This is a genomic window from Diplocloster hominis (genome assembly GCF_032380655.1).
GTDB lineage: Bacteria > Bacillota > Clostridia > Lachnospirales > Lachnospiraceae > Diplocloster > Diplocloster hominis.
On record NZ_JAWDIY010000021.1, the window covers coordinates 1 to 94,318 of the forward strand.

The window sequence follows — 94,318 nt, forward strand, 5'->3', positions numbered from 1 at the left end:
TTCCTTCAGATTCCATTTCGCAATGGACACCCTTGCCTTCGGCTATATCCTTCCCACTACCGGGCGGATTCCGGACTTGCACCGGTTAGAAACGTGCGCCGCCAGGCGCACCAAAAAAAAAAGCGCCTTATCCAAACCTGACCATGTTTGGATAAGACGCTTTTCATTCACTTCCATTTATCTGTATATAAGAACAATTACCAAAAAGTCTTCATCGCTTTTCTGGTACACAGGGCGAACCAAACCAGTGCCGCGAAGAAAACAATCATCCCCAAAAAGAGCGCGCTCCCGATCTGGAGAACAAAATCATTGATCAGGCAGATTCCCCCGTACACCGTGGTAAACAGGGCGAATATCAGCGTTCTGGGCCCCATGTAGGCCAGATATCCCGGTAGATCCTTGCATTTCTTCATATCCACATCTTTGGAAACTAAAAAACCGGTTTTCACTTCCCCTTTGACCTTCATCAGGTACCACGCATACAGGCAGTAAATACCGCAGCCGAATACGATTACGTCCAATAATACAAACATACTGTCCATATCTTTTACATCCCTTCTTATTTTATTCCCAGATAGTTCTTCACGGTATTCTGCATCTGGTCTGTGTCGCAGACATCCCTGTGCAGTACCGGAGCGCTTCGGATATCCTCGATCGCCTGGGGCACGGGAACCCTGGAAATTTTCTCCAGTTCGTCTACCAGTTCAAAATCTGTCATAGCATCATATTTCGGATCAATGGCATCCATAACGCTTCTGGTGAATTTGTACGGGCTGGCCGTGGAGGCTATCACCGTTTTTTTCTCATCACCGGTGTCCGCCTTGTATTTTTTATATACTTTGGCCGCCACCGCGGTATGAGGATCGATCACGTATCCGGTATCTTCATAGATCTGACGGATAACACCGGCGGTTTCTTCCTCTGTGGCGAAATTACCGTAAAAATCTTTCAGCTGGGAACGCATCTCATCCGTAATCTCGTATTTTCCACTGGCTGAGAGTTCCTGCATCAGCGCCCGGTTCTTCTGGGCGTTTGCTCCTGCAATTTTATAAATCAGACGCTCCAGATTACTGGAGATCAGAATATCCATAGACGGGGATGAAGTAAGTACGAACTCCCTGTTTCTGTCATAATCTCCGGTCATGAAGAAATCAAACAGGACTTTGTTTTCATTGGAGGCGCAGATCAGTTTATCGATCGGCAGTCCCATCTGTTTCGCATAGTAAGCCGCCAGTATATTTCCAAAGTTACCGGTGGGAACCACCACGTTAATTTTTTCATTCTCCGCGATCTGCCCATTTGCGAAAAGTTTCGCGTAGGCATAGACATAATATACGATCTGCGGTACCAGCCGGCCAATGTTAATGGAATTCGCGGAAGAGAACTGATACCCCGCCTGTTCCATCAACGCTGCCAGGGCCTTATCGTTGAACATGGCCTTCACACCGTTCTGGGCGTCATCAAAATTGCCGTGTATCCCGACAACGTATGTATTATCCCCCTTCTGGGTCACCATCTGTTTTTCCTGAATGGGGCTGACACCGTTCTTCGGATAAAAGACGATAATCTTCGTTCCGGGAACATCCGCGAAACCTGCCAGCGCCGCTTTTCCGGTATCCCCGGATGTGGCCGTCAGAATCACGATCTCGTGGTCCACCTGATTCTTCTTTGCCGCGGTTGTCATTAAATGAGGCAAAATCGACAGCGCCATGTCTTTAAACGCGATCGTGGAACCGTGAAACAGCTCCAGATAATAGGCGCCGTCCGCTTTCGTCAGCGGAGCGATTTCCTCTGTATCGAATTTACTGTCATACGCACTGTTGATGCAGTGCTTTAACTCTTCCTCGGTATAGTCCGTCAGATATAACTTCATGACTTCGTAAGCCGTCTCCTGGTAGCTCATACGCGCCAGTGCATCTAAGCCTGTTAAAAGCTTCGGGATCTCCACCGGGACAAATAACCCGCCATCATCGGCAAGTCCCTTTAAAATAGCCTCAGACGCCGTCACAGTGATATCCGCAGTTCTCGTACTTTTGTATAGCAAATCCATACTTCCCATCCTTTTCTCTGCATCGGTTTGTTCGATTTTTGATATCATATCTTTCAGCATTATATCACACTCCACTACCTCGTACAAGTAAAAAGAACCTCAGAATCAAGCAGAATCAAAGTCTCAGAATCAAAGCCTCGGAATCAGACCCTCGGAATCAGACCCTCGGAATGAAAACGCAATCAAAACGGATTCAAAACGCGAGACAGGATAAGCAAAATTGAAAACGGACGGCCAGCTTCCCGCCGGTCGTCCGTTTATGTTACATATTTATCTAATAAAATGTATCCTTTACAGTATCCCTTTCACATGCCCTTACGGGCGGGATCACAGCTTCCGCTGCTCTAAAAGGTATAAAATTCATGTCCACCGTAAGCCTGCAGCCATTGCAGATTGTTGTCAAACCAGCTCATATTTGTGGGATCTGCAAAGGATCTCGCGGAAAAGAACAATGCACCCTGCGAATAATCCTCTCCCTCCAAAGCTCTGTCCACAGCCTCAATCGTACTTTCTGTGACCGTCACTTTTTCAAGCCTTCCATCAATCGTGGGTGAGAATTGAGCCGTTCTTCCATTCTTCTGGAACACGACTTCGGTTACCGTATCCGGGAACCTGGGATGATTCACCCTGTTGATAATGACATCTGCAACCAGGATCTTTCCTTTGATATCCGAACCTGTTGCTTCCGCCTCTACGATTTTAAGTAAGTTCTCGTAATCGTCGCCGTTAAGTGGGATGACCTTCCGGCTCTTAGCTGCCTCTTCGGCAGTCTGCGTAACTACGTCTGCTGCTGATCTGGGTACTACCTGTGCGGCCTGTGGAGCCGCCGTATTACTCCCTGATTCCTCATCTTGCGGTGTCTCTATTAAAACCTGCGCTTTTGCTTCCGTAACACTTTCTTCTTCCAGCCCATCCTCCAAAGAGGTGTCCGCCTCGGCAATTCCTGTCGTAATAGCTTTGTTTTTACCGGCTGCGGCAAAGCTGCCAGAGTGGAATGCAACCATAGCCAAAATGATGGTACCTGCGGTAATAATGGCGCAGGTGCGGTAGCATTTCTTGGGTATTCCCTTTAAGAATCCCCAGACTCTGTGAAGAAACGAGTGTAAAGTCCGCATTTTTACGCCCCCTTCTATTCAATTTCTCATTCTGAAGCTTTCCTCCTTATCTCCCTCAAAAACCAGATTTGCGTCACGACATGTTTTGAATTATAAAAAATACACGTTTTAAAGTCAATAATATTTTCCAAAATTTGGTAATTACGTCCAGAAAGTAATTTGGGCCTATCTATTTCATGTAATTCCTTATAAATATTTACATTCATTTTTTAAGATTTTTATAAAACATAACTGTAATATTCCCAGCACTATATTAAGAACTTGTTAACTATTTTTTACACATTTTTAATATTTTATTCAATTTTTCAAAAAAAGCTACTGGAAATCATAGAAAAACGGTTTTATTTGCTTTCCTTCGTATGCCTGTATTCCAGATAATCCATAAAACGGCTTACCGCCTGCGACACGGATTTCTTATCCCTCATGGCAAGTCCGATCTTACGGTACGCCGGTATCTCCAATTCTTTGGCAATAATATGGTAAGGATTCCTGTGTAAAACCAGTTCAGGCAGAATACTGATCCCAAGCCCGGATTCCACCATAGACATAATGGCATAGTCATCCCATGTGGTAAAATGCACATTGGGTTTGATGCCGCACTGTTCAAAAATTTCAGAAATTTCAGCCTTCCCGCCTTTTTCCAAAAGCATAAAGGGGTACTCACTCAACGACTGGACAGGAAAATATTCCGCTTCCGCCAGCGGGTGGTCCTGGGGTAATATAACCAGTAACCGGTCCTGTTCCAAAAAGACCGTATCCAGTTCCAACTGTAGTGGGCAGCCGCAGAAAGCCGCAATCCACACGTCCTTGTATAATCCAGTTTTCAATTTCCGTATAATCCCCCAGCAGGAGCTCGTAGTCAATATTTGGATAGCTTTTTTGAAACTCCCCTATTATATTAGGAAGCCAGTGGGTGGCCACACTGGAAAATGTTCCGATTCGTATGATTCCGGATTGGAGCCCATGCAGCTCGTCAATCTGTGTCTGAAGCCTGTGATATTCATTGCAGATGCTTTGGGCGTACGGAAGAAGCGTAAGGCCGTCTGAGGTAAGATGAACCCCAAAACGTCCCCGTTCCAGCAATAAAACGTTCCATTCCCTCTCCAGATCATTTACCATGCGGCTTATGCCGGATTGAGAATAATTCAGTATTTCAGCTGCTTTTGTGAAACTCCCGTACTCATATGTTTTCACAAAGGCCAGGTATTTTTGTATATTCATATCCATGATTTTTGTTTCCTCCCTTATCCATCTGTTTTTCTCATTATTTTCATGATAAACATGCGTTTTTGTAATTATAAAGATTATGTTACACTACCAGCAGATGAGTTTCAATAAAAAGTAACTTTTAAGAAAGAGAGGATTGGAACGAGGTACGTGCTGTACAGGATAGGAACCGATATCGATTTCAGAAAGGATGGGATGGAATAAGATGGGATTATATAAAAACAGGATTGTAGTCAAAGTAGGGACATCGACGTTAACAAATGAACTGGGGAAAAGTGATTTTCGTTCCTTCGACCGGCTGGCCTGTGTGTTATCGGATATCCAGAATATGGGCTATGAGGTGATCCTTGTTTCCTCAGGCGCCATCGCCGTGGGCACCAGCAAACTACAAATGAAAAAAAGACCTGACAGTATGCGTTTAAAGCAGGCTGCCGCCGCCGTAGGCCAGTGCAGCATATGTTTTCTGTATGACAAATTTTTTAACGATTATGACAAAACCATCGCGCAGATTTTGTTGAACGCCGAGGATATGGAACATGAGGAAAAGAAAGAAAATCTGATCAATACGTTTAATGCACTGCTGGAAATGGATATCATTCCTATCGTGAACGAAAATGATTCCGTCAGCTACACCGAGATCGAATCGGAGGACCGGCTGTTCGGCGATAATGATATGCTCTCCGCTGTCGTAGCCGTGCTGTGCAAAGCGCAGAAACTGATTATTTTATCCGACATAGACGGTTTCTACGACCGTGATCCCCGGCTGCATCCGAACGCCCGATTGATCGAAAAAATAGAGCAGATCGATGAGAGCGTACAATTGCTGGCCGGAGGTGCCGGCTCAAGACGGGGAACAGGCGGTATGAAAACCAAACTGCAGGCGGCTAAACTGGCCACATCACAGGGAATTGATACCATCATAACAAATGGAAAAAATCCGGCTGCCTTGTATGATATTATAAAAGGTGAAAAAGCAGGCACGCTTTTCACCGGAAAACGCTAAATTACATCCGTTTCCTCTTATGGTAAATGTGTTTCTTCCTATTTATATGGGAACCGGAATCGACAAAATCCCTCTTCCGGGGAAAGCCCGGAAAGAGGGATTTTGTCATTTACAGCTCGTCCACCAGATAACCCGCGATATTATTCGCATGGTCTGAGATCCGTTCCAGATTGCTGATAATATCCAGGAATACCACTCCTGATTTTGCCTGGCATTCTCCGGTTGAGAGACGTTCGATGTGCTTGCTGCGCAGCTCTTCTTCCAGATCATCGACATCTTCTTCATATTTAACAACTTTGCGGACGTACTCCATGCTCTCTTCGCTCCGGGCCTTCAGCGCACTGCCCAAACTGTCCAGCACGATTTTCATCAGGTCCTTCATCTCTGTCTGCGCGGTATCCGAGAACAGGATATCATTATCCTTCTTAAAACCAGCCAATTCGGCAATATTTTCTGCGTGGTCACCCACCCGTTCCATATCGCTGATGGTATAAAACAAATCATTGACTACCTGATGCTGGTCCTCGGTCAAAGACAGATTGCTGATCTTCACCAGATATTCCGTAATGATTTTTTCCATATTATTGATGGATGCTTCTGTCTTAAACACCTGCTGTGCCTTCTCCGTATCGTTATTCAGCGCGGAGTCAAAGGCCAGGTTTACATTTTCATAAACCACCTCACCCATGTGGATGACCTCAGCCAGCACATTTTCAACCGCAAAAGACGGTGTCTCGAAAATACGGGGGTCCAGATGACGGAGCACGGCCTCGTCTTCCCCCTCTGTTACCGCAAGGGGTTCTGTCTTTTCCTTGATGATTACCCCTGAGAGCTTGACCAGATAATTCGCAAACGGGAACAGCAGTACGGTGTTCGTCACATTGAATACCGTATGGAAGATGGATATCTGCACACTGTTAATCGTTCCCGCCGCAAAGCTCGGCCTCAGGGAAAACAGTGTGAACATAATAATGCCGAACAGCACGGCTCCAATCACATTGAACAGCAGATGGATAACGGCCGCCCGCTTGGCTGTCTTATTCGCACCGGCACTGGAGAGCAGTGCCGTAACGCAGGTACCGATGTTCTGTCCCAGCGTAATGTAAACCGCAGAATTCCAGGTAACTACACCGTTTAACGCCAGTGTCTGAAGAATACCGACGGATGCGGAGGAACTCTGAATAATCGCGGTCACCAGCGCGCCGGCCAATATACCAAATACCGGATTGCTGCCCAATGTCTTAAATATGGTGGCGAAAATCGGCGCATCCTTGTACGGTGTGATGGCGCCCGACATAAAACTCAGGCCTATGAATAAAACTCCAAAACCGACAGCGATCTCTCCGATCTCCCTTTTTTTCTCCCCTTTTGTGAATATCATCATAAAAGCCCCGATACCGATGATCAACGGAGCTATGAATTCAGGCTTAAAGAATGCTCCCCACTCACTCATGGATACGATCCAGGCCGTAACCGTGGTACCGATATTCGCGCCCATGATAACGCCGACTGCCTGCGTCAGATTCAAAATACTGGCGTTTACAAAACCAACCACCATAACCGTCGTGGCGGAACTGCTCTGGATGATGGCCGTTACCAAAGCACCCACTATTACAGCCAAAATACGGTTGTTAGTCAGGAAACCCATCAACTGTTTCATTTTGTTTCCGGCAGACTTCTGGAGACCGTCGGCCATAACATTCATACCATACAGGAACATACCTAAACCGCCGACAAACCGAAACAGCATCTCTATGTCTTCAAACGACATATTCCCTGATCCCTCCTATTTTCATAATATGCACATACATTTTAATTTTACTAAAGATGGATGTTATACGCAAGGCTAACTTTTTAAAATTACAAATTTTTGTCAAAGGATGAAAAAAATACTAGTGTAATGACGAAATTTCTCCATATACTATTCTCGTAACAAACAACACAAAAAACAGATCAACAACAAAACCAAATGGAAGATCTGTAATTCAAGGAGGAATTTATTATGTCAAATCGTTCTTCTAATCATGCAGTAGTACCGGAAGCTAAAGGAGCTTTAGACAGATTCAAATACGAAGTAGCCAGCGAACTTGGTGTTCCTTTGACTGATGGTTATAATGGTAACCTGACTTCCAAACAGAACGGTAGTGTCGGCGGTTATATGGTAAAGAAAATGATCGAGGCACAAGAAAGACAGATGGCAGGGAAATAAATCGTCGCCTGAAGTCAATCTCTGAAATGAAAATCTGACTTAGAGGGTTTGCTGTATGCGTAACGCTGCGGTAGGCCCTCTATTATCATTAAGGGCAGAGCGGGGCCTGGCATCTTTCAGCACCGGAATACCTTTACATAGAAATTTTCCCGGTACCCCGGCTTATATATTGGTTTAAGCGTCTCAGCAGGGGAGTATGTTCCGGAGCCGACAGGGTTTCATCTTCTTCGATCAGTGCAGCTGCGGCTTCGTTGGCTTGCTGGAGAACATTCACATCGGTGAAGACGTCTCCGATACGGAATTCCAGAAGGCCGCTCTGGCGGATGCCGAAGAGGTCGCCTGGGCCTCTGAGTTTCAGATCTTCGCTGGCGATATGGAAGCCGTCGTTGGACTGGTTTAATATATTTAAGCGTTTCATCGTCTGAGGCTGGTCGTTACCGCTGACGAAGATACAGTAGGACTGGTGGGCGCCCCTGCCTACCCTGCCCCGGAGCTGATGCAGCTGGGCCAGGCCGAAGCGCTCTGCATTTTCTACCATCATGACAGTGGCGTTTGGAACGTTCACCCCTACTTCTACTACGGTAGTCGAGACCAGAACCTGGATCTCACCGGAAGCAAAGCGCTCCATTATACTGTTTTTCTCAGCGGGCTTCATCTTCCCGTGGAGATATTCGATCGCAATGTCCGGGAGGCAGTCACGGAGGCGGCGGGTGTAGTCTATGACATTTTCCGCTTCGATAGATTCGCTCTCTTCTACCATGGGACAGATAATATAGGCTTGTCTGCCTGCCCTGATTTCCCGGGATATAAAATCGTAGGCTTTGGGACGGTAGCCGGTGCCCACGACACAGTTCTTGATGGGACGGCGTGTGGCCGGCAGCTCATTGATCACGGAGATATCCAGGTCTCCGTAGATGATAAGAGCAAGGGTCCGGGGAATCGGGGTAGCACTCATGACCAGCACATGAGGCTCTCTTCCCTTGTTTGAGAGTGTCTCTCTTTGCCGGACACCGAACCGGTGCTGTTCGTCAGTTACTACCAGGGCCAGATCCCGGTAATTCACTTTTTCCTGTATGAGGGCGTGGGTTCCGATGATGATGTCTGCTTCTTTGCTTTCAATCTGGCTGTAGACTTCCCTCTTTTCCTTTGCCGTCATGGAACCGGTCAGGAGAACCGGACGGTAGGACAGCTGATGGCTTGCGAAAAGACTGTTAATGGATTCATAGTGCTGGCGGGCCAATACCTCCGTGGGTACCATCAGCGCTCCCTGATAACCGTTACCGGCTGCCAGCATCAGAGCCAGAATAGCAAGGATGGTTTTACCGGAGCCTACATCTCCCTGAATCAGACGGCTCATTACTTTATGTCCTGTCATGTCGCTTTGGATCTCCTGCCAGACTTTTTGCTGAGCTCCGGTAAGAGCATATGGCAGGCCGGCGATGAGCTGATCGGTCTGGGCGATTCGTTTTATATCAAAAGCGTTGACGGATTCTACCGCCTCTTCCCTCATCCTTCGCAGGGCTAACAGAAACAGAAAGAATTCTTCAAACACCAACCGGTGTCTGGCCTGGACCAGGGCCTCCTGATCGGTTGGAAAATGGATGTTCTGAATAGAATAATTGTATTCTGCCAGATGAAATTCCTTTCGGATCTGCGCCGGCAGGAATTCGGCGTAGACGATCCCTGACTTAAGCGCCTGCTTTACTGCGCGCACGATGGCCGAATTGCTAAGGCCCGCTGTCAGGGCATACTGGGGCCGCATCGTACCCGCGATCTCCATATAAGCGGCTACGGTGAACAACTCCGGCTGATCCATGGTCAGATGGCCGTCTTTGCTGACGACACGGCCCCGCAGGATGTATCTGGAACCCTGCAGAAGCTGTCTGCTCAAAAAAGGCATATTGAACCAGGTTACCTGCAGGTCACCGCTGGGATCAGCGACCCGCACGGTTAATATCTGAAGATTTTTGACTTTTTTCTGCTGTACTCTGCCGTTTATGGCTACAGATACAGCCTGTACCTTTTCAGGGACCAGCTGGGCAACCGGAACAGGCGCCTCATAGATGTCATAGGCTCTCGGATAGTATTCCAGCAGATCTCCCACGGATATTACGTCTATTTTTCTGAATAACTGGGCTGTTTTGGGTCCAACACCTTTTAACTCCTCTACACTGCTTTCTCTTTCCATTTGAATTCTCCAGGCGGATGCTTTTTGTTATGTTTTCACATTTTCACATGTTTTTGTTCTGTTTCTCTTATAAATTATATGATATTTATATATAAAACAGGGGCGAACAGATGCTTTTGATCTCATCTTTTACGCCCCTGTACATTTATTATTCTATATCCATACAAGCCTGCACATTTATTATTCTAAATCCATACAAGCCTGCACATCTGATCTTTTGAATACCACAGCTGACATCCGATGCTTAATCCGTATATCCGAAACGGTATGACAGCCCCTGTCTCCAACAGATTAGCCCGGGATAGACAGACTATTCTACAGAAATCACATAGTAATAGATCGGCTGGCCGCCGGAATGCACTTCGATATCGTAGTCCGGATACGCATCTTCCAGCTGGGCCGCCAGAGCCTCTGCTGTCTCCTCACTGATGTCCTCGCCATAGTACACGCTGATCAGTTCCGTATCTTCATCGGTCAGCTTTGAGATCATATCAATGGTAACATCCTGAATATCTTTCCCTACAGACAGGATCTCATGATCTCCGATCCCCATTATGTCGCCTTCGCTTATCTCTTTCTCATCGATATGGGTATCACGGACAGCATAGGTTACCTGACCGGTTTTTACTTTCTTGATCTCTTCCAGCATCTGTGCTTCATTGTCCGCAGGAGATTTCTCCGGCACCATGTTGATGACCGCGGTGATTCCCTGGGGAATGGTCTTGGTAGGAACGACAATGATATCTTTGTCCTTACACAGGGCCTTGGCCTGATTGGCCGCCAAAATGATGTTTTTATTATTCGGAAGGATGAAGATATGCTCTGCGTTTACCTTATCGATAGCCTGCAGCATATCCTCGGTGCTGGGATTCATCGTCTGACCGCCTTCGATCAGATAGTCCACACCCAGCTCCCTGAATATCTCTCCAATGCCGTCTCCAATCGAAACGGATATAAATCCGATCTCTTTCTTCGGCATCTCCTGCTCTTGTTCTTCTTCTTTTTGCTGGGCCGCCACCTTTTCCGCATCTTTGATGAGTTTTTCCTGGTGCTCTTCCCGCATATTGTCTATCTTCATACTTGTGAGAGAACCGTACGTCAACGCCTTCTGGATCGCCAGACCCGGATCATTGGTATGTACGTGAACCTTCACGATACCATCATCCGACACGGCTACTATGGAATCCCCGATGGATTCCAGATAGGATTTGAATTCCCTCTCGGTCTCATGATCATAATGTTTTTCCAACAGGATGATAAATTCAGTACAGTAACCAAATTTGATGTCGGCTTCCGCCTGGGGTGTGATCTTCGTCATTCCTTTGGAGCCGGCAGATGTGTCTATGGTGTAATCGATCTCCTTGCCCAGGAAGCCGTCAAAGGCACCTTTTAACACCTCGACCAATCCCTGTCCGCCGGAATCTACCACACCGGCCTCTTTCAGGACGGGCAGCATATCCGGTGTCCTGGATAACACATAATCGGCGTGTTTGATAATTTCTTCAAAAAAGACGCTCAGATCATCCGTGGTACCAACCAATTCGGTCGCTTTATCCGCGGCGCCCTTGGCTACCGTTAGGATCGTTCCCTCCTTAGGCTTCATAACCGCCTTATACGCCGTTTCTACGGCTTTTTGCATGGCATTGGCCAGAATCATCATATCCAGCGTTTCGTAGTCCCTGATCCCCTTAGTAAATCCTCTGAACAGCTGGGACAGGATAACCCCGGAATTCCCCCGGGCTCCGCGCAGGGAACCGGAAGAGATCGCCTTCGCCACGGCACTCATATTACAGGTATCCAGATTTGAGACCTCTCTTGCGGCCGACATGATCGTCAGCGTCATATTCGTACCTGTGTCACCGTCCGGTACCGGAAAGACATTCAGTTCATTAATCCACTCTTTTTTCGCTTCCAGATTCTTTGCGCCGGCCAGAAACATCCGGGCCAGTATCTTCGCATCTATCGTATTTGTAACCACAACAAGTTCCTCCTTAAATTAATCTATCACTCGTACGCCTTCTACGAAGATATTGATTTTTTCGATTTCCAGGCCGGTGAATTCTTCTACTTTGTATTTCACCGTGCTGATCAGATTATCCGCCACCGCGGAAATGCTGACCCCGTAAGAGACAATGACATGGAAGTCCAGGGTGATTTTATTATCGTTCATTACTACATTTATGCCATGGGTCAGACTCTCTCTTTTCAACAGACGAACCAGGCCATCTTTCATATTCACAGCGGCCATACCGACAATGCCGAAGCATTCTATGGCATTGGCACCCGCATATTTGGCAATGACATCCGTATCAATGATTACTTCGCCCAATTGCGTATTCATATATCCTTTCATAGTAGTACCTCCACACTTATTTTCTGGCAGCCAGACATACTTCTCTAGCTTATCGTTCATATTATACCCTGTTTCTATAAAAAAAGAAATCCCAATCTACTTATTTTTCATACTTTTTTTATTTTTCGCTTGCCAAACACGGCTCTATCTGTTAAACTTATTAATGTTGCAAGTCGAAGTTTGACTTATTTTTCGGTGTTAGGAGGTGCAATTATGGCAAAATGCGATATCTGTGAAAAAGGCGCTCACTTCGGGCACAATGTGAGTCATTCCAATAGAAAAACGAACAAAATGTGGAAATCCAACGTGAAACGCGTGAAAGTAAACGTAAACGGAGCAGCAAGAAAAATGTATGTGTGTACTTCTTGCCTGAAGTCCGGACGAGTAGAAAGAGCTTAAGATTGTAATGAAGGGCCGCTTGATGAGCGGTCTTTTTTTATTTCATAGGAAAGTGCTGCTATGAAATAAAAACCCTCCGCGGGGACCGCACTGCGGCGGCAAGTAAGATGCCGCTTACGCGGCCTGCTGCATGCAGAGAGTTTCGCAAGCGAAACTATGATGTGCTTCTCTCTATAATAATATTTCAGCTGCAGAAGAGGTTATAGCCCAGGATCAGAAACAGGGCTACCAGGAGCAGCCCTAACAGTCTGCTGGCTAACAGGAGCATGACAAGCATACCGATTCCCATCCAGAATAAAATGAAACCGATCATTCTTCTCATATCCCACCAACTTCTCTCCTGCATTTGCTTTATTATATGCAGGAGCCATTCATTTCACCACTCACTCTCCGGATAAACATGATAAAACACCGCTGTTTCAGGGATATATTTCCTCGTGGAGGGGATATCATTGACGGCGGTGTTTTTTATTATTTTTATATTTATGGGTACGTTAATCTCTGGTTTAATCCATCTCTGTGTACGCGGAGATGTCTTCGTCGTCTAAGGGGTCAGAATCGGTCTCGTCAGCGGAATCCTTGCCGGAGGTGAATTTGTTGACAAAATCGGGTACCATATCCAGAATCTTGGTCAGGCTGTCCTGATTTTTTACGTTTACTAACTTTGTGGTTCCGTTGGAAATGACGAGAACCGCACTGGGCGCGATCTTACCACCCATTCCGCCACCGCCGTTGTTTTTCTTGTCTTCGGCGAATGCTCCGGCTGCTACGCCGAAGGTAACGTCCACCAGAGGGAGTATGATGGTATCGCCTACGTGGATCGCGTCGCCTACCACCGTTTTTGTTGTGATAAAATTGTCCATTCCTTTGAAAAGTGACTCCATTGTGCTGTTGAAACTATTGTCTGCCATTTTTTATACCTCCTTTGATCTGAATCGAGTAATGGTCATGCGGATATTTTTATCCCGGTAAAGCCTGAATACAGACAGCAGCAGGATGATCATCCGCACTCTGCCTTTCAGATAAAGCTCTCCTTCCAGAACCGCCTGCTCAAAGTCCGGAAGTATCTTTATATTATCCCGGTACAGGCTGTAAAAAATACTGATTACCCCTAACGCGATACCGGTGTCCGCCGGATCTCCCAGGCCAAAATGTACATAGCCTTTCATTTTCTGCGGCCGGATGTGCTTCAGAATCTTCCACAGTTCTCCTTTTCCGGCGGTTAGTGCTGCTTTTGTCTCTTCCTCTTTTAATACTTTTCTGTAGTATCCGATATTCTCTTTTACGTTCCTAATTTTACCACAGAATTCCATGATTGTATATTTGATCTTTTGGAACAGGGCCTTTAGGTTTGGAATGATATTTTTGACAGCCTGGATCAGGCGTTTGAACCAGTTCCTTTTCTGCCTTGCACTTTCTCCCTCTGCTTCCCTGCTTGTTATACCCTGCAGTGAACTTGACACGCCTGAGTCATCAGAAGGATAAGGCTTATCTTCCGGCTTATTTGATTCATTCGCATTACCTGAATTATCCAGTCCGTCTGGTCCATCCGTGTTACGCCATTCTTTTTCTGTTCTATAAGGGACATGTCCAATATCAGGTGTTTTAGAATCATCAAACGGCAGCTCAGGAATTTCTGTATGCTTATCCCGGGTATCGTAACTATCCGGTAATGCGTTGCTGTTCTCTTGCTTTCGGTCCTTTTTCTTTCTGGTCTTTTGCTTTCTTGGCGGCTTGTCCTCTTTTGCCTCCAGTCGAATCGGTATGCCAAAGATTCGGAGCTTAATGGATGCCTCGCCGTCTTCATAGAGAACTTTACCGCTGACCACATGCAGGAACCAATGGATATGGCCCATTGCTGTTATTTCCCCATTTTTTTCCACTCTGCCCCGGTACCTCACGGGGACCAGCAGAACCGAAAGCGCAAGCAGCAGGAGAAGTCCAACAATGCAAGCCAGCAGAATACCTATAATTTTAAGTATTACCAAAATAATATGTAGCATAACCTCACACCTGCCACTTTGTCATCTCTTTATTTTTTGTCTCCGTTGTATATAATCCCGGACTTTAAAATCCCCGGTTTCCTGGTATACCTGGAGCAATATGCGGGCGGCGGTCTCCACCGCCTCATCATATCCCCTGGCTATCCCTACGATAAAGGGCCTCTGCTTTCGGAAAGCCGGCTGCAGCATCAGGGAACTGTGAAAAATATCCAGCAGATCCACCCCGTTGGAAGCCAGCGTGATCAGATAGATATCCGTCATTCCAGCACCGTGTTTAATTTTCCAGATGATTCTGTTTTTCTTTTTTTCCGCCAGTTCCCCCACGTAGAGATCTCTGTACCAAATCATACATTATCCTTTCCGTATCTGCTGCTATTTTAAACGCTTTTCCAAAGCGTCCACAACTTCTTTTAACACCTTTACCCTGGCATAGTATTTGTCATTGCCCTCCACGATAATCCAGGGCGCGTAGGTTGTAGAGGTCCGGATCAGCATCTCGTCCACCGCTTTTTCATAGAGATCCCATTTTTCCCGGTTTCTCCAGTCCTCTTCCGTGATCTTCCACTGCTTCGCCGGATTCCCCTGTCGTTCCTTGAACCTGCGTTCCTGCTCATCCTTATCAATATGCATCCAGAATTTCAGTACAATGGCTCCGGCATTATACAGGTTCTCTTCGAACTGATTGATTTCTTTATATGCTCTCTGCCATTCTTCCGTCGTACAGAAGCCCTCGATTCTCTCAACCATCACCCGGCCGTACCAGGTTCTGTCATAGATGGCTATATGGCCGGCCTTGGGCACGGACTGCCAGAACCTCCACAGATAATGGTGGGCGTTTTCGATATCATTAGGCGCAGCTGTAGGATTCACCATATAACCGCGGGGATCCATATGGCTGGTCAGGCGCTTGATCGCTCCGCCTTTTCCGCCGGCATCCCAGCCTTCAAATGCCAGCACCACCGGAATTCTTTTTTTATAAAGAGCGCTGTGTAACAGACCGATCTTCTTCTGCAGCGCATCCAGCTTTTCCTTGTACTCCTCTTTGCTATAAGAAAGGGAAAGATCTACCTGGCTTAACATGGAGGATTTCAGGATCGCCGGCGATTTTCCATTGACCGGCGCATTTTCAGTCAGCCTGGCATCCTTGTCCGCCTTCTGATCCGCCCTTTTTTTATTCTCCAGCGCTTCTTTTAGACATTCTACCACAACAGTTATAATTTTAACAGTGGCAAATTCCCGGTCCATAGCTTCGATGATATTCCACGGCGCATAGTCAGTATCGGTTTTCTGCAGCATTTCTTCATTCATCTGCAGGTATTTTTTATAATGTTTGTTCCTCTTTAAGTCTCCCCCGGACACTCTCCAGGCCGTCTCCTTGGAATCCCTCAGCCGCTCGAACCGTTTCTTTTGCTCTTCTTTCGTAATATACAGGAAGAATTTCAGGATCGCGGTACCGCCTTCACTTAACATCTCTTCAAAATTATTAATTTCCTGGTAAGCCTTCTCCAGTTCCTCTTCCGGAGTAATGCCGTCAAACCGGTCAATCAGGACCTTCCGGTACCAGCTTCTGTCAAAAATGGCAATTCTGCCTTTCTCGGGGGTCTTTGTCCAGAATCTCCACAGAAACGGCCTTAGTTTTTCTTCCTCCGATTCCCCATTAATCGCATGTACATGGAATCCTCTGGGATCCAGGCTCTGTATCAGCTGATTGATCAACGTCCCCTTGCCGGCCGCGCCCAGGCCCTCGAACACAATCATAACCGGGATTTTTTCATTTTTACACTCCCGCTGAAGTTCGGAGAGTTCCGCGGTTAACCCCTCCATCGCTTCCTTATACTCTTTTTTTCCCATCTTTTTCGTCAAATCAATCTTCTCCAACATAGGCCCTTCTCCTTTTCTTATCTATGATTATGACCACTATATCTATTATTTTACCAAAATAAACCAAATAATCATAGAACTTCATAAATAATTAATGGATTTGCGGAGGGGGCTTTGGTGACTAAGGGCCGGGAAGAGAGGGGAAGGGCGTGCCCGGCGGCAGTTGATTGGAACACTGATGCGGGGTGCGGCTGGATACCGGGTAAAAGTATGACGCCGGGGTTCTTAAGTGGCTCGTTGGACGAGCATGTGGACTTTGCCGCCTGCAGGATATCTTTCAGATGCAGTTCAGCTGCCATATGCCCGCCCGGGGAGACACTTATGAACCCCGGCGTCGTGCTTGTAACCTTATTATTCCATGATCTCGATCAGTTCTCTCCGATAATCGGAAAAAGATTCGGCTCCTTCTTTTGTTACCTGGAAGCCGTCTTCAAAACGGACTCCCATCTTGTTCTCGTTGTCTCCCAGATAGACACAGGTACAGAAAGTCATGCCTTCCTCCAGCAGGAAATCGGAGTTGGACTCGATCCAGGGATACTCCCCTTCCATTAATCCGGTTCCATGACAGGGACCGTACAGGATGTGCTGTTCCTGGCCCAGCTCTTTGATGGCTTCGTAGTGGGCGTCACTTACCGCTTTTGCATTGACTCCCGCGCGGGCTGTGGAAAGGATCGCTTTTTGACCGGCCAGACTGGCTTCTATCAGCTGTTTCTGGGCTTCGGTGGCTTTTCCCATAACTACAGCTCTTCCAATCGTCGACGCGTATCCCTGATAGCGGGCTCCGATCTGGATGTGGACCAGATCACCGGGCTGAATGACTCTGCCGCGGCAGCGGCCGATCGCCAGATTTGAGCCTTCACCGGCTAAAACCCAGCAGGGATAGGCTTCCCCTTCTGCGCCTTCCTCGAACATGACGCTTACTGCGATGCCGCGTACCTGCTCCTCCGTCATTCCAACACGGATGCTGTCCAGCACCTTTCTCATGGCACACTGCGTAATCCGGTAGGCCTCTTTCATACAGGCTATCTCCGCCGGGGATTTGATCGCGCGCAGCTTGGATACCAGAAGGTCTGCCTTGACCAGCTCCGGTTGATCCATCTGTTTTAAAGCTTCATCCAGCGCCAGATATACCACATGGGAGATCAGGCAGCCGCCTACGATACCGATCCGTTTCGGGTTTTTCCCACCCATGGCTTCCTTCATTACCTCTGTCATCGTACACAAGACAGCGCCCGGGTATTCCGGTTCCGATGATTCCCGAAAAGCCAGCACTTTTCTGATCTTTGCGATGTGTGATACCGATCCTGCGAAAGTCTCACTCTCCGGGCCAATGATCAGAATCGCTTCCCCCTCTGCCGGAATCAATACACCCGCAACCTCAAAGCTGGGCCAATAATTGCTGTAATACCGGATATACTGAGGCTCCGCTTCATTTCCATAAGCGAATATCAGATCCAGTCCTTCCTCCGCCATAGCTGATTGTGTCTTCTTAATCCGTTCCTCAAATTCCTGATGATCAATTGTGGGTTTCATTTTTTCCTCCATTGCGCGTATGTTTACCCCCATCTTAAGCGGCTTCCATCTGTTATGGGATGTTTCGCACACTCTTATTTCACATTCGGTTTTTTGCATACGCTCCCCTTGAAAAAGAAAATCCAGTTAATAGTAAAAGATTATGTACTCGAGTATATATACATCATAATATACTCGAGTACATTTTTCAATACATATTCACAAAAAATTCTAAAATTTCTGCTGATTGTACATTTTAGAATTTTATTTTAGATTCTCCTTTTCATATACTTACATGGATTCTTTCTGAGAGTTGGGTATAGCCTGGTAATCGGAATGACCGCAACCGGCTTAATGTATAAGTATGCGGGCATTTCGGTTATCAGGCTATACCCAACTCTCAGAAAGAACCCTTACATGATCTTAGCCTCTAAAACCTTATTTTCAACCGTTTTACCCTGAATACGGTTCAGAAGCATCCGAAACGAAAGTTCCGCCATATCCGGAGGCGGTATCACATTGATAATCTTCTCCCCCATGAAGGAAGAACCATTGAACGAATAGAATCCCCCATAGCCGATATTTCGGAAATCATCTCCCATTGCTTTCATAACCCCGAATAAAATTTCATTGGTAGTAGAGACGATGGAATCAAACCTTATCCTTCCGTCCCGGCGTATTCTGCTGATCCATTCGTAAGCGTCCATTTCATTGTACCAGTCATAAAACACATTATCCTGGATAAAAACGAGTCCATGATCCTTAAGAGCCTTCTGAAACCCTTCCAAACGGCACTGAACCGTATAATCCTGCTCCGATGTTCCCACGAACAGGGGCGAAACAAAACCTTTCTCCAGAATCCGGGTCGTCAGATCATAAGAGACCTTCATATCATCCACTGTCACTGTGGGAAACTGGGCATTTTTAACGATCCGGTCAAAGGCCACTACCTTGTAGGCGCTTTCATCGATAACCGAGTCTGTATAGGACACACAGGCTATGATCACTCCGTCCACACGACGGCTTTTCAGCATCTCCAGTATCCTTTTTTCCTTATCCACCCTCTCCTCCGTCACGCAGACGATCAGACCATAATTACTTTCATAAGCCAGCCGTTCTATCTTCCTGATTATCTCAATGTAAAAGGTACTGGAAATATCGGGGATAACCAGCGCAATCATATGGGCAGTTCCTGTTTTCAGTGACTGTGCCAGATTATTCACCACATATCCCATTTCCTCCGCCTTATTGCGAACCAGTTCGATCGTTTCCTTCCGGTAGCTGTACTGGTCCAGCTTATTATTCAGAATATTAGATACCGTGCACCTGGACAGGTTCAATTCCCTGGCAATGTCCTTCATCGATACCATAAGCACCCTCCCCTGATAAAGACCTTATCTTACAAACTTATCATCCATCTTCTGCTTTCCATATTAACATAAATTTAAACGGAGTGTATAGTTCTTTCGAGTTTAATCTGCCGGAACTTTTTCACTATTTGTGGGAATATGCCTGAACAGCGGAGCAAAGCAGGCGTAAGAACCACAAAGGGCCCGGAACACTGTCCGGACCCGATTTTCGGCCTGTATCTTCTCAGCCGGGATATCCCAAAGTAGCCATGTAAGCCATATTGTCCTGGTTAATATCAAGACGGCCATACTGCACGACCACATCCACGTCACTTCTGATATTCAGCGAATACTGCCTGCCGATTCCCAGTTCCAGCTCTCCCAGCACTGTCTGATCATTCGTGCGGAATGCTCTCACCCGTCTGGCCGGTACCACAAGAGGAATTCCCAGCACCGGATCCTGGTCGGCGAAATATACGTCGATCTCCACATGCGCTTCCTCATCATTGCAATTCAAAACCATAATGCATTCGTGTCCCACATAATCATCCGCTCCGCCTTTTTCAACGGGAGGTCTGTATCCATCTACAATAAACCACGATTTATTACCGTTCATATTCATTCCCTCTCTTACGCTATATTTATTTTCTTAGTAAACTCAGACTTTCTTATAACTTCCACCACGCCATGCGTCGATCAGCACAGCTGCCAGCAGAATCGTTCCTTTAATAATCTGCTGCCAGAAGCTGGAGATACTCAGCATGGTCAGTCCATTGGAGATCGTCGTCAGCAGAAGTACGCCGACCAGGGTTCCCCAGACATTACCTTTACCGCCGTTGATAGAGGTTCCGCCAAGTACACAGGCAGATATGATAGTCATCTCATAGGTATCACCCGCGGTGGGAAGTCCGGCGCCGGACTGGGCCGCCATGAGGATTCCGGACAGACCGGCGAATACCCCGTTCAGGACATAGACGCTTAAGATGGTCCGGTCCGTATTGATTCCGGCCAGGTAACCGGCTCTCTGGTTAGATCCTGTCGCGTATAATTTTCTACCATAAGCCGTATATTTCGACAGATAGAACATGCCCAGATAAACGATGGCCATAATGATCAGGATAAATGGAACCGGACCCACATAGCCCCTGCCCAGCCAGTTGAATTTTGCATTGCTGACCACGATGGATATTCCGTTGTTGGTTAGATACGCGATACCGCGGATAATGGACATGGTCGCCATGGTCGCGATCATCGGCACGATTTTTCCTTTGGATACCAGCAGGCCGTTGATCGTGCCTACCGCCGCCCCCGCCAGCAGTGCGATCAATACCGCTACCACGATCGGGACACCCGCTTTTAATAACAGAGCGCTGATCATTCCCGTCAGTCCCATAACCGCGCCGACTGAAATATCAATACAACCGCAAATCAAAACCAGAGTGGTGGCCGCTGCGGTAATTCCCATGATCGCTGAGTAAATTCCTATATTTATAAAGTTTTTTCCCGAGAAAAAATTGGGTGACAGAATGGAAAAGATAATACACAGTCCGATATATGCGATACAGATCGTGATTTCGCTTCCCCCGCCTTTTTTGATTCGTTCTCTGATCGTTAAGCTCTTCTCCATCTTAGATTCCTCCCACTGCCAGTTTCATCAGATTTTCCTGCGTTGCTTCTTCCCTGGGTACTTCGCCCGTGACTTTTCCCTCACTCATGACCAATATCCTGTCCGCCATGGACAGAGTCTCCTGCAGTTCTGAGGAAATCATGATAATTCCGATTCCCTGCCGGCACAGATCTTCCATGAGGCTGTAGATCTCCGCCTTCGCTCCCACATCGATGCCACGGGTCGGATCGTTGAGGATCAGGATATCCGGAGCGGTCTGGAGCCATCGGGCGATAACCACCTTCTGCTGGTTCCCGCCGCTTAAGTTATCTACCCGCGTTTCCGGGGAAGGCGTCCGGATTCCCAGTTTTTCCACCCAGGTATCGGCCATATTCTTTTCCGCTTTTTTGTCTACTTTAAAATGTTTTTGGAGGCTGTTGATTACCGCTATGCTGATGTTAAACCGCACGGAATCGGACAGCATAAGCCCTTCCACCTTCCGTTCGTTAGGGACATAGGCAATCTTATTATGAATGGCGTCTTTGGGCGACCGGTTTTTTATTGAATTTCCCATGATTTCGATAGAACCATTTCTCAGGTAGAGATCACCGAACAGGCCTCTCACCACGCTGGTCCTTCCAGCTCCCATCAATCCAAATAAGCCCAGGATTTCTCCGCGGTGCAGGTTGAAACTGACATCTTTCGCTTTTCCGCAGGTCAAATGATCCACTTTCAGAATACACTCCCCGGGATCTTGTTTCACATGGGGATACATGCTGTCCAGGGTACGGCCCACCATTTCCCTTACGATAGTCTCTTCATCTGTCTTAGCAGTCACGAAATCAGACACGCTCTTTCCGTCCCGCATAACCTGAATCCGATCCGACAGGGTGAAGATTTCATCCATCCGATGGGATATATAAATGATACTGATCCCCTGTTTCGCCAGGTTCTGAACGATCTTCAGCAGCTGTTCTGTCTCTACCCGGTTTAAGGCGGACGTGGGTTCGTCCATAACCAGAACTTTCATGTTCCGGCTCATCGCTTTTGCGATCTCCACCAGCTGCTGCTGCGCTGCGGTTAAAGTACTGACTTTGGCCGTAACATCGATCTCATCGGTAATCTGGCGGATGATCTCATCTGCTTTTTTATAGGCTTCCTTCCAGTCGATGGGACTGTACTTTCCCTTTTTCTTCGGCATGGCGTTAACCAGGATATTTTCCGCCACCGATAATGTCCCGTAATTGTCTAGTTCCTGGTAGATGATGCTGATTCCCATGTCGATGGCTTCATTCGGGGTATATCCCTCGATCACTTTCCCATCGTACTCGATCACCCCTTCATCCTTGGTATAGGCACCGGACAGGATTTTCAGCAGGGTGGATTTACCTGCGCCGTTCTCCCCGACCAGGGCCAGCACTTCCCCTTTGTTCAGGGATATGGAAACCTGGTCCAAGGCCAGCACACCGGGAAAGCGTTTCGTGATGCCCTGCATTTTCAGGATGGTTTCACTCATATTTTCTGCTTCCCCCTTTATCTGTCCAGCCATCTGGCCGGATTATGTATTAACATCTGGTCGATCTGCGCTCTTGTCACTCCTACCTCGTCCAGCATGGGAATGATGTGCTGCAGGATATGGTCATAGCCCCAGCCGCCGTATTTGTGCAGAAGGGATTTCAGGCACAGATCCGTGGATAAAAGCATCTGTTTTTCATAGCCCCGGTCCATGATCTTTTTCACCAGAAGCGCCCGCTCCCAGTCATTGACGAAGCGGCCTGATCCGGGTTTTACATCCCACCGGTCTGTGAACATTTCTTTTCCCCAGTTGTCGAATTCAATATAAACTCCCATATCCAATAACTGGAATATGTAATCTTCCCGGTTCTCCACATCGCTATGACAGATAACGATGTTCTCCGGACTGATCCCATGCTCCTTCACAATATCCATGGCCGCAATTCCCTGGGTCGACCAGGGATTAATGTGGATCATCAGAGGTGCGCCGGTTCTCACCTGGGCACGGCACGCTCCGATCAGGGATTTCTCCTCAAATGGGAACAGGATATGGCTAACCCCGATCTCTCCGATAAAACCGGCACGTATTCCGCTGTGCCCGATCTCCACTTCAACTTCCCTTACAATCTGTTCTTCGATCTGCTCAATACTCATGGCAAGTGTCTCTTCCTGCTGTGCACCTTCCACATAAAAACCGGCTCCTGCAATCACATTCAGGCCGGTTTTTGCGGCTGCCCTGGCCAGAAGCTGCGGATCACGGCCCAATCCCACCGTACTGGCATCCACAATGGTCTGCCCTCCGGCACTTTTAAACGCCAGAATCTCTTCCAGCTGGGTTTCCTCATCCATCATGCGGACATTGTCCAGCACGGCAAATGGATTTCTCTTCAAAACTCCAAGGGATTCCATCGTCACCGGTTTATAAGCCAGGTTTTTCATTCCGATCTCTTCGGGCGGAACGAAAAACACACTCATGTCTATGTAGATATGTTCATGGGGCGCGCAGATCCCCAGCTCGCCTGCCTCTTTCTTTCCTAAAACGGTCATTACTGCCATGTTCTTTCCCCCGTTCTTTTATGAATCAGAGCGGGCACCCGATGCAGCCATCTTTTCTGCGACCGGGTGCCCGGCTGTCTACGATGTCATTACTGTTTTCTAGCTATGAGCACTTAGCTGCTGCGTTCGGCTGCTGTCACTGAGCCCATTCTGCCTGGGGATACCATTCCTCGATATTGTTCATGTCGATGTAGAGATGATCCATCAGCAGGCTTTCCGGTGCGGGTGTCTTTCCCTGAACCAGTTCGATACAGCCCGGTACGATATATTCGCCGTATCTCTCAAGGAAGTAGGAAACTCCGCCTCTCCAGCAGTTGGGTTTTCCGGCGTTTTCCTGGGCATAGATATTTTCACGGGTGGAAACCGACACACCATGGTTTACGATAAATACATCATCTTCCCTGCCCGCTGCCTGAACGGCCGCAAACGCTCCCTGCGCTCCGATATCATTGATGGAGCCGATTACGATATGTTTCTTATCCGGATTCGCCGTCAGGAAATCCGCACACAGCTGCTGTGCCAGGATCGCGTCATCTTTCATAGATACGGTTGTGGTCATCGCTTTGAGATCATCCACTGAATAATCGGTCTTGTTAGCGATACCATCCAGAATACTGTCCATTCTGGTCTGAACCACTTCGCCGGCCTCAGGAGTATGCTCAAATAATACGGCGTCTACTTTACCTTCCCAATTTTCGTTCACCAGATCCCCCAGCGCTTCTCCGCACAGCTGGCCAGCCATCACGTTGTTTGCTCCCATGTAAGGGGCATCGCCTACCGGAATATCAATTGCCATTACCGGAATTCCAGCATTCTGGCATTTTTCATAAATGGTATCATTTACAGCTGCATCCAGATTGAATTCCACAAGTACATCGATTCCCTGAAGAATCAGGTTGTCCACATTCTCAACCGCTTTCGCGCCGTCTCCCGCATTATCCACACGGATAACTTTGATCGTGATTCCAAGTTCTTCCCCTTTTTCCTTGGCAATCTTCTCGATATTATCCCCTACCGGAATCAAATGCTCCTGTGATTCGTCCAGCCCGGCATAACCGATGGTAAAATCTTTTAACTCGCCGGCAGCGGCAGAATCGGTAGCGGCAGGCGCTTCCGCCGGTTTCTGTGTCTCCTGAGCGGGAGCTTCGGGCGTGGCTGTATCCCCGCCGGACGGTTCTGCTGCCTTCTCCTGACATCCTGCACACATAGTCAACACCAACATGATCGACAATAAAACACTCACTACTTTTTTCATACCTATTTCCTCCTTTAAAATTAGATGTACGTGTTGCCATTTCCAATTGCCAATACTTATATCTGGTGATGCCGGACCCTCTTACCTCCTTTCCCGAGAATCCCTCTCTGCTTATTGAACCTTATGGAGCGGCGTATGCCGCGCCCCACCCGAAGGAAATGCATTAATGGGGCTGTAAAGTATATTTCTGTGTGTACTCGAGTATATATTACATTATAATATACTCGAGTACATTTTTCAATAGAATACCTCTTTTTCTGACAATAAAATTTTATTTTAAGTTGTTTCTCCGATCCAAAAACTTGGAGGGAGAACCACTCTCGCATATTTTTGATTTTTTTCAATCGCATCGATCAGAATCGACGCGGACATCTTACCCATGAGATATCTGGGCTGGGCCACCGTTGTGAGGTAGGGATGTACCATCCTGCACAGATCCAGGCCGTCATGTCCCACTACCGCCATATCATCTGGTATACGCATTCCCCTCTCCTGCAGCTCATTGATGATGGAAAGCGCCATAATATCATTTTCGCAGTAAAGGGCGGTAGGCGGTTCGGGGTCCGACAGAATCCTATCCATGGTCTTTTTCGCAAACCAGGGAACCAGGTTCGACAGTCCGTTTCCCTGGTATTGATACCGTTCAGACAGACCTGCCTCCTTCATTACTTCCCGAAATCCCTGGGTCCGCTGCTTCCATATATTATATTGGAAGGTATCCTCGTAGGCGATCTTTTCCGTTTTCGGATAACTCAGGGTCCCGTGCATACAGCCGATGCGGGTATGTCCCTTCTTGATCAGGTGCTCTGCCGCCAGCCGTGCCCCCTGTACATTATCCGTATTGACGCTGTTCACTTCCGGCAGCTCCACTTCATTATCCAGCAGAACGCAGTGTACTCCTGACGCTTCCAGTTCCTGCACCTGCTTTTTGGTAATATTCAGGTGATGCAGCACCACACCGTCTATACACCGTTCCTGCAGCATATTGATATAATCGGATACCCGGCTGGCGGAATGAGCGTCACACATCATCGTCGTATAACCATTTTCAAATGCCACCGCTTCAAATCCCTTATTGACCAGGTTATGGAATGGGTCCGAGATATTAACCATCACATAAGCGATCGTACGGCTCTTTCTGGTCACCAGGCTTTTGGCGATCATATTGGGTTTAAACTTCAGCTCATCGATTGCCTGATTGATGCGCAGCCTGGTCTCTTCCTTCACATACCCGCTGTTATTGATCACTCGGGATACAGTCATACGGGATACTTTCGCCTTCTTGGCGACATCATCAATGGTTGCCATATGGGAATTACACCTCTTGTCAAATAGTCATTTATTTTCCGCTGTTTTTCAGCCAATCTTCGTAATACACACGCATGGATGGGAACAGGGAATCCGCACCGTCTCTGGTAATGACAAATCCCTCCTCGATCCGGTTCGAACCTCCGGGAAGGCCAAAGAGGCTGATGTCCGTGTTCACCGTCATTCCCTCCCTGAAAACATCCTCTGTTTTTTCATCCGGATAGGGACTTTCCGCTTCCGCGCATCCGATGCCATGCAGCGGAGGATACACATCATATTCGGACAATCCGGCGTCCCGGAAATAATTCCGCACCGCACAGACAAAATCTTTCATCGGCACTCCGGCTTTCAGATAAGGCAGTCCGGCCGCTGCCGCATGAATCAGGACATCCAGCACATATCTGGTCTCTTCGCTATAGTTCCCCACCGCGAAAGGCAGTTCACAGGTAGCCACATAGCCCTCATACTGAACGGCCATGGCGCACATCAGCATATCCCCGTCCTCGATCACCTTATTCTCCGCCCGTCCCACGATTCTGGCGGACCGCTCACCGGAACCGAACACGGTAAAGATAATCGCTTCCGCGCCTTCTTTTCTGGCTGTCCCTTCCGCGATACCGGCTGCATACCGTTCCGTCTTACCGACCAGATCCGCATCCATCATTGCACGGAAACCTGCTTCCGCGATTCTGGCAGCTTCCCGCAGGCAGGCGATCTCGTTCTCCGATTTCGTCTTTCTCAGATCAAACAGAATCTCATTGGTATCCACTACCTGGCAGCCAAAAGCCTCCCTGATATTATGTAAAAGCGCTTCCGACATAGCGTCCATACCCGCGATCCCCAGTCTCGAGAGACCGGTTCTGCTTCTAAGCTCCGCAGCCAGGCTCTTAAAGCTGGTAAACTTCGCCAGCGGATATTCAATCTCATCCGGCACTGTGACACACAGGAAATCCGGAACCAGTCTCACATCCGGCCATACGCTCATCTCCCTGGCCACCTGCTCCCCTTCCGGAGCACACAGGACAATCGGTTCCCCTTCTAAGGTAATCAGGAGCGCCCCCCGTTCAAAAATGGGCCAGTAATTTGAAACATAACGAAGATTTTCTTTTCTGTATTCATCTCCATATACTAATATAACATCCAGCTGCTCTTTTGTCATATACTCTTTTATTTTGTCAATACGTTGTTGAAACTCCTCTTTCGGTATACATATTTTTTTCATTTTTGCTCTCCTTTTCAGTCTGTTCTTCTAGCACCCACACCCAAATTTCCTATTCGAAAACGCCCTCTCCTCCTTTCTCTTGCCTTATTAAAAAAACAGGATATTTCTATATGTTACCGCTAACATATTTCTTCCAAAAAATACTCCTCAAGGAGTCTGTCATACACTTTATATAAGCCATATGTTACCGCTAACATATTATAAGATAATAATATCCCATATAGAAAATGAAGTCAAGTATAACTTCCTGTCATTTTCCCAAAATCTGCTTCTATTCACAGCCAATTGGGAGGGGACTGGCACCTTTCGGCAGTGGAGCCGGGCCTCCCGGCAACTGCGCAGAGAAAGGGGCCTGTCCCCGGATGCCTTCTGGAATAATCCCACACACGGGTAACAAGCACAAAGAGACAAGCACAAAGAAACAAACACCAAGAGGACAACCAGATCGAAAGGGACATGTCCCAAACCGGAATGGACATGTCCCCTTTTGATTATTTGTTATGTACGCTCTTTTTCCTAACCAGGAAAAGAGCTGTTATCGCCATCAGTGCTGCGAGGTTTAAGATCAGTAATGTACCGACCGGAGCCTTATCGGCGGTTCCAGCCGCCAGAATTCGATTGCCGGAATCCCCGCCCCCTGAATTATCATTGCCCTGGTTTACTACAGGTACCTCCTTCTTCTCCGGCGTATAGATAATCGCATAGGTTGAGTACTTGTCTGACCGGAATTCCAGGCTGTTCCCGTTCTGGGTGGTCTGCAGTAATTCCGCGCTGTTCCCATGGTAACGGGCCACCTGGTAATCCTTGCCGTTTCTCATTTCTTCGGGAATCGCAATGGTAAATATGAGTTCTTTTGGAACACTGTTTACAAGGATTCTCTGCTGACTTCCATCCTGCCAGGTGATGTTTTTAACCACACTGATGTCGAAATAAGCGCCTGTTATTCTGCCATCTGCAATCTGTTGGATTTGTTGTTTTTCAGTTGGATCTGCTTCTTTTTTCAGGATGGTGACTACCACTTCGATGGATCTGCTGTTTCTTATTTCCGCCGGGCTGACTGCCAATCCGATCAGTTCTTCCGGGTTTCCCTTTAAGCTGGCTTGTGTCCCCGCCTGCTGTGAGTCTATTTTTACTTCCAGTGAGGATACTGTTCGGATCAATTGATCCAGTTTCCGTATCAGCTCATCATCCAGCTGTCCTGATTTTGACCCCAAATTGTCGTATTTCTCTTTGGCCTGGGCGAGCTTATCCCGCAGTGCACGGATCTGTGCCTCATCGCCGGCGGCGGGATCGGCAAGCGCGCGGATTTCATCTTCTGCCGTTTTGACCTGCGGATCTTTTTGAATCTGACGGTCGCCGGTCGTATCTGCCTTTCCGCCGTCTACCGCCACCTGAAAACTTTGCTCCGGATATTTGGGATGAGTAATCGTCACCGTGATAGTTCCATCCGGCAGATCATCCACCCGGTATTGGCCGTTTTCGTCGGTGGTATCGGTCTTCAGAATCTTTCCCTGACCGTCCTTTACCGTTACCTGGGCGCCGCTGACCGGCTGATCATAATCCCCTGTCACAGTTCCGCCGATCTCTGCGCCTAAATTCTTGTTGACGTCCGCTGTCACTCCCTGTCGTCCGTCTACTTCCGTTACTTTTTCACCGTCTACTTTCAGGCCGGAGGTATTAGCTTTTTTGTCCTTTTCCACAGTCAGGGAATGCTCCCCGTCCGGAATATTGGTAATTTCGTACTGTCCGTTCTGGTCGGTTTTACCCCTTCCCAGCTCGGTATCATTCTTATCTTTTACCGTCACCCATGCGCCCTCGATCGGTTTTCCGTCGGCATCGGTTATGGTACCCCCGACGCTGGCTCCGCCGACCTGCAGCTTCGTATTCTGTTCTTTTTCAACGGTTTGGCCATTCTGACTGATGTACACATTGACCGTCTCGGTCTTTCCGTCTTTTTTTGCCGTGAGGTCATGGCTTCCGTCAGGGACATTGGAAATATGGTATTGGCCGTCGGCGTCTGTCGTATCCCGCCCCAATTCCTGCCCTTTTTGATCCTTTATGACCACCTCGGCACCTTCGACCGGCTTGCCGTTGACATCCGTGACCGTTCCGCCCACCTCGGCTCCGCCAACCGGTAATTGTACGTCGTCCGTTCCGTCTATCGTCTGCCCCTTGTCTTTTATCTCTACGGAACCGGTCTGCTTCTTTCCTTCTTTATCGACCGTCACTTCATGGTTTCCATCGGGAACATTTGTGATCGTATATTTCCCGTTACGATCCGTCGTATCCTGTCCCAGCACATTTCCGGTATCGTCTTTCACTACCACGTTGGCGCCTTCGACGGGATTTCCATTGACATCCGTGATCGTTCCTTTTAGTTCCGCTCCGCCGATCGGAAGCTTAACTTCGTCATCATTGTCCACATTCGAACCGTAATCCCGGATCTTCACCTGCCCGGTTTCCGTTTTCCCGTCTTTTTCGATGATTACCTCATGATCTCCGTCGGGGATATTAGAAATTACATAATCCCCATTGCTGTCCGTTGTCCCACGGCCCAATTCATTTCCGGAGCCATCCCTGATCACAACTTCCGCGCCCTCCATCGGCTGTTTATTCACATCCGTAACTTTACCGCTTACTTCGGCGCCGCCCGTCTTGATCTGTACTTCTCCGTTAACCGTCTGGCCATGATCCGCGACTACCACCTCTTTAATCTTAGTCTTGTCTCCGCTTTCTATCGTAATCTTATGGATCCCGTCCGGAACATTGGAAATGGTGTACTTTCCTTCCTCATCTGTGGTATCCCGGCCCAGTTCTTTACCATTCTGATCCTTCAGGATCACTTCTGCCCCTGGTACCGGCCTGCCGTTTACATCCTGGATGCTTCCGTTTATGTCAGCCCCGCCGGTCGGCAGCTGCACATTTTTATCTCCGGTAACTGCCTGGCCTTCATCAGCGACCGTTACCTGAACGGTTTCCGTCTTGCCGCCGATCTCAGCGGTAATGTTATGAGTCCCGTCGGGAACATTGGGAATCGTATAACCGCCGTTACTGTCTGTCGTATCCCGGCCTAATTCTTTACCGGAGCCATCCCTGATCACAACTTCCGCGCCTGCCACAGGCAGCTCATTCACATCTTTCACCGTTCCGCTTATCCCGGCTCCGCCCAGCGGAAGCTTAAGCTCGCCGTCACCGGTAACCGATTGGCCGTAATCAGCGATTACTACCTCCTGCGTCCTGGTCTCGTCACCGCTTTCAATGGTCATATGATAGGTACCGTCCGGGACATTGGGAATCATGAACTTACCGTCCGCATCCGTCGTATCCTGGCCTATTACCTTATCATCTGCACCTTTTATAGTGACCTGGGCACCGCTCACCGGCCGGCTGTTCACATCCTTGATCGTGCCGCTCACGTCCGCACCGCCGACAGGCAGCATAATCTCACCAGTTCCGGTAACTGTCTGGCCGTTCCCGGCGATCTCTGCAGACGAGGAAATCTGCCCGTTGTCTTTTTCAAACGTAATCAGATAGTTGCCGTCAGGGATATTTGAGATCGTATAGTTCCCGCTGCTGTCCGTGGTATTTCGTCCCATTTCTTTTCCGGTGTCATCTGTCACCACCACCAGCGCTTCTTCGACCGGCCGATGGTTGACATCCCTGACCGTACCCGTTAGCTCAGCGCCGCCGGTCTGTAACTGTGCGTCTTTGCTGCCGGTGACCGTCTGCCCGTCATCGGATACCTTTAATTCACCTTCGGCCGTTATCACGGCCGCTTCAGGCCCTGTGCCGGTTACGTACTTAACGGTAATGTTATAATCTCCATCCGGTACATTAGAAAACTTATAATTTCCCTCTGCATCCGTTGAGGTTTGAACCGTTTGCGTATGTCCACTTTTATCCTTAAGAGTGACCAGCGCCCCTTTTAGCCCCTGTCCATTCACATCTGTGATCTTTCCGGCCACATCAGCTCCGCCGATTTCCATCTCTATATCCCGAACTCCGCTGACGATCATTCCGTCTGAACTGATTATTAAATATGTGTTCTTCGACTTGCCATCCTTTTCTGCCGTTACGGTATATTTTCCGTCAGGCAGACCTGCGAATGTATATTTTCCGTTTTCATCCGTCACAGTGGTGCCTGATACCCCGTCATCGCCATCCGTCTTCCTGAAGGTAACCTGGACCCCCTGAATCGGATGATCGTTGACATCTGTCACTTTTCCAATAATGGAACCTTTGCCTTTCTGAATATCCACCGATATCTCAACACTGTCCTCTGCTCCGTTTGCATCCCTCGCCAAAATCGTCAGCGTTCCGTTTCCTGCCTCCGTAGGTGTGCCAAAGATCTGATTATTTTCCAGTGCCAGCCCCTGCGGCAATGTACCGGACTGCAGACTGACAGCTGCATCTCCTGTTCCCCCGGTCACCTTGAATTCCACCTGTTGAATCGCAAAAGATACATATCCCCCGATCTTATCAGAGTCAGCCGTCAGTTGAATAGGAATGGGATTCGCGAAAGCGGTCACCTTGACCGATCCCGTTACGGAAGCGATCGTTATCACACCGGTCTCCTTATCATAGGTATAACCACTGCCCGGCACCAGTGCGTTTCCTCCCATTTCCACCTCGATCGTATCCGGCAGCATGTAACCAGGGTCCGCTGTAAGCGTCATGCTGTAAGCTTGTCCTGACTGGCAATATGGCGGTCCGGCGCTCTCAAGATTATCCAACGTACCTGACACAGCCGGAACATTTTTAGTCACCCCGTTTCCACCGCCCTTGCCGGACAGACTGGTGTCCGCAGTGGTATTCAGGGTTCCGCCCTCTGTCACGACGACCGTTTCCCCAGCGGGATTTCGAATGGAGATGTCCCCCAGATTCAGGATTCCGCCGGGCGTAACTACCACTACCGGATTCCCGCTGTCCGGATTGGAGATCACTTTGGAATTGTTACCGTAGACGCTCGAAGGCAATTCCCAGGTCTGATCATCGCCGACAATGACCGGGTTGATTACGACAATCGTACCGTTATATTCCAGATAGTCTTTCGCCTTTTCAAAGCTCTGAACCGGGTTGTCTTTCGATCCGTCACCTGTGCTGTCATCGCCGTTCTTTCCATCCACATATACCGTATTTTTTATATAATCCGGTTTGGTTCTGGTAATACTGATGGTTTTCCCGGCCTTATAGGTATACCACACGGTGCCATTGCCCTGTACCGGCACCGCAATCTTCCTGATCGATTGGCTGAGGATATTATCTATTTGGGAACTATCCGTAACACTGCCTGATACTCTGGCAATCACTTTACCTTCCGAATAATTGTTCGGGTTAACCGTAATCGCGTAGTTCAGCGGGCTGTCCAGATAAATATATTTATCTGTTACACCAGCATTATAATCCAGATAGATCTCAGCATTTACCTGCGCATTTCCGGAAATATGGAGTTGGACACCTGCCTCTTTTACAGCACTGTGATATATTCCACTGCCTCTGAATGCTGTATTCGAGCTTTCTATTACACCACCTGTCATTATAAAAGTCTTTGCAACAGAAGCGTTATAGACTCCGCCTCCTAACCCGATATTTTCAGGCACATGATTGTCGCTTATTCTTCCGCCCCGCAGATAAAAGCTTCCAAGATTATAAACACCTGCCCCACCGAACTTCTGAGAATCATCCGTTATGGTGTTCCCCGAAATGAGCCCGCCCTCCATAATGAAAACACCATACTCGTTAATGCGGACACCTGTGCCTTTAGCGTCATCTTTATTATTAATGATACTTCCGCTTTTCAAGGTACCGGAGCCCATTATATGTACGGCAGGCGGTCCCTCATAAGGAACTCCGGCACCAGTAACGCCCTCTTTATAACCTACGTGATTTTTAATCACCGTGTTCTGATCAATGATTAAATTTCCGCCAGTTTCCACTTGAACCAACGCCATTTTATCGCAGCTGACAGATTTTCCATCCAGAGTGACGCCATTCAGCGTTAAGGTACCTGAAACCACATCAATTCCGGCATTCGCACCAGCTCTCTCCAAAATTCCACCCGAAAAGGTTAGGTTCTTATTGACCGATAGTGTATCTGACATCCGCAGCGTCCCCGTGATACGGATTGTATCCCCGGAGCCGGCGTTACTGACTGCATTTTTCAAGGCACTGTATGTACTGACCGTTGTAGAATTTGCATATGTAGAGGCCCCTATGTACTCCGAAAAATGGGTCGTTTCAAAGATATAGCTGCGCTCCTCAACCCGGCCCTGCATCTTAGTCAGTGTCCCGTCTTCCGCCAGATGATATACCCCAAAATTCTCCGGCGACATCTCCCCGGGGATCTGGATGGCGACCTCCACCCGTCCATCCGGCTGCACCTGCTGTCCGTCCATCTCAAGTGAAATGTCCAGGTTCTGACAGACCAGATCGTCATAGTCTATATTCTCTTCTCTGTCAGCCAGCTCCTGTAACACTTCATCCGGCACGTCTTCCTTTTCCACGTTCAAGCTGGTATCCGGGTCCACGATCTCCTCATTTTCCGCAGTCACCGTCACGCCCAGATCCGATTCCAGAACCACTGGTCCCGCGCTCACCACCCGCACCGTCACGGTGGGGGAAATCACATCATCCCCCACCGACAGATCCTGTCCTGCCAGGAAGCTTTCATCGACATCCGCTGTAAATATGTAGTCCCCCAATATCGTACTTTCATAATCATCACAGTTCCACTGCACCGGTACAAGGATTACACTGCTGTCCGGCTGCCCTGCAGCCACCGGTTCTGTATCCGTCTGCCCTGCATCGGTCGGTTCTGCATTCGTTTGGCCTTCATCTGTTTCTTCAGTAACAGGACACACCAAAACCTCCAATGATTCCGGCAGTCCAATCTCCGCCATCTGAGTTTTAAATCCAACTTCACGTACTTCATCCGTATTCCAATTACAAAATTCTATAATATTCTTCTGTATCACGGACGGTTCAATATCTGTTTCTTCCATATTATTCCCGGCTCCGGTACCATCTGACGGCTGCAGCAGTTCCGATGGTATCGGGGATATTACCGCATCCGGAGCTGCAGACGGCACAGATTGGTCCGCCTCAGCCGGGGTTACAGACGGCGCTGGCTGATCCGCCGAAGCCGGAGCTGCAGACGGTACTGTTTGCTCCGCCGCAGCCGGAGCTGCAGACGGTACTGTTTGCTCCGCCGCAGCCGGTGGAATCAGCGCTGTCAATCCAGTTTCCGTTTTCGTTGTATCGTTTTTAACCGGTGTTCCGGAGGAAGGCAGCAAAGATGGCACCGGTTCGGCAGTCCCGGATGGTGTCTGAAAAGACTCTTCCGTTATTTTACCCTCCGTCTGAACCGCATTTTCTCCCGCATACGCAACCTGCACATGAGTCATGAGTGTACTGCTTATCATGGCACAGGCTACAAGGACAGGAAAGGTGCGCCCGAACACCCGCCGGCACATCTCTCTTCTTTTTCTCCGCATTTTATGATTCTCTGAATCCGTATGCATCATAAAATCCCCCTTTAGATCCATAGTGATGTAGCAACCCAAAAGCCGCTGGTTAATAGTTACAGAAAAAAAGCTGACAGATAACTAAATCCAAAGATACGAAGGTCATCTGCCCGGAGAACCTTCCTTAATATACAAGAGTTGTAATAAGCTTTTACTCTCTCCGATATCTATTTCGTTAGATATAAATATAGCATTTACGGACATACCATGAAACAGTTCGAGGGCATTTGTGATTTATTTGTGATTTTTGTGAAGCACATTTAGAAATAAGACAGACGAGCCGGTTAGACCTATACTCCAAAAAAACCGGTACTTTAGATAAATTCCTGTTTATCTTAAAGTGCCGGCATTTTACTTTTTATATTGCGATACCTCTTTTTACTTACATAAATTGTTGGAATCTTCCATACAGATTTTTCAGAGACCATTTATCTTTTCTGTCGGAGATAAGATAAGTGCGTGGGTAGATGTCAATAAAGTTTTTCAGCGACCATTTATCTTTTCTGTCCTACACTCCGAAACCAACTCCATCTGATTTTACCAGATTTTTTTAACCCCTCTTCCACACTCTAAACTATAGTAGGAAGCTTCTACGCCTATATTAGTGCAGGGTCTGATGGCTCCAGGTTGTGGGAGGGCACCCGGAGGAAAGGACGGGGCAATTCTCCTCTTAGAAAAAGCATGGCCGAATAGCGGAGGGAGACTCAAGTGAGAATGGAGGCTCTCACGCCGACATTCTCACTGCTTTCAGAGGCTCCCGGAGCTGCCTATGAGGTTGCTTTTTCTAAGAGGAGAATTGCCCCGTCCTTTCCTCCGGGTGCCCTCCCACAACCTGGAGCCATCAGGCCCGTCCCCCGCAATTCCCCCCTAAGCATTTCCAGACATTAACCATAAATCACATTCCAAAATAGAAATCCGGCCAAAGAGCTTCCGCTCCCGGCCGGATGAATAAACAACGCACTAGAAATACTTTCTGCTGCCCCAGAGGTTGCTTTTCTTCAAATCCAGATATTCATTATACGCCTTTTCCAGAATTTGCTTCTCATTTGTGAACTTCAGCAGATGATAGGCCTCGTGGAATTTATAATAGCCCGAATCTACGAAGTATTCCTCCCGCTGCGGCTTGCTGTAATAGCTGTCCGCCATCATCAGATACCAGTGTACATCTTTTTCCACTGTATCCTCCGGAACACTGAAGGAATATTGACTTTTACCTATATACTTGATGATCTGCGCATTGACTCCTGTTTCTTCAAGCACTTCCCTTGCGGCTGTATCCTTGAATTCTTCACCCTGTTCAACCGTTCCTTTTGGTAAAACCCAGCCTTCGTATTTATTCTTATAATTCTTATATAAGACTAAAATTTTTCCCCGAAATATAACCACACCGCCGCAGCTTGTTGCTTCAATCATTGCAATTCCTCCTGCCCGTAAGGTGTGTCAAACTGACTGTTTTTTAGTATACCTCTTTTACAGTCGATTTGCAACCCATTGTTGTAAATTGGAGGACGAGGCAAATTGGAGGACGAGACGCCAGGCGTCAGGCACCATGCACCAAACTGCTTTATTGCATCGGCGCTGTGTTGAATAGGAAGATCCTGTGTGCTTCCCGTGCCATTTTGAAATTTCTGCCGGATGGAATAATGCGCGGTAGACAGGTTTCAGCCTCTGGACATATTCCGGGTCCGTCAGGTAAAGAGTGGCCTGATGGTTTAAGCAATTACGCAAGGATGTTATTTCATCCGGCGTGTTTACCCCCCAATGCAATTCTGCTTCGGTTTTCTTTAACGCTCCTAAACGCGTCACTTTGCTGACCGTCATTTTCGAGAATACGTCAAATATCCATGCGGCGTCCCCGAACTTACCGGTAACCGCATGGAACAGGGAAGAGACGTCGTCCTGATTCAGATCCGTATTTCTGTCCCCGCAGATCTTATAGGCGGCGTTCCCTTCTGCCGGCCACGTCCACGATAAGGATCTAATCCTTAAACTTAATCTGTTTGGACACAGCCAGGGCCAATCCCATCTCTGCCATAAGGAACAGGATCGAAGTTCCCCCATAGCTGATAAACGGCAGGGATATCCCCGTAGTGGGAATCAGGTTGATCACCACCGCGATATTTAACACCACCTGGATCGCAATATGGGAAAAGATGCCGGTCACCAGAAGAGAACCGTATAAATCCGGCGCGTTTCTGGCGATGAAGAGCAGGCGGTACAGGAGCAGAATAAACAGCAGGGTTACAAGCGCCGCTCCGAAAATCCCCAGTTCCTCACAGATAATAGAAAAAATCATATCGTTCTGAACTTCCGGTATGTAAAATTTCTGGGCGGAATTGCCCAGGCCTTTTCCGAAAAATCCCCCGTTCCCGATGGCGTACAGTCCCTGCATCGTCTGATAAGCCCAGTCATTGGCATGGGTTTCCGGGTCCAGCCAGGCCAGGATACGCTTGATACGAAACGGTGTGGAGTCATCCATATAGGCGGAAAAATCAATGTGCTGCTTCAGATAGTTAATGCCGAACACAATGCCGCCAAACCCCAGTATTCCAAGACCCACGAAAGGAATCGTCCTGGGGTGGACGATGAATAACAGGATTGCCGTGATTCCTATGACAATGATCGCGGAGCTTAGATTATCTGTAAAAATATAGAGCATCAAAGCTGCCAGTACCCCTACGCCCATGATCAGAATGGAACCCTTGATTTTCTTGACTCCGCTTCCGATCTTCACGATCAGGTAGGGAATAAAAAGGATAACGGCGATCTTCACAACCTCTGCCGGCTGTAAACGAAGGTTCCCGCGTCCAATCCAGCGGGTCGCTCCTTTTGCCTCGATCCCTAACGGGGTCAGGACCAGAAGTACCATGATCAGTGAGACGATATATCCAAAAAAAGCAAATTTGATCCAGATATGATAGTCGATGTTGGCAATAATCAACATGACAGTAAGGCTTGCAAGGCTGATCAGGCCCTGCTTGCGAAACCAATACATTCCATCCCCATACTGAAGCTGCGCCGCGTAGGAACTGGCGGAATACAGCATAATCAGACCAAAGCACACAAGGAATATGACCACCGCGAGCAGATTATAATCGAAATACCTTTCCCGGTTTTTCTTAAAACCATATTTTCTAGCCATTCAAATTCTCCATTTCGTTATCCTTGGTACAAGCTCTAATAAATTATTATTATAGACTAACGAAGAGCAATTTTCAACAGCTCGACAAAAGTATCTGCATTTTCCTGGGCCAGTACTTCCCGGACCAGAGTTGTCCGGTCTGTGATAATATTATCCACCCCGATACTATTCATACGCATCATATTTCCCTTGGCGTTTACGGTCCAGGCATGCACCTGTTTTCCGGCCTCATGAGCGCTTCGGACCATGGATTCCGTCACATAAATATATTTCACGCTGAGCAGATCCGCGTATTCAAGCCTTGATACGTCCCCATAAGCCACGGACATGATATAGCCTGTGGTCATTCCCGGATTCAGCTCCTTTACCTGCCTGAGGAAATGATAATCCATGGAGGTGACGATACACTGGTCTTCCATATGGTATTCCTCGATTAACCCGATTACCTTGGGTACGATATCCTCGTTATGGCCATTGGATTTGATCTCAATATTCAGATTCAGCTTTCCCTTGCAGTAATCCAGCACTTCACTCAGCGTGGGGATCGGCTCGCCTGCGAATTCTTTCCGAAACCAGCCGCCGGCATCCAGATTTCTGATCTCATCGTAGTTCACTTCCCAGATCTTTTTATTTAACCCGGCCGTTCGCTTCAGACTGCTGTCATGCAGAAGGATCAGCTGCCCGTCCTTCGTCTCCTGGATATCGATCTCTGCATAATCCGCCAGCTCCTCCACCGCGTTCATCAGGGCGGACATCGTATTTTCAGGAGCCGTCCTGGCCCCTCCTCTGTGGGCGGTAACCTGGGTGGTTACGAAAATATCATCGGCCAGCACCACCCGCTGGCTGATCAGATACCATCCGTAGACCAGTTCCAGAGCCGCGATGCACATGCCGATCACCATGGCCACTCTCTTTCGGCCAAATTTTCGGAACAGCCTGCTCTTCCCGTAGTCGGGCAATTGATCCGGCAGACTGCCGGGTTCCTGCGCGGCCTCCCGGTACATCGTGTAGATCAGCACCAGATTGCACACGGTGCCCACCACACCTGCCACATATCCCATACCTACCCGGACCCAATCCTCGATCTTCAACAGGACGCCCAGCGCGATCGCCGCATCCTTGGTGAAATGCACAAAAACAGCCGCCAGAAAAGAAAACAGAAAATAGAACGCGGACAATACCACAACAAGAGCAATATTCCAGACCAGCAAACGGCCTAAAAACCTTCCGTAATGCCGACCCGTAATGCTCCTGCTATCCCGGAACCAGTCTTTCACCCGTCCCCTTTTCATAACAGCGGCCGGCACCGCCAGAAAAAGCTGCGTACACAGCAGCAGGAAAGCCACAAACAAGAGGATCAAAATTACCGGATATTTAATTTTACTGATCAGAATCTGAATAGCATAATTCAAAATCTTTATATTAAAAAACTGTCTTACCAGATAATGCAAAGTCAGAAACGGCATGAGCGTCAGAATACCAGGCAGCCACATCAGACGGTTCTTCCTGACAAAGATCTCCATCTGACGGCTTCCGATCAGAATAATATCCGTAACCGTGGCCCTGACCTTTCTCTCCGAATAATGAAAACAGCCCAGCAATACGGACACCTCAAACAGAAGAAGAAATAACATCACAATCACATAGACGCTGAACAGCAGAATCGTAAGCGGATTCTTTATAAAATCCAAAAAATTCTCCGCTGTCAGATAACTATACCCCTGTCTTTCCAGCAGCAGCAAAATCCCCTGACGCAGCAGATAGAGCAGCGTCGCCGAAATAGCAATATGCAGACCCACCTCAAACAACAGCAGGCTTTTCATATTAAAATTCAGAATCTCTCTTGCTTTTTTAAAACAGGTCCGCATGGCAGTCAACCTCTTATTCCAATCGTATGATATATGAATCCCGATAAACTTAAATATTCTACTCTCATAATCTCTCAGGTATACACCCCAGGCCTATGATAACAATGTATAAACGCAGGCATACACCCCAGCCTATCATAACAATGTATAAACGCAGGCATACACCCCGGCCTATCATAACGCAGGGAGGAGAGGAAAGCGGCAGGGCCTTGGGGGAAGCGGCTGCAAATCTCGTGGGGCCAAATCGCTTGAGGCCGGGCCTTAGAACGGATTACGCAGAAGAGGACGAAACCTCGCAGGACCCGGGGCACTGTCTGAGCCGCTTTCCGGCGAGTTTGCCCCGGGTCCTGCTAATCAGAGGTTTCGTCCTCTTCGGAGTTATCCGTTCTTAGGTCCGGCCGATGCGATTTGGCCCCACGAGATTTGCAGCCGCTTCCCCCAAGGCCCTGCCGCTTTCCTCTCCTCCCGGACCACTATAATAAGTCCCTAATAATCTAGCGCTGCCCTATGCCTCGGCATTTTTTTGCCTACCTTCACATACAGGATAATCATTACTGCGAACAGAGCCACCATTGCGCTCAGCAGCCCGATCCATCCGTTCTGGGTAAAGCCGGCTAACAGGAATCCTAACAGACAGCAGGCAGCAACTGTGAGCGCGTACGGAATCTGCGTGGATACGTGGTCGATATGCTTACACTGGGCACCTGCGGATGCCAGGATCGTGGTGTCGGAGATCGGGGAGATGTGGTCGCCGCATACAGCACCGGAAAGCACCGCAGCTACGCTGACTACCAGCATGGAACTCTCACTGCCGAAGATCGCCACTGCGATAGGGATCAGGATACCAAAGGTTCCCCATGAGGTTCCGGTTGCGAAGGCAAGTCCCAGTGCAATCAGGAAGAACGCTGCCGGAAGGATCATTCCGATCATGGCGCTGCCGCCTACTACACTGCTGACATAGCCGCCGATGTTCAGATAGTCCTCACTGCATATCCCGGATAAGGACCATGCCAGACACAGGATCATAACCGCCGGTGTCATGGCTTTGAAGCCCTGTACAAAACTGTCGCAGAACTCCCGGAAGGTGATGATTTTCCGGGGCAGATACAGAATAAAGGTAAAGATCAGTGCGAAGAAAGAACCAATGACAAGGCTCTGCGCGGAAGAACAGTTGGCAAACGCGTCGATGAGCCCGGCTCCTTCAAAGAAACCGCCTGTATAGATCATCGCTGTGATGCAGGCCACGATCAGAACCGCGATCGGCAATATCAGGTCCAGAACCTTTCCTTTGCCGACGATCTCCAGATCTTCCTGTGCTCCTTCTTCGGCATCCAGCTTACCGTTTAACGCTTTTTCATAGGAAGCCATTTTACCGAAATCCATCTTTGTAAAGATAATAAAAAGCATGAACGCGATCGTTAAAAGCGCATACAGGTTAAACGGAATCGTTTTAATGAACAAAGAAAAACCGTCGATGTTACTGCCCTCCGGGAGGGAAGACCCCACTGCCGCCGCCCAGCTGGAGATCGGCGCGATGATACAGATCGGCGCCGCCGTCGCATCGATGATATAGGCAAGCTTGGCCCGGGTGATTTTATACTTGTCGGTCACCGGACGCATAACCGTTCCCACGGTCAGGCAGTTAAAATAATCGTCTACAAAGATCAGAGCTCCAAGAACTGTGGTGGCCAGCAGCGCGCCTTTCTTGGATTTAATTGACTTGATCGCCCAGTTTCCGTATGATCTGGACGCCCCGGATTTGGTAATCAGCGCTACCAGGATTCCCAGCAGAACCAGGAAGATCAGTATGTAGGCATTTCCGCCGATCTTATCGGACATGACCACGAACGTGGTCTCCACCGCTTTCACCGGATTGCCTCCTGCGAAAAGCAGGGCGCCGGATAAAATACCCAGCATTAAAGACATGTAAACCTCTTTTGTGATTAAAGCCAGAACAATAGCAATAATTGGCGGGAGCAAAGCCCAGAATGTAGCTGACATAACACTATCCCCTATCTCATGTATTTTTTCTCCTTGATTGCGGATAAACCCGAAGGCATAGCCGCCTGCGGGTTTATCCACAATATTCGAGTTTGTTCCTTTATCAGTTTACATTGAAATAGCAGTTTACGCAACTGTATTGTCGTCTTTACTCGAAAATTGTACATTTTGCACAAAATATTTTTTCAAATCATTGGGGCCATCCAACACTTCCCGCCCCACGTAGAGGGAACGGTCCTGCCTGGTTTTTACGGACCACTTCACCAGTGAGATTTTGCCCCCTGTCAGCTCCAGTGCCGTGATGCATCTGGGGTGAACACAGCTTCCGTCGTTAAAATACAGGGGTTCCCCGAATTTTGGCAGCACCGGGCGGTGGGTATGGCCGGCCACCAGCATATTCCCGCTTTTCTGCGCCCAGTGTACGAGCCTGCGCTCGGTCTTATTCTTTTTCCTGTAGTTTTTGGCGGCGCTGGTGGGATCGTTGACTCCCGCCGTTTCCACCGGCTTCCAGACATAGCGGACCAGGAATCTGGCCATCTTCCAAAGGGTATCATTCAGCCAGTCTCCCTGATGCCCGTGAGCCAGCAGGATTTTATCCTTCGTGGGCTCATATTGGAGCACCAGCCCCTCAAGCACCTGAATGTCCGGGAATAGCGGTGCCAGACACTGCTGGTCCGTGCACCGGTACTGGGAACAGGTCCGGCCCACATACCGGGGAGACTGTTTGACCCGGTCATGGTTCCCGTACAGCATAAAGAAACGGTGCTCATAGTAGAATTTGGACATGAGCCAGAATACATTGCTGTGGATATCGATGATCTGTGTCAAATCCCGGCATTCCCACAACTCATCCCCGTCTCCCAGTTCAATATAAATATATCCCTGCTCATAATAATAGCGCAGGGCTGCAAAATACATATTTTGATTTTTCAGGAAATTATCCCCCCAGTTGCCCATCCCCCTGTGACAGTCACTCATCAGCACTATTTTTGAATGGTCATCAAAGGGCAGGACCGGAGATTTTTCCCATAGTCTCGACAATTTTGCTGCTGTGGACATTTTTGTTCACTCCTGTCCGTTCCGTTATTGTCCTCTGTCTGTTCCTTTCAGACCTCAGCCTGTTTTTACAAACCTCAGCCTGTTCTGTCAGGGTTCTCTTTGTCCGGTCTATTCACCGTTCTGATAGAACCGGATGTTAGCGTATTCCCGGTAGCGCTCTCTGCTCTGTCCCAGCCGGATCACCGTGCGGAATACATTCGGCAGGAATGCCCGCAGATAGCATAATTTATCCGGCGTCCAGCCAAAATTTCTGGTGAGATACCGGTATATCCGGACATACAGACGGTTATGCCGCTGTGTGATATGGGCTCCCTCCACCGTCCTGGTCACAGGCTGGCGGGTATGGGGCTGACGGAATTTGACAAACATGGTCCGGTATCCGGCCACGATCTCCGACTGCGTATACCCGGCCTCAAAAAGCGCTTCCTGGAACGCTTCGCACATCCCGGCATCCGGAAAGGTGATCTTGATATCCATAGTCAATTCCGAGGGTTCCGAGAACATACCCAGTTTAAACGCGGACAGCCGCCAGTGCAGCCCTTTCCGATAGCAGAGTACCTCCCCTCTGCGTTTCAGGTAATAGGCGATATACAGCCGGTCTTCATCGGATACGCTTTTGTAGAAGGTCCCCTGGAACTCTCCCGGCACAAAGACATCTTCCTCCTGTGTGCAGAAAATCCCCACTTCCGCTCCGGTGCACATGCCGTACTGGCCCTTCCAGAATTCGATCAGCCACCGTTTCTCCCCATATGTAAACGTGATAGGCTCGCAGTCATATTCCATTCCTGCCATGTAAGCGGCTTCGTCGTAGATCTTACAGTATCCCGCTTCCCGCTGCCATGCATCCATCCTCCCGTAGAAGATATCCTGGTTATAGTCGTAGGCAAAACCAACTCCCAGAAGCTCCCGGTCTAATTCTCTTAATTTCTCATCCGATCCCCGCTCTTTTATCTTCCTGAGAAGTTTTCGCCTGCGGACCACACAGATAATCCACAGAGCCGCCAGAACCACCAGCCCCCCTGATACGTACCAAAATTCTCTCGGCATATTTGCACCCTTTTCATACACTCACTTCATATTATAGTATGATAAAAGCCGTATTTTGCTACCCGCTCCAGTCATCTCCTTTAAAAATATACGTGAGTACCGCTTATAAAACTCCCTGCCTGAGGCAGCTTTCTTATACCGGAGTCCTGATATTTACGAAATCACAAAGATGTCCCAAAAACACAGTCTGTCCTCACGGCCTGATCCGGTTTCACAGCAGGGACGGCAGCTGCTAAGCCGGAATTCATAAGAGCAGTCTGTGCTTTTGGGACATCTTTCCCATTACCACGAACTTATTCTTCTCTATTCTGTTGTTTTATTGCCCGCAATCACTTTTTCCGATACTCCTTTGGGCTCATGCCGGTGGAAGCTTTGAATACTCTGCTGAAATAATGCTGATCCGTATACCCGACCATATTACAGACATCGTTGACACTGAGATTCGGTTTCTCCTTCATGATCTTCTGCGCGGCGCCGATCCGCTTCTCCGTCAGGTATTTTATCATGGAGACGCCTTTCATTTCCCGGAACAGCCTGGATACATAGGTATAGTTATAGTTAAATTTCTCCGCCACTTCCTCCACACTGTTAATGACCATAAAATTCTTATCCACATATTCCAGGACCTCCTCTCTGGCTTTCTGGGATGTACTCCGGTCCAGCCGGTCCTGAAGATAAAACGTGACGCTCTCCAAAAATGCATTCTGTATCTCCTGTGTCCCGCCGGCGATGCTTAAGATGGAATAAAACTTTTCCTTCGCTTTTTCGGCGCCAGCCTGGTCCTCGATATTCAGACTGCTCTCCAGCATTTTATAAACATCATGCACGATCTTAACCAGCTGCTTTTGCGTACAGCCGCATTCCAATACATAGGACATAATATTCATCAGTTCTTCCAGCAGGATGTTATAATTGTCCATCTTAAACAGGACTTTTATATTATTCTGGAGCCGGAGGCTGGCGGCGTCATATAATTCCATCTCAGACGGCACGGACTCCATCTGTTCCAGTACAAAGATCTGTTCCCTGGCAGGCACTACCCAAGTTTCCAGAAGATTTCTGATCCGATGGGTATAATTCCAGATATCCTCCCGCTTTACCTGTTTTTCACGATAGCAGAGATGAAATTTCATACCGGGATATTGGCTATGGATTCTCCCGCACAGAACTTCGGCGATCTGCTCCATATCCAATTGCTGTTCATTGGAAGCGGTCAGGACAATATTTTTAAAATTACAGGGATTCCCGTCTGCGATCATCCACTCCGGTGACCCTGACGGAAGGTCTTCCAGGATCTCTTCCCACTTCACTCCTCCCCCGCTGTCCAGGGATGCCGCATAAAACTCTGCCAGCGAATCGCTGGCTTGGGAACAGCACAGATTGTAAAAGCAGATTCCCAGAACATAATATCCGCTGTTAACGTCTGGTTCCTGCGCAACGTCCTGCATGGAGTTATGCCCGGACATCCGTACCTGGGGAAAGGTTCTCCTTTTGGATTCCTCTAATTTGGCCCGGATCTCTTCCATTACTTCCAGGAGGTCTTCCTCAACCAGCGGCTTGACAAGGTAATAGGAAACGCCATAGCGCATGGCCTGCTTAGCGAAAGAAAAATCGCTGTACCCGCTCAGCAGCACCACATGGATGTCGGGCGCTTTTTTCCGCAGTTCCCGCGCCAGCTCTATCCCGTCCATTTTCGGCATCTTGATATCGCTGAATATCACATGGGGATGGTACTTTTCCACCAGTTCCAGCGCCTTTTCCCCATCGTTGGCCGTCGCTATGACCTCACAGTCCTCTACCGTTCTCTCGATCTTCGAAACGATACTGGACAGAATCCTCTGCTCATCCTCCGCAACGACAATCCTAAGTCTTGCCATGTCAGCTTCATCCCCCTGCATTCTTGTTTTGTCTTTCTGTCCTCTTTTTCCGGCTGCATTCCTTTATAGACGTTCCCTATGACTTGCCGTCCAGGCCGCTTAATCTGCCGCCGCACTCGATCCGGCCTCCGATGACAATCCGGCCGCCTTCGACTCCGTCGGACCGGTTCCCGATCCAAAACAGCATGTCATCGCCGTAGAACATATGAAGCCTGGCGTATATATTCGCAAGACCCATACCGTCAATCTGCATCGTGGAGAATTCATGATGCTCCACCAGCTCCCGGCAGTGATCCATGATTTCCCGAATTCTCTCCTCAGAAAAGCCTATCCCGTTGTCCTCAATGGTAATCCGGAACCGGTTCTCTTCCATCTCACCCGAGATCCGGACCGTGCAGTCCAGCCGGTCGCTGTATTTCAGACTATTTTCCACCAGCGGCTGAACCACCAGCTTCGGGACGATGATCTGCATCATGGGCAGCGGAATATCATAATGCACCGCGGTCTCGGGAAACCGCTCTTTCATAATATCCACGTAATCTCGGACGTGCCTGATTTCCTTTGAGAGCTTCACCCCATGCGCGTCCTCGCTGGAAATATAGCGCAGCATATGCATCAAATGGCTGCATACCGTCGCCACTTCATAGTTCTGCTTTTCCTCAGCCATAGCCGATATGGTCATCAGGGTATTATATAGGAAATGGGGCTGCATCTGGGCCTGCAGCGCCAGCATGGTCGACTGTAGTTCATAGGCCCGCAGGCTGATCGTCTCATCCATAGAGGTCCGCAATTTTTTCTGCATCAGGACAATCGTATCAGACAATATATTCAGTTCTTTGATATCGGTTTTCACCGGCTCATAGGTAATCCAGTGATCCCCGTCAAAATCCACTTTTTCTATTTTACCGCTCATAGTCTTAACCGGATCGGTAATGCGAACGGAAATCCGGTATGTAATCATCAGGGAACCAAACAGCAGCAGCAGGAATCCGATAAATACAATGATCAGATAGCTTATGACAGGCCGGTAAGCTTTTGCTATGCTGATACTTCCCACAATATATACGCTGGAATTCATCACCGGCTGGATCTGTACCTCGATTCCGTTTTTCGTATATTTTTCTTTTACGACCAGACCATTTTCCCTGCGGACTTTAACATCGGTCTGATCCTCCCCGTATAAAACACTGCCGTTTGCTGTGTAAACCGTAATATTCAGATCCTCGCTGCGAACGATATTATCCATCATATCCTTAAAACGGGTGTACGGCACTTCGATATCGAGAATTGCGCTGGGAGCATAACTGGGCATGTTTTTGTTCATATCCCTCTGCAGGGAGATCACGGGGACCAGATCATTCTTATAATAGGGATTCTGCGTATTGATCTCTTTTAACATATCGCTTTCATTCATTTTACAGATTTTAAGATTTCCAAGCCCGATCGGCGTGAACGCAAGCCTGTCACTATTCTCCCGCTCACTTATAAAATAATTGCTGCCCATCCAGATATATTTATTATCCCTCAGCTGAACCGCGACCCGGTAATCTTTCACGATCATTTTATAGCCGAGGAGATAGAGCTTGGTAAAGTAATCGTTCACCGGTTCTCCCGCATCATAAGCGTTGGGCAGCTCTTCCGTTACTATTTTTTTAAATTCCTCCGAATTGCACAGATTGTTGGAAAAGGTGCGCATCTGCTCAAAAAAGCTGTCAACTTCCTTTACAACCGTGTCATAAGCTGTCCTTTGCGCCAACTCCACTTTATCATTGATATCTTTTCCTATATAAATCATCAGGCTGATGATGACCAGTGAGAAAAACAGGCTGATCATGATTGCAAAGGAACGGAATAATCTTGAAGAAATGGAAGAGCCATTCATAGCGTTATCTCCTGGTCAACATGGATCGTTTTACCTATATATTACATTAATCTATACTTATTTGCCAGTGCATCCTAGTACAATTGAAATTACAAAACAGTCCTTTATTCTTTTCCACTCAGCCCTTCACTGCTCCTGCGACCATCCCGGATATAATATATTTCTGCCCGCATATATAGACCGCCAGTACCGGCACGATCGCATACAGGATTGTCACACTAACCAGATTCCAGCTGGCCGTGAAAGTCCCGTAGAAATTATAGACCTGCTGCACCACCACCGCCTTGTCGGGGTCCGGCAGCATATACAGAGGGATCGTGAATTCATTCCAGCAGTTCAGAAAGTTAATCATAATTACCGTAACCGTAACCGGCTTCAGCATCGGGAAGATCACCTGGAAAAAGATCCGCAGCGCGCCGGCGCCGTCCACGATGGCAGCCTCATCCAGCTCTTTCGGGATAGAATTCAAAAATCCATAAAACAGAAACACACTTAACGGTAAAATCAGGGCAGTGTATACAAGAACCACACCCAGCTGAGTGTTATATATGCCTAACATCCGGGTTACCTTTACCACGGTTACCATGCTGATCGGAAACATCAGACCCAGGGCAAAATAGGTATAGATTGCCAGATTCCCTTTTGTTTTCCTGCGGGCCAGCACATAGGCGCACATGGATGCGCACAGAACGCTGATCAGTACAGGAAAGACACTCACAATCAGGCTGTTGACATAAGAGCGCAGGATATTCCCCACCCTCCACACCTCACCAAAATTCTCCCAGTGCAATTCTGACGGAGGCGCAATACTCATATTGATCGCCTCGTTACTTGTTTTCAGAGCGTTAAACAGGATTACAACAATCGGTATCAGAATCAGGAGGGACAAAACCCAAGCGAATATTTCCTTGCCGATATTCCAGATCGTGCGTTTATTTGTCACCATAAGTGTTCCCTCCTCTAAGAATCAAAATCTTTGTTGGTCAGCTTCAGCGCGATCAGGCCGAAAGCCGCCGTAATGAGAAACATCACCACGCCGTAGGCGGATGACATGCCATACATCCTCTTGCCGAACTCCTTGAATACCATGGTGTTGATCAATTCCGTGGAGCCGTTGGGACCCCCGCCGGTCAGCACATAGACGATATCGAAGGCTTTCAGTCCCTGGGAAAGATTCAGCAGCAGGTTAATGGAAATCGAGGGGAGCATCCGCGGAAGGGTAATAAAGCGCAGTTTCTGGAAAGCGGTGGCACCGTCTATGGAAGCCGCCTCGTAAAAGGATTGGTCGATCAGCTGCAGCCCCGCCAGATAGATCACCATATTAAAACCGGTCTGCCGCCATACTTCCACGAACATGACGGAGCCGAATGCGGACCCGGAGGTTGTAAGCCACGGCTTGACCAGGTTCTCAAGTCCGACCGCACCCAGAAGCTGATTGAAGAATCCGCTGGTCATTAACAGGGAGCCAAAGATCAGTCCGATGATCAGCGGGGAAAGCATGCTGGGCATAAAGTATACCGCTCTCAACGCATGCCGGCTCTTCAGCCCTTCGTTAAACAGCAGAGCCAGTGTAAAACCGATCACATTTTTCAGTACCGTGGTGACCAGTCCGAATTCTATGGTCCGCGTGATCACGGAGGTCAGCTCGGGATTGGAAAATATTTTTTTAAAATTATCAAGCCCGATAAAATGTGCCACTTCCCCGGTGATCTTAATCGCATTCCAGTCTGTCAGGGAATAATAAAAGTTCAGAACCACCGGAAAGATGAACAACAGGGAATATAGGACAATGGCGGGAAGGCTGAACCCCCAGTGATATATTTTTTTATTTATCAAAGTAATCACTCCAAAAGCAGGAGGGGCGGCAGGTTTTTACGCTTGCCGCCCCAACTCTGTTATTTTTTTTGCTATGAACACTTAGCGGCTGTTTTTTTAGTTTGTTGTGGCCGCGTCAAACATGGTAGCGCGGTATGTATCCATATTTTCCAGGAACTGGTCAGGAGTCGTTGTTCCGGCTGCAAAGCCCTGGAAATATTTGTACAGATCGGGATCCCAATACAGCATGTCGTTCATAATTCTTACCGCAGGTTCTTCCTTGCTTCTTTCCAGTGCTTCGGTAGTCGCATTGGTGGGTTTTACCGTGGTTACGCCCTTGAAAGCGGCGGTTACGAGATCGGTACGGGCCGCATAGTAGGTATCCAGGTTTTCAGGCTTTGCCAGGAATTCCAGATAAGCCTTGCACGCGTCCACGTTCTGGCTGTATTTGTTGACGTATTTGGAGATACCGCCGCCGTTGGCGTTTACCGAATCCGTTCCGGCGACCGGCAGAGGGAACATGCCCCAGTCGTCTTTACAGCCATTGGCAGCCAGTTCCGCGGGATATACGGTATAGGTCACCATCATAACCGTGTCCCTGTTCTGCAAAGAGGTATAGCTTCCGAACCAGTCTTCCGACTGACCGTCGTTGGTATAATATTTCGGTTTTCCGTCCGCTCCCTTTGCGCTGAGGAAGTCCGCGATCTGGGTTAAACCTTCTTTCGCTGATTTCAGGGAAGCGATCTTATTATCCTTGGACTCGTTCAGCCATTCCGACGCGCTGGGGGATACTTCGCGGTTAAACACATTTGTCATGGAATAGAACCAGGACTGCGTATGCCATACACCGTTGATGGGCTCGTATAGCGGAGTCTTACCCAATTCCTTGATCGAATCACACAGGGCTACGAACTCATCCCAGGTCTCTGCAGGTTTCAGGTTGTTTTCGTCAAAGAACGTCTTATTGTAGAGAACGCCTTCATAGTCCACACCCCAGGTGCTGAACCCGTACAGCTTGTCTTCATAGGTATTCGCTGTTACGGCCCAGTCCTCCATGTTGGCCGCCCAGGGCTCATTGGAAAGATCCAGTGCCATATCGGGAACTCCCAAAGATACCATGGGCTTCCCTGCGTCATACATAAAGATATCTACCACATCGCTGCCATCCGCCAGGGAGGTGCCCAGCAGAGTACTATATCCGTTATCAGGGGTCACCAGCAGTTTTACTTCGATACCGGTTTCCTCCTTGAACTTTTCGATCAGTTCACGGTCAATATCCTTGATCCAGTTTTGAGACGCCATCATTGTGATGGTGCTGCCTGCGGCGGCGCCTTTTGAATCCTCCTGCCCGCCGGCAGGTTTTGCTGTGGCTTCGGGCGCGGATGACTCTGCCGGTGCGGCTGCCGGAGTCTCAGCTTCTTTACTTCCATTGCCGCAGCCGGCGGTTCCCATAATCATCGCCGCAGAGAGTGCAACAGATACCATTTTTACAAACCTTTTTTTCATTGAATTACCTCCTGATATTTTAGATATTTCTTATAGAAAACTAGCTTTCTTTATCTATAATTATACTCAAATAGCACAAAAACTCCATGGATAGATTCTACGCAGTTTGTGTACTTTTTTTACATTCCCATCATCGTTCCCCTGATCCTGTGCGGCCTGGAATGACGGCCGTGAAAACGGCGTGGCCGAAAGCCACGCCGTTTTCACATACAACCTATACAATATTTAGGAGCCGCCGTCAAATGATTCCTTTCATAATCCGGCAACGATAGGGCATTTTTCATGTACCGCCTGATCCGTTGTTTCAAGCGTACGTTTTCAGCATTTTCTTCTCCTCCGGTACAGGATCTGAGCCGTAACTGCCCCGACCGCCAGCAGTACCAGCAGCAGCCACACAATTGTGTTCGCGCTGTCTCCCGTGGATGCACCTTTCGCGGTACTTGCAGAATCATCTGAACTTTGTCCGCCGCCACCCGAACCATTTGAGTCACCGGACGGGCTGGATGTCCTGTCCTTGAGCCCCTGAATGGCTGTATCCAGTGCTGTTTTCGCAGTATCCACCTCCTGCTGCGTGGCCGCCGTCTTATTCAGGATATTAAGTGCAGCGTCACGGGCGGTTACAAACTGTTTCCAGCTCTCATCCGTATAGTTCCCCTGCTTTTTATCTTTATGCTGGTCATAAAGGGCTTTTAATTGTGTTTTGTCCACAGCGGTCTGTGCGGTCCGGAGCTTGTCAATGGCTTCTGAGAGTGCTTTGTGCGCATCGTCCACACTCTTCTGGGTCGCATTCTTATCGTTCAGCACCAGCTGCGCTTGTTCAAGCTTATCCCGGAACAGATTCCAGCTCTCTCCGGTATAGGACCCCTGCTTTTTGTCCTTATTTTCCTCATAAAGCTTCTGAAGTTTTGATTTATCCACAACAGCAGGTTCTTTCTTCTCTGTCAGTGCGTCGATCGCAGCCTGCAGTCTGCCCACTTCCGCATTGAGCTCATCAGCTGTGGTAATCCGGCCTGCTGCCGCTTCCGCCTGTCTGATGGCTGTCTGCAGCGCGTTGTAGGAGTCATCCGTATAATTGCCTTTTTGAATGGCTTTCGCCTGCGCGATCAGGCCGGTCAGCGCGGATTTATCAAATTCAGCCGGTTTATTTTTCTCATAGAGTTCTTTCACTTTTTGATCAGACAGGGAGGTGCTGTAGAACAGGATCTCATCCATCATGCCCTTGAAGCTGCTCATGGCCTCACCGCCTGCGTTATTCCGGCATCCGCCGATCCACATCATGTAAGGGCTCTGGCTCTGATCCACACCAGCTTTGGTATCAAACGCAACCGGTTCCCCGTTTAAGTACAGGACGAACTTGTCACCATCTCTGACGACTGCAAAGTGGTTCCACTGATTCGCAGTCACTTTCTTACCGCCGCTCACTAATTCCACCGCGATCTCCGTCTGGGAGTCATGGCCGGGATAAGACCCATCTCCATTATTTGCGACGAATTTGAGCTCTCCTTTTTCCACCGTGAGATTATAGCGCCAGCCGTCATAGGTATCCCGCATCTGGGAGACCAGGGACTGAATCCGGTTCGTATCCTCCGGCTTAAACCAGCCGCTGATGGAATATTCGTTCAGATCTTTGACAATCTCTCCCACGTCCACATAGTTGTTCCTGCCGTCGAAGCTCAGACCGTTTCCGGATACGCCGGGCTTACGCTCCACCGTATCACCGGCGATCGCTCCGTCTCTCCCATAGGTGGAATCCACAGCGGTCTTTCCGCTCTCTTCTTCAAACTTAAATTCTCTTAAAGGTCCAAAGGTTACTTTCGTCTGGGCAGGGATTATGACATTGCCCATCAGATCTTTTACATTTTTAATGGAAATAATGGTTTCCACAAACGGTTCCAGTGGATTCGCAAGGGTCAGCATGACAGTCCGGTTGTCACTGGACAGTTCGGCTTTGGTCACGGTATTGGCGGATGCCTTCGTCCTGCCGGCAGCACTGGTGATCGTATAGTTATTGACATCATTTGCCGTTTCTCTGGTCACAGATTCGTTAAATTCCACCTGTACCCGGGTACTGGAAACAGGTATGGATTTCTCGATGACGGGACCTGCCGTATCCGGTACCGTGCTCACCTTTACAGCCGACTTCTCCCCGTTCACGGTGTTATGTACGGCCGCGACCTCAAAATCATAATCTTTTTCGGATTCCAGCGTTTTGTCCGTATACTGATTCGTAAAGGTCTTGCCGATGTACTCGCCGTTCCGGTAAATATGATATTCTTTTACATTCATTCCGTCCATCTGCACCGCGTCCCAAGTCAGAGTAACCTCGCTGGAAGAGATGGCACTGATCCCCAGATTCTTTGGTGCCGGGATCGATACATCCGTCACATCGGACGGTACCTGTTCCGGATCGTATATGGTAAGCCAGGTGTAAGTACTGGGTTCCATGGTCAATTCAATCTCAATATCACCGTTGGAGTCAATGGTGTATTCTTTCCCGTTCATATCACCGATGCACACAAAGGCCTTTTTATCTGTTGGAACCGCATTTACCTCGGGAATCTCAGGTACCGGAGGTGTCTTATCCTGATAATTGGCACCCATATGTCCGATGGGTCCGGAGGTCCGTGTCGGAGGTGTCAGCCGGTAGTGGGAGCCTTCCATGGGCGCAGGCGCGGATGTGCGGTCGGTAAGTCCCGTAAAGTACAGCGGAATCTTGACCTTCTGCGTCACGGTCCCGCCGGTCTGGTTAAAGAAAGCTGCCAGTCCCTTCTGCTCATACTCCGGGGACGCATGGACAAAACCGTCGATCGCCGTGGTGTTCATACTCTCGATGTCGACCGGTACAGGCGGCGCGATATGGATGATATCAGCCCCCAGGATATCACGGTACTTGTTATAGAATCTCCCCCAGGTTTCGATTACATTTTCCGACGGACTGAACTTTCCTTCTTCTTCCTGATACAGCCCATTTCCTCCGCGGTAGGAACCGATGACACCGCTCATCATGTTCATGCCCACCATAAAGTCGTAGGATTCTATCCGTTCATTATAAGGCCAGAAGGAGGAGTCACCGCCGCCGCCATAAGGGGAGAGGGGTACCAAAGTCCAGCCCATGGCCGGTGTCTTTTCAAAGGTCCCGTAATAGGACATCTGCCTGCCGTAGATCAATTGCGCCGCATGCGGAACGTTAAAGCCCGGCTCAGCATATCCCATAACCGCCATATTGGCACCCGCCAGGAAATTCCAGTCGGGGGAATTGATATATACGTTGCGCGCCCGAAGCTCCCGGTAGAAGTCACGGATCGCGTATTCCCACTGTTTGACCACAGAGTCCTCCGCGCCTTCATGGCCGGTATGATCGGAATGGGTACAGATCGCGCCGGGGAAGGGCCCGTCCACCTCCAGACAGTCAAAATTGGTGGCATCAATAAATTTCAGTGTGTTTTCCAGTGTATTATGAGCTTCCGGCCCGTTCATACACCGCATCTTTCCCCAGGTGCCGTCCTCGTTGGATTCGCTTTGATCCCCTCTGGCCGCCTGCATGACATAGGCCCCCAGAAGAATATCCTTTGAGTGGGCATATTCTGTCAGCGCTTTGAATTTATCGATATTTCCCTGGGAGATATCTTCCACGTTGGCTCCGGACCCAAAGGACATCAGAACCATGTTGAAGCCGGCATTGGCCGCCTGGTCAATGCCCCATCTCACCGTGTCGGGATTGGAGCTGATCAGATGATAGATGAGCGGTGCATCCAGCGTCTGCGGGAACAGAACGCGGTACATTTTTTTGACTTCCAGAGTCTGCCACTCAAAATAGCTGCTGCTGCGGAACAATTCATAAAGCTGATGGGATTCGAAGGTCTCTGCGTTTTTCAAGCGGTAATTCGGCCCGAAGTTTTCAAAATCGTATTTGCCCATCTTGGCACTGTTGTTCTCCGCATCCACCGCATAACTGCTGATGATCAGTCCATTGGCCTCATCAACGTCTTCCCACTGTTTGAAGATATATTGCCCGTTGTTTCTGTCATGATTGTCATTGCCCATATTCATATTGGAGTCCATATAGAGGGCATCCTGCAGGCTTCTGGGCGCAGGCAGCACCTCTGTGGACATGCGGTGAACCACCACATCATTTTCTCCGGTATTGGTCACATTGACTACCTTGCTCATGGCCGGAAGTCCGTCATAGATCTCATAGCGGACCTGCACCTTAACACCTGCGAACTTTGCGTCTGCACTTTCAGGAGCCGTGAAGTTGACTATGAGGGCTTTGCCCTTGGCCGGCCACGGTGTGTTTTTCATGGACGGAGGCGAAATTCTTTCATCGAATTCCCAATGGAAGGGTTCTTTGGTACTGTCTTCGACCTGATAGCTCTCATATTGGAACGTGGGGATGGTTTCATCTGTACCGCCCACATCGAACAGCGTATCGGAAGCCGTATCCTTATCCACATACTGATCATTCAGCGCCATACGGATGTCTGCCTGGAGATTTCCTTTGTCCAGCATACTGATACCGGTATAAAGGTTCTGATAGTCAACGGTCAGAAAGTTCTGGTTGATATCAAACACCCGCTTTACAAGTCCGTTGGATATCGTAACCTTCCCATCCTGCTCCTGTATGTCGGACGGTATACTGATTTTACCTGCCGCCCAGTAATCCATTCCGCTCTCCGCAGCCCCGCCTTCCAGGTCCTGGGCCACCGAATAGGTGTATTCCACCGCCAGGTTTGCGATTCCTTTTTCATTGACTACGGCGCCTGCCGGAATCTTATAAGTATAGGAGCTGCCCGGCACCAGTTTTTCCATGGATTTTACCACCAGCGTTTCCGTTCCGTCAACCGTGTCATCCTGCTCCTCCAAAGCTGTCTCGGTTGCCACCGGATTTCCTTCTCCATCATAGATCTGTATCGGTTCCGTGCCCATGGCCAGTCCCATATTATAAGTGATCTGTATCCTGCCTTCCGGGCTGATCAGGGAACCTTCCTTGGGTTCGACTGTATTCACTTCCGGCGGAAGCTTATCCTTAATACCTATCGTAGCCGCTTCCACCTGTTCCTGCGTCAGGGCTTTGTCGTAGATCCTGACATCATCCAGTCTTCCCTTAAATGCGTGTCCGTTGAATATCCCGGTTCCTTCCGCATTATATCCGCATCCGATCAGCAGATTCACGGGATTCGTGCTCAGATCGGTCGTCGTACCCCCTCCGGTGCTGATCAGCCGGCCGTTTATGTAGAGGCAGGCCTTCTGTTTGTTTCCGGTCACGGTAATGTTTGTCCAGTCTCCAAACGTAAATGTTCCTGCCGGAGCGCTTACACCGGTTCCATCCAATGCACAATCTATGGTTCCCTCTCTGCCGCTGTCTCCTCTTACGGCAATATAGAAGGAATGTTCTCCCACCGTTGTCCGGTCCCGCCCGAATATCTTATTCAGATTATTGGCCGCGCCTTTCTCCAGAAAAGCCCAGGCGGAAAACGTGTACTCTGTAGAGACAGCCGGATTGCCCACATCTGCATATGCAGTCTGGCCGTCGAACCGGATGGATTTGTCAAAAATACCGAAATCGTCTACCTCACAGGTCCCATAGATCGGGTATTCCGTGTGATCCATGTCATTGATAATGACTTTTTTTCCGCTGTTTTCACCGCTGCCGTCAATTATTTCATCCATGGCAAACTTGTACAGGGGATCCGGCAATGTGACATCGCCTTCGTCACCCCCGCCTGTTCCGGTTCCATCCGCCAGATCATTGATTTCTTCTGCGGAAAGAGATCGGTTATAGAGTTTCAGGTCATCCATCAGCCCCTTGAACATATGAGGCTGGAACGGCCCGTCTCCCTTCTCATTCCAGCAGGTGCCCACCAGAAGCCCCAGATCCCATTCATCCGCAGGTCCCGGCGTCTGTGTGACTGCTGCGGCTTCCCCGTTGATGTACAGCGTCTGTGCCGTTCCATCATTGGTAACGGCCACGTGCTGCCAGGAACCAAGTGCGACAGTCCCGGCACCAGTCTCAGTGTAACCGGGGCATTCGGCTTCCAGTTTTCCATTGTTCCGGATGCGCAGGCCCAGCTCTTTCTCATCCGGCACAGCGGTGCGTGCCCGTCCGGTGATCCTGCTGAGTCCATTGGGACTGGGATCAATATTTACCCATGCGGAGATCGTAAGCTGACCGGTGGTAAACTGGTAATCCTGTCCCAAATTTATGTAGTTCGTATTTCCGTCAAATCTAAGAGCCTGACCATGGCCGTCTTTGGAAGCTTCCCATGTGGGCGCATCTCCCAATACATCGTAAGTCTTACCGTCTGCCTGGTTGGTAACCGTGTTTTGGTCCACTGCCTCCATATCCAGGTCGACCAAGAGATCATCCGCTGCGGGAGCGACGATATCGGCAAGCGCCTTTATCTCATCCACGGAAAGGGATCGGTTATAAAGCTTCACATCGTCCAACAGCCCTTTGAACATATGTTGCTGAAAGCCCTCTGTCCCCTCCATATTCCAGCAGGTCCCGACCAGCAGATCCAGATTCCACTCATCTGTAGGTCCCGGCACCTCCGACGAACCGGCAGCCTCACCGTTTATATATAGTGTCTGGGTCGTTCCGTCGTTGGTCACTGCCAGATGCTGCCAGGAATCAAATGGCACCGCGCCCTCTTGGGTCTCCGTATAATCAGGGCATAAGGCTTCCATCTTGCCGTTTCCTCTGACATAAAGGCCCAGTTCCTTCTCCCCGGACACAGCGGTCCTTCCCCGTCCGGTAATACGGTTCAGCCCGTTGGGGGAAGCGTCCAGTTTCACCCAGGCCGCTATGGTGAGCTGTCCGGTGGTAAACTGGTAATCCTGTCCCAGGTTGATGTAATTCGTACTTCCGTCCAGCCTCAGGGCCTGTCCGTGTCCCTCTTTGCCTTCCTCCAGTGCGGCAGGGTTCCCCGCTACCTGATATGCCTGATTATCCGCTTTGTTGATAATGGCTCCATCATTCATAGATTCCATATCCAGGTCCACTAACGGGCCGTCATTCATACCGGCCGGGGCACCTCCTCCCGGATCAGCCGGTGGTTCTTCTGCTGCCGCCGATATGGACATACCACTGCATGAGATACAGACAGCCAGCAGAACTGCTAACAACTTTCTACATTTTTTCAACATAAATGCCCTCCTCTTTTTATTTTCTCCATTATAGCAAGTACATCCTCTAAAATATTTAGACTATTTTTTCACATTTTGTGGATATTTTTTACAGAGCGGAGGAGGTAATTTGAGTTTATTAGATATTTTATACAACAACGGCTGGGCAAAAGCCAGGGATGCAATAAAAATACCAAAAAAACAGCAACGCCGAATATACTTCAGCGCCGCTGCTTTTCATCTTTTATTATTTACAGCAATTCATATTGTCAAATGCCGGGTTAACCGCATAGAAATTCTTGGAGTCCAGATGCTCCTGCACGATTCTCAGGGATTCACCGAATCTCTGGAAATGCACAATTTCCCGTTCTCTCAGGAACCGGATGGGTTCCACGATTTCCGGATCTTTGATCAGACGAAGAATATTGTCATAGGTGGTGCGGGCTTTCTGCTCCGCTGCCATGTCTTCGAACAGATCGGTGATCGGGTCGCCTTTGGACTGGAACACTTCTGCGGTAAAGGGTACGCCCCCTGCCGACTGAGGCCACAGGCCTAATGTGTGGTCCACATAATATTTGTCAAAACCGGAGGCTTTGATTTCTTCGATCGAAAGATTTCTGGTCAACTGGTATACGATCGCACTGATCATCTCCATATGGGCCAGCTCTTCCGTTCCGATATCTGTCAGCACGCCGGTCACCTCTTTATAGGGCATGGTGTACCGTTGGGACAGATAGCGCATAGAAGCGGCCAGCTCTCCGTCCGGGCCGCCAAACTGGCTGATGATCACCTGAGCCATCTGAGGATTCGTCTGGGTGATTTTTACAGGGTGCTGTAATCTCTTCTCATATCTCCACATTTAGTAGCATCCTCCTTCCTGCCAGGGCCACGGCTGATTGATCCATTCCCAGGACCTGCTGCATCCGGTTGCGGTATCCACAGTAAGCGGGCCGTACAACCGGGCATATTCTTCCAGCGCGTCGTTTCTCATCCTGCTGTAATCGTTGAAATAAGCCAGCGCATCCTGGTCGCAGGGATGGGTATCCAGGTAAAGCAGGACATCGTCCACGGCAAAGCTTACCATATCTATATAATGTAAGAGTTTCTCACGGCTTTGTACGTTCGTATTCATCCTCTGCCACCTCTCATTCCACACCAAGGTTTGTCTAGCGACGGGAATATGGTCCCGGTCATCAGGGCCTTGTGTACGTCATAAGTCTCTTCCCATCTGGTCCAGGGCACGTAGGCCATCCCGACAGGATATTTGTCATTTTTGTCCATGCCGCAGTCAGGGCGGTACGCCGGCTGCATCGGCATCTGATATCTCGAACGTTCCCGGTTATTTGAAACAGGAACGGCAGCTCTCGCGGTAACGCAATCCGGCTGTCTGCAATCTGCCATTTTATAGCTCCTCTCTGAATATTATTTCCATTATTATGGTATGACAATATTCAGAATTTGCCACTTCCTTTCTTACAATTTAATTGTTGTTATCCTAATTATTCTCCGCTTGTTTCAGCTTTGGCATTTGCATCTGCACGTTACGGTTCTTATTTTCGATCACCCTTATATCTGTCGAATCCGCCACTATAATCCGGGAACAGACGGACGGAAAATATCCCGTCTCCACCACACCCGGATAACTGTGCAGCAGATCGGACAGCTTCCGGTAACCGGCCGGGGACGGGCTGTGGATATCCAGAATGTAATTCCCGTTGTCCGTTTGGTATGCCTGCCCGTTGCCGGTGCGAAGGATTGGGGTGTAACCAAGCCCGTGGATTTTCTCAGACAACAGGCGCCACCCGAATGGCAGGACTTCCACCGGCAGCGGAAAAGCTCCAAGTCTGGAAACTTGTTTTCTGTGATCCATGATCCAGATCACCTGCCCGGAATGGTATGCCGTGATCTTTTCGCGGGTTAAGGCCCCGCCGCCTCCTTTCACCGCCTCAAAATCCGGATCGATCTCATCCACTCCGTCGATAGTCAGATCGATGCGGGGTACTTCATTGATATCTGCCACCGGAATTCCGAATTCTTCCGCCAGCTTCTCAGAAGCACGGGAGGTGGCTACCGCCTGTAAACGCATACCCTCTTTGACCAGTTCCCCTGCACGCCTGATCAGGTAATACGCGGTGGACCCGGTTCCCAGGCCCAGGATCATATTGTCCCGAATGTACTCTGCCGCTTTTAGGGCGGCAGCCTGTTTTTGTTCCTGTTGAATTCGCATTATAGTTCCTCCACGATCCATTGATGCCCTTCCGCTCCCAGAAGTTCATCCGCGGCCTCAGGGCCATTGGTACCGGACGGATAGGTATAGATTGGCTGTCCTGTCTGCCGGTATGCACTGCGCAGCTGATCGATATAATTCCAGCTGGTCTCGATCTGGTCCCACTGGGAAAACCAGGAGCGCTCGCCTCTTAAGCAGGCGCCCAGCAGCCGTTCGTAGGCCTCCGGAGTATTGATCCTGTTTTCCAGCGAACAGCTCTGGCAGAAATCCATTTTGGCCTGGGAGATCTCATCGGTGTCTCCGGGTTTTTTTATATTGAACTGGAGATGTACCCCTTCCTCCGGCTGTATTTTCACGACCAGGATATCCGGTTCCATGCCGGACTCGGGCCGTTTAAACACGATGGTCACTTCCATCTCTCTGCGCCCCAGCTTCTTACCCGTACGGATGTAAAACGGCGTCCCTTTCCAACGTTCATTGTCGATGAATACTTTCAGCGCCGCATAAGTCTCTGTAATCGAATCGGGCGGCACCCCGGGCTCCTGCAGGTATCCCTCATATTGGGCCAGCACCAGCTGCCTGCCGATCTGATCCGTACGGACCGGACGCAGGGCTTTCAGCACCCGGATCTGCTCTTCGTGCATCCCCTCGGGTGAGAGATCCTGGGGCCGCTCCATAGCTACGATAGACAGGATCTGGAGGAGATGGTTCTGCACCATATCCTTCATGGCCCCGCTGGTATCATAGTAGCCGGCTCTGGTCTCCACTCCTACATTTTCCATAGCTGAGATCTGAATATTATCGATATATTCCGCGTTCCATATATTCTTAAAGATCGGATTCGTGAACCGGATCGTCTGAATATTCCGGATCATTTCCTTGCCCAGATAATGGTCGATCCGATAAATATGATCCGGTTCGAAGAACGCTTCCAGCTTATCATTTAACTCCTCCGCCGCTTTCAGGCTCTCCCCGAACGGCTTTTCCAGAATCACCTTTCCTTTTTCCGCTCCCGTCACACGTCCCAGACCATAGGCGATCACCGGAAAAAACCTGGGTGCCACGGCAAAGTAGAAAATATGGGAATCGATCCGGCTCTCCTGGTAAAAAGCATCCAACGCGTCATAGGCAGCCTCCTGTGTGAAATCCATCTGATAATAGCGGATCCCCTGGATAAACTGCCGGAACGCTTCCTCCCGGAATACAATTCTGGAAAAACGGCGAACCCACTCTCTGGCTGCTTCACAGTATGTCTGGGTGTTATAATCCCTGCGGCCGATTATAATCATCCGCTCTGCCGGCAGTTTGCCGGAGGCACTCATATTATAAAGGGCAGGCAGCAGCTTCCGAAACGTCAGATCACCGGTGCCTCCGAAGATTGTCAGCGCTTGTTTCATAATTTCCTCCAATCGTGCATGTTTTATTAGCACATATAGGTATGGGTGAACTTATTTCCCCCAGTCATGGTGGAAACTGCCCTCCTGATCGGTACGCAGATAGGTGTGCGCGCCGAAGCAGTCTCTCTGGGCCTGAATCAGGTTCGCCCCCACGTGTGCCCCGCGAAACGCGTCCAGATACGCCAGCGCATTGGTCATGGCAGGCAGCGGCAGACCAGCTTTGATTCCCTGCGTTACGATTTCACGCAGGCTGTTTTGGTTTTTCTCGATTCCCTTCCGGAAGAACTCATTGAACAATAGGTTCTCAAGGTTTGGATTCTCCTGAAATGCAGCTGTTATATCATTCAGGAAAACCGCCTGGATAATACATCCGGCCCGGAAGATAGACGCGATCCTGCCAAGTTCAAGGTTCCAATCATACTGTTTTGAGGCATCTTTCAGCAGTGAAAAGCCCTGGGCATAAGCAATGATTTTAGCAGCATAGAGCCCCTCCCGCACCATCCCGATAAATTCCGATGGATCGTCCGCAGCCGCAATATCCGGCCCTTTCAGCAGCCGAAACGCTTTTTCCCGTTCCTGCAGCCGGTTGGACATCACTCTGGCGTTACAGGCAGCCGTGATCATCGATACGTCGATGCCCTGCTTCAGGGATTCGATACTGGTCCACCGGCCGGTGCCTTTCTGCGCCGCGCTGTCCTGGATATAATCGACCAGTTCCCCGGTGGTACAGTCGTCGGGCTCCTTTAGTATATCAGCCGTAATGCCGATCAGATAGCTCTTCAGCTCACCCGACTGCCACTCCCCGAAAATCTCGGACAGCCGAAGATTGTCAAATCCCCCGATATATTTTAACAGCAGATAGGCTTCGGCGATTAACTGCATATCGGCATATTCAATTCCGTTGTGGACCATTTTCACATAATGGCCGGCCCCATCCGGTCCGATGTAGGTACAGCAGGGCTCCCCCTCCGCCTTTGCCGAGATGTCACTTAAAACCGGCCCAATTTCACGGTACACGTCCGCATCACCTCCAGGCATAATGGATGGTCCGAATCTGGCCCCTTCCTCTCCGCCTGAGATGCCAACCCCAAAATAACAGATCCCCTGCTTTTTAAGCAGTTCAAAGCGTCTTCTGGTATCCTCGAAAAAAGAATTCCCGCCGTCCATCAGGATATCCCCCTCCTGAAGCAGAGGCGCCAGATTTGAAATCACCGCGTCCACAGGAGCTCCTGCTTTGATCATCATGATAATTTTCCGGGGTCTGCTAAGCGCCTCTGTCAGTTCTTCCAGGCTGTAAAACGCGCGGATTCCCTCATGGGGATATTCCTTAACCATCGTGTCGGTTAACTCTTTTGACCGGTTATACACGGCTACCCGGTATCCGTGATCCGCCATATTAAGCGCCAGGCTCCTTCCCATCACAGAAAGTCCGATTACCGCAATATCATATTTATCCATCTATCTTCCTCCATATTATCCGTCTATTTTCCTTCATACGATTCCTCTGTTATCCTCTATTCGCGGCTTCCCGCTATTCTCGGTTTCCCTCTCATAGAGATTTTAGTTCATTACACTTATATCCTCTGGATCAAATACGAGGCTGACAACCTCATTAAGGGTGACTGCATCACAGATTTCCTTAATCCTTCCCGTCCGGGCACCCAGACGGAAACAGATCAGGTTGTTAGAAAACCGGTTGGCCACCAGAAGGAACTTTCCTCCCGGTACAATAACAAAATCTCTGGGATGCCTGCCGCCGCAGGACACAAACTGTACCACTTCCGGAAGTTCCCCTTCCAGTGAGAACACGCTTAGAAGATCCGAACCGCGGGTGGAAACATACAGGAACCGCTCATCCGGTGATATCCGGAGTGCTGCCGTGTCATCTTCCCTGGTCCCCTTTTCCGGCAGAACCGAACAGGAATCCAGCTGACAAAAGCCTGCGTTTTCATCCACACGGAAGGTGTACAGTTCGTTGCTTCGTTCCGTCACCAGATAAAACCTGGTGTGGTCCCGGTTAAAGATCCCGTGTCTTGGTCCGCTTCCGGCCGGAAAACTTATTTCTCCCGCCGGCTCATAATTCCGGGAGCTGTCAAAGATCCGTACCTTATCAAGCTCCAAACAGGGCACCAGCAGATACCGGCCATGCAGGATGACCTGGTGGCAGCCGGCAGCCGGCGCGATCTGGATTCTTTTGAGCAGGCGAAGGCCTTCTTCGGATGTTTTCTGCTCTTCATAAACCATAACCGACCCCTCGTGGTAATTCGCCGTATAAATCCGTGTGCCGTCCTGTACCACATAACATGCCGTCTGCTCTTCGCAAAAAATCTCCGCTGCCGGGTCCTCTGCTGACAAATCTACCAGGCAGATACCGGCCCTCTTATGGCGTTCCACCGGTGCAGCGATCTTCCCCTTCTGCAAAGATACATATTTGGCATTCGGAGCCGGGTAATACAGTTTAGGCTCTGTCAATGCTCCCGTCTCTTCATCTACAGTAAATCGGTAGATGCCGAAACTCTGCGCAGATTCATAAGTTCCAGCGTATCCCGTTAATATGCTCATATTACTCTTTCCTCCATTGTGCGTTTCCCGCACCTATAGCTATGGTGAACCTCAGACCGATCCACCGTCCTCCTTAGTAACAAATCCCGATAGCAATTCTTGTTCTTTACTTACCTGCATTACTCGCCTTAAATGTAATTATATCAATTACAGTTTGTATTTGCAATAAGTATTTCTAATATTTTATTGCATTCCGTATAAAATATTCACGGAACTGGTTTCCGCAGCAAAAAGACAGGACCGCCGGATGATGGGACTGCCGGGAAATAAAATTCGCATACCAGATATTCATGTAAACATGAAATCATGTTCCGTATCTGGTATGACTTTTTCATTTCCCGGCAGGCCAATCATCTGACGATCCTGTCCGTCCGGCCGAAAACGCCCTTTATTTATTCACATTTAAATTTGTAAACCGTAGTGGTGTCGTAGCATTCCCCCGCCTTCACCACCGGTGAAGGAAACGCCGGCCTGTTCACGGCATCCGGATAATACTGGGTTTCAAAGCAGACACCGGCGCGTCTTGCATAAGAGCAGCCGCCTTTTCCGATCTCTCCCTTCAGGTAATTCCCGCTATAGAACTGGACACCCGGCAGATCGGTATACATTTCCATCACGATCCCGCTCTCCTCTGATTTTAACACAGCGAATGGCTGTCCGCTGCCGGGATGGGCCAGCACCCAGTTATGATCATAACCCCCGGCCAACGTCAGCTGTTCAAAATCGCTGTCGATCTCATCCCGTATCCGCTTAGCCGCGCGGAAATCCATAGGGGTAAGGTCGACCGGCGCGATCTCTCCGGTAGGGATCGACTCCGCGTCCGTTGGCGTGTACGCATCTGCATCCATCCAGAGTATCTGATCCACAGCGTTCCCTGAATCATGGCCGTTCAGATTAAAATAGCTGTGATTCGTCATATTGAAAACAGTATCTTTATCCGAAACCGCATGATAAGATATTTTCACCTCATTGTCAGCGGTCAGCGTATAAGTCACCGTAACATCCGCCGTTCCGGGAAATCCCTGATCCCCATCCGGACTGTGCAGGTTAAAAATAACTGCGGGTTCTGACTCCGTGCCGCTCATCTTCGCATCCCACATCCGCTCATAGTATCGGTTGAATCCGCTGTGCAGATTATTTCCATTATCATTTTGATCTAATTTCCAGACAATCCCATTCAGTTCGAAGGCCGCTTTCCCGATCCGGTTGGCATTTCTTCCAACAACAGCTCCCAATCCCGTATCATTGTGCCGATATCCTTCCGGCCCCTCAAATCCAAGCACCACATCCAACATTTTCCCGTTCCGGTCCGGCACCATAAGTGAATACAAAATCGCGCCGTAATCGCTCACGGTCAATTTACATCCGTTACCATTCTCCATCGTATAAAGTGTCGCTTCCGAATCCTGAAATTTACTAGTCGTTATCCCCATAACTGCATGCTCTCCTTTTGTAAAATTCTTTCGTCTTTCATCGTACTATGAAATCCTCCAAAAATCAATGGGCACATAGAAAGGCACATGGAGGATCTGGGAGGGTACTAAGGGCCGGGAGGAGAGCGGGGCGGCCAAACCTGGGGGCACGGGCAGCAAATCTCGCGGGGCCATATCGCTTCGACCGGACCTTAGAACGGGTAACTCCGATGGAGGGAGAACCTCTTATTGGCAGGGCCCGGAACAAACTCGCCAAAGGACGGCTCGGACAGTGTTCCAGGCCCTGCGAGGTTCTCCCACCATCTGCGTAACCCGTTCTAAGGTCCGGTCTCAAGCGATATGGCCCCGCGAGATTTGCTGCCCGTGCCCCCAGGTTTGGCCGTCCCGCTCTCCTCCCTGCACTATATATGGCCTTTTTCCATGGTCGGACTGGTTGGGGGATCTGTAATTTTTTTCTTTCATTTACTGAAGTGGAATTAGGACAGGATTAGAACGGGTGCGAGCGGCGTATGAGCTCACCCCTGAGATGAATCTGGTATTTTCGGGCGGAATTAGAGCAGGCGCGGACTGGGGCGGGGACAGACACTGGGGGAGGAGCCAAAAGCCAGGATGTAACCCGCCAGGTGTCCGCTCGGTACGGACTTGCCCTATGGGGCCTGGCAGGGGAACGGTGTCTGTGATCTCCTCTCTCACATAAGGCGCCCGTGTGAAATCTTAATGAAATCGGATCGGCAGGTTTGTGGCGAAAGACTGCGTTCCATGCAGTCTTTCGGTGGCTGCTGAACCGCGAATGCATCAAGCATTCACGGTGAATCAGCCACGTACCGCAAACCTGCCGATCCGATTTCATTTAGATTTCACCGGGTAACAGCCTTAAGTGAGAGAGGGGATCACAGACACCGCTCCCCTGCCAGGCCCCATAGGGCAAGTCCGTACCGAGCGGACACCTGGCGGGTTACATCCTGGCTTTTGGCTCCTCCTCCAGTGTCTGTCCCCGCCCCAGTCCGCGCCGGCCCCCAGCAAATTATTTCCCCTGAATATACCCCTGCGCCTTCAGAAGCTCCGCGCATAAAACCGCACCGCCGGCCGCGCCGCGGACCGTATTATGGGAGAGGCCCACGAATTTGTAATCGTAGACGGTGTCTTCGCGAAGGCGTCCTACAGATATACCCATGCCGTTCTCAAAGTTGACGTCCATCTTGACTTGCGGACGGTTATCTTCTTCCAGGTATTGAATGAACTGCTTCGGAGCGCTGGGCAGGTTCAGTTCCTGGGGAAGGCCCCTGAAGTTTACTAAACGGTCGATCAGTTCTTCTTTGGCCGGCTTCTTTTCAAAGGATAGGAATACGGCTGCGGTGTGTCCGTCCAGCACGGGTACACGGATGCACTGGCAGGTGATGACAGGGCTTTGCGCTTTGACGATCTCTCCGTTCTCGATGCTGCCCCACAGACGTAAGGGTTCCTGCTCGCTCTTTTCTTCTTCTCCTCCAATGTAGGGGATGATATTTTCAATCATTTCCGGCCAGTCTTTGAAGGTCTTGCCTGCGCCGGAGATCGCCTGGTAGGTGGTGGCTACCACTACAGTGGGAACGAATTCTCTCCAGGCGGTCAGTACGGGAGCATAGCTCTGGATGGAGCAGTTGGGTTTTACTGCGACAAATCCTCTCTGGGTTCCCAGACGCTGTCTCTGGAATTTGATTACCTCGAAGTGTTCCGGATTGATTTCCGGTATTACCATGGGTACGTCCGGAGTCCAACGGTGCGCGCTGTTATTGGACACGACCGGAGTCTCTGTTTTCGCATACGCTTCCTCGATGGCTTTTATTTCTTCTTTCGTCATATCGACGGCGCTGAATACAAAGTCAACACTGGCTGCTACTTTTTCAACCTCATTGACATTCATCACTACCAGTTTCTTAACCGCTTCCGGCATCGGTGTCTGCATTTTCCAACGGTCACCTACCGCGTCCTCATATGTCTTACCTGCAGACCGGGGGCTTGCGGCGATCGTAACCACTTCAAACCACGGATGATTTTCCAATAATGAAATAAAACGCTGTCCTACCATACCGGTACCGCCCAGGATACCTACTCTTAATTTCTGACTCATCTTCCCATTCTCCTCATTATTCTATTTATATGTAAGAGTTCCGCTGTGGGAACTCTTCATCTGTTCATTATTTGTTTTTGTGCAGCGTACATTTGTCTTTATTGGAAATATACTACTCCAATTCTGCAAAAAAAGCAACTGAATTCCCTAATTTCAGCATTTTTCCGGGAAAGGATTCCATTCTTTACTGAGGTATTGTTTATTTTGTTCAATCACCTGCTCCATTACGCTTTTTCCCGGTGCTCCCAGTGTGGTCCGCTTATTCACACAGGTCTCCAGGCTGATGGCATCGTAAATATCTTCCCCAAACACCGGACTGACCGCCTTGAATTCCTCCAGTGTCATGTCATCCAAAGCTTTGCTCCGATCGATACAATACAGTACCAGGCGCCCTACGATCCCGTGGGCGTCGCGGAACGGCACGCCATGATTTACCAGATAATCCGCGGCGTCTGTGGCATTGGTGAACCCATTTTTCGCGCTGACTTCCATCACATCTTTCCGGAACTTCATGGTAGACATCATACCGGTAAACAGCTGGATACATTTTTTTACCGTGTCCAGAGCGTCAAAGGTCCATTCCTTATCCTCCTGCATGTCCTTGTTGTAAGCCAACGGCAGGCCTTTCATGGTCGTAAGCAACGCCATCAGCGCGCCATAGACCCTGCCTGTCTTGCCGCGGACCAGCTCCGCGATATCCGGGTTCTTCTTCTGGGGCATGATACTGCTTCCCGTGCTGAATGCGTCATCGATCTCCACGAACTGATACTCATTGGAATTCCAGATAATAATTTCTTCAGAGAAGCGGCTCAGATGCATCATAATGATCGAGCAGGCGGACAATAGTTCCAGTACATAATCCCGGTCCGAGACAGAATCCATACTATTTTGCGTCGGACCATAGAAGCCCATCAGCTCCGCCGTCCGGTACCGGTCCAGCGGATAGGTAGTCCCTGCCAGCGCACCGGCTCCCAGGGGGCAGTAATTCATACGCTTGAACACATCCTGCAGGCGCTCCCGGTCTCTTTTAAACATCTCAAAATATGCTCCCAGATGATGCGAAAGCGTTACCGGCTGTGCCTTTTGCAGATGTGTGAATCCAGGCATGTAGGTCTCGGTATTTTCTTCCATAATATGGAGCAGAACCTCTAATAACTCCCTGACCAGGGACTCAATTTCCAGCACCCCCACACGGACATACAGTTTCATGTCCAATGCGACCTGATCATTACGGCTGCGGCCTGTATGCAGTTTCTTTCCCACCTGGCCGATCCGTTCGATCAGATTCGCCTCCACAAAACTATGGATATCCTCGTATTCTTCGGTTATCTGAAGTTTTCCGGATTCCACGTCTTCCCGGATTCCTTTCAGCCCCTCCACGATCTGCTCCCTTTCTTCTTCCGTCAGCATTCCCTGCTGCGCCATCATGACCACATGGGCGATGCTGCCCTCTATATCCTGCTTATAAAAGCGCTGGTCAAAGGTAATGGATGCATTAAAATCATAAACCAGCTGGTCCGTCTGCTTCGTGAAACGGCCTCCCCATAATTGTGCCATAGTATTCTCTTTCCTTTCGTATCTTTGATATTTTATTTATCCCTTTATTTTAAACTTATCCTTTTAATCGTCTATAATTGTCTCATGCCAATATTGGCGGGCGGCTTCAGATTATCTCGTTCAGGAATGAGGTACCGTCTATTTTCAGAGGTACTCCAAAATAGTCCACTACCGTAGCTCCGATATCCGCGAAAGTGGTCCTCGTTCCCAGATTAGCCCCTTTTCTGATTCGTTTTCCAGCAATGACAAGGGGCGTATATTCTCTGGAGTGATCTGTAGATGGCGTGGAGGGATCACAGCCATGGTCTGCCGTGATCATTAAGATGTCATCTTCTCTTAATCTGTCCAGCAGCTCGGGCAGCCTCTTATCAAAATAGGTAAGGGCTTTTGCGTAGCCGTCCACGTCATTTCTATGGCCGTAGAGCATATCGTAATCCACCAGATTCGTAAAGCACAGTCCCTCAAAATCCCGATCCATATAGATCAATGTCTTATCGATTCCATCCTCATTACTGATCGTCCTCACAAAATCCGTCACCCCATCCGATGCGAAAATATCCACGATCTTACCAACGCTTAACACATCAAAGCCAGCCTCAGACAGCTGGGTAAGCATCGTAGCCTTTGGCGGGATCAACGAGAAGTCATGGCGGTTACTGGTACGCTTAAAATCCGGGGCAGTCCCGACAAAAGGTCTGGCGATCACCCGGCCGACTCCATGCTCACCAACCAGGAGCTCCCTGGCGATCTCACAGTCCCGGTACAGCTCCCCGATGGGCACTACTTCCTCATGCGCCGCCACCTGGAATACACTGTCCGCCGAGGTATAGACGATCAAATCCCCCGTTTTCACATGCTGCTCTCCATAATCCCGAATAACATCCGTACCGGAATATGGTTTGTTACAAAGCCAGCCCCGGCCTGTCCGGCGGGAGAATTCATCCAGCAGTTCTTTCGGGAATCCATCAGGGTAGGTGGGCATCGGCTTATCCGATATCAGTCCTGCGATCTCCCAATGGCCGATGGTGGTGTCCTTCCCCTTAGAGGCTTCCGACAGTCTGCACCAGGCACCTTCAGGATGATCTTCCTTCGGTCCGCAGTCCACCTGATCAATGTTAAACAGACCTAATTTTCCCATGTTCGGCATATCAAAATACGGGCTTGCGGAGCACGCCTTCAGCGTATTACTGCCCTTATCTCCGTATTCCCCGGCATCCGGCAGTTCGCCGATTCCTACACTATCCAGTACGATCAGAAAAACTCTTTTCATCTTCATTCTCCATTCTTTTTATTTTTTGTGAGTTGGGGACATGTCCATTCTGGTTTGGGACATGTCCATTTCAGTTTGGGACATGTCCATTTCGGTTTGGGACATGTCTATTTCGGTTTAAGCATCCCTTTACCAAGAGGTGAAATGCATCTTTCAAACGTGCGCATCGCAATTACCTCTTACTTTTCTGGCAGATCATTCTGTGCTATCACTATCAAAACAAGAAACATCTCTTCGGTAATTCCTTATATGAAACAAGTATAAACCTCTTAAATCTTATATGAATGATATCTATCAGCATCTCCAAAATTACTGCTATTCATTATAGCACAGATGATTCACTGACAAAAGTAGTAAAAACATATATAAAGTCAGATACATTCCCGTTTCCAAAATACATTAACTTATTATAACTCTGTATCTTGACACATCTCACAGCTTCCATACCTCATAAAACCGAAATGGACATGTCCCAAACTGGAATGGACATGTCCCAAATTGAATTTCTGGAAATCAAACGGGTCTGGGGAGCTTTTGGCTCCTCAGACCCTGATTGATCATTAAGAATCGAAAAAACAAAACCATATGATTCATGAAGGGGAATTCAGAGAGAATGTATGTATTCCTGTTATTCCGTGGCATTCATGGTAGTGATGACAATATTTTCAGCGGGAACATCCGTCTTTCTCTTCACAATGTCTTCGATCTGTGCTCTCTGGGCATCGGAGACCTCAGCCGCATTCACGATGACATCCGCCCCGTTTTCCGTAACGCTGACTACCACATCTGTGAAGCCCTTGGCTTCCAAAAGCATCTCTGCTGAAGTTTCTTTTTCTGCAATGTCGGTCATAGCGATCATGTTATCGATGGCCGTCTGTTTCTGCTCTTCTGTGATGTTCGTGTTGTTGATGACTTCCATCAGGGTTTCTTTGTTTTTTGCCCGAAGCTGTTCTTTATCCAGTTTGGCCTGGGCCGCGAACCCTACGTTAGAGGAGTTGGCAAGCACCGCTTCGCCGGGAGTCTCGCTGCCGGTGCTGGCGACCTCATCAGAGGAAACAGCGGCGCCGTTGTCCAGATCCACATCTAAGCTTTCGATGTCACCGGAAGAAGCCTGCTCTGCAGGCTGTGTCCCATCCGTGCTGGCCTGTGAGAGAATATCCTCATCGGAAATGTCCGACAGTTCGTTTTCGGCCACATTAGTACTGCTGGTGGCCTCCGCGTCTTCCTTGCCCAGCTTGTTTCCCGAATAATTCAGATAGCCTGCGATCGCGATCATGATCGCCAATGCCGTTATAATCACCGAATTCTTTTTAAATATATTTTTCACTTTTCTGCCTCCATTCTTGCTATTTTTTAAGCTTTCATTTTTATTCATGGCCATCCCGTCATTTCATTTTCATTACTTTAATTTTATGTGCCTCTACATGAAATAATGCCTCAACTGCATCGGTTATGTTCTGAACAACTCTCGCATCTCCCCCGCCTTCCGCTATAATTATGACCCCCTCAATTTCCGGACCCAGTTCTTTTATGACATAAGGTGTCTGGGTACCGCTGCCCTCCTGCGCGTATATTGTCGTTTCCTGCGTGTTCGTCTCCTTGGTTTCCCGGGTTCCGCCTTCGCTGTCTGTCTCCGTTACCACATTGCCGGTAGTATTCTGGTCTTTCTCGACGATCTTTTCCCCCTTCGACTTGAGGGTGATCATCACATCCACCTTGCCGACGCCCTCTACCTGGCTCAGCGCCCTTTTGAGTTTCTGTTCCAGCTCTGTCTCATCGGAATTCGGGGAAACCGCTCCGGCCTGCTGGGCTGTTGGCTGTTCTTTTTCTTCCTGCGTCTTACTTTTCTTATCCGTGGGAAGTGCGATGATCACCAGAAGCACTCCTACCAGTAAAATGATCAGCAGCTGATCCTTTTTTAAATTTTTGATATTCAGCTTTCCCATTTTCATAGGCTACCTCTGTATATTAATATTTATATTACTTGCGGAAATATTATAGAAGCGTTCCAAATCATTTTTTATGTTAATTTCTTCCATACTTTCGGGCTGATACTCTTCCTTTTCCTCAGTTCCGATGCGGACAGGTTCGATATAGATCCCCTCCGCCTGTTTTTGGGAATATGCAGCCGTAATATGGATCTGACGGATACTGCCGTAATCCTCACTGCTCTCATCCTCCTCCATCACGACCTGAATGTCCACCGGATACAAACCATCCTGCTCCACCACTTCCCCGATCTCTTTCGCCACCTCCTCCTCATATCCGGTAAACAGCCTGCTTTTCTGCGCATATTCGAAAGATTCCGCCTGATCGTCCAGCTCATTTAATTCCTGCTCAAAGCTGCTGGTCATAAATGTAAAATCCATCGTGCGGTTTAATTTTAACAGGCTGGTGATCGGTGAGAGGACCAGCAATACCAGTACCATACCGGTAAAAAGTTTCACATATTTTTTATAATTATTGTTGGGAAGTACATTCATAACCGCGGTGATCAGGATCAGATAGAACGCGATATTTTTTACCCACTGATAAATCTGTTCGATCAACATTTCCTCCAATCGTGCGTTTTCCCGCACATATAGGTATGGGTGGATTTTTATGTTCACCCGTTCCTCCTGTCTCAACCTGTCAGGCTGGAGGCGCTCACCACCGCGATCGTAACCATAAACAAAACCGCCGCGGTAAAGATCGCCTTCATGGACAGCTTGGCTCCCTCTCCCACACAGCTGATACAGCCCAGCATCCGTTTGTCCGACACCGGCTGTACTACCGCCGCCACCAGTTTATAGAGAAATGTGTAAATCAAAAGCTTTAACACCGGTATCAGACAGATCAGCAGCAGAATAATCATGGCCGCCACCCCGATGCTGTTCTTGATCAATACGGAGGACCCGATGATCACTTCGGTTACCGCGTTGATCGTTCCTCCCACCCCCGGAATAATCCCCGCCGTCTTGTTTAACACCGATACCCGGAAAGCATCCACCGCGGGGGCGATCAGGCTTTGAATGACGGAAAATCCGATCACCAGCGCCAACAGTGATTTTAGTATCCATTCCACCACACTGCGGATCAAAGAAGCCAGTCTGGAGAGAAAGTCTTCTTTTGACAGGTTATTGACCAGGACCAGGATGACATAGATGTGGATCATGGGAAGGATAATATTTAACAGGATCCAGTTCACCAGATACACCAGACCCAGGGTAAATCCATAAAATGCGGTAGCCGTGGTTCCCCCGCTGGCAACAGCCACGGTTAAAAAATACGCGGGGATCAGCGCCCTCATAAAATCCAGGATTCCTCCGATGGCACCTGTAGTCAGCTTCGTGATCGTCTCAAAGGAGGTGATCAGGATGGCCAGAAGCAGCAGATATATAATGTAAAAACTGACCTCTGCAATCTGTTGATTTTCGAATACATTGGCAAAATTCATGAATATGGCGGAAGCGGTCACCAGAATCAGGATCTGCACCAGCATCCTGCGGTTATTGCCAAATTCCTGCTCGATTCTGCCAAAGACCAGATCCTTGACCAGATCCAGACTGAATTTTGCGTCACCATCCAGTACTTTCCGGACGGTTCCTTCAAAATCCACATCGGATTTCCCCAGCACCTCATCCAGCGTCTGCTGGATATCCCCAAATTCGACTTCATCTAACAGGGAGGTATCAAGCTGCGGGGAACCGGCCTGTACCGGGTCTGTCTGGGAGGATTCTGTCTGGGAGCCATAGGCACAGATTCCGCCGGAGAAGAATGCCAGTAAAAAGGCTGTCCAAAAAATAATTCTGCTTTTTTTCACTCTCCCCATCCTTTCAGGCTGCCAGGAAGCCGTTAATAGTCTCCAGAAGCGCCAGAAGGATCGGCATACTGACCGCCAGGATCGCCAGTTTACTGAACACCTCGATCTGGCTGGCTATGGTGGCATGACCGGCATCCTTGCAGATCGCGGAAGAAAATTCCGAGATATAGGTAATCCCGATGATCTTCACCAGCGTACTGATATAAGCGCTGTGAACGGAAATAAAACTCTGTATGGTCTGTATTGCCTGGATAATGATCTCCAGACGTCTGGCCGCGTAGAAGAAAATGACCAGACTGGTAGCTATACTTATGTAAACGGAATACTCCGGCTTTGTCCCCTTTAATTGAACCGCCAATAAAATTCCCACAATACCCAGAATGCCGATTCTCAGCATATCCATCCGCTTTCACCGCCTTTACAGCATAAATAAGTCCTTAATGGTCTGAAACAAATCAAATATATAGGGCAGGATCCAGAATAAAACCAGAATCAATCCCGCCAGGCTGGTCAGGAAAGCATGTTCCTCCCGTCCGCTGTGTTTTAACACCTGGCTTAATACGGAAACCAGTATTCCCACCGCTGCTATTTTAAATATGAGATTAACGCTCATGTTTACCTCCAGAGGGCGCATTTACTGCGCCTTTTATTCAGGGATGCGTGAGCTGCCTTTTGCTCACGTTTACCTCCAGAGGCGCATTTACTGCGCCTTTTTTGTTCACGCTTTTACAGGATCAGGATTGCTATAAAAATGCCGCCCATAACGCCCAGGCAATGATATATTCTGGATTTTGACCCGAACACTTTTTCTGCCGCATGAATTTCATTTTCCAGCTGTTCGGTATATAAGCCCAGTGTACCCAGCTGCATCTCATGATCCAGATAACCGATATTTTCCCCCATATGCCGCAGGCTCTCCAGATCCGCCTTAGTCAGGCGGGTCTCCTTTAAGTCCTCCCGGATGCGCCTGTCCCATATTTCCTGAAAGGTCTCCCCCTCGCAGTGATCCATATCCTGTGCCACTCCGGCGAAGAAATCCTGAAAGGGTTCCCGGATCCGCCTGCCGATACTGGCAAATGCCTCCGGCAGCGGAGCCTTTACATATTTGATCTCTCCCTGCAGCATCAGCATCAGCTTCCTCAAATAATGCAGCTGGTCGATCCGAAGCTTCAGATCCCGGCTCACGGAAAATCCAAGGCCCGTGGAGGCCGTCACCACCAGCAGAACACCGATCATCTTTAACATCCCGCAAACCCCCTCCTCAAAAGGCTGTCGCCCTTTGCATCGAAGATGTCCTGTACCGTCCCCACCCTTTTCCCGTTACACAATATGATATAGCGGTCGAAAGTGTGTTCCGCCACCAGTTTTTCCAGCAGCGGCTTCTGCAGAATATCCTGAAGGGAACTGCCGTGGACCGTGGCGATCAGCTTGCATCCGCAGTGGATCACAGACTCGATGGCATGGGCATCCTGGTAATCCCCGATCTCATCCACCGCGATCACCTGGGGGGCCATGGAGCGGATCAGCATCATCATACCCTCCGCTTTCGGACAGCAGTCCATTACGTCGGTGCGAATCCCCAGATCATTGCCGGGAACCCCCAGATATGAGCCCCCGATCTCAGATCTCTCGTCCACCACTCCGACGGTTTGTCCTGCAAATGAGCCTTGTCCGTCGGAAATCTGCCGGATCATGTCCCGCAGCAGGGTTGTCTTGCCGCACCTGGGCGGTGAGATGATCAGGGTGTGGCAGATCTGATTCCCGTTCCTGATATAAGGAAGAACCGGATCGGCGCATCCTTTTATCTGATGGGAGACCCGGATATTGAGAAATGATATGTATTTCAGGCTTTTCACCCTGTCCCCCTCCACGATGGTTTTTCCTGCGATTCCCACCCGGTGGCCGCCCTGGATCGTGATAAACCCCTGCTTTACCTCATCTTCGAAGGCATACAGGGAATAGTTGCCCACATATTCCAGTGTCTCCTGCACATCCTGTTTGTCCACGATTACGGCCTGTGCTCTGTCACTGCCAAGCGCTGGGGCCTCACTCACGAAATATTCGCGGCCTCTGTAGATGATCAAGAGGGGACCGTTGACGCGCAGCCTGATCTCCTGGAGGTCCTCAAAATTCAGGGGAAGCTGTTCCAGTAGGATTCGTATTCTCTTTGCCAATACTTTCATCAGTTCGCTTTTCTTGTCCATCTCTTCACCTCTTAGAACAATATATGTGGGATGTCCAAAAAAATGCACGGAATTGGAAAATTTCTTTTTGGGAGGTGGGGGCGGAAAAACCGGGAAGGCCGCACGCGGACCCGGGGGAGATGGCGTTGGGGGACGGGGGCCCTCCGGAGGGGCTTAGGGCTTGCGCTGACAGCTGCTAAGTAAAGGCGGGAGCCGGATTCAGGTACCGAGCCTATTCGCCGGGAACTCAACCTCCTGCCCGAAAAAAGAAAGCCCTGAAAAAGCTCAATACTACACTTTTTCAGGGTTCCTGATAATCCCGTAATTCGCTCACACTATTAGTAAGATACTACTACATCGTAAATTAAGTTCCTGATGCTTTTGTTTCCAGAATGTCCTGATTTATCAATACTGCTATAGATGCTTTTGAACCAGAAACTTATTATCTGATGTACTACTCATAATAAATAATAGCTGCCGCAGCTTACGGGTTTTCTACTTATTCAATTAATGTCCGGTCTCCAAAATCTGTTTATATCTCTGACGCAAAATCTGTATACCACCGTTTCCGATGGAAGTGTTCCCCTTCGTATTTTCGCAGGCCGAAGCTGAATTTGAGGCTTTCGGTTCTGCGAAGGAGTTTCAGAACGATTTCATTTTCCCCTTTGGCCAGGCGTATGATCTCGTAGTTGTTGGTGGGAGTCCACAGGCGTATCTCGTCCCGCTCCATGACCAATTCCTGGTTCACCCACAGGCGGTATCCGTCATTGTTGCCGATCACTACCCACAGCTCCCGGTCTTCCGGTGATATGAGAGTCTGTCTTACATAGACCGCCCCCTGTCCCCGGAAGGTAAAGGTCTCATCCAGGGGAAGCAGATCCTCGTAAGCGTTGATCCACACCGTGTCTTCTTCCTGGAATGCTTTTCTGAAGTTTTGTTCATCCAGATAAGCTTTGTTTAGGTAGGCCGCGTTGTTAACCATACACTCTAAGGTCGGCAGGTTACAGCCTTCTCCGTGGGGGGAGGGCTGTCCCGGACGGTCCTGTTTTTCCAGAGCCTCAAAATATGGCCCAACCGCCTGCCATACCATAGCCCCTGCGATCCCGAACTCGTGAACGGTTTCCGCGTATTCGATCTGCAGCAGGTTTTTATTATTGATCTGTTTTACCTGGCCAGTGGTATGGATCTGGATCGGGACGCTTTTGCTTTCCCCTGCGTTCAGGGAGACAGGCTGCCGGCTGCCTGAGATTTCCCACCCCTTAGGCAAGCCGCTGACCGTGACCGTACCATCGACACTATGATCGCTCTGATTGTGCAGGGTAATATCACACGTACACTGATCCATCCGCCCGATCGCCGGCTGGGATGTATAGTTTACTTCGATCTGAATGCCCGGGTTATCTCCTCTGCCCGCCGGTTCCGGGATTCTCACATCATCAGGAATGCCGGTAATATCCGCGGCGTTGGCCAGGATTCCAACAGCGCAGGTCTCTTTCGCCAGTGCAGCGATGGAATTGTTCTCCCGTTCTACGGCAATACCTATCACGAAATGATCCGTTGCCATAGCTTTGAGTGCCGGATCGATGCCGGCGGCACCAATGGTAATGCCCAACAGGGCGGCCGCGGTGGCGCAGGTACAGTCGGTATCGTAGCCGCAGCGGAATGCAATATTGACAGTCCGGTCCATATCCCCTTCCCCATATAGCAGCGCGATGATCACGATTCCCAGATTCGTCACCGCATTGGTAAAGTCAAAATGGGCATATTTCCGCATCATCCGGGTCCTGGCGGTCTGCCAGTCCCGGCAGCCGGCTGCATAGTCCCTCCGGACATCCTCCACACAGTTCCTGGGGCGGGACCCTTCCGGAAGATACCGCAGCTGGCTGTCGATCAGCTTCTGGATATCCGGCTCTGCAAAAGCCGCTGCCTCCATCGCCGCATAGTATTCTTCGATCCATACCGCTGCCCCGGCATGGTCCAGGCAGCCGTCCATCCGGGCGTACAAAGCGGCTTTCTCCGGATTCCCGGGAAAGATCATTCCCCAGATCTCCGAGCGGATCGGACATCCCTCGCCCTCCTGAAAGACCGGGTTATTAAAAGATCCGCTGCAGGGCGGCATGATCCCCCGCTCATAGTTTTTCAGAAACAATCCGTATTCGCTGAACGGGTACCAACACTGCCGATTCCAGGCGTCCGCCAGATCCCTGGAAGTAATGGACAGCCCTTTCTTTTGCAGCACCTCCAGCCACAATAGCTGGAGATCGAGATCATCGTTGGGCAGGTCCGGCCGGATTACTTCCCGGTAATGCTCATAAGGGATCACTTTCTTGATCCCCTCCACCGGAGCTCCTGCGGCGCCGCCCAGGCATTTGCCGATCCAGCCGCCGTGAACTTTGTCGAGATATTCTTGATATGTGATCTGCATGGTATTTCTCCTTTTTCAATAATATAAAACTTTGCATCACGGATATTCACGCCGCAAGACATATATCGCTGTCACAGATAAATCCTGCACATGCAAAGACTATTTTAATATCGCACCGGCCGAGAAGGTTTTCTCCACCTGATTGCTGAAAAATACAAACAGCAGAACCGGCAGAATACTGGTTATAACCATAGCTGCGAACATGCCGCCGTAATCCGTCCCGTATTTTCCGGAAGAATAGTTCATCAGCGCGATGGGCAGGGTCCGGTATTTTTCACCGTTAATCAGCACCAGTGCATAGATGAATTCGTTCCAGCTGTTGATAAATGTATTGATACACATTGTGGCCACCGCCGGTTTGATAATCGGCGTGATAATCTTAAATAGAATCGTAAAGATGCCGGCTCCGTCCATCACCGCCGCCTCTTCCATTTCCATCGGGATGCCCTTCATAAAACTGCAGGCCATCAGCGTCGCCATTGCGATATTAAAGGCGGATATGGTCAGAATCAAAGACATCGGATTGTTGACCAGATGCATTTCCCGCAGCATCACGAAGATCGGCACGATAACGATCTGGGACGGAAGCAGGATACCAAGGGTCACCACTTTATTTAGTTTCCCAGCCCCTTTCCATCTCATTCTGGTCAGCGCATAAGCCAGCATGGTGGCGGAAACCACGGTCAGCACCAGGGTAGCGCCGGTCACAATCACACTGTTCAAAAAGAACTTCAGTATATCCCGGTTAAACAGCGCATCCGTATAATTCTCAAATTTCCAGAACGACGGCAGTCCAAAAGAGCTCCCCGTCATAATCTCCGAAGTATCCTTAAAAGAGTTCAGCAGCATCCAGAACAGAGGATATACGGAAGAAAACGCACAGATACCGAACACCACCGTCAGTGCAACCCGGATCCATTTATGTTGTATTCTCATTTCTTTTCCCTCCTACTCCGCACTTCTGCCCTTTTTAAACAGCCAGTTAATCACAGCCAGCACCACACAGGTTTCCAATATCACCATCAGGCCCACTGCAGCGGCCAGGCCGTATCTCTGATTTGAAAAAGCCTGCTTATACATATACATCATCACCGTAGTGGTCAGATCCCCCGGCCCTCCGCCTGTCATAATATAAACCTGCGGAAAAGTAAACAGACCGCCGATGGCGGATATGGTCACGCACATCTTCGCCACATCCTTAAGCAGCGGCAGCGTAATATGCCTTACCGTCTGCCAAAAGCCCGCCCCGTCTAACTGCGCCGCTTCAAAATAGCTCTCCGGGATCGCCTTGATCCCCGAGTACGACATCAAAAGATCCATACCGAACATCCACCACATACCCACTATGGCGATACAGACCATGGCCGTCTTTGGATTAATCAGCCATTCATTCTGCAAAAATCCCAGCCCAATCTTATCCAGCATAGTATTCAAAAGGCCCCAGTCCGCATGGTAAATGGTCAGCCACAACTGGGAGATAACTGAAATCGACAGTACCAGCGGTATGATAAATGCAGTGCGCAGTATTTTCTGTGTCTTAGGTCCCAGCGTACACAGCAGAATCGACACCGCGATCGCCAGTATCGCATTACAAAGCACAGCCAGCAGGCACAGGCCCAGAGAAGCCAGATTCGCCCTCATAAATCCATCATCCGTAAACAGCTGTACAAAATTCTTAAGCCCTATAAACTTAGCCGGTGTCAGACCATCCGTTTTCTGGAGGGACATGACCACTATATTCAAGATGGGATACAGCACAAAGGCAATCAACAACAGCATGGCCGGAGCGCACAGCATAAAGATATACCATTTGTTCCCTAACACTTTCTTCATATCTCATAGTTCCTTTCCTTAATATATATTGGTATTCTTGGGGCCGGGGCGGGATGGCGCAAGGGCAGCCTGTGGGGGCGGGGGCGAATCAGTAACGGGCGCCAAATCGCTTCGACTGTGCCTAAGAACGGGTAACTCCGAAGAGGGGGAAACCTCTTATTAGCAGGACCCGGGGCAAACTCGCCAAAGAACGGCTCAGACAGTGCCCCGGGTCCTGCGAGGTTTCCCCCTCTTCTGCGTAACCCGTTCTAAGGCACAGTCTCAAGCGATTTGGCGCCCGTTACTGATTCGCCCCCGCCCCCACAGGCTGCCCTTGCGCCATCCCGCCCCTACCTTGGTGATACCTTAGATTCATATTCTACATTTACTACATGAACTGTTGCCGTTTAAACATTTTGGTTTTTTAATATATGGTTTTTCTATAGTTGTGTTTACCTATAGTTTACGTTCTACTGTAGTTGTTTTTTGTGTAGCTATATTTTCCCTATAGACACGTATCCTATAACTATGTTTTCCTTTGATACGTAGTCTTTAGCTACATTTTTCTATAAAATCCCTATAACAACATTTTGTCTTAGTTACGCTTCTTTTAGATATGTTCTCTATAGCTGCGTAAACTATATCTACACTTTGCCCGACTTACGTTTTCTTTAAGTACGTTTTCTATAGCTGCGTATACTATATCTACGTTTTGCCTGACTTACCTTTCCTTTAAGTACATTTTCAATAGCTGCGTATACTATATCTACGTTTTGCCTGACTTACGTCTCCTTAAGATACGTTTTTCTCTGGCTGCATATACTATATCTATGTTTTACCAGACTTACGTCTCCTTTAGATACGTTTTTTATAACTGTATATACGATAACTATGTTTTACCCTAGTTACGATTCCTTTAGCTACATTTCCAATAGCTTCATATATTATAACTACGTTTCAACTCAGCTACATTTCTTTCAGTTATATTTCCTACAGCTTCATAAATTTTATAACTACGTTTACCTTAGCTGGGTTTCCTTTAGTTACACCACCTATAGTAACGATTCATACAAATTCGTATTTTAAATTGCGTCTTACTATGATTTCAAATATTCAATTAGTCTTTATATCAATTTCTAATTAACTGAAATTTTGCTAGATCAACTCGAAAACCCTCCAAAATAAATGATCTCTTCTGGACAAATATTCAAAAATGCAAACTGTCCTTTATCATTTGAAAGGGAAAGAGGGCACTTATTGATCTTCTATTCCGGAAAAACTAATAAATAAAGTCAAACCAGTCGTCCAATAGGTATAATAGAAATACTAAATATCTTTTTCGTCTGAACCTAATATCCGTCCGAATGGTTCCACCTCTGCAGAAATGCACATGAAACCAGGCCTGCTATAATGCAGGGATGAGAGGGAAGCGGCGGGGCCTTGCGGGGTGGGGCGGAAAATCTCGTGGGGCCAAATCGCTTGAGGCCGGTCTTAGAACGGGTTACGCAGATGATGGGAGAACCTCGCAGGGCCTGGAACACTGTCCGAGCCGTATTGTGGCGAGTTTGTTCCAGGCCCTGCCAATAAGAGGTTCTCCCATCATCGGAGTTACCCGTTCTTAGGCCGGCCGAAGCGATTTGGCCCCACGAGATTTTCCGCCCCACCCCGCAAGGCCCCGCCGCTTCTCTCTCATCCCGGCCCCATATTCACCCCGCTCCCATATTCACCCCGGTCCCAGCCCCGGCCCCATATTCCCTCAGTCCTAAACACCCATCAATTCTTATTCTTCCAGTGCAGCCTTATCCATATCAGCCAGATAATCCTCCACACCGTAATCCGCAGTGTTAGTCATAAACTTACTGGTCGCCTGCATCACTCCTGAGGATGCCGCCGCCGTAGGCATCACGTCCTGTACCAGCCCATAGACAAAGCCGAAATTCTGCATGTCAGCCGCCAGCTGCGCTACCGGTTCCGCAAAGTCTTTGTCATATTTCCAGCCCATTACGTCCGCTTTGTAGACAGTGAACGGGTTTCCTTTTTCTTCGTACACATATTTGCAGCGTAGCTCGGCAACTGCCTGGCACAGAGCCACCGCTTCATCGGGGTGTTCGGTTCCTGCGTATACCATCATACCGGAGTTCTGTTTTACACCGCCCGCACAGTTTTTACCGTATTGGTCCACGTCTGCATCGTTGACTACCGGATAGTAGAAATATCCGAAATCTTCACCCATTTTATCGGCACAGGATGCCACTGCCCAGGAACCGTTGGCCATCATGGCCGCTTTGCCGGTCTCGAATAACGGCAGAGCCTCGTCAATACCGGTCAGCGCCACGTTCTTGGAGAATGCGCCCATGTCCATCAGTTCTTTCATCACTTCCGCGCCCTTGGTGTAGGGTTCGTCGGAGAATTTCGCCTGACCGTCCACGATCTTTTTGGTGATTTCCGGATCGATCGAGTATGCGAAGCCTTCCACCATCATGGCAGCACACCAGCCATCTTTGGCTCCTACGGAGATCGGAACGATTTCGGTTTTCGCCAGAGTCTCTACGACTTTCTTTAACTCTGTAACGGTCTTGGGTACTTCCAGATTGTTGTCCGCGAAGATTTTCTTATTGTATAACATGATTTCATAGGAAATATCTTCAAAGGGGATTCCATATGTATGTCCGTCGGCTGCCGGCAGTTTCGCAGAAGGGATTACTTTGTCCCAGTAACCGCTGGCTTCCAGATAATCATCCAGAGGTAACGCGCTCTTGGACTCCAGGATCGGAGTCGCCCAGCTTCCGCCTCTCTCCCACCATACGTCCAGGCCTTCTCCGCCTGCTGCGATCATGGTTCTGACCTTGGTCTCATAGGTCTGGGCATCCCCAGGGCTCATTTCCAGTTCTACCTCCACATTGGGCAGAACTTCCGGCAGATGTTCCATCACATATTTCATTTCTTCCTGAACGTTTTCATCGGTATCATTAAATAACATGTTCAATTTAACTTTCTCGCCGGAAGCCGCTGTTTCCTTCGGTGCCTCCGCAGCATCCGCTGGTTTTTCTGTCTGGGTCTGTGCCGGCTCCTGGGCCGCTGCGTCCTTTTCCCCGCCGGAGCTGCCGCAGGCGGTCAGCGTACCGATCATGGCTGTTGCCAGTACCAGTGACATCCATTTCTTCCATTTACACATTATAATTTCCTCCCTTTTTTCGCTGCCGTTGATCCTCCACGCATTTTCAGTTTTTTCTCAATCCTGTTTGCGGATTCCTCATGCGGGCTTATCAGGCATCTTTGATGTCTTTATCCTAAATCATTTTCTTTTCTGAGAGAATGGAATTTTACGACCTCACATGGAAAAAACGAATCGCTTCGCGGAAACCGCTGTCCATTTTCATCTCTCTATTATATAATAAGAACGTTCTATTGGATACGATCGATAGCTGCCGCCCGCGCTGAAAATTAGTTATAAACACTTATAAATGATTTTGCGCAAAATGGCAAATTATTGTTCCGGTGAATCCGGGTTCGGCTAGAAATACTTATATCCATACGAGGTAAGGAGATGTGGGATGAAAATATCAACCATATGGAAACAGTTAAATTTAAAGAAAAAAGTGCTTCTTCTCTTTTTGCCGCTCAATGTGATATCGATTCTGATGATTCTGGTTCTCTCCATTTCCCTGCTGGTACACAATGGCAAGAAGGAAATGATGCAGAATTCCATGGATAAACTGATTCTTGTCTGTGATCAGGCGGACCGGATCGTCTCTAATGTGAAATATAATATTAAGGCGTTTTCCACCAGTTCCGCCCTTCAGACGGCTATCTGTACTTCTTATCCGGACAATACCTACGGGAGTTATCTGTTTTCCACCGCCATGCACTCTTCTGTATACAATATTATGGATATCGGCAGCCTGGTTCACGATGGCTATGTGCAGACCTTTGACGGCAGGGTATTTGATATTAAAACCGATGAGATCAGTGAGCCTACGCCGGAAATGCAGCAGCTCTATGAGGAGATTACCGCGAAAGGCGGACAGATGATTTTCGGTCCTCCCAGGGAGAAAAGCGGGCAGAGTGCTTTTAATATTTCCAAGTCTCTGATCGATATTGATACCGGTATTTGTCTGGGGATTCTGTCGTTTGACGTCAAAGAAGATTTGTTATATGACACTTATCGGAATGTTTCGGATGAAAATGATGAGATGTTCTTTATCACGGATACGGAAGGTACGATCGTGTCATCGCAGAACAGGGCGCTTCTGCAGACACCTGTGCCGGACGAGGCGTATAGCCTGACTGTGGATCAGACTAAGAATTCCAAGGTTCTTTCCTGGGATCAGCGCCGCAGCCTGATGCTGACATCCCCGACCCAGTCCGGGAACTTCCATGTATTTTACACAATGAGTTATTACAGGGTTTACAGGGAGGCTCTGAGTCTGACGCTGCTGCTGTCGGTGATTGGCCTGCTGGTATTGAGCATTACGATCCTGCTTTCCCAGATATTGGCCAAAAGCCTTGTCCGCCCAATCCGTCAGCTGGCGGATTATGCGGATGAAGCCGGCAAGGGTAACTTCGGCGCGCCGGTTCCGGTCAAATCAAGCGATGAGATCGGATTTCTGGCCGACCGCTTCCAGCATATGAGCAATAATATCCGTGAATTGACTACCCGCATATATAATGAACAGAATCAGAGGCGTGAATACGAATTAAAGCTGATGCAGGCGCAGATCAATCCTCATTTTCTCTATAACTGCCTGGACAACATCAGCAGCTTAGTCACCGATGAAAAAAAGGAAACCGCCACGTCCATGATCTATCATCTGGGCCGCTATTATCGCGGAATCCTGAGTAAAGGCCGGAACCTTATCACCATCCGGGAAGAGCTTCATATGATCCGGGATTATCTGGAAATCCAGTTAATCCGGACACCCGGCCTCTTTACCTATCAGATCGAAGCGGATGAGGATTTAAAAGAACTGAAAATTCTGAAGATGCTGCTGCAGCCACTGGTGGAAAATACGGTCCTCCACGGTTTCGCGGGATACCGGGAGAACGGACACATCCGCATCCGGGTAACCTCCGACAGCGAGCAGATTATCTGCATCACAGTCTCCGATGACGGCCGGGGCATTTCGGAAGAAACACTGCGGTCCCTGTTCGTCCCGACGGCGATCTCCATGCCGAAGCATTTCGGAATTCAGAATGTGCAGGAGCGGATCCGCCTGAAATATGGCAGTTCTTATGGACTCACGATCCATTCCGTTCCCGGAGTTGAGACGAACATTACCATGCGTTTTCCGAAAACCTACTAACCGCCAGGGAGGATATGTCATGTATAAAATATTATTCGTAGATGATGACCCGCTGATCCTGCGCAGACTCCATCAGATTCTGGACTGGCCCTCCATGGGCTTTAAGATCCTGCCGGATGCCGCCGACGGGCTGGCTGCGCTGGAGATAATGAGAAATGAAGTTCCGGATGTGATGATCTGTGATATTAATATGCCCAATATGGATGGCCTGCAGCTGGCAGAACAGGTACGGGCCGCTCATCCGAATGTCCAGTGTGTGATGCTGACCGTGAATGACAGCTTCGGCTGCGCCCAGCAGGCACTGAATATCGGCGTGTACCATTATCTTCTAAAACCTATCGAACCGAAAAAACTGGAAACTCTGATGCAGAAAGTGCTGGACCAGCTCAATTCATCCAGGCAGCAGGACCAGTATGTCTCCCATCTGTACAGCAAAGCTATGGTCAGCGAAAAGATGATCCGGGACAAATTCCTGAATTGGGTCGTATCCGGCCGGCAGCCCTTAAGCGAGCAGCAATTGATCGATAAGTTCCGCTTCTACCAGCTTCCCATCGATGCCAAAGAATTCGAGATCATATCACTGCACATCAACGCGTTTGAAAAACATCTGCTGGATGAGACGGATATCGACGATCTGCTCGGAACCGTCGCCAAATGTGTGGAGGACACTCTCTGTGATTACCAGAATTGTGTGGTATTCAGCGATTCCTTTTATCATCTGAATATTCTTCTGGGTTCCAATCCCCGGGACTTAAGCTTCTCTCAGAATGTCCGTCTGATCTGTCAGAGTCTCCGGGAAGGGCTGCTGTTTAATCTGAACCTGCCGGTTACGATCTTCTACAGCAGACGCTATCAGGGGTACCAGAACATCTACCGCTGTTACTACGACACCAAATTTTTGTCCAAGTATACCCAGGCGGTCATGGATATGGGAATCATTTCCTTTGATGATTATATGCGCGCATCCATGAGGAATCCGATTGATTTTGACAGCATCCGTTCCTGCGTGCTCAAACAGCTACGCACCGGCAATGCCGGGGATCTGGCTGCTTATGTGGAACAGACGTTTCTGGGGCAGGGGTTGGCGGACCGGCCAACGCCGAAACGATCTTTTGCATCTTTTGCCATGGATTTTGAAAGTTTTAACATGCTGCGGATCGATTTTATCATGACCGGCATGATGTTTTTACAGGAGAATAAGACCGCGCTGGCAGATGTCTTTGACAAATATTATGATCCCCTGACTGAGGTCATGGACCGGGACCAGCCGGCGGACTGTATCGGATTTATCTGTGATTTTTACCGCCAGATACTGGTTTTCGTCCGCTCCGGTAAGGTTTCCTCCGGCAGAAGACTGGCTGAGAAGTGTGTGGAATTAATCGAACAGAATATTTCCAATCCGGAGCTGAATGTCAAATGGCTGGCTTCTCAGCTGTACGTCAATGAAAACTATCTGAGCCGTCAGTTCCATAAGGAGTTCGCGGCACCTTTGATTAAGTATATTGGCCAGCAAAGGCTGGAGACTGCTAAGAATTACCTGGACAAAGGATATACGAATCTTCAGCAGGTGGCCCAGATGGTTGGGTTTACGGATCCTCTGTATTTTAGTAAGTGTTTTAAAAAGCAGTTTGGGGTGGCGCCTTCGAAGTATAGGTAAAGTAATACCAGGAAGAGTGTGTGAAGAAAAGTCTATAAATGCTGATCTTCTATGATAACAATAGGGTTGAAAGTTCCTTGTTTGGCTTTCAACCCTTGTTTTATATAGCACAGTAACTACAGTCGCATGTCAAGAACAGTCGAAAAATCCGCCTGTGGAAAATAAGGCCTAAAATGAAAAAGTAAATTCTCCCCCAATTACTTCGGCACTGGAATTTACTTTTTCAGTTAGCACTTTCACATACTCACCAGAAATGTTTTACATGTGAAGTTCAAAAGGTTTTACAATCATCCCGTAGGTGGATTTCTTAGTATAATTATGTTACTTGCGTATGCTTGCACCCTTACTTAAACAAATTATATAATACTATTTTAATAACAAAGATAGCACCTTGGGTCTTGCACCTTTTTCATATCTGAATTTTAATGCATGTCTAATTATTTCCGGTAAATAATATTTATCATTCTCAACTTTCAAATATCCTTCCTGTTTCATAATTTTTTCTTCTGTAGGAGTAAGGTTAAATGTATCATTATAAAAAGGTAAAACCTTTTTCTCCTCTGAAGCGCTGTCCAACTTATCGAATATTGGATTAAGAGCTTTTATTTCTTGCTTTACCTCGGAAATTTTAGCATTTGAACAGTCAGACACGGCTTTCTTAATTTCCGATGGCATCAAATACCTATCATCATAAACACGTCTTCCCACATCTTTTGTTGCATATTCCAAAAAACGAATAATATCTCTTGCCTGTAACTGTCCATTAAAATCTGACAAAGCTGCTAAAATCCATCTAGAAGAATACGCTTCATTTGATGTAGCCTTTCCTAACTTTATACCCCATAATTTTGTAAGATTTCTTTCAATTATTTCTCCTGACGCCAGTTCAATGTCAACCTCTTCCTTATAGAACTCAGGTACGGCCTGGCCCACCAGCCAAACAACCAATCTTAATGCTTCTGTACTTGACCACCTTAATTCTACAGAATGATAAAGCGAATTAAATTGTTCAAAATTAACTGATATTGAGTCGCGTACCATATCCTTCCGAAGAAATATCATCAATCCGAAATTTTTAAATTTAACTTTAATTTCACTAATTATATCTCTACATAATGCAATAATGGCATTCTGTTCTGTCTTTGAAGAAATTGTTTGTGTAAAAACTTCCTCCAATCCATCAATAAGGAATACAACACGAACTTCTTGTTTCTCTAAATCAAGTTCTAATTCTTCGAATGATTGATATGCATTATCCAGAGATTGTAAGATTATCTGTTTCCAAATTTCTTTCCATTCTAAAATGTCATTATTATAGCGACTAAAATTTAATACGAAATCCTTATTATCAATATAAACCGAACTGCTTATCTTTCCTTTTAAACTACTTTTATTAAAATTCTCAATAGTATCTTGCATAATTTCGCTAAATCCAGTTACCATCGATGATGCTAACAATGGCACTGCAAAAGTTTTATTTCTTACACTTTCTTTTTCTTTTTTATCTACTCTTAATATAAAATTCTCCCAATACTTATTTCTTAATATTTCACGATATAAAAATGTTTTTCCTGAGCCCTTAGCTCCCATAATTACTGTATCAGGAATAATGCCTCTATATTTTCTGATGAGATTATTGATTGGTTCCGTCATTAAAACGTCAAACGCGGCATTCCCTTCTGCAGTAATTTGTTTCTTTGCCAAATTATGAATACTTCTTATTACATATTCTCTTTTATCAAAATTTGCTTCATTATCTTTCTTGTCAGTAAAATATATGTTATTGACTATCGAATAAATTTTTCTATAAAATTCCCTTCCCTCTAAATTTTTCATTATATGCTGCATCGACTCCAAATGCACAAGTTCGCTTGCAAACGGTAGTTCTGTTACTAAATTATCAGTTAATGAAATGTTTTCATCTGTTTCATTCTTATCATATGATGTTATTAAATCACTTATAATGTCAGATGTATTTAAACCTTCTGGAACCATTGTCAAAAGTATTTCAGGAAGCAGAGTGTTCTCTGATAATATTAATCCCTTATTTAATTGCTGTAATAAAATTTCCGTTCCTCTCACAGACTGGTAGGAAGTCGATGTTACTAAATACTTTTTGACTCTGGGGTCAAACAATAATGGTGCTGAAAATTCGCTTAAGCCTGCACGTAAATCAATTAAAACCATTTCTGCATTTAATTTCTCTCCTAACTTAGATAAAACTTCAGCCAATATATATTTTTTACTGTAACTAAGCGCAAGGCTTTCGGGACTGGAATACATATCAAGCAACTGCTCAATATATCTATATGTTGGTAATACAATATGTTCTACTAAGCTTGTTTCTGTTTCTATCTTTACAGTCAATTCTTCAACTTTATCAGCTATCATCGATACTATTTCAGCAATGTTATCTTTTCCTTGAGTAACCTCCAATAAATCTAGATAACTAAATATGGGCTCATCTCTCTTTGAAGTTAGCCAGGTAATACCCGGTGCTTCTATATCGGAATCAATAATGAGCAGCCTTTTAGAATCTTTTAAATTTTTGAGGGATGACCACGCTTTAACAAACGCTAATAGTGAAAGTGTACGGCCTACTCCACCTTTGTAAGAATGAAACGCTACTACTGGAACCCCTGGCAAATCTTCATAAAGCATTTCATTATAATAAGCTGACTGTTGATATAAGACTTTTTTAAAAAGAGGGGTTCCTGATTCCAAATACTCAACTTCCTCTCCCTGTTCAAATATAACGTCTAAATGCTCTCCATCAAATTCCAAGCTTATTAGTTTATTCGCAAAATCATACTTATTATCCAGCAACTCATTAATCAATAATTCCACATCTTTTATTAAGGACATATCTCTTAAATAAATAATTATTTCAGAAGTATATGTTTCAATCTCCAAAATTTTATCTTCCCACTTTTTTTTATTTAATAAAAGTTTTCTTTCAACGTCTTTCCAAGTATAAAGTAACATTAATTCACATCCCTTCTTCAATCCAAATCGCAATTTTTCTTAACTCTTCCTCATACACCAACTCTACAAATTTATATTTCTCCTTTATTCTAATACAATATCTATATAATTGATGGTAGTTTTCAATTGATATATAATCCTTATGTATTGTCAATAGTTGTGGAAATTTAAATGCTCCCTGCTGCCCTAATTCTTTCAATATCTTCTCCAAATTATGTGTTCTTAATACATTTTTCTTTTTTTCATCGTCTCCAAATAAAATATTTTTCGGACTCTCCTCATGCCATTGATTTAATAATAAATATTTTAAACCACATTCTACACTATAAACTAATAATAATCTTCGACTATTAAGGTCAGCATTTTCACATTGTAGGCGCTTATATGTTCTATAATGTTTTCTATATCCCTGCTTATAATCTCTTTTGTCTGCCAATATCAATTATGTACACCTCCCCATATATATTCTGTATTATACTATAATTATTATTTGAAAAAAAGGTATAGCCTCCATTTTGGCTATACCTTTTAAATTATTGGTATATTTTATTCCGCTGCCTTATTTTTATATCTGTCTACATCTTTCAAACTAAAGCTGATTCTGCCCATTTTGTCTTTTCCAAGGCATGCCACTTCGATCACATCACCCAAAGTCAGAACATCTTCTACCGTCTTTACTCTGTCTTTAGCCAGCTTAGAAATATGGACCATACCTTCTTTTCCGGGAGCAAACTCAAGGAATGCGCCGAAATCTTTAATGCTGACCACTTTACCTGTATAGAGCTTACCTTCCTCAAAGTCTGTAACAATTGTGTGAATCAGGGCGGAAGCTTTGTCCATGCCTTCTTTTTCAACGCCGCAGATGGATACCAGGCCATCGTCGTTGATGTCGATGGATACACCTGTCTGATCGATAATCGCGTTGATCGTCTTACCGCGCTGTCCCACCACATCACCGATCTGGGAAGGATCGATCTGTACGGTGATAATCTTAGGCGCATATTTTCCAACTTCTTTTCTGGGTTCTGCGATGACAGGTGTCATGACCTCGTCCAGGATATAAGTTCTCGCTTCTTTGGTCTTCACAAATGCTTCTTCGATAATCGAGCGTGTCAGGCCGTGGATCTTGATGTCCATCTGGATAGCCGTGATACCTTTATGGGTACCAGCTACTTTGAAGTCCATGTCGCCGAAGAAATCCTCCAGCCCCTGGATATCTGTCAGCACCAGATAATCATCATCAGAATCCCCTGTTACCAGACCTACGGAAATACCGGCGACAGCTCTCTTGATAGGCACACCGGCCGCCATCAGGGACAGGGAGGAAGCGCACACGCTGGCCTGGGAGGTGGAACCGTTGGATTCCATAGTCTCAGATACCGTACGGATGGCATAAGGGAACTCTTCTTCGCTGGGAAGTACCGGAACTAGAGCACGCTCTGCCAGAGCGCCATGTCCGATCTCACGTCTGCCGGGTCCTCTGGACGGCTTTGTCTCCCCTACTGAATAGGACGGGAAGTTATAGTGGTGCATATATCTCTTACCTGTCTCCGCCTCATCCAGACCATCTAATCTCTGGGCCTCGGATAGGGGCGCTAAGGTGGTTACATTCAGGATCTGTGTCTGGCCGCGGGTAAACATACCGGAGCCATGCACTCTGGGCAGAAGGTCGATCTCTGCGGCCAGCGGACGGATCTGGGTAATCGCACGGCCGTCGGGACGCTTGTGGTCTTTTAAGATCATCTTTCTGACAGTCTTTTTCTGATACTGGTATACGGCTTCGCCGATCAGAGGCAGCCAGTCCGGATGTTCCTCTTCGAAGGCTTCCGCCAGCTTATCTTCAATCTCTCTGATATTACCTTCTCTGACCTGTTTTACATCGCTGAATACAGCTACTTCCATCTGCTCCGGTGTCACGATCGCTCTGATCGCTTCATTCAGTTCTTCCGGGATCGCGCAGCTCTCATAGCCGTGTTTTTCTTTACCGAACTCTTCTACGATTTTCTCAATAAATGTGATTACCTGGACGTTTACTTCATGGGCTTTGTAGATGGCTTCGATCATGATATCTTCCGACACTTCATTGGCACCGGCTTCGATCATAATCACTTTCTCCTTCGTGGACGCCACGGTCAGGGCCATGTCGGAAGCGGCCTTCTGCTCCGCGGTCGGGTTCACCACCAATTCACCGTTCACCAGACCGATCTGCGTACCGGAGATCGGACCGTCAAAGGGAATGTCGGAAATCGAGGTTGCTATGGAAGCTCCAATCATTGCGATGATTTCAGGACTGCAGTCCTGATCAACGGACATAACCAGATTATTTAATGTCACATCATTGCGGTAATCCTTCGGGAACAACGGACGCATGGGACGGTCAATGACACGGGATGTCAGAATCGCATGCTCGCTGGCCTTTCCCTCTCTTTTGTTAAAGCCTCCGGGAATTTTCCCTACTGCGTATAATTTCTCTTCATACTCTACGCTCAGCGGGAAGAAATCAATCCCCTCTCTGGGCTTGTCGGATGCGGTGGCCGTACACAGCACGGTCGTATCTCCATAGTGCATAAAAGCTGCACCATTTGCCTGTGCCGCTACTCTTCCGATATCCACGGACAAAGTTCTGCCGGCCAGTTCCATTGTGAAAGTCTTGTACATATTTCTTAATCTCCTTTAAACTTGTTATATTCAGAAAGCGGGAGATTCCGAAACTACTGAAAAACCCATCCGCCGCACGGATATTCTTTTCAGTGGTCTCGGCTCTTACTGCCCGCAATCCATCACTGGTTAACTACTGCATCGTACAGGTTTTGGCTGCTATAGATTTCAAGCTATTTCAGCAATGAGCCCTTTTCTCTTGCGACGTCTCCAGAAAACTCTGTACGATAAAATGGGGCGGTTACAAGAACCGCCCTCAAAGTTTCTTACTTTCTAAGTCCTAAACGCTCAATCAGAGTACGGTATCTCTCAATATCCATGTCTTTCAGATAAGAAAGCAAGCCTCTTCTCTGACCAACCATTTTGAGAAGACCTCTTCTGGAATGATGATCCTTCGGATGCTCCTGTAAATGCTCGGTTAACTCCTGGATCCTCGCGGTCAGGATGGCTACCTGTACTTCCGGTGAACCGGTGTCGCCTGGTGTTCTTGCATAGTCAGCAATAATTGCCTGTTTCTTTTCTTTCGAAATCATTGTTTTTCCTCCTGTTTTTTCAACCGCCTGATACTAAGAAAAAGGTCGGAGTGTCCAATTTCCGAATACCGGCTGATTTCTCATACCCGGATAGTATATCATATCTTTCCCATATCCGCAAGCTAAAAATAAAGCCGAATCCGCCCCGCTCGAATGAAATTCTAAATTCCACCCTCATGCTGAATTTAGTCTTACACTCCTCCCTGTCTCTGTTTTATGATTCTTAGTGTCTCCTATCCGCAGTAGAAAGAGGTACTTATGTCTAAAACTACAATGACAGGGAATCAAAAACATATGACTTTGGACGA

67 protein-coding genes and 1 pseudogene are annotated in these 94,318 nt (G+C 48.3%); 5 read left to right on the plus strand and 63 right to left on the minus strand.

Annotated features, from left to right (window positions below):
• Window positions 1-197: 197 nt before the first annotated feature.
• The 4 genes and pseudogenes from ABC831_RS17835 to ABC831_RS17850 form a co-directional block, all read right to left on the minus strand.
• Entirely contained in the window at window positions 198-542 is a 345-nt protein-coding gene (locus tag ABC831_RS17835) for a hypothetical protein (RefSeq protein ID WP_343249447.1), read from the minus strand.
• Window positions 543-559: 17 nt separating this feature from the next.
• The gene (gene thrC, locus ABC831_RS17840) at window positions 560-2,050 is read right to left on the minus strand and encodes a threonine synthase (RefSeq protein WP_343249500.1); all 1,491 of its coding nucleotides are present in this window, start codon (window positions 2,048-2,050) and stop codon (window positions 560-562) included.
• Between the two features lie 344 nt (window positions 2,051-2,394).
• The gene (locus tag ABC831_RS17845) at window positions 2,395-3,165 is read right to left on the minus strand and encodes a cell wall hydrolase (protein WP_343249448.1); all 771 of its coding nucleotides are present in this window, start codon (window positions 3,163-3,165) and stop codon (window positions 2,395-2,397) included.
• Between the two features lie 341 nt (window positions 3,166-3,506).
• Window positions 3,507-4,392, minus strand: a pseudogene (locus ABC831_RS17850) (LysR family transcriptional regulator).
• A gap of 205 nt (window positions 4,393-4,597) precedes the next feature.
• Between ABC831_RS17850 and proB the strand changes: the two are divergent.
• Window positions 4,598-5,395, plus strand: coding sequence for a glutamate 5-kinase (gene proB, locus ABC831_RS17855; protein ID WP_343249449.1), 798 nt, complete (start codon window positions 4,598-4,600; stop codon window positions 5,393-5,395).
• 109 nt (window positions 5,396-5,504) lie between these two features.
• On the opposite strand, the gene ABC831_RS17860 is transcribed toward proB, so the two are convergent.
• Window positions 5,505-7,166: a Na/Pi cotransporter family protein gene (locus tag ABC831_RS17860; protein WP_343249450.1), complete on the minus strand. Its 1,662-nt coding sequence runs from the start codon at window positions 7,164-7,166 to the stop codon at window positions 5,505-5,507.
• Between the two features lie 231 nt (window positions 7,167-7,397).
• Here ABC831_RS17860 and ABC831_RS17865 point away from each other — a divergent pair, with 231 nt between their 5' ends.
• Window positions 7,398-7,604, plus strand: coding sequence for an alpha/beta-type small acid-soluble spore protein (locus tag ABC831_RS17865; protein ID WP_158352777.1), 207 nt, complete (start codon window positions 7,398-7,400; stop codon window positions 7,602-7,604).
• A 133-nt stretch (window positions 7,605-7,737) separates the two neighbouring features.
• On the opposite strand, the gene recG is transcribed toward ABC831_RS17865, so the two are convergent.
• The 3 genes from recG to ABC831_RS17880 all read right to left on the minus strand — a co-directional run bounded on the left by recG (window position 7,738) and on the right by ABC831_RS17880 (window position 12,145).
• Entirely contained in the window at window positions 7,738-9,792 is a 2,055-nt protein-coding gene (gene recG, locus ABC831_RS17870; protein WP_343249451.1) for an ATP-dependent DNA helicase RecG, read from the minus strand.
• A 310-nt stretch (window positions 9,793-10,102) separates the two neighbouring features.
• A complete protein-coding gene (locus ABC831_RS17875; RefSeq protein WP_343249452.1) occupies window positions 10,103-11,770 on the minus strand; it encodes a DAK2 domain-containing protein in 1,668 nt (555 codons plus the stop codon).
• A gap of 18 nt (window positions 11,771-11,788) precedes the next feature.
• Window positions 11,789-12,145 (minus strand): Asp23/Gls24 family envelope stress response protein, encoded by a 357-nt coding sequence (locus ABC831_RS17880; protein WP_158352780.1) that lies wholly within the window; start codon window positions 12,143-12,145, stop codon window positions 11,789-11,791.
• A gap of 213 nt (window positions 12,146-12,358) precedes the next feature.
• Here ABC831_RS17880 and rpmB point away from each other — a divergent pair, with 213 nt between their 5' ends.
• Window positions 12,359-12,544 (plus strand): 50S ribosomal protein L28, encoded by a 186-nt coding sequence (rpmB, locus tag ABC831_RS17885; RefSeq protein ID WP_158344159.1) that lies wholly within the window; start codon window positions 12,359-12,361, stop codon window positions 12,542-12,544.
• 184 nt (window positions 12,545-12,728) lie between these two features.
• Here rpmB and ABC831_RS17890 read toward each other — a convergent pair whose 3' ends face one another.
• The 51 genes from ABC831_RS17890 to ABC831_RS18140 all read right to left on the minus strand — a co-directional run bounded on the left by ABC831_RS17890 (window position 12,729) and on the right by ABC831_RS18140 (window position 84,049).
• Window positions 12,729-12,866 (minus strand): hypothetical protein, encoded by a 138-nt coding sequence (locus tag ABC831_RS17890; RefSeq protein WP_238723255.1) that lies wholly within the window; start codon window positions 12,864-12,866, stop codon window positions 12,729-12,731.
• Window positions 12,867-13,050: 184 nt separating this feature from the next.
• Window positions 13,051-13,455 carry a GerW family sporulation protein gene (locus ABC831_RS17895; RefSeq protein ID WP_343249453.1) on the minus strand — a complete coding sequence of 135 codons (405 nt, stop codon included), beginning with the start codon at window positions 13,453-13,455 and terminating at the stop codon, window positions 13,051-13,053.
• 3 nt (window positions 13,456-13,458) lie between these two features.
• A complete protein-coding gene (locus ABC831_RS17900) occupies window positions 13,459-14,532 on the minus strand; it encodes a DUF2953 domain-containing protein (RefSeq protein ID WP_343249454.1) in 1,074 nt (357 codons plus the stop codon).
• Window positions 14,533-14,568: 36 nt separating this feature from the next.
• The gene (locus ABC831_RS17905; protein ID WP_343249455.1) at window positions 14,569-14,895 is read right to left on the minus strand and encodes a hypothetical protein; all 327 of its coding nucleotides are present in this window, start codon (window positions 14,893-14,895) and stop codon (window positions 14,569-14,571) included.
• A 24-nt stretch (window positions 14,896-14,919) separates the two neighbouring features.
• A complete protein-coding gene (locus ABC831_RS17910; RefSeq protein WP_343249456.1) occupies window positions 14,920-16,428 on the minus strand; it encodes a phosphate--AMP phosphotransferase in 1,509 nt (502 codons plus the stop codon).
• A 71-nt stretch (window positions 16,429-16,499) separates the two neighbouring features.
• Window positions 16,500-16,727 (minus strand): hypothetical protein, encoded by a 228-nt coding sequence (locus ABC831_RS17915; RefSeq protein WP_343249457.1) that lies wholly within the window; start codon window positions 16,725-16,727, stop codon window positions 16,500-16,502.
• Between the two features lie 52 nt (window positions 16,728-16,779).
• Window positions 16,780-17,961, minus strand: coding sequence for a M24 family metallopeptidase (locus tag ABC831_RS17920; protein ID WP_343249458.1), 1,182 nt, complete (start codon window positions 17,959-17,961; stop codon window positions 16,780-16,782).
• A 392-nt stretch (window positions 17,962-18,353) separates the two neighbouring features.
• The gene (locus ABC831_RS17925; protein WP_343249459.1) at window positions 18,354-19,310 is read right to left on the minus strand and encodes a LacI family DNA-binding transcriptional regulator; all 957 of its coding nucleotides are present in this window, start codon (window positions 19,308-19,310) and stop codon (window positions 18,354-18,356) included.
• A gap of 223 nt (window positions 19,311-19,533) precedes the next feature.
• Window positions 19,534-19,905, minus strand: a complete 372-nt coding sequence (locus tag ABC831_RS17930; protein ID WP_343249460.1) for a sensory rhodopsin transducer — start codon at window positions 19,903-19,905, stop codon at window positions 19,534-19,536.
• A 42-nt stretch (window positions 19,906-19,947) separates the two neighbouring features.
• Entirely contained in the window at window positions 19,948-20,916 is a 969-nt protein-coding gene (locus ABC831_RS17935) for an ABC transporter permease (RefSeq protein WP_158352788.1), read from the minus strand.
• Between the two features lies 1 nt (window position 20,917).
• On the minus strand, window positions 20,918-22,411 hold the full coding sequence (locus ABC831_RS17940) for a sugar ABC transporter ATP-binding protein (RefSeq protein ID WP_343249461.1): 1,494 nt from the start codon (window positions 22,409-22,411) through the stop codon (window positions 20,918-20,920).
• A 17-nt stretch (window positions 22,412-22,428) separates the two neighbouring features.
• Window positions 22,429-23,466, minus strand: a complete 1,038-nt coding sequence (locus tag ABC831_RS17945) for a phosphotriesterase family protein (RefSeq protein WP_343249462.1) — start codon at window positions 23,464-23,466, stop codon at window positions 22,429-22,431.
• A 136-nt stretch (window positions 23,467-23,602) separates the two neighbouring features.
• On the minus strand, window positions 23,603-24,721 hold the full coding sequence (locus tag ABC831_RS17950; protein ID WP_343249463.1) for a sugar ABC transporter substrate-binding protein: 1,119 nt from the start codon (window positions 24,719-24,721) through the stop codon (window positions 23,603-23,605).
• Between the two features lie 276 nt (window positions 24,722-24,997).
• The gene (locus ABC831_RS17955) at window positions 24,998-26,029 is read right to left on the minus strand and encodes a LacI family DNA-binding transcriptional regulator (RefSeq protein WP_343249464.1); all 1,032 of its coding nucleotides are present in this window, start codon (window positions 26,027-26,029) and stop codon (window positions 24,998-25,000) included.
• A gap of 31 nt (window positions 26,030-26,060) precedes the next feature.
• The gene (locus ABC831_RS17960) at window positions 26,061-27,251 is read right to left on the minus strand and encodes a M24 family metallopeptidase (protein WP_343249465.1); all 1,191 of its coding nucleotides are present in this window, start codon (window positions 27,249-27,251) and stop codon (window positions 26,061-26,063) included.
• A 491-nt stretch (window positions 27,252-27,742) separates the two neighbouring features.
• Window positions 27,743-34,774, minus strand: a complete 7,032-nt coding sequence (locus ABC831_RS17965; RefSeq protein ID WP_343249466.1) for a carboxypeptidase regulatory-like domain-containing protein — start codon at window positions 34,772-34,774, stop codon at window positions 27,743-27,745.
• 960 nt (window positions 34,775-35,734) lie between these two features.
• Window positions 35,735-36,187: an NUDIX hydrolase gene (locus ABC831_RS17970; protein ID WP_158344145.1), complete on the minus strand. Its 453-nt coding sequence runs from the start codon at window positions 36,185-36,187 to the stop codon at window positions 35,735-35,737.
• Between the two features lie 565 nt (window positions 36,188-36,752).
• The gene (locus ABC831_RS17975; protein ID WP_343249467.1) at window positions 36,753-37,916 is read right to left on the minus strand and encodes an FtsW/RodA/SpoVE family cell cycle protein; all 1,164 of its coding nucleotides are present in this window, start codon (window positions 37,914-37,916) and stop codon (window positions 36,753-36,755) included.
• A gap of 56 nt (window positions 37,917-37,972) precedes the next feature.
• Window positions 37,973-39,784: a glycerophosphodiester phosphodiesterase family protein gene (locus ABC831_RS17980; RefSeq protein ID WP_343249468.1), complete on the minus strand. Its 1,812-nt coding sequence runs from the start codon at window positions 39,782-39,784 to the stop codon at window positions 37,973-37,975.
• Between the two features lie 486 nt (window positions 39,785-40,270).
• A complete protein-coding gene (locus ABC831_RS17985; protein WP_343249469.1) occupies window positions 40,271-41,785 on the minus strand; it encodes a Na+/H+ antiporter NhaC family protein in 1,515 nt (504 codons plus the stop codon).
• 126 nt (window positions 41,786-41,911) lie between these two features.
• Entirely contained in the window at window positions 41,912-42,844 is a 933-nt protein-coding gene (locus ABC831_RS17990; protein WP_343249470.1) for a metallophosphoesterase, read from the minus strand.
• A 108-nt stretch (window positions 42,845-42,952) separates the two neighbouring features.
• Window positions 42,953-43,891, minus strand: coding sequence for a DUF4474 domain-containing protein (locus tag ABC831_RS17995; protein WP_343249471.1), 939 nt, complete (start codon window positions 43,889-43,891; stop codon window positions 42,953-42,955).
• A gap of 329 nt (window positions 43,892-44,220) precedes the next feature.
• Window positions 44,221-45,768: a response regulator transcription factor gene (locus ABC831_RS18000; protein WP_343249472.1), complete on the minus strand. Its 1,548-nt coding sequence runs from the start codon at window positions 45,766-45,768 to the stop codon at window positions 44,221-44,223.
• A 76-nt stretch (window positions 45,769-45,844) separates the two neighbouring features.
• Window positions 45,845-47,650: a sensor histidine kinase gene (locus tag ABC831_RS18005; RefSeq protein ID WP_343249473.1), complete on the minus strand. Its 1,806-nt coding sequence runs from the start codon at window positions 47,648-47,650 to the stop codon at window positions 45,845-45,847.
• Between the two features lie 118 nt (window positions 47,651-47,768).
• Entirely contained in the window at window positions 47,769-48,596 is an 828-nt protein-coding gene (locus ABC831_RS18010) for a carbohydrate ABC transporter permease (protein WP_343249474.1), read from the minus strand.
• 14 nt (window positions 48,597-48,610) lie between these two features.
• Entirely contained in the window at window positions 48,611-49,486 is an 876-nt protein-coding gene (locus ABC831_RS18015) for a carbohydrate ABC transporter permease (protein ID WP_343249475.1), read from the minus strand.
• A 96-nt stretch (window positions 49,487-49,582) separates the two neighbouring features.
• Entirely contained in the window at window positions 49,583-50,971 is a 1,389-nt protein-coding gene (locus ABC831_RS18020) for an ABC transporter substrate-binding protein (RefSeq protein ID WP_343249476.1), read from the minus strand.
• A 318-nt stretch (window positions 50,972-51,289) separates the two neighbouring features.
• Window positions 51,290-58,117, minus strand: a complete 6,828-nt coding sequence (locus ABC831_RS18025) for a LamG-like jellyroll fold domain-containing protein (protein ID WP_343249477.1) — start codon at window positions 58,115-58,117, stop codon at window positions 51,290-51,292.
• Window positions 58,118-58,343: 226 nt separating this feature from the next.
• Window positions 58,344-58,955 carry a manganese catalase family protein gene (locus tag ABC831_RS18030; RefSeq protein WP_158352805.1) on the minus strand — a complete coding sequence of 204 codons (612 nt, stop codon included), beginning with the start codon at window positions 58,953-58,955 and terminating at the stop codon, window positions 58,344-58,346.
• Window positions 58,956-59,228 carry a spore coat protein CotJB gene (locus tag ABC831_RS18035; RefSeq protein ID WP_158352806.1) on the minus strand — a complete coding sequence of 91 codons (273 nt, stop codon included), beginning with the start codon at window positions 59,226-59,228 and terminating at the stop codon, window positions 58,956-58,958.
• Window positions 59,225-59,497, minus strand: a complete 273-nt coding sequence (locus ABC831_RS18040; RefSeq protein WP_343249478.1) for a spore coat associated protein CotJA — start codon at window positions 59,495-59,497, stop codon at window positions 59,225-59,227. The genes ABC831_RS18035 and ABC831_RS18040 overlap by 4 nt, the downstream gene beginning before the upstream one ends.
• Window positions 59,498-59,591: 94 nt before the next feature.
• Window positions 59,592-60,323, minus strand: a complete 732-nt coding sequence (rpiA, locus tag ABC831_RS18045; RefSeq protein WP_343249479.1) for a ribose-5-phosphate isomerase RpiA — start codon at window positions 60,321-60,323, stop codon at window positions 59,592-59,594.
• Window positions 60,323-61,720, minus strand: coding sequence for a glucose-6-phosphate dehydrogenase (gene zwf / locus ABC831_RS18050; protein ID WP_343249480.1), 1,398 nt, complete (start codon window positions 61,718-61,720; stop codon window positions 60,323-60,325). Before zwf ends, rpiA begins: the two co-directional genes overlap by 1 nt.
• A 51-nt stretch (window positions 61,721-61,771) precedes the next feature.
• Window positions 61,772-63,178, minus strand: a complete 1,407-nt coding sequence (gene gndA / locus ABC831_RS18055) for an NADP-dependent phosphogluconate dehydrogenase (RefSeq protein WP_343249481.1) — start codon at window positions 63,176-63,178, stop codon at window positions 61,772-61,774.
• A gap of 102 nt (window positions 63,179-63,280) precedes the next feature.
• The gene (locus ABC831_RS18060; RefSeq protein WP_343249482.1) at window positions 63,281-64,282 is read right to left on the minus strand and encodes a lactonase family protein; all 1,002 of its coding nucleotides are present in this window, start codon (window positions 64,280-64,282) and stop codon (window positions 63,281-63,283) included.
• A gap of 392 nt (window positions 64,283-64,674) precedes the next feature.
• Complete coding sequence (locus ABC831_RS18065; RefSeq protein WP_343249483.1) at window positions 64,675-65,715, minus strand: aldose epimerase family protein; 1,041 nt, start codon at window positions 65,713-65,715, stop codon at window positions 64,675-64,677.
• Between the two features lie 1,024 nt (window positions 65,716-66,739).
• Window positions 66,740-67,825, minus strand: a complete 1,086-nt coding sequence (gene asd / locus ABC831_RS18070; protein WP_343249484.1) for an aspartate-semialdehyde dehydrogenase — start codon at window positions 67,823-67,825, stop codon at window positions 66,740-66,742.
• Between the two features lie 153 nt (window positions 67,826-67,978).
• Window positions 67,979-69,382 (minus strand): argininosuccinate lyase, encoded by a 1,404-nt coding sequence (gene argH / locus ABC831_RS18075; protein WP_343249485.1) that lies wholly within the window; start codon window positions 69,380-69,382, stop codon window positions 67,979-67,981.
• 106 nt (window positions 69,383-69,488) lie between these two features.
• Window positions 69,489-70,652 (minus strand): phosphopentomutase, encoded by a 1,164-nt coding sequence (locus tag ABC831_RS18080; RefSeq protein WP_343249486.1) that lies wholly within the window; start codon window positions 70,650-70,652, stop codon window positions 69,489-69,491.
• 628 nt (window positions 70,653-71,280) lie between these two features.
• The gene (locus tag ABC831_RS18085) at window positions 71,281-71,979 is read right to left on the minus strand and encodes a SpoIIIAH-like family protein (RefSeq protein ID WP_343249487.1); all 699 of its coding nucleotides are present in this window, start codon (window positions 71,977-71,979) and stop codon (window positions 71,281-71,283) included.
• A gap of 58 nt (window positions 71,980-72,037) precedes the next feature.
• Entirely contained in the window at window positions 72,038-72,604 is a 567-nt protein-coding gene (locus ABC831_RS18090; protein ID WP_343249488.1) for a stage III sporulation protein AG, read from the minus strand.
• Between the two features lie 3 nt (window positions 72,605-72,607).
• The gene (gene spoIIIAF / locus ABC831_RS18095; RefSeq protein ID WP_343249489.1) at window positions 72,608-73,261 is read right to left on the minus strand and encodes a stage III sporulation protein AF; all 654 of its coding nucleotides are present in this window, start codon (window positions 73,259-73,261) and stop codon (window positions 72,608-72,610) included.
• Window positions 73,262-73,275: 14 nt separating this feature from the next.
• Window positions 73,276-74,454, minus strand: coding sequence for a stage III sporulation protein AE (locus ABC831_RS18100; RefSeq protein WP_343249490.1), 1,179 nt, complete (start codon window positions 74,452-74,454; stop codon window positions 73,276-73,278).
• Between the two features lie 13 nt (window positions 74,455-74,467).
• The gene (locus tag ABC831_RS18105) at window positions 74,468-74,857 is read right to left on the minus strand and encodes a SpoIIIAC/SpoIIIAD family protein (RefSeq protein WP_158352819.1); all 390 of its coding nucleotides are present in this window, start codon (window positions 74,855-74,857) and stop codon (window positions 74,468-74,470) included.
• Between the two features lie 15 nt (window positions 74,858-74,872).
• Window positions 74,873-75,067, minus strand: a complete 195-nt coding sequence (spoIIIAC, locus tag ABC831_RS18110; RefSeq protein WP_158344120.1) for a stage III sporulation protein AC — start codon at window positions 75,065-75,067, stop codon at window positions 74,873-74,875.
• 113 nt (window positions 75,068-75,180) lie between these two features.
• Window positions 75,181-75,699 carry a stage III sporulation protein AB gene (locus ABC831_RS18115; RefSeq protein WP_158352820.1) on the minus strand — a complete coding sequence of 173 codons (519 nt, stop codon included), beginning with the start codon at window positions 75,697-75,699 and terminating at the stop codon, window positions 75,181-75,183.
• Window positions 75,693-76,658: a stage III sporulation protein AA gene (gene spoIIIAA / locus ABC831_RS18120; protein ID WP_343249491.1), complete on the minus strand. Its 966-nt coding sequence runs from the start codon at window positions 76,656-76,658 to the stop codon at window positions 75,693-75,695. Before spoIIIAA ends, ABC831_RS18115 begins: the two co-directional genes overlap by 7 nt.
• 511 nt (window positions 76,659-77,169) lie before the next feature.
• Window positions 77,170-79,062, minus strand: coding sequence for an ADP-ribosylglycohydrolase family protein (locus ABC831_RS18125; RefSeq protein ID WP_343249492.1), 1,893 nt, complete (start codon window positions 79,060-79,062; stop codon window positions 77,170-77,172).
• 99 nt (window positions 79,063-79,161) lie between these two features.
• Window positions 79,162-79,998: a carbohydrate ABC transporter permease gene (locus ABC831_RS18130; RefSeq protein WP_158352823.1), complete on the minus strand. Its 837-nt coding sequence runs from the start codon at window positions 79,996-79,998 to the stop codon at window positions 79,162-79,164.
• Between the two features lie 12 nt (window positions 79,999-80,010).
• Window positions 80,011-80,895 carry a carbohydrate ABC transporter permease gene (locus ABC831_RS18135; RefSeq protein ID WP_343249493.1) on the minus strand — a complete coding sequence of 295 codons (885 nt, stop codon included), beginning with the start codon at window positions 80,893-80,895 and terminating at the stop codon, window positions 80,011-80,013.
• 1,759 nt (window positions 80,896-82,654) lie between these two features.
• Window positions 82,655-84,049, minus strand: coding sequence for an ABC transporter substrate-binding protein (locus ABC831_RS18140; RefSeq protein ID WP_343249494.1), 1,395 nt, complete (start codon window positions 84,047-84,049; stop codon window positions 82,655-82,657).
• A gap of 379 nt (window positions 84,050-84,428) precedes the next feature.
• Here ABC831_RS18140 and ABC831_RS18145 point away from each other — a divergent pair, with 379 nt between their 5' ends.
• On the plus strand, window positions 84,429-86,177 hold the full coding sequence (locus ABC831_RS18145) for a sensor histidine kinase (protein ID WP_343249495.1): 1,749 nt from the start codon (window positions 84,429-84,431) through the stop codon (window positions 86,175-86,177).
• A gap of 19 nt (window positions 86,178-86,196) precedes the next feature.
• Window positions 86,197-87,834 carry a response regulator transcription factor gene (locus ABC831_RS18150; RefSeq protein WP_343249496.1) on the plus strand — a complete coding sequence of 546 codons (1,638 nt, stop codon included), beginning with the start codon at window positions 86,197-86,199 and terminating at the stop codon, window positions 87,832-87,834.
• Between the two features lie 366 nt (window positions 87,835-88,200).
• On the opposite strand, the gene ABC831_RS18155 is transcribed toward ABC831_RS18150, so the two are convergent.
• The 4 genes from ABC831_RS18155 to rpsO form a co-directional block, all read right to left on the minus strand.
• Window positions 88,201-90,819, minus strand: coding sequence for a KGGVGR-motif variant AAA ATPase (locus ABC831_RS18155; RefSeq protein WP_343249497.1), 2,619 nt, complete (start codon window positions 90,817-90,819; stop codon window positions 88,201-88,203).
• A gap of 4 nt (window positions 90,820-90,823) precedes the next feature.
• Window positions 90,824-91,255: a hypothetical protein gene (locus ABC831_RS18160; RefSeq protein WP_343249498.1), complete on the minus strand. Its 432-nt coding sequence runs from the start codon at window positions 91,253-91,255 to the stop codon at window positions 90,824-90,826.
• 110 nt (window positions 91,256-91,365) lie between these two features.
• Window positions 91,366-93,477, minus strand: coding sequence for a polyribonucleotide nucleotidyltransferase (locus tag ABC831_RS18165; RefSeq protein ID WP_343249499.1), 2,112 nt, complete (start codon window positions 93,475-93,477; stop codon window positions 91,366-91,368).
• 266 nt (window positions 93,478-93,743) lie between these two features.
• Window positions 93,744-94,010, minus strand: a complete 267-nt coding sequence (gene rpsO, locus ABC831_RS18170) for a 30S ribosomal protein S15 (RefSeq protein ID WP_158344110.1) — start codon at window positions 94,008-94,010, stop codon at window positions 93,744-93,746.
• Window positions 94,011-94,318: the final 308 nt, after the last annotated feature.

Coding starts and splice junctions, on each gene's coding strand:
- ABC831_RS18035 (WP_158352806.1), bottom strand. CDS start 59,228: ATGAATACGAACGTACAAAGCCGTGAGAAACTCTTACATTATATAGAT.
- ABC831_RS17940 (WP_343249461.1), bottom strand. CDS start 22,411: ATGAGTGAAACCATCCTGAAAATGCAGGGCATCACGAAACGCTTTCCC.
- zwf (WP_343249480.1), bottom strand. CDS start 61,720: ATGAAACAAGCGCTGACAATCTTCGGAGGCACCGGTGATCTGACGTTT.
- ABC831_RS17970 (WP_158344145.1), bottom strand. CDS start 36,187: ATGATTGAAGCAACAAGCTGCGGCGGTGTGGTTATATTTCGGGGAAAA.
- ABC831_RS17945 (WP_343249462.1), bottom strand. CDS start 23,466: ATGGCAGTAATGACCGTTTTAGGAAAGAAAGAGGCAGGCGAGCTGGGG.
- rpsO (WP_158344110.1), bottom strand. CDS start 94,010: ATGATTTCGAAAGAAAAGAAACAGGCAATTATTGCTGACTATGCAAGA.
- rpmB (WP_158344159.1), top strand. CDS start 12,359: ATGGCAAAATGCGATATCTGTGAAAAAGGCGCTCACTTCGGGCACAAT.
- thrC (WP_343249500.1), bottom strand. CDS start 2,050: ATGGATTTGCTATACAAAAGTACGAGAACTGCGGATATCACTGTGACG.
- ABC831_RS18155 (WP_343249497.1), bottom strand. CDS start 90,819: ATGTTACTTTATACTTGGAAAGACGTTGAAAGAAAACTTTTATTAAAT.
- rpiA (WP_343249479.1), bottom strand. CDS start 60,323: ATGCGAATTCAACAGGAACAAAAACAGGCTGCCGCCCTAAAAGCGGCA.
- ABC831_RS18090 (WP_343249488.1), bottom strand. CDS start 72,604: ATGAAAATGGGAAAGCTGAATATCAAAAATTTAAAAAAGGATCAGCTG.
- ABC831_RS17880 (WP_158352780.1), bottom strand. CDS start 12,145: ATGAAAGGATATATGAATACGCAATTGGGCGAAGTAATCATTGATACG.
- ABC831_RS18080 (WP_343249486.1), bottom strand. CDS start 70,652: ATGAAAAGAGTTTTTCTGATCGTACTGGATAGTGTAGGAATCGGCGAA.
- ABC831_RS17905 (WP_343249455.1), bottom strand. CDS start 14,895: ATGATTTGGTACAGAGATCTCTACGTGGGGGAACTGGCGGAAAAAAAG.
- recG (WP_343249451.1), bottom strand. CDS start 9,792: ATGGAAAGAGAAAGCAGTGTAGAGGAGTTAAAAGGTGTTGGACCCAAA.
- ABC831_RS17910 (WP_343249456.1), bottom strand. CDS start 16,428: ATGTTGGAGAAGATTGATTTGACGAAAAAGATGGGAAAAAAAGAGTAT.
- ABC831_RS18040 (WP_343249478.1), bottom strand. CDS start 59,497: ATGGCAGATTGCAGACAGCCGGATTGCGTTACCGCGAGAGCTGCCGTT.
- ABC831_RS18125 (WP_343249492.1), bottom strand. CDS start 79,062: ATGCAGATCACATATCAAGAATATCTCGACAAAGTTCACGGCGGCTGG.
- ABC831_RS18115 (WP_158352820.1), bottom strand. CDS start 75,699: ATGTTAAAGATGATCGGTGTTCTGCTGGTGGTGACGGCCTCCACGGGC.
- ABC831_RS18060 (WP_343249482.1), bottom strand. CDS start 64,282: ATGAGCATATTAACGGGATACGCTGGAACTTATGAATCTGCGCAGAGT.
- ABC831_RS18005 (WP_343249473.1), bottom strand. CDS start 47,650: ATGAATGGCTCTTCCATTTCTTCAAGATTATTCCGTTCCTTTGCAATC.
- ABC831_RS18135 (WP_343249493.1), bottom strand. CDS start 80,895: ATGAAGAAAGTGTTAGGGAACAAATGGTATATCTTTATGCTGTGCGCT.
- spoIIIAA (WP_343249491.1), bottom strand. CDS start 76,658: ATGGACAAGAAAAGCGAACTGATGAAAGTATTGGCAAAGAGAATACGA.
- spoIIIAC (WP_158344120.1), bottom strand. CDS start 75,067: ATGAGCGTTAATCTCATATTTAAAATAGCAGCGGTGGGAATACTGGTT.
- ABC831_RS18130 (WP_158352823.1), bottom strand. CDS start 79,998: ATGAGAATACAACATAAATGGATCCGGGTTGCACTGACGGTGGTGTTC.
- ABC831_RS17985 (WP_343249469.1), bottom strand. CDS start 41,785: ATGTCAGCTACATTCTGGGCTTTGCTCCCGCCAATTATTGCTATTGTT.
- ABC831_RS18165 (WP_343249499.1), bottom strand. CDS start 93,477: ATGTACAAGACTTTCACAATGGAACTGGCCGGCAGAACTTTGTCCGTG.
- ABC831_RS17975 (WP_343249467.1), bottom strand. CDS start 37,916: ATGGCTAGAAAATATGGTTTTAAGAAAAACCGGGAAAGGTATTTCGAT.
- ABC831_RS17890 (WP_238723255.1), bottom strand. CDS start 12,866: ATGAGAAGAATGATCGGTTTCATTTTATTCTGGATGGGAATCGGTATG.
- ABC831_RS18065 (WP_343249483.1), bottom strand. CDS start 65,715: ATGGGGATAACGACTAGTAAATTTCAGGATTCGGAAGCGACACTTTAT.
- ABC831_RS17955 (WP_343249464.1), bottom strand. CDS start 26,029: ATGGCAACCATTGATGATGTCGCCAAGAAGGCGAAAGTATCCCGTATG.
- proB (WP_343249449.1), top strand. CDS start 4,598: ATGGGATTATATAAAAACAGGATTGTAGTCAAAGTAGGGACATCGACG.
- ABC831_RS17950 (WP_343249463.1), bottom strand. CDS start 24,721: ATGAAAAAAGTAGTGAGTGTTTTATTGTCGATCATGTTGGTGTTGACT.
- ABC831_RS18105 (WP_158352819.1), bottom strand. CDS start 74,857: ATGGATATGCTGAGAATCGGCATTCTGGGTATTGTGGGAATTTTATTG.
- ABC831_RS17930 (WP_343249460.1), bottom strand. CDS start 19,905: ATGAACGGTAATAAATCGTGGTTTATTGTAGATGGATACAGACCTCCC.
- gndA (WP_343249481.1), bottom strand. CDS start 63,178: ATGGATAAATATGATATTGCGGTAATCGGACTTTCTGTGATGGGAAGG.
- argH (WP_343249485.1), bottom strand. CDS start 69,382: ATGGCACAATTATGGGGAGGCCGTTTCACGAAGCAGACGGACCAGCTG.
- ABC831_RS17990 (WP_343249470.1), bottom strand. CDS start 42,844: ATGTCCACAGCAGCAAAATTGTCGAGACTATGGGAAAAATCTCCGGTC.
- ABC831_RS17935 (WP_158352788.1), bottom strand. CDS start 20,916: ATGGAGAAGAGCTTAACGATCAGAGAACGAATCAAAAAAGGCGGGGGA.
- ABC831_RS18000 (WP_343249472.1), bottom strand. CDS start 45,768: ATGGCAAGACTTAGGATTGTCGTTGCGGAGGATGAGCAGAGGATTCTG.
- ABC831_RS18150 (WP_343249496.1), top strand. CDS start 86,197: ATGTATAAAATATTATTCGTAGATGATGACCCGCTGATCCTGCGCAGA.
- ABC831_RS18020 (WP_343249476.1), bottom strand. CDS start 50,971: ATGAAAAAAAGGTTTGTAAAAATGGTATCTGTTGCACTCTCTGCGGCG.
- ABC831_RS18145 (WP_343249495.1), top strand. CDS start 84,429: ATGAAAATATCAACCATATGGAAACAGTTAAATTTAAAGAAAAAAGTG.
- ABC831_RS17925 (WP_343249459.1), bottom strand. CDS start 19,310: ATGGTATCGATGAAGGACATTGCCAGGGAATTGAACCTGTCCAGGTGC.
- ABC831_RS17960 (WP_343249465.1), bottom strand. CDS start 27,251: ATGAAAAAAATATGTATACCGAAAGAGGAGTTTCAACAACGTATTGAC.
- ABC831_RS18030 (WP_158352805.1), bottom strand. CDS start 58,955: ATGTGGAGATATGAGAAGAGATTACAGCACCCTGTAAAAATCACCCAG.
- ABC831_RS17920 (WP_343249458.1), bottom strand. CDS start 17,961: ATGAAACCCACAATTGATCATCAGGAATTTGAGGAACGGATTAAGAAG.
- ABC831_RS17980 (WP_343249468.1), bottom strand. CDS start 39,784: ATGCGGACCTGTTTTAAAAAAGCAAGAGAGATTCTGAATTTTAATATG.
- ABC831_RS17860 (WP_343249450.1), bottom strand. CDS start 7,166: ATGTCGTTTGAAGACATAGAGATGCTGTTTCGGTTTGTCGGCGGTTTA.
- ABC831_RS18025 (WP_343249477.1), bottom strand. CDS start 58,117: ATGTTGAAAAAATGTAGAAAGTTGTTAGCAGTTCTGCTGGCTGTCTGT.
- ABC831_RS17915 (WP_343249457.1), bottom strand. CDS start 16,727: ATGGCAGCTGAACTGCATCTGAAAGATATCCTGCAGGCGGCAAAGTCC.
- ABC831_RS17895 (WP_343249453.1), bottom strand. CDS start 13,455: ATGGCAGACAATAGTTTCAACAGCACAATGGAGTCACTTTTCAAAGGA.
- ABC831_RS17835 (WP_343249447.1), bottom strand. CDS start 542: ATGGACAGTATGTTTGTATTATTGGACGTAATCGTATTCGGCTGCGGT.
- ABC831_RS17845 (WP_343249448.1), bottom strand. CDS start 3,165: ATGCGGACTTTACACTCGTTTCTTCACAGAGTCTGGGGATTCTTAAAG.
- ABC831_RS17865 (WP_158352777.1), top strand. CDS start 7,398: ATGTCAAATCGTTCTTCTAATCATGCAGTAGTACCGGAAGCTAAAGGA.
- ABC831_RS18010 (WP_343249474.1), bottom strand. CDS start 48,596: ATGGTGACAAATAAACGCACGATCTGGAATATCGGCAAGGAAATATTC.
- ABC831_RS17995 (WP_343249471.1), bottom strand. CDS start 43,891: ATGCCGAGAGAATTTTGGTACGTATCAGGGGGGCTGGTGGTTCTGGCG.
- ABC831_RS17965 (WP_343249466.1), bottom strand. CDS start 34,774: ATGATGCATACGGATTCAGAGAATCATAAAATGCGGAGAAAAAGAAGA.
- asd (WP_343249484.1), bottom strand. CDS start 67,825: ATGAGTCAGAAATTAAGAGTAGGTATCCTGGGCGGTACCGGTATGGTA.
- ABC831_RS18140 (WP_343249494.1), bottom strand. CDS start 84,049: ATGTGTAAATGGAAGAAATGGATGTCACTGGTACTGGCAACAGCCATG.